107 protein-coding genes and 1 pseudogene (2 of these 108 running past the window's edge) are annotated in these 114551 nt (G+C 54.0%); 45 read left to right on the top strand and 63 right to left on the bottom strand.

The features are described 5' to 3' along the window. Positions 1–140, bottom strand: partial view of a DUF4440 domain-containing protein gene (locus K5Y30_RS19875; protein ID WP_222213036.1) — the 5' end (the start) only. 250 nt of this gene lie to the left of the window's left edge; 140 of the gene's 390 nt are visible here — the first part of the coding sequence; it begins with the start codon at positions 138–140; its stop codon lies off the left edge, out of view. Further along, complete coding sequence (locus tag K5Y30_RS19870; RefSeq protein ID WP_222213035.1) at positions 137–1516, bottom strand: MFS transporter; 1380 nt, start codon at positions 1514–1516, stop codon at positions 137–139. The genes K5Y30_RS19875 and K5Y30_RS19870 overlap by 4 nt, the downstream gene beginning before the upstream one ends. A 125-nt stretch (positions 1517–1641) precedes the next feature. Between K5Y30_RS19870 and K5Y30_RS19865 the strand changes: the two genes are divergently transcribed. Next, positions 1642–2547 carry a LysR family transcriptional regulator gene (locus tag K5Y30_RS19865; RefSeq protein ID WP_222213033.1) on the top strand — a complete coding sequence of 302 codons (906 nt, stop codon included), beginning with the start codon at positions 1642–1644 and terminating at the stop codon, positions 2545–2547. A gap of 27 nt (positions 2548–2574) precedes the next feature. Here K5Y30_RS19865 and K5Y30_RS19860 read toward each other — a convergent pair whose 3' ends face one another. Then, on the bottom strand, positions 2575–2838 hold the full coding sequence (locus K5Y30_RS19860) for a DUF2798 domain-containing protein (protein ID WP_210080329.1): 264 nt from the start codon (positions 2836–2838) through the stop codon (positions 2575–2577). Positions 2839–2966: 128 nt separating this feature from the next. On the opposite strand from K5Y30_RS19860, the gene K5Y30_RS19855 reads away from it, so the two are divergent. The 7 genes from K5Y30_RS19855 (at position 2967) to K5Y30_RS19825 (ending at position 10343) form a co-directional block, all read left to right on the top strand. Then, complete coding sequence (locus tag K5Y30_RS19855) at positions 2967–3884, top strand: LysR family transcriptional regulator (RefSeq protein WP_222213031.1); 918 nt, start codon at positions 2967–2969, stop codon at positions 3882–3884. 48 nt (positions 3885–3932) lie between these two features. Continuing rightward, a complete protein-coding gene (locus tag K5Y30_RS19850) occupies positions 3933–4253 on the top strand; it encodes a helix-turn-helix domain-containing protein (protein WP_176972443.1) in 321 nt (106 codons plus the stop codon). Further along, the gene (locus K5Y30_RS19845) at positions 4243–5508 is read left to right on the top strand and encodes a type II toxin-antitoxin system HipA family toxin (protein ID WP_222213029.1); all 1266 of its coding nucleotides are present in this window, start codon (positions 4243–4245) and stop codon (positions 5506–5508) included. The genes K5Y30_RS19850 and K5Y30_RS19845 overlap by 11 nt, the downstream gene beginning before the upstream one ends. 196 nt (positions 5509–5704) lie before the next feature. Beyond that, positions 5705–6253: an aldehyde dehydrogenase iron-sulfur subunit PaoA gene (gene paoA / locus K5Y30_RS19840; RefSeq protein ID WP_222213028.1), complete on the top strand. Its 549-nt coding sequence runs from the start codon at positions 5705–5707 to the stop codon at positions 6251–6253. Next, the gene (locus tag K5Y30_RS19835; protein WP_222213025.1) at positions 6250–7200 is read left to right on the top strand and encodes a xanthine dehydrogenase family protein subunit M; all 951 of its coding nucleotides are present in this window, start codon (positions 6250–6252) and stop codon (positions 7198–7200) included. The genes paoA and K5Y30_RS19835 overlap by 4 nt, the downstream gene beginning before the upstream one ends. A gap of 3 nt (positions 7201–7203) precedes the next feature. Next, positions 7204–9402: an aldehyde oxidoreductase molybdenum-binding subunit PaoC gene (gene paoC / locus K5Y30_RS19830; RefSeq protein ID WP_222213023.1), complete on the top strand. Its 2199-nt coding sequence runs from the start codon at positions 7204–7206 to the stop codon at positions 9400–9402. Positions 9403–9419: 17 nt separating this feature from the next. Then, on the top strand, positions 9420–10343 hold the full coding sequence (locus K5Y30_RS19825) for an XdhC family protein (protein ID WP_222213021.1): 924 nt from the start codon (positions 9420–9422) through the stop codon (positions 10341–10343). Here the strand turns inward: K5Y30_RS19825 and K5Y30_RS19820 are convergent. Next, complete coding sequence (locus tag K5Y30_RS19820; protein WP_222213019.1) at positions 10330–10905, bottom strand: NTP transferase domain-containing protein; 576 nt, start codon at positions 10903–10905, stop codon at positions 10330–10332. The two genes, K5Y30_RS19825 and K5Y30_RS19820, sit on opposite strands and share 14 nt — an antisense overlap. A 184-nt stretch (positions 10906–11089) precedes the next feature. Between K5Y30_RS19820 and K5Y30_RS19815 the strand changes: the two genes are divergently transcribed. Beyond that, on the top strand, positions 11090–11572 hold the full coding sequence (locus K5Y30_RS19815) for a MarR family winged helix-turn-helix transcriptional regulator (protein ID WP_101761502.1): 483 nt from the start codon (positions 11090–11092) through the stop codon (positions 11570–11572). A gap of 81 nt (positions 11573–11653) precedes the next feature. After that, entirely contained in the window at positions 11654–11860 is a 207-nt protein-coding gene (locus K5Y30_RS19810; protein WP_192234868.1) for a hypothetical protein, read from the top strand. On the opposite strand, the gene K5Y30_RS19805 is transcribed toward K5Y30_RS19810, so the two are convergent. After that, entirely contained in the window at positions 11861–12133 is a 273-nt protein-coding gene (locus tag K5Y30_RS19805) for a hypothetical protein (RefSeq protein WP_222213016.1), read from the bottom strand. It abuts the gene before it with no gap. Positions 12134–12531: 398 nt separating this feature from the next. Between K5Y30_RS19805 and K5Y30_RS19800 the strand changes: the two genes are divergently transcribed. After that, positions 12532–12708, top strand: coding sequence for a hypothetical protein (locus K5Y30_RS19800; protein WP_158238597.1), 177 nt, complete (start codon positions 12532–12534; stop codon positions 12706–12708). 256 nt (positions 12709–12964) lie between these two features. Continuing rightward, entirely contained in the window at positions 12965–13186 is a 222-nt protein-coding gene (locus K5Y30_RS19795; protein WP_101761506.1) for a hypothetical protein, read from the top strand. A 41-nt stretch (positions 13187–13227) separates the two neighbouring features. On the opposite strand, the gene K5Y30_RS19790 is transcribed toward K5Y30_RS19795, so the two are convergent. From K5Y30_RS19790 to K5Y30_RS19730, 13 genes are all read right to left on the bottom strand, one after another. After that, on the bottom strand, positions 13228–14295 hold the full coding sequence (locus K5Y30_RS19790; RefSeq protein WP_222213013.1) for an ABC transporter ATP-binding protein: 1068 nt from the start codon (positions 14293–14295) through the stop codon (positions 13228–13230). Between the two features lie 3 nt (positions 14296–14298). Continuing rightward, positions 14299–15123 (bottom strand): carbohydrate ABC transporter permease, encoded by an 825-nt coding sequence (locus tag K5Y30_RS19785; protein ID WP_222213011.1) that lies wholly within the window; start codon positions 15121–15123, stop codon positions 14299–14301. A 9-nt stretch (positions 15124–15132) separates the two neighbouring features. Next, complete coding sequence (locus K5Y30_RS19780; protein ID WP_222213009.1) at positions 15133–16053, bottom strand: carbohydrate ABC transporter permease; 921 nt, start codon at positions 16051–16053, stop codon at positions 15133–15135. Between the two features lie 24 nt (positions 16054–16077). After that, positions 16078–17349, bottom strand: a complete 1272-nt coding sequence (locus tag K5Y30_RS19775; protein WP_222183326.1) for a sugar ABC transporter substrate-binding protein — start codon at positions 17347–17349, stop codon at positions 16078–16080. A 20-nt stretch (positions 17350–17369) separates the two neighbouring features. Further along, a complete protein-coding gene (locus K5Y30_RS19770; RefSeq protein ID WP_222213007.1) occupies positions 17370–18536 on the bottom strand; it encodes a PLP-dependent transferase in 1167 nt (388 codons plus the stop codon). After that, the gene (locus K5Y30_RS19765; protein ID WP_222183329.1) at positions 18523–19233 is read right to left on the bottom strand and encodes a FadR/GntR family transcriptional regulator; all 711 of its coding nucleotides are present in this window, start codon (positions 19231–19233) and stop codon (positions 18523–18525) included. Before K5Y30_RS19765 ends, K5Y30_RS19770 begins: the two co-directional genes overlap by 14 nt. A 213-nt stretch (positions 19234–19446) precedes the next feature. After that, on the bottom strand, positions 19447–19911 hold the full coding sequence (locus tag K5Y30_RS19760; protein ID WP_222183331.1) for a nucleoside deaminase: 465 nt from the start codon (positions 19909–19911) through the stop codon (positions 19447–19449). Positions 19912–20121: 210 nt separating this feature from the next. After that, a complete protein-coding gene (locus K5Y30_RS19755; protein ID WP_101761514.1) occupies positions 20122–20463 on the bottom strand; it encodes a hypothetical protein in 342 nt (113 codons plus the stop codon). A gap of 158 nt (positions 20464–20621) precedes the next feature. Further along, positions 20622–20882, bottom strand: a complete 261-nt coding sequence (locus K5Y30_RS19750) for a biofilm/acid-resistance regulator YmgB/AriR (protein ID WP_101761515.1) — start codon at positions 20880–20882, stop codon at positions 20622–20624. A gap of 441 nt (positions 20883–21323) precedes the next feature. Continuing rightward, on the bottom strand, positions 21324–22676 hold the full coding sequence (gene celB / locus K5Y30_RS19745) for a PTS cellobiose transporter subunit IIC (RefSeq protein WP_137387379.1): 1353 nt from the start codon (positions 22674–22676) through the stop codon (positions 21324–21326). A gap of 31 nt (positions 22677–22707) precedes the next feature. Next, on the bottom strand, positions 22708–24021 hold the full coding sequence (locus K5Y30_RS19740) for a 6-phospho-beta-glucosidase (RefSeq protein WP_222183332.1): 1314 nt from the start codon (positions 24019–24021) through the stop codon (positions 22708–22710). Beyond that, positions 24014–24355, bottom strand: coding sequence for a PTS lactose/cellobiose transporter subunit IIA (locus K5Y30_RS19735; RefSeq protein ID WP_222183333.1), 342 nt, complete (start codon positions 24353–24355; stop codon positions 24014–24016). The genes K5Y30_RS19740 and K5Y30_RS19735 overlap by 8 nt, the downstream gene beginning before the upstream one ends. Positions 24356–24414: 59 nt before the next feature. Next, entirely contained in the window at positions 24415–24723 is a 309-nt protein-coding gene (locus K5Y30_RS19730) for a PTS sugar transporter subunit IIB (protein WP_176972515.1), read from the bottom strand. Between the two features lie 288 nt (positions 24724–25011). Between K5Y30_RS19730 and K5Y30_RS19725 the strand changes: the two genes are divergently transcribed. After that, on the top strand, positions 25012–25950 hold the full coding sequence (locus K5Y30_RS19725) for a MurR/RpiR family transcriptional regulator (RefSeq protein WP_137387377.1): 939 nt from the start codon (positions 25012–25014) through the stop codon (positions 25948–25950). A 9-nt stretch (positions 25951–25959) separates the two neighbouring features. Here K5Y30_RS19725 and K5Y30_RS19720 read toward each other — a convergent pair whose 3' ends face one another. Next, on the bottom strand, positions 25960–26655 hold the full coding sequence (locus K5Y30_RS19720) for a response regulator transcription factor (protein WP_222183334.1): 696 nt from the start codon (positions 26653–26655) through the stop codon (positions 25960–25962). A gap of 268 nt (positions 26656–26923) precedes the next feature. Between K5Y30_RS19720 and K5Y30_RS19715 the strand changes: the two genes are divergently transcribed. Continuing rightward, positions 26924–29764 (top strand): transporter substrate-binding domain-containing protein, encoded by a 2841-nt coding sequence (locus tag K5Y30_RS19715; protein ID WP_222213005.1) that lies wholly within the window; start codon positions 26924–26926, stop codon positions 29762–29764. A gap of 4 nt (positions 29765–29768) precedes the next feature. Here K5Y30_RS19715 and K5Y30_RS19710 read toward each other — a convergent pair whose 3' ends face one another. Beyond that, on the bottom strand, positions 29769–33272 hold the full coding sequence (locus K5Y30_RS19710) for a transporter substrate-binding domain-containing protein (protein ID WP_370634228.1): 3504 nt from the start codon (positions 33270–33272) through the stop codon (positions 29769–29771). A gap of 122 nt (positions 33273–33394) precedes the next feature. Beyond that, a complete protein-coding gene (locus K5Y30_RS19705) occupies positions 33395–34024 on the bottom strand; it encodes a response regulator transcription factor (RefSeq protein ID WP_222183339.1) in 630 nt (209 codons plus the stop codon). A gap of 499 nt (positions 34025–34523) precedes the next feature. On the opposite strand from K5Y30_RS19705, the gene K5Y30_RS19700 reads away from it, so the two are divergent. Next, the gene (locus K5Y30_RS19700; RefSeq protein WP_222213002.1) at positions 34524–35657 is read left to right on the top strand and encodes a fimbrial protein; all 1134 of its coding nucleotides are present in this window, start codon (positions 34524–34526) and stop codon (positions 35655–35657) included. 143 nt (positions 35658–35800) lie between these two features. Here the strand turns inward: K5Y30_RS19700 and K5Y30_RS19695 are convergent, their stop codons facing one another. The 6 genes from K5Y30_RS19695 to K5Y30_RS19670 all read right to left on the bottom strand — a co-directional run bounded on the left by K5Y30_RS19695 (position 35801) and on the right by K5Y30_RS19670 (position 41402). Further along, on the bottom strand, positions 35801–36094 hold the full coding sequence (locus K5Y30_RS19695) for a hypothetical protein (protein ID WP_222183344.1): 294 nt from the start codon (positions 36092–36094) through the stop codon (positions 35801–35803). 113 nt (positions 36095–36207) lie between these two features. Continuing rightward, on the bottom strand, positions 36208–38751 hold the full coding sequence (locus K5Y30_RS19690; RefSeq protein ID WP_222213000.1) for a fimbria/pilus outer membrane usher protein: 2544 nt from the start codon (positions 38749–38751) through the stop codon (positions 36208–36210). Between the two features lie 62 nt (positions 38752–38813). After that, a complete protein-coding gene (locus tag K5Y30_RS19685; RefSeq protein ID WP_192234836.1) occupies positions 38814–39518 on the bottom strand; it encodes a molecular chaperone in 705 nt (234 codons plus the stop codon). A gap of 48 nt (positions 39519–39566) precedes the next feature. After that, positions 39567–40064, bottom strand: a complete 498-nt coding sequence (locus K5Y30_RS19680; RefSeq protein ID WP_222184275.1) for a fimbrial protein — start codon at positions 40062–40064, stop codon at positions 39567–39569. 301 nt (positions 40065–40365) lie between these two features. Next, positions 40366–40746: an Hpt domain-containing protein gene (locus K5Y30_RS19675; protein ID WP_222212998.1), complete on the bottom strand. Its 381-nt coding sequence runs from the start codon at positions 40744–40746 to the stop codon at positions 40366–40368. A 29-nt stretch (positions 40747–40775) separates the two neighbouring features. Next, a complete protein-coding gene (locus tag K5Y30_RS19670; RefSeq protein WP_222212996.1) occupies positions 40776–41402 on the bottom strand; it encodes a response regulator in 627 nt (208 codons plus the stop codon). Positions 41403–41577: 175 nt separating this feature from the next. On the opposite strand from K5Y30_RS19670, the gene K5Y30_RS19665 reads away from it, so the two are divergent. Next, a complete protein-coding gene (locus tag K5Y30_RS19665; RefSeq protein WP_137387367.1) occupies positions 41578–42120 on the top strand; it encodes a TetR/AcrR family transcriptional regulator in 543 nt (180 codons plus the stop codon). Beyond that, positions 42117–43229, top strand: a complete 1113-nt coding sequence (locus K5Y30_RS19660) for an MFS transporter (protein ID WP_222212994.1) — start codon at positions 42117–42119, stop codon at positions 43227–43229. The genes K5Y30_RS19665 and K5Y30_RS19660 overlap by 4 nt, the downstream gene beginning before the upstream one ends. Here K5Y30_RS19660 and K5Y30_RS19655 read toward each other — a convergent pair. Next, positions 43216–43356: a hypothetical protein gene (locus tag K5Y30_RS19655; RefSeq protein ID WP_167391175.1), complete on the bottom strand. Its 141-nt coding sequence runs from the start codon at positions 43354–43356 to the stop codon at positions 43216–43218. The two genes, K5Y30_RS19660 and K5Y30_RS19655, sit on opposite strands and share 14 nt — an antisense overlap. 65 nt (positions 43357–43421) lie before the next feature. After that, the gene (gene blaPSZ, locus K5Y30_RS19650) at positions 43422–44555 is read right to left on the bottom strand and encodes a PSZ family class C beta-lactamase (RefSeq protein ID WP_137387448.1); all 1134 of its coding nucleotides are present in this window, start codon (positions 44553–44555) and stop codon (positions 43422–43424) included. Positions 44556–44671: 116 nt separating this feature from the next. Here blaPSZ and ampR point away from each other — a divergent pair, with 116 nt between their 5' ends. Further along, positions 44672–45556 carry a LysR family transcriptional regulator AmpR gene (gene ampR / locus K5Y30_RS19645; RefSeq protein WP_222212992.1) on the top strand — a complete coding sequence of 295 codons (885 nt, stop codon included), beginning with the start codon at positions 44672–44674 and terminating at the stop codon, positions 45554–45556. 108 nt (positions 45557–45664) lie between these two features. Here ampR and clcA read toward each other — a convergent pair whose 3' ends face one another. Continuing rightward, positions 45665–46990 carry a H(+)/Cl(-) exchange transporter ClcA gene (clcA, locus tag K5Y30_RS19640; protein WP_370634227.1) on the bottom strand — a complete coding sequence of 442 codons (1326 nt, stop codon included), beginning with the start codon at positions 46988–46990 and terminating at the stop codon, positions 45665–45667. Positions 46991–47200: 210 nt separating this feature from the next. Beyond that, complete coding sequence (locus K5Y30_RS19635) at positions 47201–47677, bottom strand: ferritin-like domain-containing protein (RefSeq protein ID WP_222183357.1); 477 nt, start codon at positions 47675–47677, stop codon at positions 47201–47203. A gap of 195 nt (positions 47678–47872) precedes the next feature. Between K5Y30_RS19635 and K5Y30_RS19630 the strand changes: the two genes are divergently transcribed. Beyond that, positions 47873–48145 (top strand): hypothetical protein, encoded by a 273-nt coding sequence (locus tag K5Y30_RS19630; RefSeq protein WP_222212988.1) that lies wholly within the window; start codon positions 47873–47875, stop codon positions 48143–48145. 17 nt (positions 48146–48162) lie between these two features. On the opposite strand, the gene K5Y30_RS19625 is transcribed toward K5Y30_RS19630, so the two are convergent. Both K5Y30_RS19625 and K5Y30_RS19620 read right to left on the bottom strand, forming a co-directional pair. Continuing rightward, positions 48163–48408 (bottom strand): hypothetical protein, encoded by a 246-nt coding sequence (locus K5Y30_RS19625; RefSeq protein WP_222212986.1) that lies wholly within the window; start codon positions 48406–48408, stop codon positions 48163–48165. A 4-nt stretch (positions 48409–48412) separates the two neighbouring features. Then, positions 48413–48574 carry a YnfU family zinc-binding protein gene (locus K5Y30_RS19620; protein ID WP_217548267.1) on the bottom strand — a complete coding sequence of 54 codons (162 nt, stop codon included), beginning with the start codon at positions 48572–48574 and terminating at the stop codon, positions 48413–48415. A gap of 270 nt (positions 48575–48844) precedes the next feature. Here K5Y30_RS19620 and K5Y30_RS19615 point away from each other — a divergent pair, with 270 nt between their 5' ends. The 5 genes from K5Y30_RS19615 to K5Y30_RS19595 all read left to right on the top strand — a co-directional run bounded on the left by K5Y30_RS19615 (position 48845) and on the right by K5Y30_RS19595 (position 60931). Continuing rightward, positions 48845–57442, top strand: coding sequence for a GH36-type glycosyl hydrolase domain-containing protein (locus K5Y30_RS19615; RefSeq protein WP_222212984.1), 8598 nt, complete (start codon positions 48845–48847; stop codon positions 57440–57442). Positions 57443–57548: 106 nt separating this feature from the next. Further along, positions 57549–58919, top strand: coding sequence for an amidohydrolase (locus K5Y30_RS19610; protein WP_222212982.1), 1371 nt, complete (start codon positions 57549–57551; stop codon positions 58917–58919). Positions 58920–59085: 166 nt separating this feature from the next. Further along, positions 59086–59796, top strand: a complete 711-nt coding sequence (locus tag K5Y30_RS19605; RefSeq protein WP_222212980.1) for an SDR family oxidoreductase — start codon at positions 59086–59088, stop codon at positions 59794–59796. A gap of 140 nt (positions 59797–59936) precedes the next feature. Then, a complete protein-coding gene (locus K5Y30_RS19600; RefSeq protein ID WP_061719254.1) occupies positions 59937–60380 on the top strand; it encodes a hypothetical protein in 444 nt (147 codons plus the stop codon). A gap of 5 nt (positions 60381–60385) precedes the next feature. Next, positions 60386–60931: an RNA polymerase sigma factor gene (locus K5Y30_RS19595; RefSeq protein WP_222183371.1), complete on the top strand. Its 546-nt coding sequence runs from the start codon at positions 60386–60388 to the stop codon at positions 60929–60931. Between the two features lie 27 nt (positions 60932–60958). Here the strand turns inward: K5Y30_RS19595 and K5Y30_RS19590 are convergent, their stop codons facing one another. Then, positions 60959–61978, bottom strand: coding sequence for an MBL fold metallo-hydrolase (locus K5Y30_RS19590; RefSeq protein ID WP_222183373.1), 1020 nt, complete (start codon positions 61976–61978; stop codon positions 60959–60961). Positions 61979–62112: 134 nt separating this feature from the next. Here K5Y30_RS19590 and K5Y30_RS19585 point away from each other — a divergent pair, with 134 nt between their 5' ends. After that, positions 62113–62448, top strand: a complete 336-nt coding sequence (locus tag K5Y30_RS19585; RefSeq protein ID WP_222183375.1) for a gamma-glutamylcyclotransferase family protein — start codon at positions 62113–62115, stop codon at positions 62446–62448. Between the two features lie 51 nt (positions 62449–62499). Then, the gene (locus K5Y30_RS19580) at positions 62500–62688 is read left to right on the top strand and encodes a DUF1778 domain-containing protein (protein ID WP_222183377.1); all 189 of its coding nucleotides are present in this window, start codon (positions 62500–62502) and stop codon (positions 62686–62688) included. A 5-nt stretch (positions 62689–62693) separates the two neighbouring features. Here K5Y30_RS19580 and K5Y30_RS19575 read toward each other — a convergent pair whose 3' ends face one another. Continuing rightward, a complete protein-coding gene (locus K5Y30_RS19575) occupies positions 62694–63719 on the bottom strand; it encodes an LLM class flavin-dependent oxidoreductase (RefSeq protein ID WP_255602545.1) in 1026 nt (341 codons plus the stop codon). Between the two features lie 145 nt (positions 63720–63864). On the opposite strand from K5Y30_RS19575, the gene K5Y30_RS19570 reads away from it, so the two are divergent. Both K5Y30_RS19570 and K5Y30_RS19565 read left to right on the top strand, forming a co-directional pair. Then, positions 63865–64659, top strand: coding sequence for an MBL fold metallo-hydrolase (locus K5Y30_RS19570; protein ID WP_222184279.1), 795 nt, complete (start codon positions 63865–63867; stop codon positions 64657–64659). Positions 64660–64750: 91 nt separating this feature from the next. Beyond that, positions 64751–65551, top strand: a complete 801-nt coding sequence (locus tag K5Y30_RS19565) for a MetQ/NlpA family ABC transporter substrate-binding protein (RefSeq protein WP_222183381.1) — start codon at positions 64751–64753, stop codon at positions 65549–65551. 41 nt (positions 65552–65592) lie between these two features. Here the strand turns inward: K5Y30_RS19565 and K5Y30_RS19560 are convergent, their stop codons facing one another. Further along, positions 65593–66702 carry an SDR family oxidoreductase gene (locus tag K5Y30_RS19560; protein ID WP_222213055.1) on the bottom strand — a complete coding sequence of 370 codons (1110 nt, stop codon included), beginning with the start codon at positions 66700–66702 and terminating at the stop codon, positions 65593–65595. A 350-nt stretch (positions 66703–67052) separates the two neighbouring features. Here K5Y30_RS19560 and kup point away from each other — a divergent pair, with 350 nt between their 5' ends. Both kup and K5Y30_RS19550 read left to right on the top strand, forming a co-directional pair. Next, complete coding sequence (gene kup, locus K5Y30_RS19555; RefSeq protein WP_222212978.1) at positions 67053–68921, top strand: low affinity potassium transporter Kup; 1869 nt, start codon at positions 67053–67055, stop codon at positions 68919–68921. Positions 68922–69263: 342 nt separating this feature from the next. Beyond that, on the top strand, positions 69264–69569 hold the full coding sequence (locus tag K5Y30_RS19550) for a DUF1471 domain-containing protein (protein ID WP_101761538.1): 306 nt from the start codon (positions 69264–69266) through the stop codon (positions 69567–69569). 129 nt (positions 69570–69698) lie between these two features. On the opposite strand, the gene K5Y30_RS19545 is transcribed toward K5Y30_RS19550, so the two are convergent. Genes K5Y30_RS19545 through leuC form a run of 4 tightly spaced genes read right to left on the bottom strand, consistent with a single transcriptional unit; the run spans position 69699 to position 73662 of the window. Next, positions 69699–70661 (bottom strand): LysR substrate-binding domain-containing protein, encoded by a 963-nt coding sequence (locus K5Y30_RS19545; protein WP_222212977.1) that lies wholly within the window; start codon positions 70659–70661, stop codon positions 69699–69701. A gap of 31 nt (positions 70662–70692) precedes the next feature. Beyond that, the gene (locus tag K5Y30_RS19540; RefSeq protein ID WP_222212975.1) at positions 70693–71607 is read right to left on the bottom strand and encodes an alpha/beta fold hydrolase; all 915 of its coding nucleotides are present in this window, start codon (positions 71605–71607) and stop codon (positions 70693–70695) included. Beyond that, positions 71604–72239: a 3-isopropylmalate dehydratase small subunit gene (leuD, locus tag K5Y30_RS19535; protein WP_222212973.1), complete on the bottom strand. Its 636-nt coding sequence runs from the start codon at positions 72237–72239 to the stop codon at positions 71604–71606. Before leuD ends, K5Y30_RS19540 begins: the two co-directional genes overlap by 4 nt. A gap of 1 nt (position 72240) precedes the next feature. Beyond that, a complete protein-coding gene (gene leuC / locus K5Y30_RS19530; RefSeq protein WP_222212971.1) occupies positions 72241–73662 on the bottom strand; it encodes a 3-isopropylmalate dehydratase large subunit in 1422 nt (473 codons plus the stop codon). A gap of 456 nt (positions 73663–74118) precedes the next feature. On the opposite strand from leuC, the gene mqo reads away from it, so the two are divergent. After that, positions 74119–75765, top strand: coding sequence for a malate dehydrogenase (quinone) (gene mqo, locus K5Y30_RS19525; protein ID WP_222212969.1), 1647 nt, complete (start codon positions 74119–74121; stop codon positions 75763–75765). Positions 75766–75855: 90 nt separating this feature from the next. Here mqo and K5Y30_RS19520 read toward each other — a convergent pair whose 3' ends face one another. The 5 genes from K5Y30_RS19520 to K5Y30_RS19500 all read right to left on the bottom strand — a co-directional run bounded on the left by K5Y30_RS19520 (position 75856) and on the right by K5Y30_RS19500 (position 80291). Then, positions 75856–77106 carry an NAD(P)/FAD-dependent oxidoreductase gene (locus K5Y30_RS19520; RefSeq protein WP_222212967.1) on the bottom strand — a complete coding sequence of 417 codons (1251 nt, stop codon included), beginning with the start codon at positions 77104–77106 and terminating at the stop codon, positions 75856–75858. Between the two features lie 126 nt (positions 77107–77232). After that, positions 77233–78051, bottom strand: a complete 819-nt coding sequence (locus K5Y30_RS19515; protein ID WP_192413065.1) for an ABC transporter permease — start codon at positions 78049–78051, stop codon at positions 77233–77235. A gap of 1 nt (position 78052) precedes the next feature. Beyond that, entirely contained in the window at positions 78053–78907 is an 855-nt protein-coding gene (locus K5Y30_RS19510; RefSeq protein WP_101761544.1) for an ABC transporter permease, read from the bottom strand. A gap of 63 nt (positions 78908–78970) precedes the next feature. Further along, the gene (locus K5Y30_RS19505) at positions 78971–80002 is read right to left on the bottom strand and encodes a polyamine ABC transporter substrate-binding protein (protein ID WP_192413067.1); all 1032 of its coding nucleotides are present in this window, start codon (positions 80000–80002) and stop codon (positions 78971–78973) included. After that, entirely contained in the window at positions 79992–80291 is a 300-nt protein-coding gene (locus K5Y30_RS19500) for a hypothetical protein (protein WP_137387343.1), read from the bottom strand. The genes K5Y30_RS19505 and K5Y30_RS19500 overlap by 11 nt, the downstream gene beginning before the upstream one ends. 79 nt (positions 80292–80370) lie before the next feature. Here K5Y30_RS19500 and K5Y30_RS19495 point away from each other — a divergent pair, with 79 nt between their 5' ends. After that, a complete protein-coding gene (locus K5Y30_RS19495; RefSeq protein WP_101761546.1) occupies positions 80371–81333 on the top strand; it encodes a LysR substrate-binding domain-containing protein in 963 nt (320 codons plus the stop codon). Positions 81334–81365: 32 nt separating this feature from the next. Here the strand turns inward: K5Y30_RS19495 and K5Y30_RS19490 are convergent, their stop codons facing one another. The 8 genes from K5Y30_RS19490 to K5Y30_RS19455 all read right to left on the bottom strand — a co-directional run bounded on the left by K5Y30_RS19490 (position 81366) and on the right by K5Y30_RS19455 (position 87892). After that, positions 81366–82295 (bottom strand): glyoxylate/hydroxypyruvate reductase A, encoded by a 930-nt coding sequence (locus K5Y30_RS19490; RefSeq protein WP_222212965.1) that lies wholly within the window; start codon positions 82293–82295, stop codon positions 81366–81368. Then, positions 82292–82741: a type II 3-dehydroquinate dehydratase gene (locus K5Y30_RS19485; protein WP_137387340.1), complete on the bottom strand. Its 450-nt coding sequence runs from the start codon at positions 82739–82741 to the stop codon at positions 82292–82294. The genes K5Y30_RS19490 and K5Y30_RS19485 overlap by 4 nt, the downstream gene beginning before the upstream one ends. Positions 82742–82805: 64 nt before the next feature. Beyond that, a complete protein-coding gene (locus K5Y30_RS19480; RefSeq protein ID WP_222212963.1) occupies positions 82806–83417 on the bottom strand; it encodes a glutathione S-transferase family protein in 612 nt (203 codons plus the stop codon). Beyond that, complete coding sequence (locus K5Y30_RS19475; RefSeq protein WP_255606726.1) at positions 83414–84412, bottom strand: NAD(P)H-quinone oxidoreductase; 999 nt, start codon at positions 84410–84412, stop codon at positions 83414–83416. Before K5Y30_RS19475 ends, K5Y30_RS19480 begins: the two co-directional genes overlap by 4 nt. 18 nt (positions 84413–84430) lie before the next feature. Further along, positions 84431–85579, bottom strand: coding sequence for an ABC transporter ATP-binding protein (locus K5Y30_RS19470; protein ID WP_222212960.1), 1149 nt, complete (start codon positions 85577–85579; stop codon positions 84431–84433). Positions 85580–85618: 39 nt separating this feature from the next. Continuing rightward, positions 85619–86770: an acetylornithine deacetylase gene (argE, locus tag K5Y30_RS19465; RefSeq protein ID WP_222212958.1), complete on the bottom strand. Its 1152-nt coding sequence runs from the start codon at positions 86768–86770 to the stop codon at positions 85619–85621. An 8-nt stretch (positions 86771–86778) separates the two neighbouring features. Then, the gene (locus K5Y30_RS19460; protein WP_222212956.1) at positions 86779–87453 is read right to left on the bottom strand and encodes a DUF1028 domain-containing protein; all 675 of its coding nucleotides are present in this window, start codon (positions 87451–87453) and stop codon (positions 86779–86781) included. A gap of 13 nt (positions 87454–87466) precedes the next feature. Further along, a complete protein-coding gene (locus K5Y30_RS19455) occupies positions 87467–87892 on the bottom strand; it encodes a RidA family protein (RefSeq protein ID WP_008106850.1) in 426 nt (141 codons plus the stop codon). A gap of 232 nt (positions 87893–88124) precedes the next feature. On the opposite strand from K5Y30_RS19455, the gene K5Y30_RS19450 reads away from it, so the two are divergent. Further along, positions 88125–88514 carry a thioesterase family protein gene (locus tag K5Y30_RS19450; RefSeq protein WP_222212955.1) on the top strand — a complete coding sequence of 130 codons (390 nt, stop codon included), beginning with the start codon at positions 88125–88127 and terminating at the stop codon, positions 88512–88514. A gap of 176 nt (positions 88515–88690) precedes the next feature. On the opposite strand, the gene K5Y30_RS19445 is transcribed toward K5Y30_RS19450, so the two are convergent. Continuing rightward, a complete protein-coding gene (locus K5Y30_RS19445) occupies positions 88691–89710 on the bottom strand; it encodes a LacI family DNA-binding transcriptional regulator (protein WP_192234760.1) in 1020 nt (339 codons plus the stop codon). 250 nt (positions 89711–89960) lie between these two features. Here K5Y30_RS19445 and ascF point away from each other — a divergent pair, with 250 nt between their 5' ends. Beyond that, positions 89961–91412: a PTS cellobiose/arbutin/salicin transporter subunit IIBC gene (gene ascF, locus K5Y30_RS19440; RefSeq protein WP_222212954.1), complete on the top strand. Its 1452-nt coding sequence runs from the start codon at positions 89961–89963 to the stop codon at positions 91410–91412. 11 nt (positions 91413–91423) lie between these two features. Further along, complete coding sequence (locus tag K5Y30_RS19435; RefSeq protein WP_222212952.1) at positions 91424–92860, top strand: 6-phospho-beta-glucosidase; 1437 nt, start codon at positions 91424–91426, stop codon at positions 92858–92860. A gap of 356 nt (positions 92861–93216) precedes the next feature. Here the strand turns inward: K5Y30_RS19435 and K5Y30_RS19430 are convergent, their stop codons facing one another. Continuing rightward, positions 93217–95304, bottom strand: a complete 2088-nt coding sequence (locus tag K5Y30_RS19430; protein ID WP_222212950.1) for an FUSC family protein — start codon at positions 95302–95304, stop codon at positions 93217–93219. Positions 95305–95683: 379 nt separating this feature from the next. On the opposite strand from K5Y30_RS19430, the gene K5Y30_RS19425 reads away from it, so the two are divergent. From K5Y30_RS19425 to K5Y30_RS19415, 3 genes are read left to right on the top strand one after another with little or no spacing between them, the layout of a single operon-like run. Then, the gene (locus K5Y30_RS19425; RefSeq protein ID WP_233501695.1) at positions 95684–96340 is read left to right on the top strand and encodes a YfiR family protein; all 657 of its coding nucleotides are present in this window, start codon (positions 95684–95686) and stop codon (positions 96338–96340) included. A 1-nt stretch (position 96341) separates the two neighbouring features. Next, positions 96342–97556, top strand: coding sequence for a diguanylate cyclase domain-containing protein (locus K5Y30_RS19420; protein ID WP_110866835.1), 1215 nt, complete (start codon positions 96342–96344; stop codon positions 97554–97556). Further along, the gene (locus tag K5Y30_RS19415; RefSeq protein ID WP_192413091.1) at positions 97553–98026 is read left to right on the top strand and encodes an OmpA family protein; all 474 of its coding nucleotides are present in this window, start codon (positions 97553–97555) and stop codon (positions 98024–98026) included. Before K5Y30_RS19420 ends, K5Y30_RS19415 begins: the two co-directional genes overlap by 4 nt. On the opposite strand, the gene uvsE is transcribed toward K5Y30_RS19415, so the two are convergent. After that, on the bottom strand, positions 98013–98987 hold the full coding sequence (gene uvsE, locus K5Y30_RS19410; protein ID WP_192413094.1) for a UV DNA damage repair endonuclease UvsE: 975 nt from the start codon (positions 98985–98987) through the stop codon (positions 98013–98015). The genes K5Y30_RS19415 and uvsE overlap by 14 nt on opposite strands. Positions 98988–99070: 83 nt before the next feature. Continuing rightward, the gene (locus K5Y30_RS19405) at positions 99071–101101 is read right to left on the bottom strand and encodes a choline transporter (RefSeq protein WP_210080382.1); all 2031 of its coding nucleotides are present in this window, start codon (positions 101099–101101) and stop codon (positions 99071–99073) included. A 255-nt stretch (positions 101102–101356) separates the two neighbouring features. On the opposite strand from K5Y30_RS19405, the gene betI reads away from it, so the two are divergent. From betI to betA, 3 genes are read left to right on the top strand one after another with little or no spacing between them, the layout of a single operon-like run. Then, positions 101357–101950: a transcriptional regulator BetI gene (gene betI, locus K5Y30_RS19400; RefSeq protein WP_101761563.1), complete on the top strand. Its 594-nt coding sequence runs from the start codon at positions 101357–101359 to the stop codon at positions 101948–101950. Positions 101951–101963: 13 nt separating this feature from the next. Beyond that, positions 101964–103436 carry a betaine-aldehyde dehydrogenase gene (gene betB / locus K5Y30_RS19395; protein ID WP_222212948.1) on the top strand — a complete coding sequence of 491 codons (1473 nt, stop codon included), beginning with the start codon at positions 101964–101966 and terminating at the stop codon, positions 103434–103436. 28 nt (positions 103437–103464) lie between these two features. Further along, positions 103465–105144 (top strand): choline dehydrogenase, encoded by a 1680-nt coding sequence (gene betA, locus K5Y30_RS19390; RefSeq protein ID WP_222212946.1) that lies wholly within the window; start codon positions 103465–103467, stop codon positions 105142–105144. 42 nt (positions 105145–105186) lie between these two features. On the opposite strand, the pseudogene K5Y30_RS24885 reads toward betA, so the two are convergent. Continuing rightward, positions 105187–105366, bottom strand: a pseudogene (locus tag K5Y30_RS24885) (VapC toxin family PIN domain ribonuclease); the annotation flags it as partial. Between the two features lie 186 nt (positions 105367–105552). Between K5Y30_RS24885 and K5Y30_RS19385 the strand changes: the two are divergent. Further along, positions 105553–106455 carry an alpha/beta hydrolase gene (locus K5Y30_RS19385; protein WP_222212944.1) on the top strand — a complete coding sequence of 301 codons (903 nt, stop codon included), beginning with the start codon at positions 105553–105555 and terminating at the stop codon, positions 106453–106455. Here K5Y30_RS19385 and K5Y30_RS19380 read toward each other — a convergent pair. The 4 genes from K5Y30_RS19380 to K5Y30_RS19365 all read right to left on the bottom strand — a co-directional run bounded on the left by K5Y30_RS19380 (position 106452) and on the right by K5Y30_RS19365 (position 111002). Continuing rightward, on the bottom strand, positions 106452–107159 hold the full coding sequence (locus K5Y30_RS19380; protein WP_222212942.1) for a cysteine hydrolase family protein: 708 nt from the start codon (positions 107157–107159) through the stop codon (positions 106452–106454). The two genes, K5Y30_RS19385 and K5Y30_RS19380, sit on opposite strands and share 4 nt — an antisense overlap. After that, the gene (locus K5Y30_RS19375) at positions 107152–108462 is read right to left on the bottom strand and encodes a cytosine permease (RefSeq protein ID WP_222183440.1); all 1311 of its coding nucleotides are present in this window, start codon (positions 108460–108462) and stop codon (positions 107152–107154) included. Before K5Y30_RS19375 ends, K5Y30_RS19380 begins: the two co-directional genes overlap by 8 nt. Then, positions 108455–109903, bottom strand: coding sequence for an amidase (locus K5Y30_RS19370; protein ID WP_222212940.1), 1449 nt, complete (start codon positions 109901–109903; stop codon positions 108455–108457). The genes K5Y30_RS19375 and K5Y30_RS19370 overlap by 8 nt, the downstream gene beginning before the upstream one ends. Before the next feature lie 199 nt (positions 109904–110102). Next, the gene (locus tag K5Y30_RS19365; protein ID WP_222212938.1) at positions 110103–111002 is read right to left on the bottom strand and encodes a LysR family transcriptional regulator; all 900 of its coding nucleotides are present in this window, start codon (positions 111000–111002) and stop codon (positions 110103–110105) included. A 97-nt stretch (positions 111003–111099) separates the two neighbouring features. On the opposite strand from K5Y30_RS19365, the gene K5Y30_RS19360 reads away from it, so the two are divergent. The 3 genes from K5Y30_RS19360 to K5Y30_RS19350 all read left to right on the top strand — a co-directional run bounded on the left by K5Y30_RS19360 (position 111100) and on the right by K5Y30_RS19350 (position 114029). Beyond that, positions 111100–112152: an SDR family oxidoreductase gene (locus K5Y30_RS19360; protein ID WP_222212936.1), complete on the top strand. Its 1053-nt coding sequence runs from the start codon at positions 111100–111102 to the stop codon at positions 112150–112152. A 109-nt stretch (positions 112153–112261) separates the two neighbouring features. Beyond that, a complete protein-coding gene (locus tag K5Y30_RS19355) occupies positions 112262–113332 on the top strand; it encodes an ABC transporter substrate-binding protein (protein WP_222212934.1) in 1071 nt (356 codons plus the stop codon). Beyond that, positions 113301–114029, top strand: coding sequence for a substrate-binding domain-containing protein (locus K5Y30_RS19350; RefSeq protein WP_222212932.1), 729 nt, complete (start codon positions 113301–113303; stop codon positions 114027–114029). The genes K5Y30_RS19355 and K5Y30_RS19350 overlap by 32 nt, the downstream gene beginning before the upstream one ends. Here K5Y30_RS19350 and K5Y30_RS19345 read toward each other — a convergent pair. After that, on the bottom strand, positions 114016–114551 hold the 3' end of the coding sequence (locus K5Y30_RS19345; RefSeq protein ID WP_255606725.1) for a hypothetical protein. It continues 790 nt past the right edge of the window; only the last 536 of its 1326 coding nucleotides appear in the window; its start codon lies beyond the right edge, outside the window; it ends in the stop codon at positions 114016–114018. The genes K5Y30_RS19350 and K5Y30_RS19345 overlap by 14 nt on opposite strands.

Genomic DNA, 114551 nt, shown 5'->3' with positions numbered 1-114551 from the left:
CCGCCCGTAGTCATCATTGAATATGCCGGACTAAAACGAGCGAGTAGATTGTCACAAACTTCGTCATGCGCTTCTGCATTTCCCAACCAATTCTGTATCAACTCGTGCGCATCCATTACTTCCTTAAAATAACGATTCATTTTTGCTCCTGTTTTAAAGTGAAAATAACGTCGTGGTTAGCTATGCGAAAACAACATGCTATGGGTATAACAGCGCTGCATGCGACTAAGATAAAGCACAAGTGATAGGCTTGATCTAATGGCAGCGTGAAGTCGGTAATAATATTAAACAAAAGACTGACCAAGGTAATGCCGAGACAGAAACTGAGTTGACGATTGATATTCCAAAGTGCGCTGGCATCAGCAAGATCAGCATCTGCTATTTGAATGAAAGCTGTACTTTGTGCCGTGCTGCTGCATAAACTCCCCCCGAATCCCATCAGTGCGAAAGCCAATACACAAATCACCACATCAGCACCATGTCCTGTCAATGCCATCAGGCCCATGCCCGTTGCCTGAACGAGGCAGCCCGTGATAAATAGCGGACGTGGCCCAAGTATATTAAAGCTTTTGCCGGTCAACGTGATCGCCGCGAACGATGCCATTGACCATGGCAACATCATAGCTCCCACCAATGAGGCATTCATCCCAAGCTGGTTTTGCAGATAGAGCATGACGATCATACTCACTCCCATAAATAAACCCGGTATGAATTGGTAGATCAGCATTGCGGTCAGTAAGAGAGGATCCTTCATCAGACGCAGGTTAAGAAGTGGATTGGTTTTCTTCATGGCATTCCATACATAACCGCCCATGATAATTAGGCCTATTAACAGCATCAGCCCACCCTGGTGGAAGTGCTGAGATTCACCAAGATATGACAGTCCAAGAAGTATCAAGGTCAATCCTGTGCAACCGCCAATCAAACCCACTGCGTCCAGACTCTCGTGATTTTCGCTCTGTTGGTCAGGTTTGAGCCAGCATGCTGCCAATATCAGGGTGATTACTGACAGCGGTACACTGGCCAAAAATACCCAACGCCAGCTGATGCTTTCAACCAGTATCCCGCCGATAGCCGGCGACAGCGCAGGTGCCAGTAACGCTACCAGCATCACAGCAGAAGATAATCTTGCGCGTTCATGACTTTTATACAACGCATAGATCATGGTCTGGCCCAGTGGAATCAACAATCCGCCGCCGATCCCCTGCAGCCCTCGCCAGGTAATCAACTGCGATAGCGATGAAGACAATCCCACACCACAACTCCCAATAATGAAAATCATCAGGGAAGCCATAAACAGACGCTTGATGCCGATACGTTTAGACAGCCAACTGCTGAGCGGTATGACCAGCGTAAGAGCCAGAATGTAGCTGTTACTTATCCACGCCAGTTGATTCACCGGTGAGTCAAACTCACGACTAATTTCAGGATAAGCAACATTGGCGATAAACATATTCACCAGGTCGATAAAAAATCCGAGCAAATACACACAACCCACACGCACACGATAAGTCATCTTTTTCTCATCAAAACAGCATAATGCGCGAATTATAGGAACATTATTTATCAGGATAAATGCGCATCCTGTTGTTATACTGTCAAAGATATTTTGACAGTCACATTATCTAATCGGAGTAATTGATGATTAATCTGCAGCGTCTTGAGATGTTTGTTGCGGTAGTAGAAGCCGGTAGTTTTACCGGAGCAGCACAGACGCTGGGGCTGACTAAAGCGGTGATGAGCTTTAATATTAAACAACTTGAAGCGGAACTGGGTGTCTCTTTACTGACTCGTAGTACCCGGCGAGTGTCTGTCACGGATAGCGGAGAACGATTTTATCATCGTTGCCGGCAACTCCTGCAGGATGCTGAGCACCTCCTCGATGAAGTACGCGGCGATCATTCTGGGTTGGTAGGTTTATTGCGCATTACCACGACACCCGAGTACGGAGCGCGTGTGATAGTGCCAGCAATGGCGGAATTTTCATCCAGACATCCACAACTGCGCATCCAGCATGTTTCATCATCGAAGAATGACGACCTTATTTCCGGGCGTTTCGATGTGGCAATCCGGCTTGGTCAACTTGCCGATTCCAGTCACCATGCAAGGATTATCGATCGCTTCGATATCTTCCCCGTCGCTTCACCTGCCTATCTTCACACCATGGGAGAATGTCCCATCACCACTCTGGCTCAACTCGCTGATGCGAAATGGATTGCACATAGTCGCCTGTCAACGCCATTAAGTTGGCAAGTTTCAACACCCGAAGGTGAGAGCGTAGTTTTCAACGTACATAGTCCTGCCATGATCGTGGCTGACAACGCTGCTTCGCTCTTGGCTTTTGCTCTTGGAGGGGCTGGCGTTGCCCTCTTACCTGCCTGGCTTGTGCAGGAAGAGTTGCGCCTGGGGAATTTGATCCAACTACTGCCAGATCATCATTTTCCCCGTCAAGGAATTTATGCGCTTTACCCCAACACGCGCCATGTACCTGAAAAAGTACGAGCGTTCATCGATTTTTTACAGAGCAGAGTTGGAAGCCCCCAATAAAACTGATGTGAGGGAGCATCAAACGACTCAATGCCCATGCACCGTCAACCCCACCAACCGAACCACAATCGGGCGCACTACCAGTATGCAAACAAAAGCCGCAGGCATCGCAACCTGATATGCATTCATCACATTTTCCATATAATGCGGCCCGATGCCAAATTCGGCGAAGGTAATGACCAGGCTCATCAGAAACGCCATGATTGTCGCCATATACAGCGCGAAGATGTAAGGTGAAACGTGCTTTGGCAGGCGTAGACGAGCACTACTTTTCTCGGTTGCTGTTGTCATAGCGTGATCCTTTTCAGTAAGTTTAAGCAAAACAGCCGCTAACCTATCAAGTGAATCAGGATGCGAGTAGAACGCTACTGCTTTAATCATTATTAAGTAACAGTAACGAATCACGCATTGAGGGATCTATGGATTTACTGGGGTTGATCAACACTTTTATTCGCGTAGTTGAGAACGGCAGCATTGCCGCCGCCGCGCGGGCGAAAGGAATGAGTCCAGCAGCGGTAAGCCAAAGTGTAGCGCGTCTGGAGACACATTTGGGTGTGCGTCTGCTTTCGCGCACTACCCGCAGCATGACGTTAACCGAAAGCGGTAAACGCTATTTCGAAAAAGTCCGACATATTCCCCATGATATTGACCTTGCCTCGCAGGCCGCAGCGATTGAAACCAAACCGCAGGGCCCACTTTGCATTGCCACCACGGCGGCCTTTGGCAGGCACGTTCTTGCCCCACTGATGCCCGCTTTTAAACAAACTTACCCGGATAATGATATCGAACTGATCAGTACCGATCGCAATGTTGACCACCGCCTGGAAGGCGTTGACGTCAGTATTCGTATTGAGGCGCAACTGAACGATCAATTGATCGCCCGCAAAATTGCCTCATTACCCTTTATCTTCTGCGCGGCACCCTCTTATCTGGCGCGTGCGGGCATCCCTAAAACGCCTGAAGAGTTGAGCCAGCACGCCTGTTTGGTTTTCCGCTATCCAACCGATGGACGCTTTCTTCCGTGGACGTTTGTGGTCGATGGCCAGCCGGTGAACGCAAAGCTCAATCCAGAGTTAATCAGCGACGATATTGATATCATTGCGAAAATCGCCGAAAACGGCGGTGGCATTGCCCGGCTGGCGAGTTTTATTGCTCAGCCGTTGCTCGAGAGTGGTCAACTAATACCTTTATTCCACTCAGATCAAGGTGAGAAAAGCGACGTAGTGGCTTCACCGATGAATATTTATGCTTGCGTCAACGAGCGTTCGGCGCTGAATGCAAAGGTAAGAGCGTTTATTGCCTTTCTGGAACAACAACTCGCCGATCGTATTGATTAACTCTATAATATTGGGTGTTAAAGTCATTTTTGGACGATAAACCACAATATGCTGGATTTAACTCTCAGTAAACCCGAAGAAATCGTGAAGCTGTTATGTGGACGTTTACGTAAAGAGCGTCTGGCACAGCGGATGACGCAGGCAGATGTCGCGGCCAGGGCGGGAATTGGCGTGAATACAGTTTCCAATCTGGAAGCGGGTCGTAACGTCGGCTTTGAAAACCTGGTGAAAGTGGCGATGGTGCTCGGCCGGGTTAACGAGCTGGAAGCGCTGTTTGCCCCGCAAATCGATAGTCTCGATGACCTGCTGCGCTACGAAAAAAACGCCAGCCGCAAGCGGGTGAAAAGGAGCAATGCAGATGGTGAGTAAAGTCGATGTCTGGTACGACGGCTGGGGTGAGCGCTTTCATTGGGGCACGCTGGCCTCATCTACCGCCCTAACCGGCCGTCCGGTGATTATGTTTGAGTACAGTGAAGCGGCGGCTCGGCGCGGTCTGGAACTCGCCTCCTTTACTTTGCCTCTGAAAGGTCCCCGGTTACGCAGAGACTTCCCTGCTCATCAGTTGGGTTTGCCCGGCCCGGTCTATGATGCGTTACCCGATGGCTGGGGTATGTTGCTGATGGATCGCCTGTTCCGCCAGCGCGGGCTTAACGCCGCACGCATCGGCCCGTTAGAACGGTTAACTTATATAGGCAACAACGCGATGGGTGCGATGTCGTTTGAACCGTCGCAACCGGAAGCTGATGAACGGCCAGATAACATTGCGCTGGACCAGCTCTCGGCCGAAGTCCAGCAGGTGCTGGACGGCGAAGGCGGAGAATTTCTGCAACGATTGCTGCAGATGGGCGGCTCACCGCAAGGTGCAAGACCTAAAGCCCTACTCTATCGCGATCCCGTCAGCGGGGGCTTCACCACCGCGGCCTCAGCAGAGTTAGAAGCCTGGTTGATAAAGTTTCCGGCGCGGCAGGAACATCCTGAGGTGTGTGCCATTGAAGCTGCGTATGCGCAGTGCCTGCGTGACTGCAACATCAGCACGCCAGATACCGCTTATTTTGCCTTGCCGAACGGTCAGGCGGCTTTCGCTTCACGACGTTTTGACCGTCAAAACGGGTTGCGCATTCCCATGCAGAGTCTGGCAGCGTTTACCGGCGCAAACTACCAATCACCCGGCGCACTGGATTGCACCAATTTTCTGCGCGCCACCCAACTCTGCACCAATGATGTCAGGGAAAAAGCGCGCGCATTTGAAAGAGTGGTTTTCAATGTTGTTTTCAATAATCGAGACGATCACCCTAAAAACTTTGCCTGGATCATGTCCGCCAGCGGGCAATGGCAGCTGGCACCGGCCTATGACGTCACCTATTGCGAAGGTCCGGGTGGCTATCATCAGATGGATGTGATGGGTGAAGCGCTGGATATTAAACGCGATCACCTGTTAGCGCTGGGACAACAGGAAACCGATCTCACGCCAGCGCAGGCAGGCGCTATCATCGATAACTACTGTTCGGTTGCGTCTGGCTTTGCCCGCAAAGCGGCCGATTTGTTCCCAGAGCAAATCACTGCGGAAACGCTGCGCTTTCTCCAGGCGCGCATTGACGAAAACATCAAAAACCTGGCGAAATAGTTAGCCGCTGCGGCCCTGGAGAAGCGCCGTTTTCGCGGGCTATTCACCGCCCTAACCTGCTTTTATTACTTCCGCTCATAAACCCATTTAGTGATTACGGATAATGCTTTCGCAGATGCCGACTATGCTTACCCTTCTAAAACCATACAAAAATAAGTTGTACCCCAACATTTAACCCTTTTACTGGAGATTTGGCATGAGCAGCCAACACTTAACAACACCTTTGCCGTCAAAGGTGCCGATCAGCTTCAAAGTCAACGGTATACAGCAGCAATTAAACGTTGATACCCGCACCACGCTGCTGGATGCATTGCGTGAACACCTGCATTTGACCGGCACCAAAAAAGGCTGCGATCACGGCCAATGTGGTGCCTGTACGGTGATGGTCAACGGACGTCGCATCAACGCGTGCCTGACCTTAGCGGTGATGCAGCAGGATGCAGAAATCACCACCATTGAAGGTTTGGGAAATCCGGATGAGCTGCATCCCTTGCAGGCGGCGTTCATCAAACATGATGGTTACCAGTGCGGCTACTGCACGCCTGGGCAAATATGTTCATCGATGGCGGTGCTGGAAGAGATCAAAGCGGGCATTCCGAGCCACGTCACCCACGATCTGGTTTCCGCGCCCAACGTGACTGCGGATGAAATTCGTGAGCGCATGAGTGGCAATATCTGCCGCTGCGGTGCCTATTCCAACATTCTTGCGGCGATTGAAGAGTACGCGGAGGGCCTGGAATCATGAAAGCCTTCACTTACCAGCGGGTCAAAACCCCGGCTGAAGCCGCTACCAGCGCCCAGCAACATACCAATGCCAAATTCATCGCCGGCGGCACCAATCTGCTCGATCTGATGAAGCTGGAGATTGAGACGCCCGCGCATCTTATTGATGTGAATGGGCTTGAGCTGGACAAAATCGAGGCCACAGCCGATGGCGGATTACGCATTGGCGCGTTGGTGCGTAACACCGACCTGGCGGCCGATGCGCGTATTCGCCGCGATTATGGCGTGCTGTCGCGCGCGTTAGTGGCTGGCGCTTCCGGCCAGTTACGTAATCAGGCGACAACCGCTGGGAATCTGCTGCAGCGCACGCGTTGCCCCTATTTCTATGACACCAACCAACCGTGCAACAAACGTTTACCCGGCAGCGGCTGCGCGGCGCTGGATGGCTTCAGTCGCCAGCATGCGGTGGTCGGAACCAGCCAGGCCTGTATCGCCACCCATCCGAGCGATATGGCGGTGGCGATGCGTTTGCTGGATGCGGTTATCGAAACGGTCAGCCCGGATGGGCGAGAGCGCAAAATCCCGATTGCTGAATTTTATCGTGCGCCTGGCAATACGCCGCATCTGGAAACCGTGCTCACTCCTGGCGAGCTGATTGTGGCCGTTTCACTGCCGGCCCCGCTGGGCGGCACACACATTTACCGCAAGGTGCGCGACCGCGCGTCCTACGCTTTTGCGCTGGTCTCTGTTGCCGCCATCATTCAGCCGGATAAATCCGGTCGCGTGGCGCTCGGTGGCGTGGCACATCAGCCGTGGCGGTTGGAAGAGGCGGATAATGCGCTGATTCAGGGCGCGCAGGCAGTGAGCGATCGGCTGTTCGCCACGGCGCAACCCACCGCTGAAAACGAGTTCAAGATCATTCTGGCGCAGCGAACGCTCGCTTCCGTATTGGCAGAAGCGAGAGGATAACGCATGAAATTCGAAAAACCCGCAGGCAACAACCCGATTGATCAGCTCATAGTGGTCGGTCAGCCACTCAATCGTATCGACGGACCGCTGAAAACCTCCGGCCTGGCGCATTACGCCTACGAATGGCATCGCGAAGCGCCCGATGCGGCATACGGCTATGTGGTCGGCGCGCCGATCGCCAAAGGAAAAATCACCGCCATTGATGTGCAGGCAGCGCAAAATGCGCCGGGCGTGTTAGCGGTGGTGACGGCTAAAAACGCGGGAAAACTGGGCAAAGGCGATAAAAATACCGCTCGCCTGTTGGCGGGCGACACCATCGAACACTATCACCAGGCCGTCGCACTGGTCGTGGCGGAGACGTTTGAGCAAGCGCGTGCAGCGGCGAGTTTAGTGAAGGTGGATTATCAGCGTGAGCGCGGCGCTTATGATCTCGCGCAGCAAAAGCCGGGCGTTAACTCCGCGCCCGAAGATACGCCAGATAAGTCCGTGGGTGATTTCGCCGGTGCGTTTGCTGCAGCTGACGTCAAGCTGGATGCGCACTACACCACGCCGGACCAAAGCCACACCGCCATGGAACCGCACGCCTCTATGGCGACATGGCAAGGCGATAAACTCACTGTCTGGACCTCGAATCAGATGATCGACTGGTGCCGCACCGATCTGGCCGCCACGCTCAACATGCCGATGGAGAAGATCCGCATCGTGTCGCCTTATATTGGCGGCGGCTTTGGCGGCAAGCTGTTCCTGCGCAGCGATGCAGTGTTAGCTGCGCTGGGTGCGCGCGCGGTTAAGCGTCCGGTCAAAGTGATGCTGCCTCGGCCATTGATCGCCAATAACACCACACATCGACCGGCCACCATTCAGCACATTCGCATTGGCACCGATAAAGCCGGCAAGATTCAGGCCATCGCGCATGAAAGCTGGTCGGGGAACCTGCCGGGAGGCACACCTGAAACCGCCGTGCAGCAAACGGAACTGCTGTACGCCGGTGCTAACCGCTTTACCGGATTACGACTGGCGACGCTGGATCTGCCCGAAGGTAACGCCATGCGCGCACCGGGTGAAGCGCCTGGACTGATGGCGCTTGAAATTGCCATCGATGAAATAGCGGAAAAAGTGGGCATTGATCCGATTGCCTTCCGCATCCTCAATGATACGCAGGTCGATCCGGCCAAACCCGAGCGCCCTTTTTCACGCCGCCAGCTGGTTGAGTGCCTGAATACCGGCGCCGAGCGCTTTGGCTGGTCACGACGCAACGCCAAACCGGCAATGGTCAAAGAGGGACGCTGGCTGGTCGGCATGGGTGTTGCGGCCGGTTTTCGTAACAACATGGTGGCGCCTTCCGGTGCGCGTGTGCATCTCGACAATAAAGGCATCATCACCGTTGAAACCGACATGACCGACATCGGCACCGGCAGCTATACCATCCTCGCGCAAACGGCGGCGGAGATGATGGGCGTGCCGATTGAGCGTGTGGCGGTTCGTTTAGGCGATTCAGACTTCCCTATTTCTGCCGGTTCCGGCGGCCAATGGGGCGCGAACACCTCAACATCCGGCGTTTACGCCGCCTGCGTGAAATTGCGTGAAGCGGTCGCCAGCAAACTGGGCTTTGATGCGCAACGCGCTACCTTCAGCTACGGTCAGGTGCATGACGGAAACCAGAGCGCGCCGCTCGCCCAGGCCGCCGCCGAAGCCACCATCACCGTGGAAGACACCATCGAGTTTGGCGATCTTGATGAGCAATATCAGCAATCCACCTTTGCCGGACACTTCATTGAAGTCGGCGTGGACATCGCCACCGGTGAAGTGCGCGTGCGGCGCATGCTGGCGGTTTGTGCCGCCGGACGCATTCTCAATCCCAAAACGGCGCGTAGCCAGGTGATTGGTGCCATGACGATGGGACTTGGCGGCGCGTTGATGGAGGAGCTGTTCGTCGATGAACGCCTCGGTTACTTCGTCAACCACGATATGGCGGGCTATGAAGTGCCGGTCCACGCCGATATCCCACAGCAGGAAGTGATTTTCCTCGATGACACCGATCCCATCTCTTCACCGATGAAAGCAAAAGGCGTGGGTGAACTGGGCTTGTGCGGCGTCAGCGCGGCAATCGTCAATGCCATTTACAACGCCACCGGCGTACGCGTGCGCGACTATCCGGTGACGCTGGATAAGTTACTTAAAGGCTTGCCTGCCCTTGTCTAAAGCTGAGGAGAAGCGCATTGCAGCAGCTACTGATTGATGACGATCTGCATCCGCAGATCAAGCCGCAGCAGGCTTTACAGACCGATGACAGTGAAAGCATCCTGCGCTTCGCGCTTGAAGCAATGGAGGCAGATTCCGCTGCCGTGCTGGTCACGCTGGTTGAGATTCGCGGTGGCGCGGCGCGGGCATTGGGTGCGCAGATGGTGGTGCGGGAAGATGGCCGCTATTGCGGCTATGTTTCCGGCGGCTGCGTGGAAGCGGCGGCGGCTTATGAAGCGTTGCAAGTTATCGCCACTGGCAAAGATCGCTTTGTGAGATATGGCGAAGGATCGCCTTATCTGGATATTGTGCTGCCCTGTGGCGGCGGCATCACGCTGGCTTTCCATCAGCTACGTGACGCGCAACCGCTTAGAAACGTGCTGGATTTGCTGGCAAAGCGTCAACCCGCAGCGCTGCGCTATCTGCCGACGTTTCAGCGGCTGGCGAGCGCTGCTTGCACTGAGATGACCGGCTGGCAGGAGGATGCCTTCATCACCGGCTATCTGCCAAAAACACGCGTGGCGGTATATGGACGTTCAGTCGAAGCGTTGGCGACGGCGTCGATTGCGCAGGCCGCTGGTTACGAGGTGCTTTCTGGCGAGGATGTGCAGGCGCAGGCCGTTGATCCCTTCACGGCGGTGATTTTGCTGTATCACGATCTCGAACGCGAACTCCCGGTGCTTCTGGCAGCGCTGCGTTCTGCGCCCTTCTATATCGGAGCATTGGGAAGTCGGCGCACGCATGCAACGCGTATTAAGAAATTGCTGTCGCTAGGGTTTAGTGAGGAAGAGATTGCGCGTATCAAAGCGCCGATAGGCATCTTTGCCCAGGCGCGCGATGCGCGCACGCTAGCGCTATCCATTGTTGCGGATGTCGCGGCGGCTCGGCTCAACGTGGTTTAGCCACCACATCGAAATCGCGCTGTACAGCAGCATCCGCTTCAAAGGTGACCAGTAAGCGCGGTTCCAGCAGCGCTCTGGCACCTTCATCGCCCTGCAAATTGCGTAACGCCTCAGCGTAGCATCCAGCAAACCCGACCGGATGGCCGGGTTTGCCTTTATAGGTAAGACGCACCTGCGCCGCGCCCTTTTCTAACGCCTCTTTTACTTGCCGATAATGATCTACCGTTAGCCACGGCATATCTCCCAGCGTAATGATCCATCCGTTCCAGTGAGCGGTCATCGCCACACCCGCTGCAATGGATTCGCCGCTGCCGCCACTTTCACACAGCACAAGCTGCACGCCTGCCTTTACTGCATGCTGACGCATCGCCAGATAGTCGGGACGCGTCACCAGCGCCACCGGCAAGCCACTCAGCTTTGCCTTTTCAATCACCGTTTCAATTACCGTCGGCGCATCGTCGTTTATGCTGGCCAGCAACTTATTGCCGCTGCCGCCGCTGGCGATATAACGCGAACCTTTACCTGCCGCGAGGATGAGAATGCCGGGCGTTGCTGAATCCATAGAAGTTTTAAACCTTGCGTTACCATCGATTGTTAATGAAATTATAGCTAATCCTATGATTTACAATAGATATTAACAAAAAAATAGCCAATCCAAATTAGATTGACTTCAATCTAATTTATGTCAATATATTCACGTTTTTCAGTCTCAACGACTGCAACTCTGCCTTAAAAATAGTGGTGATATGAAAGAGTTAAACGATGAAGTTTGCTGTGTAGGTCCTGAGAGTGAAGCGCCGGTGACTGTCGACCAGTTTCTCTGCTTCGCGCTCTATTCCGCGTCCCTTGCGATGACCAAACTTTATCAGTCGCGACTGAAACCACTGGGTTTGACCTATCCGCAGTATCTGGTGCTGCTGGCGCTGTGGGAAAAAGACCATGTCACCGTTTCAGAATTGGGCGCGCGCGTGCAGCTGGATTCAGGCACGCTCAGCCAGCTTTTAAAGCGACTGGAGCAGGCTGGCATTATCAGTAGAAAACGCGATGTCGGTGGCGATGAGCGCAGAGTGTTGATCTCCGTCACTGAGCAGGGACAAGAATTAAAGATCGCGGCGGCCGGCGTTCCGGCTGACATGGTGTCAGTGATGGATACGCCTTATGAAGAACTGGCCGATCTCACTGCACGTGTAACCACGCTGCGCCAGAAACTGATCAATGCCCTGCCCTGAGGGCGCGAAATAATACATTCCTATGAATGCTTTGGAGCAAGCTGAAAAATGTTAATTAGCAAAGGGATTAAGGAGAAGGTGATGTCAGACGAGAAAGCGGAAAATATGGATGACATTCATGCTGTCATTGGTCACGCCGTGTCATGCCTGCTTAAATCCGATCAACCTTTGCAACTTGACCACATTACTGCGCTATTGAAGCAGCATGAAGAAGCCGCGCCCGTTCAGCTCAAGCAGGATTATGTCAACGCGATGAGCAAGATTGCGGAAAAGTGTTTAGCGTCGTAATCAGTGCTTTTTCTGATTCGGGATATAAGCATGCTTCGCACCACTGAAATCCTGTCCGTCGCGTTGCGTGTTGGTCCTGTCGCTATGATTTCTGACATCCGCCAGTGCGCGTTGGCAGGCAACACGCCTGTAGTTTTCCTCTTCTGTTTCCGCCATCTCTTCGAGTTTGGCTATCAGCGCCGCAGAGGATACCGCAACCTGGTCTTCTAAAAGAGCAAGCAGCGCCTCACCGATCAATCGGTCCTTCATCTGTTCATCGTAACTGCTGGTCATTTAATTCTCTGTGTAGTCATATTTACTCAAGCTTAAGAGTTATTAACCAATGGCGTTGTTATCTTGAGAAAATCAACGTGCGTCAGTCAGGTTAAGAGAAAACAATTGTTTTGTAAAATCCAATCTAATTCAGCACCGCTATCATCAAGTCCTGTCGCATAAAAAATGATCGCCTCGGCGCGATGACATTCCCCGATAAAAACAAGCTCACCCAGCTTGATTAAAGATAAGAAAAGTCTTAGTGGTCTCGCGTACGTTTTCATGGCGAAAAATCACCACGGGAAATAAATAGTATGAAAGCCGCAAACCCTGCTTTTCTCACCTCACTTTGCCTTGCTGTTATCGGTTAGGATGCAGCGAAATTGAAAATCTATCAGTTCAGAAAATTCACTTTTAATGTGAAGAATCATGAAGTCACCTGCGACGGCAAGATGATGGCGGAGATAGCCACCACCGACTCTGCGCGTGTTATGCAAGGCGATGGATTGACCGTTATTTTCTATCACTATTTTCCGGAAAAAGCGGCGGTGATGAAGGATGGCCAGTTTGTCGATTGGGCCAGACTGAAACGTTAACGATAATGCGGGCAGCAAGGAGGCTGCTCTCTCTTCTACAGGCGTGATAAACACTCGCCAGCGCATTCCATTAGTCTGTGACTTTTATCAATGATTAATAACGTTAAACAAGCCGATTAAAAAGCGTTCACTGAAACAGCATGAGGGTATTGCGCTAAAATATCTTTGTTTACAGTTTATAACGGTAGGATTTATTCCACTTACTACACTGGAAGCGTGTATTTGCACGCTATTAACTTTATAAGGAATAAATCCAGTGCGTAAATTTTCTCTGATTGTATTAACTGCGGGCGTGCTGCTGTCGGTCACTTCTCAGGTTGAAGCGAAAGGCTGCATTAAAGGTGCGGTGGTCGGCGGCGTGGCGGGCCACGTAGCGCATCACGGCGTTGCTGGCGCGGCAGCGGGTTGTGCGGTTGGTCACCATATGGCGAACAAAAAGCAGAAAGAAGCGGACAGCAAACAGCAGCAATCTAAGTAATTCCCGGAGCTGCCTGTGCAAACAGGCAGCTGTAAAACGCGTTATATACGCTTTTGCGAATCGGCATCGAACAGCATCGCGCGATCCGCATCAATGGTCACCGGCAGAATATCCCCCGCCTGCGTACCAGAACGTTGTGTGGTGAACAGCATGATGTCATGCCCCTGCAGCGATCCATGAATCAGCTCGGATAATCCGGTCGGCTCCACCAGCGACACTTCTAACGGCAGCGCGTTCATCGCGCCCGCTTCAGCAATCGCCACGTTTTCGGGGCGAATACCGTAAATCACCGCTCGCCCAACCTGATGCTGCGACCAATGCGTATTGAGCGGCAGCTGTGCGCTATCGCCAATACGCACGCCCTGCGCGGTCATCATGCCATTGATGAAGTTCATTGATGGCGAGCCAATAAAGCTGGCGACAAACTTGTTCGCCGGTGTGTCATACAGCTCAAGCGGCGTACCAACCTGCTGAATCACGCCGTTGTTGAGCACCACAATGCGATCCGCCAGCGTCATGGCTTCAACCTGATCGTGCGTCACGTACACAATGGTGTTGTTCATCTGCTGATGCAGCTTTTTGATTTCGACGCGCATCTGACCGCGCAACTGCGCATCCAGGTTCGACAGCGGTTCATCAAACAGAAACACCTGCGGCTGACGCACGATGGCGCGTCCCATAGCCACACGCTGGCGCTGACCGCCAGATAACTCTTTGGGTCGACGATCGAGCAGATGCGTCAGGCTGAGAATTTCCGCCGCGCGTCTCACCTTCTCTTCAATTTCCGCGCGCGGACGCTTCTGAATTTCCAGGCTGAAGCCCATATTGCGCGCCACCGTTAGATGCGGATAGAGTGCGTAACTTTGAAACACCATCGAGATATCGCGATCTTTGGGTGCCACATCGTTCATCAGCTGGTTGCCGATACGGATATCGCCGCCGGTCGCCAGCTCCAGTCCGGCGATGGTGCGCAGCAGCGTCGATTTGCCACAGCCGGAAGGTCCCACCAGCACCACGAATTCGCCGTCTTTGATGGTGAGGTTAATATCGCGCAGCACCTCAACGTTGCCATAGCGCTTGTCGATCTGTTTGAGCGTGATTTCAGCCATGATTTACCCCTTAACCGCACCGGCGGTGAGTCCCTGAACCAAATAGCGTTGAATAAAGGCGAAGAACAGACAGGCCGGGATCAGCGCCAGCACCACCGCCGCCATCATCTCGCCCCAGGAAACGGCAAACTTCGACACGAAGCTGAGCAGCCCAACCGGGAAGGTCATCACTTCGTTTTTGTTGATCAGCATCAGCGAGAACAGCAGCTCGCTCCACGCTGCGGTAAACACAAAGCCCAATGTGGCCGCCATGCCCGGCAAGGTCAGCGGCATCAGCACGCGATACAGCGCCTGAAAACGCGTGCAGCCTTCCAGCATCGCCGACTCCTCCAGATCTTTCGGAATCGCATCGAAGAAGGATTGCATCAGGAAGGTGGCAAACGGCACGTTGAACGCGGTGTAGATCAGAATCAGCCCTAGCAAACTGTTGGTCAGGCCCAGCGGCGCCATCACCTTGTAAATCGGCGCGATGATCATCACCAGCGGGAACATCTGCGTGAACAGCAGCAGCCCGGCGATCAGCACTTTGCCGCGAAACTGAAAGCGCGAAAAGGCATAGCCGGCCGCTGCGGCAATCAGCGTGGTGAGAAACGCGGTGCTAAAGGAGACAATCAGGCTGTTGGTAAAAAAGGTCGGGAAATCACTGTCGGTCAGCACTTTTTTGAAATGACCAAAGGTCACGCCGCTCGGCAGCAGCGTAACGCCCTGACTAAACAGCAGTTGGTCCGGCGTCAGCGAGATTTTGATGATCCAATACAGTGGAAACAGCGCGAACAGCAGATACGCCGCAATACTCAGGCGATGGCCAATCAGCGGTAAGAGTCGCATCGTCGCCTCCTATTTCAGCAGCTGATGACGGATGCGCAGCAACACCAGCGCATAACAGGTCATCAGCAGTAACAGAAACACCGCCATCGCTGAGGCATAGCCAAAGTCGAGCTTGCGATAGGCGGTGGTGAAAATGTAGCTGGAGAGAATCGAGGTCGATCCCGCCGGGCCGCCATCGGTCATCACCACAATGAGATCGGCAAAATTGGCGATCCAGATAGTGCGCAGCATCACAGTGATGGCGATCATCGGTGCCAGAAACGGCAGCGTGACGCGACGAAACTGCTGCCAGCCGCTGGCACCGTCAATCGAGGCCGCTTCGTACAGGTCTTTGGGAATCGACTGCAGCGCCGCCAGCAACGTGATGGCAAAGAACGGAATACCAAACCAGACGTTGGCGATCACCGGTCCCCACATTGCCAGCTGCGGATCGGACAGGATGTTGTACGGCTCACTCAGCATTCCCAAATCGCTCAGCCACTGCGGCAGCGGCCCGACTACCGGATTGAACAACCATGACCAGGTCAAGCCAGAGAGAAACGCCGGAACCGCCCACGGCAAGAACACCAGCGCCTGCACCCAACGGCGAAAACGGAATTCACGATTGAGCAGCAGCGCCAGCGCCAAACCGAAAAAGAACTGCAGCAGCAACGAGCTAAGCGTCCAGTTCAGCGTGTGGCCCAGCGCTTTGAAAAAGCGCCGGTCATCAAACATCTCGCTGAAGTTATCCCAGCCGACCCAACCGGTCTCCAGCGGATTCAGCAGGTTAATGCTCTGAAACGCATAGGAGATGCCGATCGCCATCGGCACAAAGATGAACAAAGCGATCAGCAACAGGCCAGGCGAGAGATACCACCACGGCTCAGCCAGCCGACTCCAGCGGAGGCGGCGGCGCGCCGGACTGTTGGGCAGAGAAGCATCAAGCATCATAATCACACTCCGCGTGGTTAAAGGTTACTGCGTAGCAAGCCAGGCTTTCTGCTCTTTGCTGAGATAGTTCGCCCAATCTTTCACCATGCTTTCGGTATCGTTCTCACCCAGCAAGGTTTCCTGGCTGCTCTCTTTCACAATCACCGAGTTGAAATAGCCCCAGCCTTTGAGATGGGTTGGCATGGTTAGCGGCACATAGTTAGGATCGTTCAGCTCTTTGAACCAGCCGGCGAACTGCGGCGTTTGGTAGAACGGATCCTGCTCGGCGCCTTTGTAAATCGGCAGCGTGCCGACGAATTTTGACCATGCGAGGTTGTTGGTTTTGTCACTGAGGAAGGTAATCAGCGGCCAGGCGAGATCCTTCTGTTTACCCTGCTTGAACATCGACCAGCCGGTATAGCCAATAGTCGGGAAGGCTTTGCCTGACGGGCCAACCGGCATCGGAGCCACAGCGAAATCATCGGCCGCCATGCTGTTTTTAATCGCGATCAGCGCGTCGGGATCCTGATCGAGCATTGCGCATTTACCTGAATAGAAGCCCGAAACGATCTCATTGAAGCCCCAGTTAACGCTGTCTTTCGAGGCGCCGCCCTTTTGATACATATCCACCAGCAGCTGCGCGCCTTTCATCGCACCCGGCTCGGTCAGCGTGCTGTTACCTTGTTTATCGAAGAACTCCGGTGAACCGTTCATCGCCGCCATAAACATCATCCAGGCGTTGGTGCCGCCCACGCCACCGCGCATGCAGTAGCCGCTGATGCCATTCCCCAATTTGCTGATGCGCTGGGCATCGCTGGCGAATTCCTCCATGGTTTTGGGCGGTTCGCTTAATCCTGCCTGCTGGAACAGCTTTTTATTCCAGAACAGCGCGCGCAGATAAAAGCCGTACGGCACCATGGTGGCTTTGCCGTTGGCGGCGCGCGCCATGGCCAGCGTTTTATCGGTGAGCTGTGGCGTGGCATCCCAGCTTTTCAGGCGCGGCTCGAGGTCTTCCAGCATATTGTTACTGGCATACAATCCTTGCCAGGTATCCGGCATTTCCACCACATCCGGCACCTGACCGCTCTGCAGCATGGTGCCGAGCTTTTCAAACGCCTGGCCCCACGGCAGTGAAATCAGTTCAATCTCCGTGCCGGGATGCTGGGTTTTATACTCATCGAGCATTTTTTGCAGCAGCGCGGTGCGCGGCGGGCTGGTAATCACTTCCACTACGGTAAGCTTGGCGGCGAGGCTGCTCATCGCTGCACTCAAACCCACGGCTAACACCAATGCTTTCACGGCAAAACGTTGCGTCATGACTTTTCTCCAGTGAGTGATTACGCGCGATTCGCGCTGGCAAGGGCTTGCTGCAAATCGGCCCATAAATCGTTGGTCTCTTCGAGGCCGACTGAGATGCGGATCAAGCGTGGCGAGACGCCGAAATCCACCGCCGAGTTAAATTCACTGGCCTGATTGATCACCGAAATTGCCGGCATCACCAGACTCTCAAATCCGCCCCAGCTCACGCCCATGTGGAATAGCTCCAGCGCGTTGCAGAACTGCGGAATATCCACCTGCTCCGCCACTTCAAAGGCAAACAGACCGCTGTAGCCGCGCAAGGTGGACCACGACTGCGGTTTCAGCCCCGGATGGCAGACGTCCGTCACCAGCGGATGCTCCGCCAGTTTTTCGGCAATGGTCAGCGCGCTCTGGTGATGTTGTTTCATGCGCAGCGGCAGCGTGCGCAGGCCGCGCATCAGCAGTGACGCTTCATGCGCCGAGAGTTTGCCGCCGAGATAAGGACTTATATGACGGGTGATATTGTTGATGTGCTGCTGGCCGGCGATCACCAGACCAGCCACCACATCGCTGTGGCCGCTGATATATTTCGACGCCGAGTGCACCACGATATCGATGCCGCACAGCAGCGGCTGCTGGAAAATCGGTGATGCCCAGCTGTTATCGATCATGCTGACCACGCCCGCTTCGCGCGCCATCGCGCCGAGCTGATTCAGATTCTGTTCGCTCATCACCCAGCTTGAGGGACTTTCCAGATACAGCAGGCTGGCATCCGATAAGGCCGCACGAATTGCAGCTTCGTCATCACCATCGACAAACTCGGTAACGATGCCAAAGCGCTGGCAGAAGCCGCGCAGAAAGCGATAGGTATCGGGATAAACGTGATTAACGCATACCACTTTTTTACCCGGTGCCACCACGCTGAGAATCGCATTGCTGATCGCCGCCATGCCGCTGCCAAAAGCCAGACAGGCTTCGCCGCCCTCCAGCGCCGCCATCTTGTCCTGCAGCGCTTTTACCGTCGGGTTATCGACGCGCGAATAGAGTGGCTGATCGCTCTCGCCACGAAAGCGCGCGATCATGCTGTCGTAATCGCTGAAGGTAAACAGCGAAGACTGGTAAATCGGCGTGGTGACCGCGCCCATTTCATGGCGTTGATCGTGGGTGAGCAGCGTTTGTTGCGGAATCGACTTATCGTTTGGCATTAATTACATCCTTCATGTCGCGTTCGGTGATATCGAGAATTTGATGGCAGATGGCTCGCGCCGCCGCGCAATCGCGCTGGCGGATAGCGTCGAAGAGTTCACGGTGCAGCGGGAAAGAGTCCGAAAACAGCGCCTGTTCCGGCGGTGATTCGAAAAATGCATGAAATGAGTCATAGATGCCGTTGAGCATTTGCAGCAGCAATGGATTCCCCGCAGCGCGATAGATGCTGGCGTGAAACGCCCAGTCTTCCGCACCGGCAGAACCAATCGCCAGATGCACTTTCTCCATCTCATTAAGACGTTGCTCGATTTCGATCAGATCGTCAGGCGTGGCGCGTTGAGCCGCCAACACGCAGGATTCCGATTCGATGATGCGACGCACTTCCAGCGCGTGCAGCATGTTGGCCGAGTCGTTTTTAAAGCGCAGCGATAAGAAGCTGTCGTTAACGCCCACTTCCGCCTGCAAAAAAGTACCGCTGCCCTTTTTACGCAGAATAATGCCTAGCGCTTCCCAGCGTTTGAGTGCTTCACGCACCGTATTGCGGCTGACGCCAAGCTTCTCCGCCAACACCCGTTCCGGCGGCAAGCGACTGCCGGGCTGCGCACCCGACTGCGCCATATAACGTGTTAGCGCATCGAGGATCAGCGTATCGCTACGCGGCGTGGTAATAGGATGAAGTTCAACCGGTATCTGCATCGCATGGCCTTAATTGGTCCAACATCTCTACCAATCGAATAGCAACGCGCGTGCCAGTTTATTAATACGCTGAATTAGATGAATTTTGGGCGGGGTAATAAGTGGACGTTATGAGTTTTGCTGGTGCAAATCGGGAGATTTGCACCAGATGGGTACGTGGCAAGAGTGCTGAACAACTTGAAAGGGATTTAGCCGCGAGCAACTAACACGCTTTTATTTATTTAAAACCTGCCAGCGTTTATAGACGTCGAGCGCTTGCGGACGAGGCTGATATGTCATCGGCAACCGGCGTTGCTCAATCGGCTTACTGTATTCAGTGTAAAAGGTGTCCAGTTCGAAGTATTTACGATCGTCACGGTAATATGTCGAATACTCTTCGCGTTTGGTGATGTATATCACCTGCTTTGGACTGCAATAATAGAGTGCCCCCAGACACATTGGACAAGGGCTGGCGAGAATGTAAATGTCGCAGTCAGTGAGGTTTTCGCTGCCTGATTCACGGCAGGCTTCGCGGATGGCCAGTATTTCAGCGTGAGCCGTGGGATCATTTGTCTGTGCGACCTGGTTTGCGCGCTCAGCGATTACCTTGCCATCGCGAACAATGACTGTTGCAAATGGGCGACCGCCCTCTTCAACGTTTTTCATTGCTAAATCAATCGTGCGTTGTACAAAATCCATTCGTTCCTCGCTTGTATACATAATTAACCATGACATGTTGAGCCTGGTTCAGTTTTGTATAATGCGAAAGCGATGAGCAGGCTAAACGTATACGATTTAACCGTTGAATGAGTAAAAGTTTATTTCTGATGGCGGTGATGGGCAGCACCGCCTTTAGAAGAGTAATAATCTTAATCGCAAGCTCGCATTTTTAAGACTTATTACTGAGGACTACCATTGATGAGGGTTACGCAAAAATTCTGCCTGGCTCGGCAAAATTTCAAGATCCCGTTTTCTACAAAAAACCTGCGACGGCATATTTCCTGTTAACGGCGCAATGTCACGCAGTTTCATTTCACGATTAACTTTAGGTAACCACTCTTCGAACTGTTTCGCGTAGGAATCCGCCAGATTTTTATCATGGGTGCGCCCGACAAAAAGCTTACTTTTAGCGAGACGGGAAATGTCCGTCGCATATATTTCGTAGAGATCGCCGCACTGTACAATTTCAATTGCGGTGAAATGCATATTGGGCCAGAAACTCACTTTTGCTGAAAAATTGCTGTAATTCATAAAATATCACTTATTGTTGGATTTATCTGTGTGCCAGATTATTCTGGTCGGGCCAGTAATTATAACGCCATTCTCATGGCCTGATACTGTCAGATAAATCCTGAACTTTTAAAAATGAATCGGTTTAAAACCCACGTTCTTAATTATGGGAGATTATCTTAACTGAAAAAGCCGTCATCATCCGGCGTCTTTCCTACCACGATTTGCAGCGTATTCCGCAGGCAATCCTGGAAAATCACATCATTGGTGCTCTCAAGCTCTGCCAGCAGATAGGCAATAATGCTCTTATTGGTAACGGTTTTTTTATCTTTTATGATAGCGGTGATAATTGAACCCAATATTTCGGCCTCAGATTTCAGTTTTACAGAACCACAATTGAAATAGGCGATAAAATCGGTACTGATATTCATTTTTTGCATGCGTTTCCCCTGGCGACGTTAGTGCCAGCACTTTATGGAGTAATAAAAAATTAATGGAATAGTCTGAAAAATGAGATCGCAAATGATCTCGTTAAGCTGATTGAATTTAATAAAAGGGGAATATTGTTAATTTTAGAGAAAATGTCTATCAAGAGAGCCTGCTGACGTTTACATTGAGTAGCGTGGGTTTCGGGGTGAAAGAAGTTATGTCACCACTTGATCACAAAAATATACAAACACGTAATAAGAGTACAGAAGTTTCTTTTAATAAAACCGCTGTTATTTTAAGCAATTGAAATAAAATCAGCGATAACAGTCAGTTGAGTGATAGTTAGAGTCCAAAGAGAATTGTAAATTAGTCCTGTTAGGTGATTAATGCGCATTGTTGTTTATCGGTTTACAGATTACAGAAGCGCACATTGATGCGCTTCTGCCCGGTGTTCAAGGCGTTACCGCTTCGCCGCTCACCACTTTTGCTTGCTGCAGGCTGGCCTCTTCCTCGCGGAATTTCAGACGATCCCAGACGCGGAAGAACGGATAGTAAATCACCAGCGAAATCGTCAAATTCACCACCTGCAAAACGGTGCCGGAAATATGTCCGCCGGTAGCCAAATAGCCGCTGACGAAAATCGGTGTGGTAAACGGCAGCGCAATCCCGGCCGGCGGTGCCACCAAACCGGTGCTCATCGCCGCCCACGACACAATCACCAACACCACCGGCGTCAGAATGAAGGGCAGGAACAGATACGGGTTCATCACCAGCGGAATGCCGAACACTAATGGCTCACTGATGTTAAACAGCGCCGCCGGTGCGGCAATTTTACCGAGCTGCTTCATCTGGCGGCTGCGTGAACGAATCAGCATAAAGATCACCAATCCCAGTAGCGCGCCGGTGCCGCCTGGCGCAATCCACAAATCGTAAAACTGCTGGGTAAAGATGTGCGGAATCGGTTGGTTGTGCTGAAACGCCTCAAGATTTTCACTCATGTTCGACAGCCAAACCGGCTGAATAAACACCAGCACAATCGCGTCGCCGTGCAGTCCAAGCGTCCAGAGAATCCCTATCAGCAGTACCGAGAAGATCATGCCAGGCAAGGTGCCGCCCACGTGATGCATCGGCAAACCAATTACAGTAGCAATCAGGTTATTGATATCGCCGAACGGCGATGCTTCCACCGCCAGACGAATTACCAACACCACCGCCAGCACGCAAAAACCGGGCACCAGCGCGAGGAAGGATTTTGCCACCGCAGGCGGCACGCCCTCCGGCATCTTGATCACCAGATTACGGTTGTGCACAAAGCGGTAAATCTCGGTCGAGAGCAGCGCAACCACGATAGCCACGAACAAACCCTGGCTGCCAATCAGTGAAATCGGCAACACGCCGGTGACCAACTGCGTCGGCGCGCCCTCCACCGGGGCAAACAGCGTCTGCTGCGGAATGGTCATCACAAATGCCACTAACGCCATCGCGCCGCTGGTGAGCGGATCAAGCGTGCGATACTTCTCCGCCAGGCGGTAAGCGATGCCGAAGCTGGAGATCAGCGCCATGATGTCGTAGGTCGCGCGCACCGGATAAAGCAGTTTGTTGCGCCACGTCTCGCCAAACAGATCCGCCATTAAATGGCCCCACGCCGGAATCGGCAGATAGGCAAAGATCAGGAAGAAGCTGCCAATCAGCATAAACGGCATGTTGAGAATGATGCCGTCGCGCACGGAGAGCACATGCTTCTGACCGGCGATTTTCAGTGCGACGGGCAAGACATAACGATCTATAAAAGTACGGTTAGACATAGGTGTTCCTCTGGCTCAGTGGCGCAACGGATTATGGCGTGGCGAACTGCGGCAGCCACGGCTTGTTTAGGGTCAGCACTTCGTCAAGCAAAGCTTCGGCGGTCGCGACATCACCGACTAACGGATTGCCGAGCAGCGCCAGCAGCGCTTGCTCACGATCGCCACGCACCGCGGCCTCGATAGTCAGGCGTTCAAACGCTTTGATCTGCTGCGTCAGGCCATTCATCAGCGGCGGCAACTCACCAAACGCCAGCGGATGCGCGCCTTGCGCATCAACCAGACAGTTCACCTCCACCACCGCGTCATCCGGCAGGCCATGAATCGCGCCATTGTTGCGACAGTTCACCACCAGATTTTTGCCGCTGTTATTGTGAATCGCACTAATCAGCTCAACCGCCACTTCGGAGTAATACGCGCCGCCACGGAAACTCAGCTGCTCAGGTTTGTGCGCCAGATGCGGGTCGGCATACAGCGCGAACAGTTCCGCTTCCACTTTCATCACCTGCTCCGCGCGCGTGCCTTCATGACCGTTTTGCGCTTTCTCCTGCTCTTCGGCCAGCATCTGCGGCGTTTGCCAGTAATAACGGTGATACGGGCACGGAATCGCTTTGAGCGCGCGCAGGAACTGCGGCGACCACGGCATATCTTTGATGTTGTTCATGGTGAGCGATTGGCCGTCGCACAGTTGCTCGATCACCTGCGCGGTCACATCCTCGCCCCGGCACGTCACCTGATGCACCCACACCAGATGATTGAGCCCGGCGAAGCGCAGCTGCACGTCATCCCAGGGCGCGTCGAGCATGCCGGCAATCATGTGATGCATATTCACCGGCACGTTACACAAGCCGATAATTTTCGCCTTGCTGTAGCGCGACACCGCTTCCGTCACAATCCCCGCTGGATTGGTGAAGTTGATGATAAAGGCGTCCGGTGCTAGCTCCTCGACTTTGCGCGCTACCTTGAGCATCACCGGAATGGTGCGCAGCGCTTTGGCAAAGCCGCCAACACCGGTGGTTTCCTGGCCGAGCCGACCATATTTCAGCCCGAGGCGCTCATCCGCCGCGCGCGCGGCCAACAGTCCCACACGCAGCTGCGTCAGAACAAACCGCGCGCCGCGAATCGCCTCATCCAGCTCAAAATGCACGCTGACTTTTACCTGCTCCAGCCCGTTTTGCTGCAGCATGCGGCGAGTAAGATCGGAGATGATATTAACCTTTTCACGCCCTTGCTCGATATCCACCAGCGCCAGTTCCGTCACCGGCAGCTGCGCATAGCGATTGATGATCCCTTCCACCAGCTCCGGTGAATAACTGCTGCCACCACCAATAATTGCGATCTTAAGCATCTGTGCCTCCTGCCGCAGTGCGGCGGTAGAGTTCAATGATTTCGCCAGCCAGATCCTGAATCAGCATGGCGTTCATCAGATGATCCTGGGCGTGCACCAGAATCAGCGTGACCGGCAACTTGCCGCTGCCTTCATCCAGACCGATCAGCGCGGTTTGCTGCTGGTGTGCAGCGCTGATGCTTTCACCTGCCGCCGCCAGCTGTTGCTGCGCCTCGTCAAAGCGCCCTTCACGCGCCAGTCGCAGCGCGCTGATGGCCGCACTGCGGGCTGCGCCGGCCTGCACCAGCAGCAGCATGATTTCCTCTTCAAACTCGATAGCCACGATTTCAGACATGCAGAATCCCCCACAGCACAAAGCCGTGTAATGTCATTCGGATGGGTTAAAAAGGACGTTTAGGAGGCGTGTAATGCCAGCGCTTTATCGAGCACCTGTTCGCCACGCATCATGCCGTAATCCATCATGTCGATGACGGCGACAGATTTGCCCTGCGGCGCGGCAATGGCGGTAAGACGGGCCGCTTCGAACTGCACTTGCGGGCCGAGCAGAACCACATCGGCATCCGGCAGGATGCGTTCGAATTCCGCCACCGGCACGGCTTTGATGTCGATCTCCAGACCGCGACCTGCAGCGGCGTGCTGCATTTTGCTCACCAGCATGCTGGTAGACATGCCTGCAGCACAGCAAAGTACGATGCGCATAATTTCTTCTCCTGTGATTTGTCCCGGTCATTTAAGACCTGTCTCAGAGACGCTGTAAAGTGGTTGCGGGCAGAGGATTTTCTGATGGACAGATAATTTATTGATACAAGTCAGATGGATACGATTAAAATCGTCATGAAAATATTTTTCATGAGTGTGATCTTAACCGTAATTTAACAGTAAAAAGCCCAACAAACGGCGCTAACACCCCGCGATGAGATGAAAAAAAACTCAACATGAAAAATAATTTCATGCATGATGGACCTTCGCTACTGAGGATGTGATGAGCTAATGGATATTGTCTGGCAATTACGACAGCAGTCGGAGCGCGCGGATGCGCAGGAATCGAGGCTGGCGCGTTTTATTCTGGCGAACCTGCACGCCAATGTACACGTCACCATGGAGAGTCTGGCTACACAGGCTGGTGTGAGTCCGGATGTGCTAAGACGCTTTGCCACCTCGGCGGGCTGTCAGGATCTCGATGATTTTCTCCATCAGGTGCGGAAAGCCGGTCAGCAGCAGGATGTTGAATTTATCGATGTCATCCGCCAGCGGCAATCGTCGCTGAGTCAGCAGGAGAAACGCGTTGCCGAAGCGATTCTCAGCGACACTGCTTTTGCCGCTTCCGCCACCATCGAGCAACTTGCCGGCCGCGCAGAAGTCAGCGCCGCCACCATCACCCGCTTTGCGCGTTCGCTGGGTTGCGAGGATATCCGCGATTTGCGTATGCGGCTGGCGCGCGCGCCACAGAGACAACCCCCTCACGCGATTGCGCCGATTGAGGCTATTACTCAAGCGTTAACCCAGCAATATGGTCAAGCGGAAGCGGCGACCTGGCAACGTGCCGCAGAGATGTTGCGTAAAGCCCGAAGCGTACTGCTGATTGGCGCATCGGGGCTGCAAACTACGCTGGTGGCGGACGTCCATCAGCGCCTGCAAAACGCCGGACTGGCCAGCGCGTGGATTCAGGATGATAACCTGCTGAGCATGACGCTGAGCCGTTTGCAACCGGACGATCTGTTGCTGATTCTCGCGCCTGATACGGTTAACAGCCACGTGCTTAGCGCAGTACACCATGCGCACATTCAAAAAACGCCGGTGATTGCGCTTTGTGCGAAGACATTAGATCTCGCCAATCAGGCCGATATTTGGCTGCCGCTGCCGGAAGCGCAACACGCGCGCCGTTACGGCATTTTGTTTGCGCTGGATCGGCTGGAAGCGGCGCTTTAAGCACAGCGGTTACTGAAACAGATCGCCACGATATTTAAACAGCTCCAAATCCGACGCGATGCCGAGTTTTTTCATGCCGGTCTGCTTATGAGCGCTGATGGTTTTGCGGCTGCGATTTAGTTTTGCAGCGATTTCGAACACTTGCATGCCATCAATAAAACAGCGAATCACTTCCGCTTCACGCGCCGTGAGCAATTTACTCAGCTGTGAAACACGCGAAACCTCGTTCGAATCTTCCTGCAAAATAGGACGATCCCGCTTACGGCCTGGCAATTGGCTTAGCTGGCTGGCGATGTCATCCGGCAGCGAGCGCTTGCCAGCAGCAATATTACGGATTGCCGCAAAGTAAGCCGGGGTCTCTTCACGTTTAGTGATGTAGCCTTTAATGCCCAGATGCAGAGCCGCACGAATTACCGCAACACTTTCCATCGACGTTGAGAGCAAAATTTTCAACTGCGGATGATGCATCCGGATGTGTTTAATTAGCGATAAGCCATCTAACTGGTCGTTACCCAGAATGTAATCCAGCACCAATACGTCGGCACTGTTCTGCCCAAGCCAGGCCAACAGCGCTTTGCTGGTGCCAAATGTCGCCAGCATGTTGATATCGGGTTCACGTGTGGCAGCAACTTCGAATGAGAGGCGCATCATGGGATGATCATCCAGCATCACCACCTTAATTTTGTTCGCGTGAAACACGGCCATCTGCCACCTCGGTAACCTGAAACTCATATTGATACGGTTTGGCCCAGCATAGGCATTACCGGGACTTTTCTGAAGCGCTGAATGCTTAGGCGCGCGTAGGAAAATACTTATATTATTTTTCATACACTTACTACTAAAAACCAAGACCTGGCCTGGCTGATTCCATGCAGTATTACGTCAAAATCAAGGTAGAAACATTACCGGTTATGTGACGATGAAAAACGGACTGCTTTTTTACCTCTTGCTTGCTCTCCTGACGCTGGTTTTCATGCCAGGGCTGCCACATGCGCAAGGAAACGTGCTGACGCTGGCCCCGCGCATTGAAGTCAATCCGCCGCCGGTGACCTTTGCCGCGAATGTTCGCGCGTGGCTGCTAACGCATCCCGTGGTGCGCGTCGGCGTCTGGGGCGCGTCACAACCGCCGGTTAGCTTGGGCATGGAGCGTGGACAGTTGGCGGGCATTGACGCAGATTACCTGGCGCTGCTCGAATCGACGCTACAGGTACATTTTGAGCTGACTCACTATCGCAGCCGTGAAGAGGCGATTCGCGCGATGAATCATAAAAAAGTCGACATGCTGGCGATCTGGACACCCGATCTCTCGCCGCACATGTCGGTGCATGCTTCATTGCCATGGCTAAACGACCGAGCGGTGATCGTCACGCGCGCCGGACAGCAAGCGCCGCGCGGTAAGCTGCCGTTACTCATGCTGGATAGTCAAACGCTGCCAGATATCAGTCCTTCGCCGGAAGCGTTTGAAGATTACTATCAGGCGATCAATTCCATCGCCTTTGGTCAATCCGCTGCCGCCGGTTTTAGCCATGCTACCGCCAGCTATCTTCAGCGTAATAATCAACTCGACAATCTGTGGCTGCTGCCGCATCCTTCACTCGGCGAGTTCCGGCTCACTTTTGGCGTGCCGGCTGCCGAACCGCAATTGCTAAGCGCCATCAATAATGTGCTCACTCATCTGCCGCTGGTAAGCCGTTTGCGCATTGCACAAGGCTGGGGCATGGATCGTGAAGCGGTGATCGGTCATCCCGCGTTATCACTCTCGCCGGAAGAGCTGACATGGAGCCAGCAAAATCCGGCCATCACTGTATTGCTCGATGGTCGTCGCGAACCTATCAGTTATATCAGCCAGCAAGGTGAACCCTCTGGACTTGCGGTCGATGTGCTGCGGCACATCAGCGACCGCTTCGGCTTACAGTTCAACTATCAAATGGCTGAAGACGATGCACAGCTGACCGCGCTCTGGGTGAAATATCCGCAGGCGGTGCTGGCCAGCAGCCTAACGATACCGGGGGAACCGGAAGCCGCCGATCTGTCGATGACGCAAAGTGAGCCCTGGCTGGTGACGCCAGCGCTGCTGGTGATGCAACGCAACACCCTTCAGCCTGCTTCACTGCACGAGCTGGAGGGCGAAAGAATTGCTATTCAGCAGAATAATCCGCTGATTCCGTGGCTGGAAACCTGGTATCCCACGTTGCAACTGATCGTCACCGACACGCTCCAGCAGGCGCTGGTGCTGGTCAACAACGGCGAGGCGCACGGCGCGATTGGATCGCAATTCTCGGTACAGTATCAGCTGAAGCGCAACCCATTCCACCGTCTACACCAGTCGCTTTCGCTGCCGGTAAAACCTTACAGCGTGGGCTTTGCCGCTCAACGAGCAGACTCACCTGCTCTCAGTATTCTCAACAAAGCGCTACAACAAACGCCTCCCGATAGGCTGATGAGTATGGCCAGTTCCTGGCGTGACACACTCCTGGCGCCGGATCAGAAATCAGCACGCGCGTTTTCCCCCACCTTAATCGCGATCACCCTGTTGCTGGGGTTACTGTTGTTCCTGTTGGTAGGCTGGTGGATTGGTCGATTGTGCCAGTCGCTAAAGGCCCTGCGTGAACGTCTCAACAGTAATCAAACTTTGATTCGTCAACTGCAGGAAGCCAAAGCAGAAAATGATCGGGTGCTCGCGGCGCGTAACGCGTTTATGAAGAGCATGGGCCACGAAATTCGCACCCCGCTCAACGCCATTACCGGCCTGCTGGAGTTAGAGCTGGAGCGATTACACAGCCAGCATCAGCACAATGAAAATTTGCAAACGGTGTATGAATCCGCCTGCTCGCTGCTCTCCATCACCGGCGATGTGTTTGATATTTTCCGCGCCGAAGCGCGTGATGAACAGAGCCGCATCCGCGTGGTGAACCTGCCTTCATTACTGAGCAGTACGGTGGCGCTATTTCAGCAGCAAGCTGAGGAGAAAGGTTTGCACCTGCATGTTACGCTCGATCCCCTTGCGCCGCGCGTGGAGTTCGATCCGCTGCTGATCATTCGGATCACCTCCAGCCTGTTACGTAATGCCATTCAACACACTCAGCAAGGCGATATCACGGTGACGCTGTGCTGTGAAACGCAGGAACCTAATGGCTATTTACCGCTGGCGATCGCGGTTAGCAATCAGAGCGATGGCTTGCTGGCCGAGCGCTGGGAAAGCTTGCAAGGCGCTGACGATACGCGCGCCTGGGCGGAAACCGGCTTTAGCCTGGCCGCCTGCCAGCGTATGGCGCAGGACGCCGGTGCGCAGCTCAAAGTCAACAGCGTTGCCGGTGAAAGCAACAGCGTAAGCTTGCACTTCTCTGCGGCACCGGTAAACGCATCGCCAGCTGCACCGCGCGCTACGGCACAGCCCACCCTTAAAGTGCTAATTGTTGACGATTATCCCCCCGCTCGCCTGTTACTGAGCCAGCAGTTGCAAAAGGCGGGCTGCGAGGTACTGAGCGCGTTAGATGGCCAGCAAGGTCTGACGCTTTGGCAGCAACATCAGCATGAGATTGGATTAATCATTACCGACTGCACCATGCCGCAGATGGACGGTTTTGCCATGAGCCTTGCGATTCGGCAACAGGAGAAAAACCAGCAGCTGGCAGCAACACCCATCTACGCTTTAACAGCGATGAGCAGTTTTGATGCCGCCGAAGATTGCCGCAACGCAGGCATTGATGGCTGCCTGACCAAGCCGATTACGCCAACAGAGTTACGTGAAATTCTGTCGAATTGTCTGTGCACAAAGGAAACCACAGATTCCGCCCAGCGCGCCGGCTTTTAACCCTTCACTCCTCTTCGGCGATATCACTCAGAACCGCTGCACTCTCCAGCTGCGCCTGATAAGCTGCCAACCGCGTAACCAGCTCACTCAAGCGTGGCTGCAATTCGTCGCTTTGCTGTTGTGGATCGCGGCAGGCAATCTCCAGTTGCAGACAGGCATCAGCCAACCGATGCTGGCGGGCGATACGCACGCTGCCCGCGATGCGATGTACCAGATCGGCAATTTCAGCACGATGGTGTTCGAGGTTGAGCTCGTTTAACTGCGTCAAATCTTCCGCCAGTGTGGCAACCATCAAATCGCGCATGGCCGCTTCCATCTGACGATCGACGTCGCTGCTTTCCGGCGCTGCAGGCACGGTGATATCCGCTGGAGAGGGTTCCGCGCCAATCGCACGCAGTGCCGCCGCCAGGCTGCTGATCGAGCAGGGTTTAAACAGGCAGCTGTTCATGCCGGCATTCAGACAGCGCTCGATCACTTCATGCATCGCATTTGCCGTGAAGCCCATAATCCAGATCGGCTTGCGTCCGAGATCCTCTTCGGATTCACGAATGATCTCGGTCATCTGATAACCGTTGAGCCCCGGCATGTTGCAGTCGGTGATCACCACATCGTAATTGCCACGCTGCCACATCTGCAGCGCTTCGTGACCATCGGCGGCTAAATCTGCATGCTGGCCCAACCAGCTCAACTGTTTCGCCAGCAGAATGCGGTTTGCGGCGTTATCGTCCACCACCAGCACTGAACGAAGCGGCAGTTTTTCGCCCTCTTCGGCTTGGTCTTCCAATGTGATGCTCTGACTCTCCGCCATCGGCAGCATTAAGGTGGCGCGGGCGCAGGTGCCTACGCCTTTTTCGCTGCTCAGCGTGAGCGTACCGCCCATTTTTTCACAGATGGTACGGCTGATATAAAGTCCCAACCCGGTTCCCGCGCGGCGGTTATCGGCCTGGCTGAAGGGTTTAAACAGCGCGGCCTGCTGTTTTTCATCAATGCCAATGCCGCTGTCCTGCACTTCGATGACCAGATAAACGCGGCCTGCGGCGACATCTTTCTGCTGGGTGAGCATCAGCGAGACGCCGCCCTGATCGGTGAATTTGATCGCATTGCTTAACAGATTGGAAAGCACCTGCTTGATGCGTAACGGATCGGCCAGCACCTGCTCGAGCCCTTCTTCAGGGATGTGCTTTGTCAGGGTAATATTTTTGTCGATCGCCAGCCCCTGAAACACCTTCATCAGGTTATCGATCAGCTTGCCGGGATGCACCGCTTCCGGATGATATTCCAGCTGGCCGCCCTCGATGCGCGAGATGTCGAGAATATCGCCAATCAGCCCCACCAGACTTTCTGCCGACTCGTACGCCACTTCCAAAGCCTGCAAATCCTGCTCGCCGCTGCGCCCTTTTTTCAGCGCCATATCCAGCATGCCGATAATCGCATTCATTGGCGTACGGATTTCATGGCTCATGGTCGAGAGGAACACCGATTTAGCGCGGCTGGAATCTTCCGCCCGCTCTTTGGCTTCGCGCAGTTCGGCAAACAGCGCTTCACGCTCGGAGATGTCCATCCAACCGGCGATAACACCGACCACGTTGCCATCGCTGTCGTTAAACGGCTGAATCCACTGATAAACGGTGACGCCAATCGAAGAATCCGGGTTGTCCCACAAGTCGTAACGGCGATCTTCGACGATCGGAACGCCAGTTTTTACCACATCAATCAGCTGATTGTGATAAAACGCCGCCTGCTCTGGCGTGCGTAAGCCGGGATGTTCGGGCATGGTCTTGCCCAACGCCTCTTCATAAATCACACCGGTTTCCACTAAATAGCGCTGGTTGCAGTAGGTTAAACGACCATCTTTGTCGCGCAGTGAAACCGGGAACGGCATGCTGGTCACCAACGCTTGTAACTGTGCCAGCTGAACATTCAGTTCACGCCGCAGCTCGGCTTTCCGGCGGATAATTTGTCGCTGATACAGCGCCCAGCCGATCACCATCAACATGAGCAATACAAAGAAGATGATGCTGGCGATCAGCACCGCCTGATAGCGCTGCCAGAAGCTGTCGTAAACAATCAGGTCGCTGGGCCGCCAGCGGTTAGCCAGCTCCTCAATCTCCACCGGCGGAATGCTCAGCAGCACTTTATCGAGAATGCTGCGCAGTTCGGGATCGGCGCGTCCAACGCCAAACGAAACCCACGCGGGCGAACTGCCAATCGCGCTGACCATCTTTAACTTATTCTGGAAGTGAGTTTTGATCTGATAATCCACCATCACCAGAATATCGACGCCCGCATCGGCCTGGCCTTTTTCCACCTTCGCCATCATTTCTGTGATGTTCTGTACCGGCACAATCTCGATTTCCGGATAACGCGCATGCACCATATTTTCGACGCTGGTGTTGGCGACCATCGCCAGCCGCTTGCCGCGCAGATCGGGCAGCGAATGAATATCGTTGTTACCCACGCGCGTGGTCAGGGCAAAGGTGCTGCGCAGATAAGGTCGGGTAAACAGAATTTGCTGCTCGCGCTGAGCGCTGGGAGTCAGCGAGGCGAACATATCAAAATCGGCGCTGTTGACACGGTTTACCAACTCTTGGGAGGTATCCACGGTTTCAAAACTGAAGCGCAAGCCGGTTTTTAATGTCACCAGCGTGATGAGGTCGCTCACCATGCCACGCAGCGCGCCACTCTGATCGATAATGGTCATCGGCGCGGCTTTGTCCTGGCTGAACATCACCATTTTTATTACCGGATGCGCCATCATCCATTTACGTTCCTCAGCGGTGAAAGGTGGGGTATTCAGCGACTGGTTCATCCCCACCATGTCGGGCTGCCAAATACGCAACAGTTCGTTTTTCTCTTCCTGCGGCACGTTACTGATTGCACGATTCACCAGCGTTTGAAGTTCTGTCGCCTGCTCGGAAAACGCAAAACTGATCATCTTCTGCGGCAGCTGGCTAAAGCGGACCATGCGCAAATTATTTAAAAAGTTACGGCTGAGGGAAAAACTGTTGCCCAGATAGACACGCGCGGTTCCAAAGGAGACGGCGCTCAGCGCATCCTGATAATTTTCATACATGCGGAAATTAGCGTGCGGATAAGCCTGACGCAGCAGGCTTAAAGGCAGATAGGTCTTCACCACGGCAACATCAATATTGTGGAGATCGCCGGGCAAAGGGTCGTTATCGTTGGCGCGCATGCCGAGAACCGGTTGTTCGCTGGCATAAGGATCAGAAAAAAGCAGCGGGCTCTCATCCTGCCGCGCAGTGAGCGACGGCACCAAATCGATCTTGCCACTTTTCAACGCATTGAGTGCTTGCTCCAGCGACGCATATTGCTCAATGTGCAGCGTTAAGCCGAGCTGTTTAGCTACCAGTCCAGCATAGTCGGCGCTCAATCCTTCATATTCGTCCCGCATGTTAGTCATGCCATAAGGCGGTGACTCGCTGGGAAAAATGCCCATTGCTAACTGCTTTTTATCCTGCAGCAGATGACGGTCTTCCGTCGAAAGCACTAGCGGTTTGAGCCCCTCAAATGAGGCGCGAGTCAGTAAATGGAACTCTTTCGCCTGCACAGGAACTCGCGCGGCACAGAGCAATATCAGGAAAATGCAGCAAAGCGTACGCATAGCACCGGCTATTTGATCAGGTTGTTACGACGGGCAAAATCGATTAGATCGATCAGCGACTGCGCATTGAGCTTCTGCTTTAGGCGATGTTTATAAGTGCTGATCGTTTTTTCACTCAGCAGCAATTGTTCGCCAATCTGTTTATTACCCATGCCCTTACCGATGCTGATTAATACGCTCAGTTCACGATCGGAAAGTTGTTCTAACAATCCGGCGTCATCCTGATCGCTGTAGGTTGAATCCAGCGATGAATGTGTTGATTGCGGGAAAAAGCTGTAGCCGCGCATCACCATTTTGATGGCGTCTAATAACTCGCTCATATCATCGGATTTGGTGACAAAGCCATCGGCGCCCGCCTGTTTACAGCGCTGGGCGAAATGACTGCTGGACTGCGACGTCAGCACCAGGATTTTTAGCCGCAGATTCAGGGTGCGCAGCCGCTCCAGCACCTGGAAACCATCAATCTTTGGCAGCCCAATATCCAGCAGCACTAAATCTGGCAAACATTCCCGTGTTTTCTGAATAGCGTCGACACCGTTATTGGTTTCGGCCACCACTTCCATCTCATTGCGTTCCAGCAACATTTTTACGGCAAATCGGATAACCGGATGGTCATCAACAATGATTACTTTTTTCATAGAAATGAGATCCTGATGACTACGCTGAGCGGGTTATCAATGAGTTCCCAGGGCGGATTACACTATCCGGTTTTAACAGAATGGTCTGTAGGAAATTACTTATGCTTCCTATTCCTGACCCTGAGCTTTTCAGCAGTTTTGCGCCAATCCGATCCTACTCGTCCTGCTGTAACAATATAACTTAACAACACATTTTACCAAATTGTAGGACTCAGAGAATTTTTACCCAGCGGGAAGATGGATGTGAGTCGTGGCATAGCTTTTTTCTGATACGCTCGTTGCAGAACGGTGCATAAGGATGAGAGGCGTGACCTGTGAATAAGCAGAACACTATTTTTTCAAAGTAGATAAAAATCTCGCTAACGCTGTTTGTACGAAATGCCTTACATAATTGCGATTCCACTCTGATGGAGTGCCGGTAAAACAATTATTAAAATGACGTCCAATCCCTAACTTTGCCTTTAGCACATTCCACTAAACGCGTGAATTCGAGTTTGTCATGAAGAAAATTATTGTCGCTATATTATTTTCACTGATTAATACCACAAGCCAATTGGCTTGGGCAGATCGCTGTGATTATGATCCCGGTTCTGGCCCGGTAAATTTAACTGTTCCGCTTTCAGTTGCGAATATTTCCGTTGGCGCTGACGTTCCGGTTGGCTCGACAGTGCATACCCTTAAGGTGATAGGCAGTACAGGTAAACAACCTTGGTTAGTTTGTCGTCCTGAAGGAACATCAAATGGGTTCAGTATTGACCAGTATCTTAGCCTGACCAATGCACCGGCATTAGTTCCGGGCTGGACTGGAAATTATGCGGGCGCAGTATTTCAAACAGGTGTTCCCGGTCTTGGTGTCGCCATTGTCAATAATGACGGTACTACCGCCAATCAAGCCATTACCACTTCAGCGGTAAAAAAGTGGACGACGCCTGTGGGAAATACAGCCTATCATTTTTATTATGGTAACTCATTTACTCTTCATTTTATTAAGACCGGCCCAATGAGTGCAGGTACAGTTAATGGTGCACAGTTGCCAACCGTTTTATTGACCACCGGATCTGTTACGCCTGTAGTAAATATTCCTGATACGCCCTATCGACTTAACTTCTCCGGCAGTCTGAATGTGATCGCTGCCAGTTGCACCACACCCGATGTCAACGTCAACATGGGCAAATGGGAAATCAATAGCTGGTTTGGTACAGGCAAAGCCAATGCCACCTCATGGGTGCCATTTGATATTCGATTGACCAACTGCCCAGCATTTCAGGGTAATTATTCCAATCCCAACGCACCGCCTACGTATCATACTGGCAGTGGATTTGCCGCAGGAACCTGGGTGACGAACATTATCAAGATTAGATTCACACCGAGTAATGGGGTCATTGACGCCGCTCAGGGCATTATGAGCCTAGACAACAGTGCTGATTCCGCACAAGGTATAGGTATTCAAATTGCCGACGGAAAGGTTTCACCTGCACCGGTAAATCTCAACCAGACGCTCGATAAAAATATGGCCAGTAACGCGGTGGGGACGGTTTTATTGCCTTTCTCCGCACGCTATATCAAAACAGGCGGCAACGTTTCACCTGGTGTTGCAAATGGTAAAGTGATTTTCAATATAAGCTATTACTGATTAAGCATTGTTAAATGAGCGGGAATAAGGTTGTATACCTTATTCCCATTTTTATATCTGAATCCCATCATGTTAGTAGGAAACGCGCAAACCAACCGTTTTGGTTAGGTCGCAGTCAATCGCGTTCCATTCACCTGCAATACTCAACGATAGGTCGTCGTAATAATTCCTTTCTGCTTTGTATTATCAATCCACACTAACTTCATACTGCCTTGATGACTAGGCAAAGCCTTGAATCGGACATCAGAGTGAATTGCTGAAATACGCGGTTGAGTGGTTCTGGGACAATGGGTCTTAACATTTTTTTGCTGCAAGGTTATCTCGCACGTCTCTTCTTTTAAATAACCCTGAAAATGAAGCGTGCTGCCCGAAGCTGGCACATTGGCTGAATATAAGCTGGTGAGAAAGGCAAACAGGATGGCGTTGCGGGGAGTCATGTTGTGGCCTCTTATCAAGAATGACACCTTAATAATCGGCCAGATTAGGCAAAACTAAAATTTTTAGCGATGTTTAACTGCCCGGCGGAGTTGCTCCACCAGGCACTTATCGTTTAGCTACCACAAACCGCATTAAAGGATTGCAGTGCAGGTTTGCTGTTTTTTGCTTCAGGCATGCGTTTATAGGGTAACTGACACGATTGATTTGCATTATTACCCCAGCGCACCGTCAATGTGCCCTGCTCTTGTTCCACCAAGGCATATGCCTGTCCCGCCTGACCTACAGAACCCACCTGCTTGCCTTTGCTGTCCAGCACATCGGCGCCAAACGGTAAAGGTTTGTCTTGCCAGTTCGCGGAAATCAGTATTGGCAGACCACGGTGCGCCTTGTATTTCACTTTCACCACCGCACCTGAATAAGGTGCGACGCGTGAAGAGGTGTTCTCAAGTTCTACGCCCGCTGACGTGCCTTTGGGATCCACCACGATCTCATTCATCTGATAGGGGTTGAGATAAGGTACCAGCGCATATCCGCTGTTATCGACAAACACGCCCGGATAGGACGACACGCTCGCGCCCTGCGCACCTTTAGCTTCCACCAGTGCATAGGTATCGCCGGTGTACGGGCTCAAGGTTACACCACCGCTGTGTGCCACGATCGTACCGTTGAGTCCTACAGAACCACTCTGGTAACCTTTACCCGTACTCAATGAACCGCTGAGGTTAGTAGCACTGGCGCGATATTGTCCATTGAGCGAGCCGCTGCTGCCATCACCTGCCGCAGCGTGACGCGCCGTTGCGCCATAGCTGAACTGGTTATTATCTCCCGCCGTACCGGCAATCGAGGCGAGTTGCCCCCAACGACCATCATTGTCATGTGAAAGTTCAGTGCGGAATAGCGGCGTATGGCGTTGATTATCACTACCCAGCGGCATACTGAAACTCAGCAAGTAACTGTTTTGTGAACTGCCATAGCTGCTGTAGCTACGGTTGACGGAAATGCCCCATGACACGGAACCGGTGCGATTGTTATAGCCAAGCTGGAACTGTTTTTCGTTACCTTCACGATTCCAGTAATCCTGCACCGAGCCACTGAGGTAGACATTTCCCCATACATCCGGCAGCGTTTGTCCGGCGGTGACCGAGAAACGATTTTTGGCACGATATACGGAATCCAGGCTAGCGCCACGCTGTAGCACATCACGGCTTTGCATCGCTGTCATAAAATCCATATAGCCGGACGTTGAGAAGCGGTAAGCAGCGATTGACAGATTACTGCCGCTTTCCGGCACTGCTTTGCTGTAGCTAATACGGTAACTTTGCCCGGTTATGCTGGCATCTTGCTGCTCATCAACACTGCGCAGATGGGTGCGCGCCTGCGTAATATCAAAAGCAAAAGCACCCAGCGGGGTACCTAACGCCATTCCGCCTTGCAGCGCGTAATAATTCTGGCTCGCCTGCAATCCTGCGTAACCGGTAACATTGTTAGTTAAGCCATATTGCCAGGTGCCCTGATAGAGCGCGACGTCATCACGAATGTAGTCGGCACGCAATTTACCCGCCGTCACGTCATAGCGGGATGTTCCTGGGCGCAGCAATTGCGCTACCGCTGCATAAGGCACGCGGAAACTGCTTTTACTGCCATCCGCTTCGATCACCGTTACCTCGAGATCGCCACCGTAGCCGGTAGGATAAAGATCGTTGATTAGGAACTCGCCCGGCGACACGGTGGTTTCATAAATCACCTGACCTTGCTGACTAACCGTTACGCGTGCGTTGGTGCGCGCGATACCGCGAATTTCCGGCGCATAGCCGCGCTGAGATTCCGGCAACATGCGCTCGTCGCTGGCCAGTTGAACGCCACTGAACGGCAGCGTATCGAAAATCACACCGCTGGTATTTGATTGCCCGACGACAACGCGTCCACGCAATGGCACTACATCATGCTGCACATAGGTATTAAGCGACTGATAACCGCTGCCGCCTTGTTGCTGCCAGTTGTAGTTGCCGTTGTGACGCAGGTACCAACCGCCGATGTTCAACCCTGCGTTCACGCCGCCAAAGAAGGATTTATACACCTGTCCCGCCGAGCGGCTGGTGTAGGCATTGGTCGAGTATCCCAACATGAAGGCCGGGATCCCTTCATCCCATAACGCTGGATCAACGTAATCCTGTGGCACCTTATTCAGATAGATTTGCGGAATGGAGATGTCGAGACGCAACTGGTTGCTGTCGTAGCTCACGCTGGCGTCCGGCAATACAGACGTTAAATCGCTGCAATCCTTTTCACTCGTGAGCAGATCCGCAGCCGACGCTGGCAGCGCCGAGGCATTAAACGGGATCTTTTTCAGCAATGATGAAGGTATGCAGGCGCGAACTTGCTTATCTGCCATCTCGCGGAAGTTGATATCCTGATTGGCAATCAAGTGTTCATTAACGTACACCAACGTGCGATAGGTGCCCGGTGTAGCCGATGCGCCCTGGTTAAAGCGCCTCAGATCGATGGCTCCTCCTTTGCTGACCTGTAAAAAACTGGCGTCAAACTCCGCCTCTTCAGCGGCAAAGGCTTGATGTGCGCCACTTAATAACGCGGTAAACACCGCGCTCGCTAATAAGGTGTAACGCAGTGGCATTGAAGATTCTCTGGTAAAAGTCATAAGCGTGCCTTCCGGCACGTCCTGACATGCCGGCTATAGGAGATAGAGATTCAAGAGAGAAGTTATTTAATGGCAGCGGTAAAAGGCTGAACGGCCCCGAAATCGTTAACGTAGTCGCCGCTGACGTTCGCACCTGCGCTGGCGCTGATTTTGAAAGTCAACGAGGAGAGTGGCGGCACCATTTCACCGTCAATCGTGCGTCCATTCACCGTAACCGTCACTAGCGAGACGTTGTAAGGCGTTGGATTGCTGGCTTTCAGCTGGCCATTACTCACAGACCAATTCAGCGATTTCACCGCTTCATTCGCATCGCCCTTCAGTCCTGCTGGACGATAAAACAGTTTGATACGGGTGCGGAACGCCATCTGTAAGGTATTAAGTTCCGCCTTGTCTTTGGTTTTAGCCGGAATCTCCAGCACGTTTAGCCATGACACTGATTCACGATCGTGGGCAAACGCGCCAGAATTGCTTAAAGACAAACGTAAAGTCTGCCCTTTCCCTGCATCAACACGGTTCACCGGTGGCGTGATGATGTAAGGCGTTTGAATGTTCTCAGGCGTCGCATTGGCATCTCCGTTATCAACCCAGCTTTGGATCAACACGGGTGAAGCTCCCACGTTTTTCAGTTGCACGGAGACTTCTTTGTCATCCTGATGATAAATAACGCGCGTCCCAGTAATGACGATGCTGGCCAAAGCCTGGCTGCTAATTAACGCGGTGCAAAACAGAGCGAAAAAAGGAAGGGTTTTTCTGATGGAGATGTTCATGTGTGAATCCTGAGATGTAAAGGTGGGATTGCTCCCACCTGACAGCGATTACTTGTACATAATCGAGTAAACGACGCTGCTTTTAACCAGACCCGCGGTAGTCGCACCTTCAGCGTAATACTGCACGGCGTACGGCAGAGTTGCGCTGCCACTCGCGACGCTGGCGTAAGTATTTTGGGTGATCTGATTCTGGTTACCCGCCTGAATCACACTTGAGTTAGCGCCATCCAGCAACTGCAAGCTGACGTTAGTTGCGCCACCTGCAGAGGTGTTCTTCAGACGGCCATTAACGGTGTCAACCGTCGCGCCCGCTTCGAAGAACGCTGAAGCAGTTTGCAGCGTGCCAGTACAGTTGGTCAGCGCCATGTTGAAACCAGTACGACCCGCAACTTGAGCAGCGTTTGTCAGCTGATTAGTTGATACCGTTGGCAGCACGACAGTGGCATCTGCCGTCTGGCCGTCAACGATAACGTCACAGGTGCTGGCTGTCAGTTCGCCGTTGAAGGTGATGGTGCCGGTTGACGCAGCTTGAGACGACGCGCTCATCACCAGCAGAGCCAAAGCGGAAGCAGCGAAAATAGATTGAGTAGTTTTGCTCACGAGAATGATTCCCTGTTTGTCGTTTTTACGTGGAGGCTAATCGCTCCGGTCCTCAGACTGAGTACCCTTAAGAAGACCTGGTGTTGCTTAAGGGAAGGTGTCCGTCTGATGGCGTAAAGATTACGGTTTACAGGGGATGTCAGGTATCAGAGCGGAGGCCTACATTTGTCAAGATAGGCTGTAATTCTTGTAGTCCATTTTGTAGGCCGCTGTAGTCCAATGTAAGCATTGATGCGGGCGTCAGGATTTATTGAGCAGAATGCTGCTCGAGGTAATCAGCAATACTGGCATTGATCTCTTCAACTGCTGGAGAGACTTCCGACCACAGATTGGCTAAGAAGATGTTGTCAGGGGGAGATTGCAGGCAGGCTGTTTCTAACTGGCGACAGGCATGTTCAGCGCGACGAGCGCCGGTGATCTGCGCGGCTCCGGCAATACGGTGCACGCTTTTGGCGAGTTCACCCCAATCCGCGCGGGCATAAAGCGCTGCAGCTGCGTTTAAATCCGTGGAATTACTTTTTAGTGTCATGGCAAGCATGGCGCAAAGCAGGGATTCATCGTGGCCAGTTAACGTGCGCAGGCGCTCCAGGCTAAGTAGTGAATCTAAGGGTTTTGCAGATTTAGCCAAGAGAGCCTCTTTCTGTGCAACACAGCACACTAATCGAGATGATGACGACGCGCGAAATCGATTAATTCGAGTGTTGAACTCAGCGCCAGTTTGGTCAGGATGCGGGTTTTGTAAGTACTGACAGTTTTGTTGCTGATGTGCATGATCTCAGAGATATCGATCACTTTCATACCGCGCGCCAGATGCTGCAGAACCTGAAATTCGCGGCTTGAGAGATTTTTAATCGCATCCACTTCCGCTTCGGGCATTTTATTGGTGCCCTTATTATCGCGGCGCTTCAGCGGGAAGTAGCCGTAACCGCGCATCACGGCGCGCACCGCATCACCCAGCTCTTCCAGATTATTACGCTTACCGACAAAACCATCGGCCCCGGTGCTCATACAGCGACTCAAATAGTGGTCATCATCGCGAGCGGTTAACACCAGAATGCCACCGCGATATTCCACTGCGCGCAATTTCACGATCAGCTCAATGCCGCTTAGTCCAGGAATATCGAGGTCAAGCACGATGAGATCGGGATGATGTTCGTTGATCATTTTCAACGCCTGGTGGCCCTCTTCCGCTTCGGCTACCACCGTATGCCCATCTTTTTCCAGTAAAAAACGAACCGCAAGACGTGCGACTGGATGATCATCAATTATCAAAATACTCGCCATCTTCACCTCTTCTACGACGACAGGAGTTGTCCCAAGTAGTTTAAAATAACTTACCAATAAAACAATCAGATAAGCGGTGCGATATTCCCAACTCCGGGGAAATGTCCTACAAAATTGGCGAAATGGATGACAAGCCAAATTTGCAAAAGTAAAACGATCGGTTTACTTTTTAAGGATGAAAAAGAAACTCGATATCATCAATGCCGCTGAGCGGCTGTTCTATCTCAACGGCTTTCACGCCATCAGCACCGATCGCATTTGCAGCGAGGCGAATGTCTCGACGCGCACCTTGTATCGCTATTTCCCCTCGCGTGAAGCGCTAACGGCCGCAGTGCTGGAGGCGCGACAAGATCGTTTCTTCGCCGCGTTGCAATCGCCGGACCATCCGCAAGCGGTCAGCCACATGTTCGATGCGATGGCCGACTGGATGCAGCAATATGGCAATAATGGCTGCTTGTTTCTCAAGGCATGGGGCGAATACGCCGGAGAAGATGCCGCGCTAGCCGAACAGGCGCTGGCTTATCGCCACAAGATGCGCGATTACATTGCACGCGCCATTCAGCAGGCGCTCGGCAAGCAGCATGTCGCGCTAGCGGATGCGGTTTGGCTGCTGTTTGAAGGTGTGCTGACTTCCGCGCTGATCATCGGCGCGGCGCAGGCGTGCGAAGCCGGTAAAAACGCCGCGCTGCAGCTTATCGCGTTCAGTGAACAGACATGAAGGGTACGGCGCTCGGCATCACCGGATTTGCACTTATCGCGGTGACCTACGGTATGGCGCGTTTCGCCTGGGGCTTGATGATGCCCGAGGTGATGCACGACATCCCCTTTACCCGGCGCGTTTCTGGCGTGCTTTCGGCCTGTAGCTTTGCCGCTTACTGTGTGGCGGTGTTGATCGCGCCGATGATGACCGCCCGCGCCGGGCCGCGATTTCCTGCAGCGGTTGCCGCGCTGTGTGCCGCGTTGGGTTTGTTGATCATCGCGAGCGCGGTATCGCCGTGGATGCTCGGCGTCGGATTGTTTATCGCCGGCATGAGCGCCGGTCTCGCCTCGCCTGCGTTAGCGAGCGCAGTCAGCCAGCGTATTGAGGCTGAGCAACAGCCGCCGATGAACACGGTTATCAATGCCGGAACCAGCATGGGCATTATGTTGTCAGTGCCAATTTTGTACTGGCTGCCCGGCGGTTGGCGCATCGCCTGTACGGTTTTTGCCGCGCTGGCGATGATCTGCCTGGTGCCGATTTGGCGCCAGCTACCCAATCACAATGAAAACGCTCAACGTGAATCCTGGTTAAGCCACCTGCGGCAGCGCTCGCTGCAGCGCCTTATCTTCATTGCACTGTTCAGCGGCGTCGCCAGCGCGGCTTGGTGGAGCTTCGGCCCGGATCTGCTGCATCACATTCAGGTCAGCGACCGCATGGTTAGCCTGTTGTGGCTCATCGCTGGCGCAGCAGGCATTATCGGCGCGCTCACCGGCCCGATGGCGAAATGGATGGGGATGAAGCGGGTTTATTGGCTGTCGCAATGCTGCCTTGCCGTGCCCTTATTGCTACTGGCGTTCAGCCATCACTATTCAGCCTGGCTGTTTCCCGCCGTGGCGCTGGGTGGCGCGGCGTATGTTACGCTCTCGGGCGTGTTGCTGGTGTGGGGCGCAGAAGCAACCAACAATGCCCCCGCCGTTGGCGTAGGCATCTTGTTCTTTATGTTGGCTGCGGGTCAGGTGATGGGATCGCTGCTGTTTGGACAACTCTTTATGCTGGCAGGCGCGCCAACCGCATTAACGCTGTTTGCCGCGCTGCCGTTGCTAATGATGTTTGTTATTCGTCGTTAAACGGATCTTTTTTGTCGTCTTCACTGTCATCGCGCGTTCTGGGGATCTCACCGTGTTCGCTGGGATTGTCCTTGGCGGGATGCTTTTCATCATTCACGTCGCGTTTATCTTTAGGGTGATTGCTCATCTGAAGCTCCTTTATTGATCACCCATTAAGTGTAGTTGATGGGGCGAGGAGTTCGCCCCATACGCTTACTGCAACGCTTTCAGAATCTGCATCGCGGCTTTAACCCGCTCGGTATTGGGATAATTTTTGTTCGCCAATATCACAATGCCAACCTGTTTCTCCGGGATGAAGGCGACATAAGCACCGAAGCCACCGGTTGCGCCAGTCTTATGCACCCACGACGCGCTGACACGCGGATGTGATTCGGCATCCCGCACCGGCTGCGGCCCAAGCGCCACCTTGTTATCCGCGCCCTTCACCGCCATCTCCGCCTGAGCGGGCCAATCCAGCATCTCCCACCCCAAACCTTGATAGAGCGCATCGGTGCGATAGAAACGCGTTTGCGCGAAATCCAGCGCCTGCTGCAGCGGCTTATCGTTAACCTGCTGCGGATCCATATTGGCCTGCATCCAGCGCGCCATATCTTTAATCGACGACTTCACGCCATAGGCTTCAGCATCTAGCATGCCCGGCGACACGCGCACCGGTTTGCCTTCGCGGTAGCCCCATGCGTAAGCATTTTTCGCGGCGTCAGGCACGGTGATAAAGGTGTGCTTGAGCTGCAATGGCGTGAATACGCGCTGCTGCATTGCCTGTTCAAAAGTCAGCCCGCTGGGTTTCGTCGCCAGCCAGCCAAATAAGCCGATGCTGCTGTTGGCATATTGACGCGTGTTGCCCGGCGCCCACTGCGGTTGCCACTGTTGATAGAAGTTCGCCAGCGCCTTTTCTTCGGTCACGGCATCGGGCACCTGCAGCGGCAAGCCGCCAGCGGTGTAAGTCGCCAGCTGCAGCAGCGTGATGTCGCGCCACTGCGGCGTGTTCAGTGCCGGCCAATATTTGCTGGCAGCATCGCTCAGCGCGATCTCGCCTTTATTCACCGCAACGCCACTCAGCACGCCGGTGAAGGTTTTACTCACCGAACCCAGCTCAAACAGCGTGTCTTGGGTGACCGGGCGCTGCTGTTTGACATCCGCCATGCCCCAGGTGAAATAGTGAGGCTGGCCTTTAACCACCACCGCCACCGCCATGCCGGGAATCGATTGCTGCTGCATTAGCGGTTTGATCGCCTGATCAATGGTTGCCTGCACATCCGCCTTCGCGGCGAACGCCATGGAGCACGCCGAGGTCAGTGCTGTAGCTATCAATGTTTGAGAAATCAATTTCACTGTTATTAACCTTCCGGGTTGTTGTTCCGCGGGCAGTTTGCCTAATTTGACAGGGTGCAACAAACTGTTAATTTTAGCGTCAGACAATAGAAAATCTTACAGGTAAGCGCATGACTCGCCCCTATATTCCCCTTAACGCCCTCAGAGCTTTCGAAGCCGCCGCACGTCATCTAAGTTTTACTAATGCGGCGATTGAGCTGCACGTAACCCATGCCGCCGTGAGCCAGCAGGTAAAATCGCTGGAGCAGCAGCTCGGCTGCCAGCTGTTTGTGCGGGTATCGCGCGGATTGATGCTGACCACAGAAGGTGAAAGCCTGTTGCCAGTGCTCAACGACTCTTTCGATCGGATTGCCGATACGCTGGATCGTTTCTCATCCGGACAGATGCGCGAGAAATTGAAAGTCGGCGTGGTGGGAAGCTTTGCCACCGGTTTGCTGTTGCCGCGATTAGAGGATTTTAACCGCGGCTATCCGCACATTGAGCTGCAACTCTCCACCCACAACAATCGCGTCGATCCGGCTGCCGAAGGCCACGATTACACTATTCGCTTTGGTAGCGGCGCCTGGCACGGCACCGAGGCGCAGTTTATTTGTCCTGCCCCGCTATCGCCGCTGTGTAATCCGGCCATTGCCCGGCAGTTGCAGCAGCCTGCAGACGTGCACAAATTTACCCTGCTGCGCTCGTTCCGGCGTGATGAGTGGAGCCAATGGCTGCAAAGCATTAACGAACATGCGCCATCGCCTGCGCATCCGGTGATGATATTTGACTCATCCCTGACGATGATTGAAGCGGCATTGTTGGGTGCGGGGATTGCGCTGGCACCGGTGAGGATTTTCGATCACCTGCTGCAAAGCGAGAAGCTGGTGCGCCCTTTTCCTGCTGAAATCGATCTCGGCGGCTACTGGTTAACGCGTTTGCAATCGAGGCCAGAAGGCGCCGCGATGACGGCGTTTTCGGGTTGGTTGATGAATACCTTTTTGCCCGGTGCGTATTAATTAAACGAACACGTGATTTGTAGCGCGAATGCGCAGGCCGGAGTCACTTTTGGTCCGGTGGTCCTCGCGCCGCAGCAGATGCGTCAGCGCCCGCACGTAAGCCATGCATTAAGCTATCTGTTTCGCCTTCGCCAGCGTGCGCGCAAGAATTGAAGAGTACAGCGGTTTGCCGCCGAAGAACTGCGCAGCCAACGTCGCGCCGAGGCAGGTAATGATCATCGGCAAAATCAGCTGATAATTGTTGGTCATCTCCAGCACCAGCACAATGCCGGTCAGCGGCGCGCGCACCGAGGCCGCAAACAGCGCGCCCATACCGGCCACGGCAAAGGTTGCCGGCTCCAGATGTAAACCCGGCAGCCATTGCATGCAGAGCTGTCCGAAGCAGGTACCGAGTAGCGTGCCTAGCGTCAGCATCGGGGCGAAAATACCGCCTGGCGCGCCAGAGGAGAAACAGCAGATGGTAATGATTGTGCGCAGTGCGAAGAGCAGAAACAGTGCCAGCGCGCTGTAACCGCCGCTGGAGAAATCAGGAATTAAGGCAATCCCGCCATTGATGGCTTGTGGCAGCAACAGACCAATCACGCCGCACACGCCAGCCAGTAAACTTCCCCACATCACCCACGGCGCTATGCGACCCTGGTGCAAACGCTGAAACTGTTCCTGCGCGAGGAAAATGAAGCGGTTAAACGCCACGCCGCAGCCACCAAATAACACGCCTAACAGCAGATAAAGCCACAGCGTATTGGTTGGCGCATCCTGCAGTTGACCTATATTGATGATCGCCTCATTACCATTGCACACGCGGAAAACAATGCTGGAAACGATGACGCCAACAAACACCGCTTTGATGGAAATCAGGCTGTAGCGAAACTGCGGACGCATCTCTTCGATAATAAACAGAATGCCGGCAAGCGGCGCGTTGAAAGCGGCCGACAAACCCGCGGCAGCGCCGGTTGCCAGCAATGTGTGGCGAGACTCAGAAGATTTTACGCGGAACAGATCAACACACATGCCGCCGATATTGCCGCCCAGCTGCACGGTCGGTCCTTCACGACCCAGCACCATGCCTGAACCCAACGCGCCCATGCCACCAATGAATTTCACCGGCAGCACGCGCCACCAACGCACCGGACGCAGTTCCTCCAGCGCGCCTTCAATTTCGGGAATGCCCGATCCGCCCGCTTCCGGCGCGTAACGTCGCACCAGAAAATAGCCGATTGCGCCCAATAATGCCGAAAGCAGAAATGCACCGATTATTTTCACCAGCAGATTGTCACCGGCATCCGCGAGCCAGCTCAATCGCGTCTGCACCACAAAATTCACGGCTTTATCAAAGGCTACGCCAACCAGGCCGGTTAACACACCGACCAGCGCGGCCAGCAGCAACAGTGCGACGGGCGTTTTGTCGCGGCGTAATAGTTTCTGCATCAGCATGAAGCGCCCGGCACGTAAAATCGTTTTGGGCTCTGCGGAGTGATGATTAGCAGGCATGCAAATCCCTCTGTTTTCAGAACAGTGTTCAAACGTTAGTTTGAGAAAAGAGGGATTATCATACTGAGAATGAAGTGATTTTTAACCCAGGAATTCGCAAGCGGATTTTTCAGGTTGGAAGAGGCTGGCTGCATTAGCCTCCTCCACGGGGAATTAGTCCTGCTCTTCAGCAATCAGCGTCAGTTTTTCGTCGGTGGCTTTTTCTTCTTCCAGCGTTTCACCCAACAACTTCGCGGCATCCTGATAATCCAGTTTCAGGGCTAACGCACGCAAAGTACCGTAGGTGGCGATCTCATAGTGCTCAACCTTCTGCGCGGCACCGATCAGTCCCGCATCGCAAACTGGCCCTTTCTCCACTTCATCGATAATTTCCTGCGCCTCTTCAGCAAGACCTTCCAGCGCATGACATTTCATCCGTTTAATCTGCACGCCTTCTGTGAGCTCAACCAGTTGATCAATACGTTCAATTTGTCCGCGCGTTTCTTCGAGGTGCTGTTTAAAAGCTGCGACCAGATTAGGATCGGAGGCGGCGCGAATCATTTTTGGTAACGCTTTAGTAATCTGTTTTTCTGCGCTGTAAATATCAGAGAGATCATGCACAAACAGATCTTGAAGTGTTTTAATCGTCATAATAATGCCTTTTAGTAGAAGGGGATATTAGGTAGGTAAAACCATGGGCGAGAATGAACAAGAAATTACGCCGGCACATAAGCCTGACTTAATCATGGCGGACATTACATAATTCACAAGCGAAGCCTGAAAATAAACTCACCATATTGTTTGAATCGTTGCCAGACTTAAAACAGGTCATTCGGAGAGAACGTGATGAAAAAGCCAGCCCCGCCAGAACTCAACGGCGAAATTATTCACGAACGCAGATTAATGCCGCTCGGTTTAATTTCTCTTTATGAAGTTACCTTCAATAATGGCAAATATGCCGTTATGCGTTTGGATAAAGCCCAACCCTTTCATCAGGGTGACGTTTTTAAACGTGTTAATGACTGCTGGTATTGTGATGAAGAATTAATACATCCAGTGGCTTTTCAGTTTGTCGATCAGGCTGAAGCGCAGCGGTCATTTATCGAATATGAGCGATAATATTATCTTGCGGTCTTTCACATCGGCGAATGAAACGCAGCGAGTTGGTCCGGTTGCGCTGGCGGCAAAGACATCCAGAAATTCACATCCATGCTGGTTTCATATTCCGCATGCGCCTCAAGAAAAATATGCTCGCCGCTGCGCGATTGCCCGCCGTAAAGCCAACCGCCCTGCACCTCACCATTTTCAAATTGCACGATGCACTCCTGCTTGAAGCCGGGCGCTTGTTCATTTACATCAATCCATTCAAGAATATGGCGCATTCTCTTACTCCTCGGCAATAAACAGTGATTTACAGTGCGGGCATAACATAGCTTGTCCGCGTGCTTGCTTTAAGGAAGATTGTGGGCAAAACTTTTTACAGACTGGACACTGAGTTTTGACTTCCCGGCGTGATAAGCTTTCTAAAAATTGATTTAACCAGCTCATGATTTATTTCCTTTTCAGTTAACTCATTCTAACACACCTGATTTTTTTCATTGCAGCTAACACTTGACAACCAGGTTAAAGATCTTCAACCCCATAATTACGTTCAGTTAAATGTTTTAAATTAACTTTTATTTTATAAACCAACCGTTAAATTGTTTTAGCGCTATACTCAAATAAGACAAATATTTTCCCTCGCCCTCTCTTATACCGTCGACTTTCCTGTTGATAGTGCTGACTTTTATAATCCATTGGATTTTTTGCGACGCCATTATGAAAAATAAACTTCCCACCGGGTCATTCACTAGCAGTAGTGCGCTTCCGGCAACGGCACGCAGTAGTTTTGAGTTTTTACATCACAGCGGTGTTTACCAGGCGAACCGGCCAGATGTTTTTTCCGAGCGGCAAATGGAAATATATGGCGAGCGTCTGGCAAAAACGCATCATCTTTCCGACGCCAAAAAAAGCTATAAATTATTGCAGCGGCTGACGGAAAACGAACAGGCGCTGATAAAAAGCGCTGAAATATTAAGTACCGGTGAGAAGCGTAATTTGACACCGGCTGGCGAATGGTTGCTGGATAATTTTTATATTATTGAAGAGCAAATTCGGATGGTGCGCCATCTGTTGCCCACCAAATTTGGTCAGGGTTTACCTGCGCTGAAAGACCCCGCGCACTATTTGCGTATTCAGGCGATCGCGGATGAGATGATCAGCCACAGTGATGGCCGCTTAGAGTCAGCAGTGTTGGCGACCTTTATTCATGCTTATCAACGCGTGACGCCGCTGCTAATGGGTGAACTCTGGGCGCTTCCCGCCATGCTGCGCTTTGCGCTGCTCGATAACCTCGCACGTATTGCGCAAGGTGTTGCTGAGATTCATCAGGAGCGCAGCCAGGCCGAAGCGTGGATTAATGAGATCGTTCATCACTCCGCCAGAGACGCCACTCGCGTGATTCAGGTGATCGCCGATATGGCGCACAAAAACGATCAGCTTTCCGGCGCGTTTGTCGCCGAACTGGCACGCAAACTGAATGGGCAGAATCACTCGCTGGCGCTAACGTGGGTGGAGCAACACCTGCTGAACACCGGGCGTAATACTGCGGATGTGATTGAACAATTCAACCGCCAGCTGGCACTGAGTCAGCTCTCGGTCAGCAACAGCATTGCCGGATTGCGCCAGCTGGGCGAAATCAACTGGCAGGATTTGGTTGAGTCGCTGAGCCTGGTAGAGCAGGTGCTGGCGCAGGATCCCGCCGGGATTTATCCGCAGATGCATTTTGACAGCCGCGATCAATATCGGCATGTGGTTGAAGAGCTGGCTCGCCAGAGCGAATTCGATGAGCTAAACGTGGCCAATCAGGTGCTGGCGCTGAGCCGTCAGGCCGCATTGCCAGCGCGCCAACAGCATATTGGTTACTTCCTACTGGATAAAGGGCGTGCGCAGCTTGAGCAACAGCTAAAGCCGCGCCGTTCCTGGCTGAATCAGGCGCGCCATCATCTCAGCCAAACGCCGCTGCTCTCCTGGCTGGGCAGCCTGACGTTATTGACAACCGCTTTCAGCGCCGAAGCGCTGTTTTTCACTCATCAATCCGCGATGTCGGTGGTGCTGTGGCTGTTACTGGTGCCGGCGGTAATTTTAATCAGCAGCCAGCTCGCCCTGCAGCTGCTCAGCGAAGTGACAACCCGCACCCGCCATCCGGTACCGCTTCCGCGACTTGATTACGAGCGGGCGGTACCGGATGGCGATCGCACGCTGGTGGTGATCCCCTGTTTAATCAGCAGCAAACATGGCACCGATGCGCTGCTGCGGTCGCTGGAAACCAGCTATCTCGGTAACGCGCTCGACAACATCAGCTTTATGCTGCTGGCCGATTTCACCGACAGCGCGGCCGAACACGATGACGATGATGCAGAAATCATCGGTTATGCGGTGCTGAAAATTCAGGCGCTCAACCGCCGTTACAGCAGCAAGTCGCACAATGATGGGCTTTTTTCTCTGCTGCATCGCAACCGTGTGCTAAACCCTTCGCAGGGCGTGTGGATGGGTTACGAGCGTAAGCGCGGCAAATTGCATGCGCTCAATCGCTGGCTGCAGGGCGAAGAGGAGACATTTAACGTTATCGTCGGTGCCAGCCAGGCGCAAATGCGCACCGTGAAATATGTCATCACCCTCGATAGCGACACCATTCTGCCGCGCGAAACCGCGCACAAGCTGATTGGCATTATGGCGCATCCACTCAATGCGCCGGTATTTGATGACAGCCTGAACCGCGTAGTGGAAGGCTACGCCATTCTGCAGCCCCGTCTGGCGGAGGAGATTCCGCCTTTTGGCCAAGGCCGCTACGCGCGCCTCTCCAGCAGCGTGCCGGGCAACGATGCCTACTCGTCGATGTCTTCCGATATCTATCAGGATCTGTTTGGCGAAGGCTCGTTTGTCGGCAAAGGCATTTACGATGTGGCTGCGTTCACCCGCGCGACGCGCAATACCTGCCCGGAAAATCTGGTGCTCAGCCATGATTTGCTGGAAGGCTGTTATGCGCGCTCCGGCGTGGTCAGCAATGTGGTGCTGTATGAACACTATCCGGATAACTATCTCAGCGATGTCGCGCGCCGTTTCCGCTGGGTGCGCGGTGACTGGCAGTTGCTGAACTGGCTGAAACTGCGCGTGCGACTGGAGGATGGCGGATATCAGGCCAATCCGCTGAGTGCACTATCGCGCTGGAAATTATTCGATAACCTGCGTCGCAGCCTGATTGCGCCCGCCTTACTGCTGCTGATGTTTCTGGCCTTTAGCTGGGTGGCGAATCCGCCGTTTTGGCTCGGCTGCATTGCGCTGTTCCTGCTGTTGCCCAGCGCCTTAGCGTTGAGCATGGAAGGCATGCGCAAAAGCAAGACGCGCGCCTGGCAGCATCATCTCACTATCCTGTCTTCGGATGCGTTAATGCGCCTGAGCCGCGCGGGACTGACGCTGGCGACACTACCGCATGAAAGCTACTGGTCGCTGAAGGCGATTATTGTCACGCTGTGGCGACTCAACGTGAGCGGGCAGTTTCTCCATGAATGGAAAAGCGCCTCGGCGGGCAGTTCCTCGCCCACGCCGTCACTGCGCCATTTTTATCAGGCGATGTGGTTTAATCCGGCGGCGGGCGTTGCACTGTCACTTTTAACCGCGCTGGTTAATCCTGAATTGATTGCGCTGGCGTTGCCGATCTCGCTGCTGTGGCTGATCACGCCGTGGCTGTTGTGGCAGTTGAGTAAACCAGCCCATTCGCGCCAGAAAAAGCTCTCCGCCGAGCAGCAACAGTTTTTGCGCCATACCGCGCGTCACACCTGGGCTTGGTTTGAAGATTTCGTCACCGCTGAACATAACCACTTGCCGCCGGATAATTTTCAGGAAGTGTTGCAGCCGGTGGTGGCGCATCGCACCTCGCCGACCAATATCGGGCTGTCGCTGCTGGCCAATTTAACCGCATGGGATTTTGGCTACATTACGCAGAAACCGGTGATAGCCCGTTCGCTCGCCGCGCTGGATAGCCTCGATCGCATGGAGCATTTTCGTGGACATCTCTACAACTGGTATGACACTTACACGCTGAAGCCGTTAAATCCGCGCTACGTCTCCACCGTCGATAGCGGCAATCTCGCCGCGCACCTCGCCACCCTGCAGGCCGGGCTTGCGCAGTGGAAGCATCTACCGGTGCTCGCCTTGCCAGTGATCATGGCCGGTCTGCATGACACCTTGTTGCTGGCGAAAGCGCAAATGGGCACAGAGCGTAACGATCGCTGGGATGAGTTAACCGCGCAGTTTGCTGCGCTGCAACAGGCCGCGCCCGCTGCGATTGCCAGTCACCTCTCGTCGCTGATCGCGTCGAGTGAAATTCTGCTGGCGCAGATGCAGCTGCCGCCGTTGCAGGTGAAATGGTTCGAACGGTTTATCCACCAGCTCAGCGATTTGCAGCAGGAGTGGACGCTGTTTTTCAGCTGGCTCACGCCGGATGATGATCTGCCTGCCGCCCTACCTTCTCTGCTGTGGCTGAGTGAGTTAGAGCGTCATCGCCCCGGCCTCCATTCTCAGCTCGCGGCGTCTGTGATGTGGGCCGCGCGTGAACGCATGGCGACCTTGCTGGAGCTGGAAGGACGGCTGGAAGATCATGCAAAAATGGATTTCCGCTTTCTCTATGTCGAAAAAACCGCGCTGCTCAGCGTGGGTTACAATCTCGACAGCGGCGCGCTCGATAAAGGCCATTACGATCTCTTCCCGTCCGAAGTGCGCCTGACGCACTACTACGCCATCTCTGCTAATCAGCTGCCGGTAAAAAGCTGGTTCGTGCTGGGCCGTTTGTTCACCCAACTGGATAACAAACCGGCGGTGATGTCGTGGAGCGGCTCGATGTTTGAGTACCTGATGCCGCATCTGGTGATGCCGGTTTACCCGGATACGCTGCTGGAAAAAATGGCACTGTCGGCGGTGAAGCAGCAGATCGCGTCCGGTGATGCCGCGCAGATTCCGTGGGGCGTCTCCGAGTCGGCTTACGCCGCGTTCGATGACAGCCAAAACTATCAATACAAAGCCTTTGGTACGCCAGAGTTAGGGCTGAAGCGTGGCCTCAACGATGATCATGTGGTTGCGCCCTACGCCTCGCTGTTGGCGCTGATGGTGCTGCCGCATCAGGCCACCGACAACCTGATGCGACTGAAGAAAATGGGTGCCTGCGGCAAATACGGTTTCTATGAGGCGCTCGATTTCACCACGCAGCGCCTGGCGCGCGGCCAGCAATTTGTCGCGGTGAAAACCTACATGGCGCATCACCAGGGCATGGGTTTTCTGGCGATTTCGCACCTGCTGCATGAAGCGCCGATGGTGGCGCGGTTTATGTCGAGTGCGCGCTTCCAGTCTTCCTACTTGCTGCTGCAGGAGCGCGTGCCGGATGACATTGAGCTGTATACCCCGCGTCGGCAGTTCGTTGACACCAGCGAGATCAAACCGCGTTCAGATACGCCCGAACTGCGCGAGTTCAGCGGCTCGGCGGCGCATCTGCCGCAAATCCAGCTGCTGTCGAATGCCAATTATCATGTGATGGTGACGCAATCCGGCACCGGGTATAGCCAGTGGAAAGGATTGGCGTTAACCCGCTGGCGCGCCGATGGCACCAGCAATCAGCACGGTATCTTCTGCTACATCCGCGATCGCCAATCCGGCGAGCTGATTAGCCCGACGTTCCAGCCCAGCGGTGATGCGCGCCCGCAGCACATTGCGCGCTTTACCGACGCCGGCGCGGAGTTTGAATCGCGCATGGAAACGCTCAGCACCCGCACTCAGGTGGTGGTGTCGCCAGAAGATGATGTGGAAATCCGCCGCATCGTCCTGACCAACCATTCACGCCAGCTGCGTGAAATAGACATCACCAGCTATGCGGAAGTGGTGCTGGCTTCTGCCGCCAGCGATATGGCGCATCCGGCGTTCAGCAACCTGTTTGTGCAAACCGAAATCGTCACTGAACTGGAAGCGATTCTGGCACATCGCCGCCCGCGCGATGAGAAAACCGAGCCGCTGTGGATGTTCCACGCCCTGCTGATTCACGGCACCAGCGAGCGCGATACGCATTATGAAACCGACCGCGCACAGTTTATTGGTCGCGGCAGAACCGCCGCCAATCCGCAGGCGATGGCAGCCGATGGCGTACTCAGCGGCAGCGCAGGTGCGGTGCTCGATCCATTGCTGTCGATTCGCCAGAAAATCGCCATCAAAGCGGGTAAATCCGTCACCCTCGATCTGGTGTATGGCGTCACCACGCAGCGTGATGCCTGCCTTGGCTTGCTTGAGAAGTATCGTAACAATGTCTACGCCAATCGGATATTTGAAATGGCGGCCTCGCACAGTCAGGTGGCGCTGCGCCAGCTGAATATCCTCGCTGAAGATGCCAGTTTGTATAACCAGCTCGCCAGCGCGGTGATTTTTGCCAGCCCTGAAATGCGCGGCGACAGCCAGCGTCTGCAGCAGAATCGCCTGGGACAATCGTCGCTGTGGCGACACTCGCTGTCTGGCGACTTACCGATCGTGCTGGTGCGCATCGAAAGCGATACCCAGCTCAGCCTGGTGAGCAATATGATCAAAGCGCATCAATACTGGCGTCAGAAAGGATTGACGGCAGATTTGGTGATCCTCAACGGCGAGCAAATCGGCTATCAGCAGCTGTTGCAAAATCAGCTGATCAAAATGATTTCATCGGGCGAGATGCAGATGCTGACCGACAAGCCTGGCGGCATCTTCCTGCGCCAAAGCGAGCACTTTGCGGCCGAAGATGTCACGCTGCTACTCAGCGTAGCTGCCGTGGTGCTGGAAGGCCGCAACGGCAGTTTGGCCGACCAGCTGACGGTGCTGTTAAAACCGCAGCCGGTGGCGCCGCCTTGCCGCTTCCTGGCGCATAAACAGGCCTTTCCTGCGCCCGCTCGCCTCGCTGAGCCGGAAAACATGCAGTTGTTTAATGGCACCGGCGGCTACAGCGCCGATGGCAGTGAATATCACATTTTGTTGTCCCCACATCAGCAGACGCCCGCGCCCTGGTGCAATGTGCTGGCAAATAAACAGTTTGGTAGCGTGATTTCAGAAAGTGGTCAGGCCTACACATGGTATGAAAATGCGCATGAATACCGCCTGACGCCGTGGCACAACGATCCGGTCAGCGATACGTCGGGCGAAGCCTTTTATTTGCGCGATGAGGAGAGCGGCGATGTCTGGTCGCCTATGCCGCTGCCGATGCGCGGCGCCGGAGATTATTTGACGCAGCACGGCATGGGTTACAGCCGCTTTATGCATCAGGAGCAAGGCATTAGCAGCACGCTCACCACCTTCATAGCTGGCGAGCAGGCGGCGAAAATCACCCTGATTCAGCTCAGTAATCTGTCTGGCAAAACCCGCCATTTGTCGATCACCGGCTACGTCGAATGGGTGCTGGGTGAGCTGGTGAGCCAATCTGCCCGCCATGTACAAACTTCTTCGGCGATGGTTGCGGATGGCAGCGCCATTCTGGCGGTAAATCCCTATACCAGCAGCGGATCGATGCGCACCGCCTTCTTCGCCGCATCCGGCAATCAGATTGCTTTCAGCGGTAATCGCCTTGAGTGTCTGGGCCGCAATGGCTCGACGCGTAAGCCAGCGATGATGCAAGCGCGTGGCTTGTCGGGTAACACCAGCGCGGGTCTCGATCCCTGCGCCACTCTGCAAACGCTGACCACCTTGATTGACGGCGATACGCGCACGCTGGTGTTTGTGTTAGGCGCGGCGGAAGATACCGCAGCGGCGTTGACGCTGATGCAGCAATTTCTTCCCAGCGAACAGGCGGAAGCCGAGCTGGCGAAAGTGCAGCAGCAATGGCGCAATCTGTTAAACAAAGTCGAGGTGCAGACGCCCGATACAGCGGTGAATCTGCTGGCGAATAACTGGCTGCTGTACCAAACGCTGGCCAGCCGTTTGCTGGCGCGCAGCGGTTATTATCAGTCCGGTGGCGCATTTGGCTTCCGCGATCAGTTGCAGGATACGTTGTCGCTCACCCACGCCGCGCCAAACTTACTGCGCGATCAGCTGGTGCTGTGCACTTCCCGCCAGTTCCTCGAGGGCGATGTGCAGCATTGGTGGCATCCGCCTGCCGGACGCGGCGTGCGCACCCGCTGCTCAGATGATTATCTCTGGCTGCCCTTTGCACTCTGCCACTACATCACCGCCACGGAGGATCTTGCGCTGTTAGAACAGCCGATTAGCTATCTTGAAGCGCCACTGCTCACCGCCGAAGAAGAGTCAGTTTACAGCCTGCCGAACGTCAGTCAGCTGCAGGAAAACCTGTGGCAGCATGGCTTGCGTGCCATCCAGCATGGTCTGCGGTTTGGTGAGCATGGTTTGCCGCTGATGGGTTCCGGCGACTGGAATGACGGCATGAGCGAAGTGGGTATTGCCGGTAAAGGTGAAAGCGTCTGGCTCGGCTTTTTCCTCTACAGCGTGCTCACGCGCTTTGCCGCGCTCTCCACCCGTATCGATCAGCCGGAAGCCGCCAGCTTGTGCGAAAAACAGGCGGAGAAGCTGAAAACGGCGCTCAATCAGCTCGCCTGGGATGGTGAATGGTTCCTGCGTGGCTACTTCGATAACGGTGAAACCCTGGGTTCGCAGCGCAACGCCGAATGTCGCATTGATGCCATCGCGCAGAGTTGGTCGGTGCTGTCTGCGGCTGGCGATCACGACAAATGCGCCTCGGCAATGCAGGCGCTCGATCAGCAATTGGTGGATAGCGATAACGGCCTGATTAAACTGCTGACGCCGCCGTTCAATGGCGCAGGCCCCAATCCGGGATACATTCGCGGTTATCTGCCTGGCATCCGTGAAAACGGTGGGCAATACACGCACGGCGCGCTGTGGGCAATTATGGCGTTCGCCGAGATGGGCCAGGTCGAGCGCGCATGGGCGTTGCTGGCGCTGATCAATCCGATCAATCACAGCCTGGATGCGAATGCTGTTGCAACTTACAAAGTCGAACCTTACGTGATGGCGGCGGATGTTTACAGCGCCGAGAACCATGAAGGTCGTGGCGGCTGGACGTGGTACACCGGATCGGCGGGCTGGACTTATCAGCTGATCATCGAAAGCCTGCTCGGCATCACGCGCCACGGCGATACATTGCGGCTGCGTCCGCGTCTGCCCAAAGCATGGCCGGGCGCGAAGGTGATTTATCACGAAGGGGCCGCGCGCTATGAGATTGAGATGCTTCGCACGCCTGGCGCTTATCAGCTGTGGCTGGATGATGTGCTGAGTGCCGATGATGCCATCAGACTCAGCTCCGACGTCGGGAATCATCAGGTACGAATTCATCTCGCTGAGTAGTAATCACTAAGGTCATTAGTTTTCACCATAGCCAGCAGTGGAAAATATCGCAGCGCCCTGCCAGCGGCTATTTTAGGGTTATTCTCCCCTACAAGGAGAATGACTAATGAGCCTCTTATCACCCGGCAATCGCCGGGATTTTCTTTCCGCCGGCATGAAACTCACCGCCGCAGGCACCTTACTCAGCGCGGGCATGAGCCGCAGCGTTCAGGCTGCTGAAACCTGCCAACCGGCGCCTGCCAGCCGCGTTGATGCCACACACTATCTGCTGCGCAATGTGCGACTGGAAGAAGCCTTTATCCGCAAACAGGATGTCATCACCGCCACGCAAACCGGTTTGTATGATGTCGAGGTGAATGCCGGTAAGATTGCCGCCGTTCATCCTGCGGGCGTCAGCCTTAATCTGCCAACGTGGGACGCCGCAGGTTATCTGCTGCTGCCCGCCACGCGCGACATGCACATCCATCTCGACAAAACTTTCTACGGCGAAAGCTGGCGCGCCCCGCTGCCGCGCCACAGCGTGATCGATATGATCCATCAGGAAGAGCAGATTCTGCCCGAGTTGGTTCCGACTTCTGAAATCCGCGCTGAGAAACTGATTGGCCTGCTGCAATCCAAAGGCAGCAGTTCTGCACGCAGCCATTGCAACATCGATCCGGTCAGTAAATTACAAGGTCTGGAACATCTGCAGCAGGCGATTGCCAACCATCGCGATGATTTTCATGCCGAAATTGTCGCCTTCCCGCAGCACGGATTACTACGCTCAAACGTTGAAGGCATGATGCGCGAAGCGATGAAGATGGGCGCGAATTATGTCGGCGGGCTGGATCCGACCAACGTTGACGGCGCGATGGAGAAGTCGCTGGATACCCTGTTCAGCATCGCGCTCGATTTCGCTGCACCGATCGATATTCATCTTCATGAAACCGAACCGCACGGTGTGGCGGCGATCCGCTACATGCTGAAAACGGTGCGCGACAATCCGCAGCTAAAAGGCAAAGTCACCCTCAGCCACGCCTTTGCCCTGGGAACGTTACAGGGTAACGAATTAGCGGCGATGATTGAGGAACTAAAAGAGCAGCAGTTTAGTATCGCCACCACCGTACCGATTGGTCGCGTAATCATGCCGCTGCCGCAACTGCGCGCCGCTGGCGTGCCGGTGTGGTCGGGCACCGACACCATCGCCGATCACTGGCAGCCCTTTGGCAGCGGCAGCATGCTGGAGAAAGCCAACATCTATTCGCAGCTCTATCGTGGGCCGGATGAGTATTCACTGAGTCGCGCGTTAGGTATCGCCACCAACGAGGTGTTGCCGCTGAATAGCCACGGCGAACAGCAATGGCCGAAAGCACAGGACCACGCCACCATGATGCTGGTTAACGCCAGCTGTTCTGCGGAAGCTGTTGCGCACATCGCGCCGGTGATGGCGACGTTCTATAACGGCAAACAGACGTTTGGTGGATTGGCGAAGAAGTAGATTCCCTGCCAATAACGATGATGGTCGCCATGAATGGCGACCCTACGAATGGGCAAGGTTTTCGTTGGGTGCGCATTCATGCGCACCAGGTAAACATAGTCAATTTAGGCATTTGCCTGCGGCTGCTGTTTTCCTTAGCTTGAAATCCTCAACAGGAGAGGAACCTATGACAGCATCAGCATTACCGGTGGCGATTGTCACCGGCGGCAACAGCGGCATTGGCCTGGAAACCGTGAAGTTATTGGCGGCCGATCATCAGGTTTACGCCATCGGGCGCAATCAGCAAACCTTGCAGGCTTTGGAACAGGTCACCAATGTGATTCCGGTTGCACTGGATATCACGGATTTTGCCGCCGTAGCCGCGTTCACTGCCACATTAAATCGGGTTGATGTGCTGGTGCATTCGGCGGCGATCTCGATTCTCAGCACCACTTTTTCCGCTACGCCAGAACTGTGGCAACAGCACCTGAATATTAACGTCATCGCGCCTGCTGAACTCACGCGCTTAACCTTGCCCGCACTGCGCGCCGCGCAGGGCAAAGTGGTGTTTATCAACTCCGGTTCGGGAACGCTGGCGCTGGCGGGACACGTCATTTACTCCGCCTCGAAATTTGCCCTCACCGCGCTGGCGCATGCGCTGCGTAGCGAAGAGAGCGAACATGGCGTGCGGGTCGCAACAGTCGCGCCCGGCCCGACCGATACGCCGATGAATCAAGCCTCGCGTGCCCGCGCGGGCAACCATGCGCCGATCAATCCGCAGGAGTATCTCGATGCAACTTCAGTGGCGCGCGCCGTGCGGTTTATCGTGGATAGCCCGGAAGATACGCAGATTGCAGATATTGTGATTCGTCCGCGCCGCGATAAAGCGAAACGCTGATTCAGCAGTAAAAAATCCCTAACGCGGGGCTGCCATACGGCGGCCTTTTTCTTTTTTTGCTTTTTTTAGCAATATTCTCACCGCTCATTCGTCTACCTCATCACCAGCAGTTATCCGTTAATGTAATGAGGACACAAACAATGAGAGATTTTGATATGCACAGACACGGTCATCGGGATCATTTTGGCGGCCATCGCCTGGCGAAACCGCTGCTGATGGGCGCGGTGATCATCGCCGCACTGGGCTTGTTGGTGATGTCGCTGTGGAATGCGTTGCTGCCGGGCATCATCGGCGTGAAAAGCATCGGCTTCTGGCAGGCGCTGGGTTTGCTGGCGTTGTGCCGCATCTTGTTTGGCGGTTTGGGATTCCGTCCGGGCATGTTCGGCATGGCGCGACGCCGTATGCACGAGCGCTGGATGCAGATGACGCCGGAACAGCGTGAAGAGTTTATGCAGCATCGCCGCAATCGCTTTGGTCATCGTGGCCACCACGATCGTTGCGACTGGCATGGTCGTCGTGATGAGCGAGGCGAAGCGCGTCCGCAGCCGGAGAATAATCCGCCTAAATCCAGCGACGCCGAGTAAGCGTGATGGCGCAGGATTCACTGCTGATGTCGGCAATCACCGCCTGTCGCACCAAGCTGAATGCGTTCATTCGCGGGCGAACCGTGATACGTGAAGATGCCGACGATATCTTGCAGGAAGTCACTTATAAGCTGATGCAGGTGGAGCAGCCGGTGGAGAATGTCGCCGCCTGGCTGTTCCGGGCGGCACGCAATGAAATGACCGATCGGGCGCGGAAAAAGCGTGAGCTGCCGCTGGCCGATTTATTCGGTGGCAACGAAGAGCAAGATTTCCCGGAAGATGAGCTGGCAGAAACCTTATTTGGCGTGCCGCAAACGCCAGAAGATGAATATCTGAAAACGCTGCTGTGGCAAGAACTCGAGGAAGCGTTAGCCGAATTACCTGACGCGCAGCGCGAGGTATTCGAGAAAACCGAACTGCTCGGCTACAGCTATAACGAGTTGGCGCAAGAGAGCGGCAGCAGCGTGCAGACGTTATTATCGCGCAAGCACAAAGCGGTGCTATTTCTACGCACGCGGCTGCGTAACCTGTATGACGAAATAACCGGATAACCCGATTGCCTGGCAATCGGGCATCATTTACCACCACTTTTTCTCTTGCTGCGGCTGCAAAAATTGCACGCCCTGCCCAAGTTGTGGCATCGACACATTTATCTGCTGTTCCTGCGCCAGCGCCACAATTTGATTAAGCGGATCGTTCCATTGATGAAAGGCTAAATCGAAAGCGGCATTGTGAATCGGGAACAGCCATTTCGCGTTGAGATCGTTAAAGGCTTTAATGGTGTCCTGCGGCAGCATATGAATATCGGCCCAGCGACGGTCATAGGCGCCGTTTTCCAGAAAGGCCATATCGAATGGGCCGAATTTATTGCCGATCTGTTTGAAACCGTCGAAATAACCGGAATCCCCGCTAAAGAACAGGCGAAATTCATCGCTGATAATGCTCCATGAGCACCACAACCGTTTATTGCTATCAAACATGCCGCGGCCAGAAAAGTGCTGCGATGGCGTGGCGACAAAATGAATACCGCCGATATTCTTTGATTCCCACCAATCCAGCTGGGTAATTTTTTCCTGCGCCACGCCCCAGGATAACAGCAAATCACCGACGCCCAGCGGCGTCAGGAAATAGCGCACGTGATCTTTAAGCTGCAAAATGGTGTGGTAATCCAGATGATCGTAATGATCATGCGAAAGAATGATCCCTTCGATGGGCGGCAAATCTTCAAGCGCAATCGGCGCAGGCTGGAAGCGTTTGGGACCAAACCATTTAAAGGGCGAAGCGCGCTGCGTAAATACCGGATCGGTCAGCCAATATTTGCCCTGCATTTTAAACAGCAATGAAGAGTGACCGAGGCGAAATACGCTGTTATCCGCCGCCGCCGCAAGTTGCTGCGCATCGAGTTTGATTAACGGCAATGCAGATTCAGGTGCGGTATTTTTCGGTTTATTAAAGGCAAAATCCCAGAATAGTTTGGCGAATTCAATCAATCCTAACTGCTGGCGTGGGATTTTATTGTTAAACCTTTTGCCATCAAACTGAGCGGATTGCGGATAGCGTTTTATATTGCAGCGAGAAATGCTCGAACTATTCAACATTGATCTTTTACCTCTCATCGCGGGTCCTTCAGAATAGCCACTTTTAAGGCATCGCACATCGCATATTGGGCGATTGATGACATCGCTATCGCCGATAGTTAAAGTAATGCTTTTGCTTGATTTTATGAGGGAAAATGAAACGTTTATTTGTTTACGGTACGCTCCAGCCAGGCCATTCAAACGCGCATATCCTGGAAAACATCGGCGGCGAATGGCTGGCGGGATCGGTTTCTGGCACCTTCTATGAACGCGGCTGGGGAGCAGCGGCCGATTTCCCCGGCATTGTGTTGCAGGAAAACGGCCCGCGCGTGCCAGGATATCTGTTTATCTCAGAGAAACTCGAACCGCATTGGCCGATGCTCGATGAGTTTGAAGATGGCTACGATCGCGTGGAAGTTGATGTCACCACCAGCAATGGAGAACAGGTGACAGCGTGGATTTATCAGTTGCAGCCGCGAACATCTTCATAAGGTATAATTTTTTTCAAAACGCGTGTAACTCTATAAACAACGGAAAAATATATGTCAGGTAAGACGAATGATAAAGGGATGAACAATGTCCCACTCGAGAGCAGCTGCATCGTTCTAACTGATGAGTCATGGAATGCGGTTGCGAAATCCTTAAAACAACCGCCATTACCTAATGCACGTTTACAAAAAGCGGCAGAGCTAAGTCGTGATGAAACATGTTGGGAATTTTATCGGGAGTAGAATGTTTAATTTCGCCCTTTCCTCTTCCACCCCAAATGCGGTGCGACGCCTTCAATAAAATCGGTGATGATCTGGCTGTACTCTTCGTTGGTGAATTCGTAGGGCAGTTCGACGCGGAACTCCGTCACTTCACGTAACAGCGGATCATCAATCAGCTGCGCGACGATCTCTTCACTGCTGCCGACAATATCCTCGGAGAAGATGGTGCGCTTCGGTCCTTGCGGCTCCAGCGTGCGTTGATAGCGGCTGGCAGCGAAATCCTGATAGCGTTTGATGGTTGCACGGTTGGCGTTATCGGTGGGAATAATCACGCGGCCTGCGGCAATGCGTGGCTGGCGCGACGCGTTTGCCGGCCAATGCTGTCTGAATGCGCGAATCAGCGCCAGTTGCGCCTGGTGATAATCGCTGCTGACCTCGGCTGACGTTAAATTGCCGATCAACAAATTGAACTGATTTTCCGCCGCCCACTGAATCGAACGGTGTGAATTGCCGCCGTACCACAAGCGATGCAGCAATTGCGGTGACGCGGGCTGCACACGCGGCCGCTGGCGATTGCCCGGCGAGATGACGTAAGTTTCATCATCGCCAAAGAATTGCCCGCTGAGGTTTTCCTGCAATTTTTTCAGTCGAGCGTAACTGAAATCCTGCTGCCGCCAGTCGCCGTGAAACACGTTATCGCCGATCAATTCGACATGGTTCGGCGCACCGGCGCTTAATCCTACGTTGAGTCGCCCATTGGACAGCACATCGACGGTGAGCAGATCTTCAGCCAGGCGAAATGGGCTTTCGTATCCCATCTGAATGACCGCGCTCCCCAGCTCAATCGTGCGCGTACGCTGCGTGGCGGCGGCGAGAAATACGCTGGCAGAAGAAACGCCATGCTCAAGATGACGCTGGCGCACCCACGCGCCGTCGTAGCCTAACGTTTCGCCCAGTTCGATCAGTTGCAGCGTCTCTTCCAGACCTTGTCCGGGCGCGTCATCCGCATAATTGCCCGGCGTGAGAAATGAGATGTGTGAAATGTTCAGCATGCTTCTCTTCCTTGTTATCTCGATAGCGCAAATTATGGCGATCGGCATTCCACGGAAGAAATAACCTATTCAGCACTGGTTATCTGATTAACGACTAATATCCTGCTGAGAGCGTTTTTTGCTGCCTATAACCAAGGATTACATGATGATCAAAGTCTGCAACGCATGCGGCACATCTTACGATGAGCAGCAAAGTAAAATCGAACACTGCAAAATATGTGAAGACGAGCGGCAGTTTGTGCCGGCCAGCGGGCAAAAATGGGCTTCGTTTAATGCCCTGCAAGCCACACACTGCAATAAATGGCAGCAGCTCGCTGCCAGTTTATTTAGCCTGCAAACCGTGCCCAGCTTTGCTATTAATCAACGCGCGTTTCTGCTGCAAACGCCGCACGGCAATATCCTGTGGGATTGCATCGCGAATTTTGATGATGCCACCAAAGCGATTATTACCGCGCTCGGCGGTATTCACGCCATCGCTATTTCGCATCCGCACTATTACAGCACCATGCAGGATTGGGCGGCGGCGTTCGACGCGCCGATCTATCTGCACGTTAACGATAGTGAATGGATTATGCGCGACAGCCCGCATATTCATCTTTGGCGAAATGACGAGCTGGAGATTGTGCCGGAAGTGAAGCTGGTTCGCCTTGGCGGACATTTTGCCGGCGGATGCGTGTTGCATTGGGCGCACGATGACGGCGTGCTGTTGAGTGGTGATATCGTGCAAGTCACGCCTGGCGCGGATGCGGTGTCATTTATGTGGAGCTATCCAAATATGCTGCCGTTACCGGCGGCGGCAGTCAGCGATATGATGCGTCGGCTGGCGGCGCTAAAATTTTCGCGCTTATACGGCGCATTCGAGCATCGCCAAATTCTCACTGACGCGCAGCGGATCGTGATGCAGTCGGGCGAAAAATATATTGCCTGCTTGAAGTCCTGAACGAATTGTAAGCAAACGCGCTACAGATGGATGTACAGACGTCTAAACATCCATTATAGTCCGTTCCCTACGTTAAGAGGGGATCTGCGCAATGAAGAAAATTTTACTCACGACGCTGCTGTCTGCATCCGTGGCGCTGCTTAGTGGCTGCAACAAAGACGATGAAAATCAAATCAAAGTGGCCATTAATACCGGACCTGACCAGGCGCTGTGGGATACCGTGAAGCAAGTTGCGCACGACAAATATCAGCTGGATGTCGATGTGGTGGCCTTCAATGATTACGTGCAGCCGAATGAAGCGCTGTTCAACAAAGATGTCGATGCCAACGCCTTCCAGAGTTTGCCTTATCTGGAGATGCAAGCCAAAGAGCGCGGTTATCACTTTGCCGTTGTCACCAACACCTTCGTGTTCCCGATTGCGGGTTACTCGCGCAAGATTAAATCACTGAAAGCGTTACCAGATGGCGCCACCGTGACCATCTCTAACGAAGCCACCACGCTCGGCCGCAGCCTGCTGCTGTTGCAGGCGCAGGGTTTAATCAAGGTGAAACCGGAAGCGGGCCTGCTACCAACCACGCTGGATATCACTGACAATCCGAAGAAGCTGAAAATTGTTGAGGTGGATACGCCGCAGCTGGCGCGTACGCTGGACGATCCGCAGGTTTATCTTTCGATCATCAACAACAACTTCGCCGCGCTGGTGAATCTCTCCGCCTCGCGTGACGGCATGTTTATGGAAGGCAAAGCCTCGCCTTATGTGAATGCGATTGTGGCGCGTGAAGATAATAAAGACAGCGCCAACGTACAGAAGCTGAAACAAGCCTTCCAGTCGCAGGAAGTGCTGGATAAAGCTAACGAGATCTATAAAGGCGATATTATTAAGGGCTGGTAATCCGGCGAAAACTGCGCAGTGCGTTACTGCGCAGTTTCAGCTTATTTAAAATCGACTTCCATCAATTCCGCAATAGTGGCATTACGCGTTGAATCGACACAATGATGCAAATAGTCGGTAAACTTTGACGAGGGCGGCATGCCAAGCTCCATTAATTTCTCATTACTGAATACCACATTCAGTTTTGAAAAATGACCGTATAAATTCATTGCCCGTAATACGATGCGTTCATTACAGGGACCAAACAGCGAGGAGAATGAATTCTTACTTGCTGCCAGTTCACGGTAGTTCACTTTCTGATACTTTTCAGCAACGGCATGACCTCCTGAAGCTTTGGCCATCGCTATATCAATCTCAGCAAATGTGACACTACTATTTTCCCCCGCCGATATATGAATAATCTTTCTCTCTACATTCGGTGCCGTCAGTAATAACTCCAGCGCATCGGCACAGTAATCGACTGGCACCACATCAATGCGGTCATTCAGCTCACACATAAATTTGCCCAGCGTGAGCGCCATGCGGAATACCCAAAAAATACTTGGCGATGGTGCACAGCCACAATTTGAATGCCCCACCACAATCGAGGGCCGCGCGATGACTAAGGGCAGATTAGGTAACATCTCGGTCATCATTCTTTCAACCGTAGCTTTACTCCACGTATATTCCACAACGTGCTGTTCGCGCAGCGTATACAGCTCACTCTCCACCACCAGCGAATTGGCTTCGGGCGCACAGGACATTGCGGTGCCGACATGAACAAAGCGTTTCAGCCCTTTCACTCGCGCCATACGACTGGCAAAGGCAAAGGTGCCCTCTACGTTCACTTTCCAGATTAGCGGATTGGCACCAAAAGAGGCGACGGCTGCGCAGTTAAGGACATGGGTAACTTCATTGAGACGACAATCATCAGCAAAGAGTTCGGGTTTGGCTAAATCGCCAATCAGGATATTTTCGCGTGTTAACTGATTTAATTGAAACTCTTCAATCGCAAATTTTGCCAGGTTATTTTTTACTCTTTTTAATCCTTCATCGCGACTATCAGCTCTAACCAGTAGCAGCAGATGTTGCTGTTGGCTTTTTTTTAGCAAGTTAACCGTGACCGCACCACCCAAAAAGCCGGTCGCACCCGTGATTAGGATTGTATTCATCATTTAGATCTTCGCGTTAGTTGAGGGGGAGAAGCATGTGTTTATCTGCGCTTGAATCTAAGCCTGCCGAGGTAAATGGTGCATAAATGGCCTCTTGCCAGTTGACTCAACTCTCAACCTGGTGAGCAATGGTTTAAATTTGTTTAATTTATGTTACGTGCGCGTTTAAATGGCGTGGATTAGCCAGCTACGCTTAGAACGAAAAATGAGCGCGATATAAAAATGGTGTAAAAATACCGGCGATACGCGTAAAAATGCTGTACGTAAAATCGCCTGCCACTGTTCGCTTCGGTCGCAAACAGGTATGTTCGCCCTCATTAGCCTCAAACCTGATAAACCACAGGAAATCTATGAGTCAAAGTGAAAAACAGTCCTTGCCTGCTGGCATGTTGGCGGCCGCTGGGATCGTGTTTGGGGATATCGGCACCAGCCCGCTTTATACCCTTAAAGAGTGCCTCTCCATTTTGCCTAACGGCGAGATCTCCACCACCGCGGTGATGGGATTTTTGTCGCTGATTTTCTGGGCGCTGACGCTGATCGTGACGCTGAAATACGTCTGTTTCGTGATGCGCGCCGATCATGATGGCGAAGGCGGCGTGTTAACGCTGATGTCACTGGCACGCCAGCATGTCGGGCCGAAAGCGTCGCACATCATTGTGTTAGCGGGCTTGATTGGCGGCGCCTTCTTCTATGGTGATGGCGTGATCACGCCAGCGATTTCAGTGCTGTCGGCGATCGAAGGTATCGAAGTGGTGTCACCGGAGCTGGATAAATATGTGGTGCCGCTGGCGGTGGCGATTCTCACGCTGCTGTTTATGATTCAAAAACACGGCACCGAGAAGGTCAGTAAGGTTTTCGGCCCGGTGATGTTTGTCTGGTTTGTGTCGATTGCCCTGTTAGGCATTCGCGGCATCCTGCTTAATCCTGAAGTGCTTTACGCGCTGAATCCCTCCTATGCGCTGACGTTCCTGCTTAGCCACAAAGCGCTTTCGTTTGCCGCGCTGGGCATGGTGGTGCTGGCGGTGACCGGCGCGGAGGCGCTGTACGCCGATATGGGACATCTGGGCAAAGCGCCGATTCGCATGGCCTGGCTGGTGATCGCCATGCCCGCGCTGGTGCTCAACTACTTCGGTCAGGGCGCGTTGGTAATTGCCGATGCGCAGGCCCTCAATAATCCGTTCTTTAATCTCGCGCCGGGTTGGGGACAGATCCCGCTGATTGTGCTGTCAACGCTGGCCACAGTGATCGCCGCGCAGTCGGTGATTACCGGCGTGTATACGCTGACGCATCAGGCGATCCGTCAGGGATTTCTGCCGCCGATGCGCATCATCTTCACCTCGCACACGGAATCCGGTCAGATTTATATTCCGGTGGTGAACTGGCTGCTGTTTGTCGCGGTGACGGTGATTGTGCTGGCTTTCCGACAATCTTCAGCGCTCTCTTCGGCATACGGCATAGTGGTGACCGGCACCATGGTGATCACCGCTTGTCTGGCGGGCGTGGTAGCACTGCGTAACTGGAAGTGGCCGCTGCCGGTGGCGCTGGTTTTCCTGCTGTGCATGTTAAGCATTGATGTGCCGCTGTTCAGCGCTAACCTGATGAAACTGCTCTCTGGAGGTTGGGTGCCGGTGCTGCTGGCGCTGAGCATGATGGGATTGATGCTCATTTGGAGCAGCGAGCGTAATCGCCTGATCCGCAAGTTGAATAACGATCCTGAGAGCCTGCAGGCGCTGGTGCGATCGCTGGAAACCAATCCGCCAAGCCGTGTGCCTGGCACCGCAATCTTCCTCTCCCGTAAGGAGCATGAGATTCCGCAGGCGCTGCTGCATAACCTCAAACACAACCGCGTGCTGCATAAACGTGTGGTGCTGCTGCATATCCGCACCACCGATATCCCGCGCGTCTACAACCAGAAACGCCTGAGTATCACTCAGCTGTCGCCGTCGTTCTGGCAGGTGACCGCCGCTTACGGCTGGCGCGAGACGCCGTCAATGGCGGAGATCCTGCATCTTTGTGGGCTGGAGGGATTGGGTTGTACCGTCAATGAAGCCTCGTTCTTCACCTCGCACGACACGCTGGTGATGAAGAAGAGAAAAGGTTTGATGCGGGTTAAAGGCGGTATTTTCCATTTCTGCCAGCGCAATGCACAGCGCGCGCATGAGCAATTTAATATCCCGCCGAATCGGGTCATCGAGCTGGGCGGGCAGCGCGAGTTTTGATCGATTCACGGCGCGCATTCATGCGCACCTGGTCGCCATGAATGGCGACCCTACAAAATCCCGCGAAATAACCGTAGGGTCGCCATTCATGGCGACCTTATTTTTTCCGCCAAATGTAACCAGATGAAAAAATAGTCGCGTAAGTTTGAATGAGTTGTGGCTGAATCTTTCTTAACATCTAATTAGCAATTAAAGCTAAAACGCTTAACCTGAAAAGGTGTTTATTAACTTCACCGGCAATCATCACTCGCCGTAAAATTTAGGGTATCAGCACATTACCAACAATTGAAAGATTCGTAGCTGCGGCCATTGGCTCAGTTATTATTTGCGAGGAGTATCGCCATGAAACAATTAATTAATGACGTAATATCTATTTTCACACCGCAATCTGTTAAACCGGTTTTAATTCGCGGCGATTTAACCCATCGCGAACTTTCATCGATTCATCCGGTAGGCTTTACTTCGGTGAGCTGGGCGACTTCAATGGAAGAACTGAATGACGCCTTTGTGCAGAAAGCCGTTGCTGCCGGTGCGGTGGGTTATCACATCACCGAAGTGGAATCCCACGAACCGGCGCACGACGGCCAACACGTCATGGCCGCCACTGCCACTCTTTACCACATCAACAGCAAAGTGGCTTATGGCTAATGCTAATACCCGTCATACTTCAAGTTGCAGGAGCGTTGGCCGCGCATGTTCACCCCAGTCACTTACTAATGTAAGCTCCTGGGATTCACATACTTGCCGCCTTCCTGCAACTCGAATTATTTAGGGTATTTATAATTTACCCTTCATCATCGGCAGGCTTTTTTCTGCAAAATAGTCGACAAGAAAATCAATAAACACTTTAATGCGCGGCGATTCAGACGCGCGCTGCGTGTAAACCGCCCAGATATTCGCTTCCTGATACCATTGCGGTAATACGTGCAGCAATTGGTTTTCGCTTAAATACGGCGCCACATCCCAGGCAGAACGCAACGCAATACCGTGCGATTTTAACGCCCAATTCAGAATCACTTTTCCGCTGTTCGATGAGTAATGGCTATTCAGGCGACAAACGATTTTATTTTCGCCGTCCGTTAACGTCCAATGCCCAAAGGTATTATTATTTTCATTAATAATAAGACAGCTGTGATCGATTAAATCATCCAGCGTCTCCAGCGGACGCGACCGGGCTAAGTAATCTGCAGTTGCACAAAGAATGCGCCGATTGGCGGCTAATTTTCGTGCAATGTAGGCGTGATTCACATCATCACCCACCCGAATATCGACGTCTGTGCCTGACTGCAATAAATCAATATCGCGATCGCTGAGCATCAATTTGATGTTCAGTGACGGATGACGCGTCATAAATTCGGCAATCGCATCGGACAAATAATCCTGACCAAAGCCAAATGAACAGGCCACAGTCAGATCGCCGGTTAATTCGCCGCGCCACTGCTGAAAGTTATTCAGGAAGGAATCCATTTCATGCACCACGTGCAATGCACCTTCCAGCGCCTTTTCACCTTCTGGCGTCAGGCGCATCACGCGGTTGGTGCGGAAAAACAGCCGGGTTTCCAACTGCTTTTCGAGGATGGCAATCCGCTTGCTGATGTAGGATGGCGACTGGCCGAGCTCAATCGCAGCGCGGCCAAAACCTTCATAGCGCGCTACGCTGATAAAGACATACAGATCTTCGACCGACGGCCAACCCTGAAGCGGCTTCTGATAACTTTTTCCGGCAAGCAGTATTTTCATCACCATCACGGCGTTAGCGAAATTTAGCCGGTTATAACACAGAATCCAGAAAGCACTGAAGCTGACTTAAAAACAGTTCAGGCACTTCCTCATGCGGTGAATGACCGCAAGGTAATGCGTTGCCCTGAATATTGCGCGCTTTATCCCGCCATGTTTCCTCCACGTTATATAACTGGCCAACCGTGCCCTTTTCTCCCCATAACAACAGAAGCGGCGCTTCAATGCGTTTAGCGCTGTCCTGCGCATCATCGTCTAAATCAATCGTCGCCGCGGCGCGATAATCTTCGCACACCGCGTGAATCATCTCTTTATTTTGATAGCAGCGCAGGTAATCGTTGAAGATGACCTCCTCGGTGGCGCCCGGCGTTTTTAATTGCCCATCAATGTGTTTACGCAGGAATAACGCCGGATCGTGGCCGATCATGGTTTCAGGTAATGGATAAGGTTGAATCAGGAAGAACCACCAGAAATAGCGCGTGGCAAACGCTTTGTTGGTTAAGGCGTACATGGTCGCGGTCGGCGCAATATCAACAAACACGCAGCAGGAAAGTTTTTCCGGATGATCAAGCGCCAGCCGATGGCCCACGCGCGCACCGCGATCGTGCCCGACAAACGCTACGCGCTCTAATCCCAACGCCTCGATTAACAGGCTGATATCCTGCGCCATCATCCGTTTCGAGTAAGCGCGATGCGCCTCATCACTCGGCGGCTTGTCGCTGTCGCCGTAACCGCGCAGATCCGGCAGGATTACGCGATACTGCTGCGCCAGCTGCGGTGCAATTTTGCGCCACGCCAGATGATTTTGCGGATGTCCGTGCAGCATCAGCAGTGGCGGACCTTCGCCACCCATCGCAACGCGCAGCGTCACGCCGTTCGCCAGACGCACATCGCTCAGCGTAAAGCCGCTGATAAAGGGTGAATCACCGCGTGGCGTAATCTCATTCATGCTTGTGCATCCTGTTGGATTTGATCGCGTTTTAGCCACGGACGCTGGGCAAAATGTTGCGTTTCAAACTGGGTGATGTCAGATTCGTACTGCAACGTCCAGTCCACCGCGCTGCCGCCGCCCAATAACATCTCGCGTTTCAATGCACTGACCGAAAAGGCAATGCGTTGATTATTGAAGAGGATCGCCTGTTGTTCCAGCGACACGGTAATGCGATTACTGGCGGCATCGTTCGCTACCGCGCTCAGGCGCTGATAATCCCCTTCGCTTAACGTCAGCGTCAAAACGCCATTGCGCTGGCAGTTATCGTCGAAGATGCCGGCAAAACTGGTGCCGATAATGGCGCGGATGCCGAGCTGATTAAGTCCCCAAACCGCATGTTCACGGCTGGATCCACAGCCGAAATTGGCGCCCACCAGTAAGAAGGCGGCGTTTTCCCAACCGGCTTGATTAAGAATGAAATCGGGATTTGGGCGGCCGTCGGGCAGGAAGCGCTGGTCGAAGAACACACCGCGGTCCAAATCTTTACGATCGATACCTTTGAGAAACTGCTTCGGCATGATCACATCGGTATCAATATTGGCCGCCGGTAATGGCGCCAGCGTGCCAGTAATGTTGTTAAATGCTTCCATCTTAAACCTCTGCAGTCATGAATTTGCGGACATCAACCAGATGACCGGCAATCGCGGCGGCGGCAACCATCGCCGGGCTCATTAAGTGCGTGCGCGCACCCGCGCCCTGGCGGCCAGGGAAATTGCGGTTGGTACCGGACGCACAGCGATCGCCGGGCGCTAACACATCTTCGTTCATCGCCAGGCACATCGAGCAGCCCGATTGACGCCATTCGAAACCGGCGTTGACGAAAATCGCCGCTAAACCTTCCGCTTCTGCCTGCTGACGCACCTGCGTCGATCCCGGCACGATAATGCCGCGTACGTGCGGCGCGATTTTGTGTCCGTCGATAATGGCGGCGGCAGCGCGCAGATCCTCAATGCGGCCGTTGGTGCAGGAACCAATAAAGGCATGCGTGATGGCGATCTCCGCTAACGGCGTGCCGGGTTCCAGCCCCATATATTGCAGCGCGCTACGCAGCGTCTGCTGTTTCACCGCATCTGTTTCCTGCGCCGGGTCGGGCACGTGGCCGGTAATGGCACTGGCTTGATCCGGGCTGATTCCCCAGGTCACTTTGGGTTCAAGATCGCTGCAGTCGATAGCGATGCGGCTATCGAAACGCGCGTCCGCATCGCTGCGTAAATCGCGCCACTCCGCAACGGCCTGCTGCCACAACTCGCCGGTCGGCATTTGCGGTTTGCCGGCGATATAGGCAAACACTTTTTCATCCGGCGCAATAATCGCACCGCGCGCACCGGCTTCCACCGCCATGTTGCACAGCGTCATGCGCCCTTCCATGCTAAGCGCTTCGATGGCATCACCGGCAAATTCAATGGCAAAACCGGTCGCGCCTGATGCGCCAATCTGCTCGATCAGCGCCATGATGATGTCCTTCGCCGAACACCCAAACGGCAGCTCGCCGCTGACCGTGACCAGCATGGTTTTCAGCGTGCGATAAATCAGGGTTTGCGTCGCCAGCAGATGCTCGATTTCCGAGGTGCCGATACCGAAACCGAGCGCGCCAAACGCGCCGTAAGTGGTGGTATGGCTGTCGCCTGCGGCAATCACCATACCGGGCATTACCAGGCCTTGCTCGTGCGCCACAACGTGTTCGATGCCTTGACGCGGGTCAAGCACATCGAACAGTTCGATGCCAAAATGCGCGGCGTTCTGGCGAAAGTAATCGACTTGTAACTGTCCGCCCGCGTCGGTCATCGCCTCATCACGCTCGGGGCGCGTCGGGTTAACGTGATCGACATTCAGCAAAATGGTGCCCGGATTGCGCACAAGACGCTGGTGATCGCGCAGGCCGCTAAACGCCTGCGGGCTGGTGTACTCATTGAGAATCGAGCGATCGATGTAGAGCAGCACATGCCCTTCGTCATCTAACTTACGAACCACATGCTGATCGATCAGTTTTTCATACAGTGTTTTGTTAGCCATGCCGTTGCCCACGCGAAAAGTAAAACAAGTCATTAGAGGCGTTAGGGTAAATCAGTTTGTGCGCGGGGAACGAACACGCTTCGTGAAGTGATGTTTTATGAAATGTGCAGTAGCTAAGTTGGTCGCCATGAACAGCAAAAACTTCGCGCACGCTTTGTAGCGGCGCAATTGATTGCGCGATGAATCGCGCCGCTACGCAATGTGCTTAAAATAGCAGGAGTTTTATTTGACCTAAGTCGCGTCTACCGATATAAAGAATAACCGCGCAGCTTAAGCGGTTTATCTCCGATTAATCCCCCCTTCTGCTTATATTTCACGCTATTTTATTTTTTTAAGTTAATTAATTAACACCAATACTTTATTAACTAAAAACAAGTTAATCATTCCGTAACAATCTCTTAATGTGCAAACCGAATTTTTAACGTTCACCTGCATTGCATAATAAGTAGGACTGGAATGACTCACACCAAAAAGATCGTGTCTGCCCTATCGCTGGCAGCGCTGCTTGTCTCATCAGCGGTTCGCGCTGAAGACGCACCAGAAAAAACTGACGTTCTGCTGATTGGCGGCGGCATCATGAGCGCCTCGCTCGGCACCTGGCTGCAAGAGCTGCAACCGGGCTGGAAACAGCTGATGGTTGAGAAGCTGGACGGCGTCGCGCTGGAATCGTCCAACGGCTGGAACAATGCCGGTACGGGTCACTCTGCTAACATGGAGCTGAACTACACGCCTGAGCGTGCAGACGGTTCAATCGACGTTAGCAAAGCGCTGGAAATTAACGAATCCTTCATGATTTCGCGCCAGTTCTGGACGTCGCAGGTGCAGCGCGGTGTGTTGCACGATCCGCACTCCTTCATTAACTCTACGCCGCACATGAGCTTCGTCTGGGGCGACAAAAACGTCGAGTACCTGACGAAGCGTTACGATGCGCTGCAGAAAACCACCCTGTTCCAGGGCATGAAATTCTCTACCGATCATCAGCAGATCCAGCAATGGGCGCCGCTGGTGATGGAAGGTCGTGACCCGAACCAGAAAGTTGCGGCAACCTGGACGCCAGTCGGCACCGATGTTAACTACGGTGAAATCACCCGTCAGCTGATCGGTAGCCTGAAGAAAGATCAGAACTTCAAGCTGGAAACCTCGTCAGAAGTCACTGATTTCAAGCGTAACGGCGATAACTCGTGGCACGTCACTATTAAAGATGTGAAGAGCGGCGATAAGCGTTCAGTTGATGCGAAATACGTGTTCATCGGTGCTGGCGGCGGCGCGATTAAGCTGCTGCAGAAAACCGGCATTCCGGAAGCAGATAACTACGGCGGCTTCCCGGTCGGCGGTTCGTTCCTGATGACCGAGAACCCAGAGATCGCTAATCGTCACCTGGAAAAAGTGTACGGTCAGGCTTCCGTAGGTGCGCCACCGATGTCGGTTCCACACATCGATTCACGTACCCTCGACGGTAAGAAAGTGGTGCTGTTTGGACCTTTCGCCACCTTCTCCACCAAGTACCTGAAAAACGGTTCGCTGTTCGATCTGCTGAGCGCGACCACCACCAGCAACATCATGCCGATGACGCATGTGGGCATCGACAACTTCGACCTGGTGAAATACCTGATTGGTCAGGTGATGCTGAATGACGACGACCGTTTTGCTGCGCTGAAAGAGTACTATCCGAACGCGCGTAAAGAGGACTGGAAACTGATTCAGGCAGGTCAACGTGTGCAGATCATCAAGAAAGATGCCGAAAAAGGTGGCTTGCTGAAACTGGGTACCGAAATCGTGACCGATCAGCAGAAAACCCTGGCGGCACTGTTGGGCGCGTCACCGGGCGCATCGACTGCTGCACCAATCACCCTCGACGTGATGAAAAAGCTGTTCCCAGAGCAGTTCGCTTCGCCAGAGTGGCAGCAGAAGATCCGCGCTATCGTGCCAAGCTTCGGTCAGAAGCTGAACGGCAACACCGCGCTGACGCAGCAAGTTTGGGACAACACCGCAGCGACGCTGCTGTTGACCAAGCCGCCGGTCATCAACATGGGTGATCAAACGGTTACGCCAACGCAGGCTAAGCCGCGTACCGAATCAGGCAAACAGGATATGGCGCTGTAATTCCCGCCAGAAGTGAATCAAGCCGGACACTGTCCGGCTTTTTTATTGTCTTTTGTCGGGGCCGAATTAATGGCGACCTCACGAATATTTTTACGACTTTTTATAATCGGTGTAGGCGTTTTGTAAAACCACATGGTCGGCAATATATTTGGCATCGTGCCATACGCCATAAATAAACGATGATGCGCGATTCACCAGATTGGGCAAGCCAAGGAAGTAAATACCCCGTTCGGCGGAAATACCGCGTTTATGGAACGGCGCACCATTGGCATCAAAGGCATCCACTTTCAACCAGCTAAAATCAAATTTAAAACCGGTGGCCCAGATAATGCTGGTAATCCCTGCGGCCTGTAGATCCAATTCTGATAATGGATTAATTAAACATTCTGGATCTGGCAATAATTCCCATGCTTGCGGCTCGGGCGGTAAGTCCAGGCCATTACGTTCAATATAGGCATCGGCATCACGCAGTACGTCGAAATACGCTTTGTCGCCTTCAGCAATATTGTCCATTATACCCTCAGCAAAGCTCAGCACGCCGTTATCCCAGGTTTTGGTGATCCCCACCAACATAATGCCCATGTGCGCCAGTCGGCGAAAATCGACCGTTTTGCCACCTTCATAACCACTCACGGCAAAAGCAACGTGCTGTTTCTTCGGCTTGATTTTGACTTCATCCCACAAGCCCAGCGCGCCCAGCCACCAGCAATAATCGCGGTCACGATAGGAACGTGGCGGACGATAATGTTCGCCGATGGAGAGCGTCACTTCACGGCCAGATTTACGCAACTCTTCCGCAATTTGTGAGCCTGAAGCACCAGCGCCCACCACCAGCACGCCGCCCTGCGGCAGCTGCTGCGGATTTTTATACGCCGATGAATGGATCTGATGCAGCGCAGCGCTTTCCGGCACGATCTGTGGAAAAGCGGGTTTCTGGAAAGGACCGGTAGCCGCCACCACATTGTCAGCTTCAAATTCACCGGCCGACGTCAGTATCTTAAAACCGCTACGTTCTGGTAGACGCTCAACCGAATGGACTTCCACGCCGGTGCGCACCGGCGCATCGAGCATTTTTACGTAGTCTTCGAAATATTGCGCCATCCGCTCTTTCGGTGGGAACGCTTCCTGGGAAATATTATCGAATTTCATTGAAGGAAAACGATCATGCCAGGCTGGGCCATTGGCCACTAATGAATCCCAACGTTCTGAACGCCAGCGTTCAGCAATACGGCTACGCTCTAACACCACATGTGGCACGCCCATTAACGACAGATGTTCACTCATCGCAATACCTGCCTGGCCCGCTCCGACCACCACGGTATTAATTTTTTCTACTGACATGTGAGATCCCTAAAGATGATCGACCCCGATCTTTTCATGGAAAAGAGTAATCAGGTGCCGGATGACTACTATTCAGATTAATAAATGCTGTGCTATTCAATCAGCACAGCATTCCGTGCGAATACATTAATGCCCTGCTTCGACGTTCAATATTCTCCCCAAGCCTAAAAACTTATTCGCGATAATTAACATCGTCGCAGTTACGGCAATATAAATAACCGACAGTGCAGCCAGCGTTGGGTCGGCAAATTCACGCACATAGTTGTACATTGCCACTGGTAAGGTCTGCGTCGCTTGCGTGGTAATAAACAGCGAAGCGGTAAATTCGTTGAAGGAGAGAATTGCGGCAAATAACCAACCGCCAAACAACCCCGGCAAAATCAACGGCACGGTTATGGTCCAGACCACGCGCAACGGCGAAGCGCCGAGGCTTGCAGCCGCCATTTCAATACGTTGCTCAAGGTTTTTCAGCGACACATACACGCTGCGCAGCACAAACGGCAGTACCAGCACAACATGGCAGAAGATCACCAGTGAATAACCGCGTCCAATGCCTAACTGCGAGACAAGCATCAGTAAGCCGAGGCCAATGGTGAAGTGCGGAATAAACAACGGTGACAACAGCACGCCTTCCAGTACCTGTTTACAGGGGAAAGTGTAACGTTCAATGGCAATCGCCAGCGTGGCGCCAATAATTACCGCCAACGTTGAGGCCCACGCCGTCACAATCAAACCTGAATAGAAGCCGTGGCGGAAGTCATCGTAGTTCACAGCACGCTCAAACCAACGCAGCGACAAGCCTTTCGGTGGGAAGAACAGCACCGAGGTGCTGCTGAAGGAAGAGATCAACACCACAATGGTTGGCAGCAACACGAACAACAAAATCGCAATCACCAGCGAGCGTCCCGCCAGGGTAATCAATTTGTCGTTGAGGGATCGGGTCATTTCAGTGGTCTCCCATCGCATGGAGGAAGCGGCTCATACGTTTCAGCGCCATCAACAGCAGAATGGTCAAAATCAAACCGGCAATGCTGAGCGCAGCGGCAAACGGAAAATTCATTGAAGAGAAGCCCAGTTGATACACCATGGTAGCCACGGTGCTGACGCGTCCGCCACCAATGAGTTGCGGCGTAGCGAAGGCGCTGAACGTCCAGGCAAACGCGGTGGTCAGGCTGGAAACGATACCGGGAATCGATAGCGGAATGGTCACCGTCAGCAAGGTGCGAATCGGCCCCGCCCCCAGACTGGTCGCGGCTTTCTCATAATCAGGATTGATGTGCGACAGCGCAGTCGCCAGCATCATCACCATGATTGGCATGGTCACATGCACCAGCGCGACTACCACGCCGGTTTGGGTAAACATAAACTGGATCGGCTTGTTTATCAGACCCATCGCCAGCAGCAAGCTATTGAGGAAGCCGCTATTACCCAGCACGATGATCCAAGAATATGTCCGTACCACTTCGCCGAGAAACAGCGGCGTAATGGCGATAATCAAGATGGTGGATTTGATCCAGGTGGTGCGCGTTCTCACCAGCGCATACGCCAGCGGATAACTCATCAGCAGCCCAAAAATCGCCGTTTTCGCACTGAGCATCACCGTGTTGATAAACGCATCGGCATAGATTTTCTTGAATAGACCGTTAAAGTTCGCCAGCGTGAATCCGCCTACATCAAGCGATCCTGGAATATAGGCCCGCACGCTAAACTGCATCACGGCAAACATGGCCACCACCAGCCCAAGCGCCGTGAACGTGGCGGGGATAATGAACCAGGGTAAGAATGTCGGTTTTTTCGTCATAGACGTTGCTGCCTGAATAAAGTGTTGCAACTCACCGGGCGGCCAATCGGCCGCCGCTATTTATCAATGTGACATGATGTTTTCAGAGAACCACTGACGCCACTCGGCGGTTTTCTCCGCGCGCAGTTGCGGATCGGTGTTGATGGTGGCATTCCACTGCTCAGGCGTGGTCAGCATGCCAGGCAGCTTCGCCAGTTCTGGATCGATATGCGCATTGGTCACCGTTGGGCTGCCGCGATAAATTTTCGCCACTTCCTGCTGGATTTCCGGTTTTAGCGCAATATTTATGAACTTGTAGGCCAGTTCCGCATGTTTGCTGCCTTTATTGATACCGACGGTATCGACGCCCAAAATCGCGCCCTCTTTTGGCACTGCCAGCTTAATGTTGACGCCTTCTGCAATCATGCTATAAGCGTTCATCGACAGCATCACCTGTACCGGCGTTTCACCTGTGGAGATCAGCTGCTGGCTGTTGGCATCATCGGTATAGAAGGATTTGATGTTCGGGATCAGCGCTTTCAGCCTGGACTGGCCTTGTTCCCAATGCGCTGCATCCGAGCCAGAAAGTTTGGCGGACACCGCGATGATATGGCTCGGATCCCAATCTGGCAGCGCAATCGAGCTCTTCAGCTCCGGACGCCACAAATCGTTCCAGCTGGTAAATTCTTCGCCCTTCGGCACTAAATCTGGACGATAGCCGATGGTGTAAACGTAGCCCCACACGCCAAGGTGATACGGGCTGACTTTGGCCTGCTGTACCAGATTCACTGCGTTAGGGATTTTGCTCATGTCGAGCTTTTCAAACAGGCCGCTATTGGCATACAGATAACCGACATGCGCGGTGGTAAAGGTGACGTCAGTTTCCGGCGAACCGCCCGCCAGCTTGGCTTTGTTCAAACGATCGATGGTGCCGCCGGTGACGAACTGCACTTCTACGCCGGTTTCTTTGGTGAACTCTTTGGCGATAGTTTGATCAATCAGATCCTTAAAGCTGCCACCCCAGGTGCTGACAATCAGCTTATCTGCGGCCACTGCATTCCCTGCGCTCAATACACACGTGGTCAATAACGTTAAGGCACCCATCTTACGCAACATATTCTTGTCCCCAATGAATGAAATGGCTGTTGTCGCTGCTTTGCACCACCGTCTGGTCCATCGCGTCGCAATGCTCTAAAACAGTGCGAAGGCGGCTCTCGGGTGTTGAAGCGATAATGCCGTTGCGGTGAGATTGGGTAAAACAGCATTTCCCTCGCTGTTGCATCAGAATTTCTGAGGCTAAAAAAGCGGCCTGCTTAACAAGGATTTTCTGAAGCAGGAGTGAGGCAGACGCGAATGGTCGCTGGCGCAAGGACAGGTGATTATGCTGTGAGTCGGAATTTGGCATGAGAAATGCTTGAGTTGAATCGACCTTATTAGAATGACTGACGCGACATGAGCGTGTCAGCGATCTCAGGAGAACCTGCATGCTCAGTCGCATCACCCAGCGTCAGCTGGAATATTTTGTCGCTTCCGGTGAAGCGGGCAGCATTATTGGCGCCTCGGAGCGTATTCACGTCTCCTCTCCGTCGATTTCCGCCGCCATCACCCACATTGAGTCTGAGCTTGGCGTGCAGCTGTTTGTGCGTCACCATGCCCAGGGCGTTTCACTCACCGCAATCGGCCACCAGGTATTAAAAGAGGCCAAACTGATCCTCGAACAGATGTCGAACCTTTACACCATTGCATCGGAATCAATGAACAACGTACGCGGCCCGCTGCGTGTTGGTTGCCTCGATACGTTAGCGCCAATGTTGACGCCGGAATTGGTGTTTGGCTTTGGCCGCGCCTTTCCCGGCGTGCGTATCTCGCTGGTGGAAGGCAATCATGAGTTGCTGCTAAAACAGCTGCGCTCAGCGGATATCGATATCGCCCTCACCTATGATTTGGTTCCCGCCAGCGATGTGACTTTCCAGTCGCTGGCGCAACTGCCGCCCTATGTAATGGTGGGTGAGCATCATCCGTTCGCCACACAATCCGCGGTTTCGATGCAGGATCTGGCTGCAGCGCCGATGGTGCTGCTGGATATGCCGTGGAGTCGTGAATATTTTCTTGGCTTGTTCAGCGAAGCCGGGGTGACGCCAAATGTAGTGATGCGATCCAGTAGTATGGAAACGGTGCGCGCGATGGTGGCCAACGGTGTCGGCTTCGGTATCGCTAACGTACGACCTAAAGCGCATTTGTCGCAGGATGGTAAACGCTTGATTCGCGTGCGGTTGGCGGGGGTTAACAAGGCGATGCAGTTGGGTTATGCCACCATGGCGCAGGTACAGCAATCCAGGGTGGTGAGCGCTTTTGCCGAGCGTTGCCGCATGTTTATTTCCGACCAATATATTCCCGGCATGGCGGCACCGAGTTATTTCGATCCGCAAGTGGTGCGAGTGGCGTGAGATCCCTGGTCGCCATGAATGGCGACCAGCGGTTAATACCCCTGCTGCGGGAAGACCTGATGCAATACCGCTTCGCCGCGTGCGGCGCGCTGGATATTCGCGGCGACCTGCGGTGCCGCGCTGGCCGGAATGGCAACCGAAGCCAGATGCGGCGTGATCAATACATTATCCATACCCCACAGCGCATCTTCGGGCGGCAACGGTTCGCGGTCAAACACATCCAGCGTCGCCTCGGCGATCTGTCCACGCTGCAACGCCTGCATTAACGCCGCCTGATCAACAATCGCTCCGCGCGACACATTGATAAACGCGCAGCCGTGCGGTAACCGTGCCAGTCGTTCAGCACTCAGTAAGCCTTGGGTTTGCGGCGTGAGCGGCAGCATCACTACCAAAATATCGCTGCTGGCGAGGAAAGCATCCAACGCGTCAATTCCGCTGCTACAGGTAATGCCATCGATGGTTTTCTGCGATCGTGACCAGCCGCGCACATCCAATCCCTGGCGCGCCAGCTCCTGCGCGGCGTGCGCGCCCAATTCACCCAATCCCAGCACGCCAACGCGCACGGTTTCCGGCGAACGCGGATGCAGGTAATGCCAGCGTCGTTCACGTTGTGCCCGCTCAAAAGCCGGAATGTCACGCACATAACGCAGCACGGCAAACAGCACGAAGCTGGCCATCATCCGCGCCATATGCGGATCAGACAAACGAACAATGGGGATATCCGGTAAATCATCGCGCCCGACCAGCGAATCAACGCCCGCACCCAGATTTATAAGCAGTTTCAGGTTGCGATAAGGGGCGAAAAAACCGTGCGGCGGCTTCCACACCAACGCGAAATGCACCTCATCATCGTTTTGCACCTCTTCCGCCCGACAAAGCGTTACGCCCGGCAGATGCAGTGCGAGCAACGCTGACCACTGTTCAAAACTGTCGAACTCGCTGTAAAAGACCAAAATACTCATGCCGCATTCGCCTTGATCAACTCAACTACCGCATCAATTGCCAGTTCGTAACCGATCACGCCCAAGCCGGCAATCACGCCGGTGGCGGCTTTTGATACCAGCGAATGATGGCGGAACGGCTCGCGTTTCCAGATGTTACTCATGTGCGCTTCGATGATCGGGCCATCAAACATCAGCAATGCATCGAGAATCGGCACCGAACTGTAGGTTAAACCGGCGGCGTTAATGATCAATCCGGCAGCCTGCTGACGCGCTTCCTGAATCCAGTCAACCAGCACGCCTTCGTGATTGCTTTGGCGAAATTGCAGTGTGATGTTGTGTGATGCTGCCCGGCGCTGGCAGCGTTCATCAATGCTGGCAAAGCTTTCGCTGCCGTAAGTGCCGTTCTTGTCCATGCCGTACAGATTAGCGTTCGGGCCGTTAAGAAAAAAAATCTGCTGTGTCATCTGAGCTCCTGAGTCACTGTGCCGTTGTCGCCCGAAAGGGTGACCAAATGACGATTAATGGCGATCAATGCGGGCGCGTGGCGGCCATCGCGGGATGGGCATCGAACAGGGCGAACCACGCGGCAGTCAGCGGATGGTTTGCCCGCCAGTTAAGAACATCGAAGCGGAAATCGAGATAACCGAGCGCGCAGCCGATGGCAATCAAACCCACGTCATCAGGCTGCGTACTAAAAGCCGCAACCTGACACTCAATTTCCCGTAGCGCGGCATGGACTTTTTTCAGCTGAGCATCGGCCCAGCCTTGCCACTGCTTTTCCAATGGGCGGGCACTGAACTCGTAACGCGCCAGCAAGGCGGCATCGATCAAACCGTCGCCCAATGCCTGGCGCGACAAACTCAACCAGCGCGCATCACCCTGTGACGGGATTAAGTCGCCCTTTGCGCGGGCATTGAGGTATTCGCATATCACGCGGCTGTCGTACAGACATGCCCCTTGTTCGGTTCGCAGTGCGGGCACTTTGGCTAACGGATTAACGAGGGCGATGCGCTCATCACGTTCAACCGGATGCGCCGCCGAATCCAGAAGCTCAATCTCATTCGTGAGCCCAAGACAATGCGCAGTCACCATCACTTTGCGCACATAGGCAGAGGTGGTGGCGTAAAACAGTTGCATCATGCCAACGCTCCCTGCTGATCCACGCGCAGCAACACTTTGCCAATGTTGGCGTTGGCCTCGAGGATTCGATGTGCATCCGCCGCCTGCGCCAGCGGCAAAATTTGATGCAGCGTGGGTTTGATTTTGCCTGCTACGATCAGCGGCAGCAGATGTTTGCGGATGCACACCGCCAGGCGCGCCTTTTCAGCAGCGCTTTTGGGGCGCAGCGTGGAAGAGGTCAAACTCAGTCCTTTACGCATCACCAATTGCAGATCGAGCTCGATCTTCGCGCCCTGCATAAATGACAAGCTCACATGACGTCCGCCTTGCGCTAATACGCTAAGATTGCGCGCCACGTAATCACCACCCACGTTATCCAGCACCACATCCACGCCTTGCCCTGCGGTTTCCGCTGCAATCACCGCGACAAAATCCTCTTTATGGCGATCGATGGCGCGCCAGACGCCAAGCTGTTGCAGCGCCGCAGTTTTGTTGGCACCGCCTGCGGTGGCCACCACACGTGCACCACAGGCGTGCGCACATTGGATGGCAAAGGTGCCAACGCCGCTGGCGGCACCGTGAATCAGTACGGTTTCACCGGGGGCTAAACGGCCCAGCTCAAACAGGTTGTGCCACACAGTAAATGCCGCTTCGGGGATGCCCGCTGCATGCGCCAACGGCAGATTATCGGGCACCGGCAAACACAACTCAGCGCGCGCCACGCAATAGTCGGCATAACCGCCACCGTTCAGCAGCGCCATTACCGCGTCGCCGGTGGTGAAACCACTAACCCCTGCACCTAACGCCACCACGTTACCTGCTACTTCCAGACCGAATACATCTGAGCTGCCCGGTGGGATTGGCATGCCGTTACGCTGCATAATGTCAGGACGATTAACGCCCGCGCTGGCGACGCGAATCAATACTTCACCCGCCGCAGGTTGTGGCACGGTACGTTCTACCACCGTTAACACCTCTGCGCCGCCCGGCTGGCGGGCAATTACCGCGTTCATCATTTCAGGCACCATCGGATTTTATCCTTGCTTAGCGGCGGTAAAGGCGCACACGCCTTCATCATCAAAGGTGATGCCCACTACGCTACCCACTGGCCAGCGGGTTAGGGATTCCAGACCCGACTGGCGCGCAAACAGCGAGGCGCTGCCGAGGGCTGGCACATCAAGATGCACATCAACGTGATCGCCCTGAAACACATGGGTGATCACCGTGGCGCTCAGGAAACAATGCGAAGAGAGCGGCCCCAATTGAATGTTTTCCGGACGCACGTACACATCGAGTCGCTCGCCAACGCTCGCCTGCACGCGTTCTGCCGGCAGACGCAGCGCGTTGCCGCCCAGCTCAAGCACCGCAGCGTGATCGCGCCCGGCATAACGTCCAGGCAAGATGTTGACGTCACCGACAAAGCCCGCCACAAAAGGATCGCGCGGCTGGCGATAGATTTCATCCGGTGTACCGATTTGGCGCACATGCCCCGCTGACATCACCACCACACGATCGCTCATGCTAAGCGCTTCGCCCTGATCGTGGGTGACAAACACCGTGGTGACGCCTAACTTGCGCTGGATGGCTTTCAGTTCGACCTGCATCGATAAACGCAGATTCTTGTCCAGCGCGGAAAATGGCTCATCCAGCAACAAGACTTTTGGACGGATCACCAGCGCACGCGCCAGTGCCACACGCTGCTGTTGTCCGCCGGAGAGTTCACGCGGTTTGCGATGGCCGTAACCCGCCAGTTTGACCAACGCTAATGCTTGCTCAACGCGCTCCGCGATTTCGGCCTTTGGCACCCCGCGCATACGCAGGCCATAACCCACATTTTTCTCCACCGTCATATGCGGAAACAGCGCGTAGTTCTGGAACACAATGCCGATTTCACGCTGGTAAGGGGGGATTTCCGTGACCAATTCGCCATCAATAAAAATCTCGCCGCCATCAGCTTCAGCAAAACCGGCCATCAAATTGAGCAACGTGGTTTTTCCGCAGCCCGAGGGGCCAAGCAGGGTAATAAATTCCCCTTCCTCAATAGTCAGGGAAATTTTGTGCAGCGCGATAGCGTCGCCAAACTTTTTAAGCACACCATCTAATTGTACGGCGATGTTGCTGCTTTTCACTGCGGGGTGCGGCATATCGGGCTGTGGGAATCGGGTGATTTCTGCACTAACCATGAACTCTCCAAAGCAATTGGTGTGACGTTGTCACAGTAATTATTGACTCATCCATGCGGCTAAGCGCTGCAACATGGCGTCACAGGCATCCAACTGAGCGATGCTGATGAATTCGTCGGGTTTATGACCTTGCGCCATGCTGCCAGGCCCACAAATGACGCTGGGAATACCGGCCTGGTGGAACAAGCCGCCTTCGGTGCCAAAGGCTACCGTACTGAAGTCGCTGGATTGAGTGAGATAGGCGATCAATCGCGCAGCGTCACTTTGGGCATCGGTTAATAACCCGGGGTAGCCACTGATAGGATAAAAACGGATCGCGCTGTCCACTGCGACTGCCTGCATACGCGGCACCAGCTCTGATTGCGCGAAGGTCTCGATCTCAGCGGCAACGGCTTGCGCGTCATGCTGGGGCAAGGTGCGCACTTCAAAATCAAAGACGCATTCAGCGGGCACGATGTTCAATACGGTGCCGCCACGAATAATGCCGGTTTGCACCGTCGTAAAAGGGGGATCGAAACGTGTGTCATGTTGTTCAGCCTGCGCCAGGCGCTCGCCGATCGCCGTTAATTGGTGAACTAGCTGCGCAGCATATTCGATGGCATTGACACCCTGCGGCGCATAGGCAGAATGGCAAGCCGCGCCCTTCACTTCGCAGCGCACACCCAGTTTTCCCTTATGACCGAGCACCGGTAGCAATTCGGTGGGTTCACCAATCAGGCAGATTGACGGCTTTTCCGGGCGCTGCAACAGCGCCTCCAGCAAGGTGCGCACGCCCAGGCAGCCGACCTCTTCGTCATAGGAGATTGCCAGATGCAGCGGCTGCTTTAGCGGCTGTGCCAGAAAATGGGGCACTGCCGCCAGCATGCAGGCGATGTAACCTTTCATATCGGCGGTGCCGCGCCCGTATAACTTGCCGTCACGTTCGGTGAGCGCGAACGGTGGCACGCTCCAGTTTTGTCCCTCCACCGGCACCACATCGCTGTGGCCAGAGAGCATCACGCCGCCATCGCCAGCGGGTCCAAGACGTGCATACAAATTGGCTTTACTGCGTTCCGCGTTGTGAATTAGCTCACCGCTTACACCCAAATCATTCAGGTAACGCCAGACGAAATCGATCAATGCCAGGTTGGATTCACGGCTGGTGGTGTCAAACGCCACCAGCTTTTCAAGCAGTTGTCGGCTGGTAAACATGGAAACTCCTACTCGTCGCCCGGCACGCCATAACGGGGTGCCTGCGTTGGATCAATGGCGCGCGTCACGTAATCGTTCATTTGCGGTTGATAAGCCAGCCACAACTGGACGAGTTCGCTAATTGGATCGCCATCCGTCCAGTCAACACGCAGATCGACAATCGGCCACACCTGATCATCAACGATCGACAAGGCAGAAGAGTGCACAGGCCCCGCTTCCCCGCCCGCCTGCATGCCCGCTTGCAGCGCCGCTATTAAGCGCTCGGCTAAATGACCGGAATGCTGTACGAAGGCGCTTACCATCGCCGGAATTACCTCAGGATTAGCCAGCAGATTGCCCGCCGCAACACAGTGATGACCGGTTTGCGCGTTATGAATGCCCAGTGTTTTGTCGCCGCTAAAGCAGGCCGTTTGGCCATCGGCGGCTAACACCGTCACCTGGCGATAAGAGGAAGAGTCGTCGCTGGCGAGTCCGGCTTTAAGCGCGGCTTCTGCGCTGTCGCCTTGTTGCAGGCGATCAAGAATGCGCGGGCCTAGCGCGGGTAAGGTAATGTTCTGGGTTGATACTGCGCCCACTGCCGCGCGTAGCCATGGGCAACGTGCGCCCACCGCAATGCTGGATGAGCTAATGGCAATGCCGATTTGACCGGTTGCGTCGCAGCGTCCCACAATGGATAACGTCATCGTCTCGCGCCTCTTATTCCGCTTGCCAGTCGTCAGGAATAACCGCGATCACATCGATTTCCATCAACCATTGCGGCTGACCTAAACCGGAAATCACCAAACCGGTGGAGATCGGAAACACACCTTTCAGCCACTTGCCGACCACCTGATACACCGGCTCGCGATAGCGGGGATCAATGATGTAAGTGGTGGTTTTGACGATGTGCGATAAATCGCTGCCCGCTTCTTCCAGTAGCTGTTTAACGTTTTTCATCGCCTGTTCGGCTTGCGCGGCGGGATCGCCTAATCCTACCAGGTTGCCCGCAAAGTCGGTGCCAATCTGCCCACGAACATACACGGTATTGCCTGCGCGCACCGCCTGACAGAGATCGTTATCCAGTGCCTGATTGGGATAGGTTTCTTTGGTGTTGAATTTACGGATGCGAGTATGGGTGGTCATGCTGGCCTGCTCTGCGAAAAAAGGGTTTCGCAAGGTATACCCTCCCACGCCTGGCAGCGAAAACAGCATTAACCGAGGTGTTGCTTTGAAAAATCCGAAGGAGCTAACGGTGATGATTTTTAGCATTAAATTGTGAACATCATCACCTGCCGACTAACCGGCGTTTACCGGACGTGCGTTCTGAGGTATACCACCCTGCTTATTCCCCTAACTCTCAGATAAGGATATAAAAATGTTTGCAAAGCAGTATGAGGTGGATGAAAAGCATATCGATTTTCAGGGCGTGGTCGATGGCCTTTATTATCCGTTTTATATGGAGTGGACGCGCCACGCTTACATGCGTGAGGCTTTAGGTATCGATATTGAAGAAGAGTTTAAACAGGGCAAAATTTACATGGTGCTGGAGTATTCCCTGCGCTTTCGTAAGAGCCTGGTGAAAGGTGACAAGGTGGAAGTGACCTGCGTGCTGGCAAAGAATGAGAAGCGTAATCGCGTTAATTTTGTGCAACAGATTCTGGTGAATGGTGTGGTGTATGCCGATGCCACTTTTGTTGCCACCTGCCTGCAGAATGGACGCCCTTCCATGCCAGATGCGGTGGTGAGCGCGTTAGCGGAAGCGTAAGGCGGTTTTGGTCATGGTCGCCATGATAGCGGGCGTTTGACCAGGAGAATGATTAGCTCCCGCACCGGATGGCGGTGCGGGGGGAACCCGTTTTCCCTTCAGCCTGTTAATAGAGAAATAAATTTCCACATAACATCAGTGACTAAATGAGTGGAATCAGAAACCCCAATTTTTCATCACTGAGGGTGATGCGGTCCCGGCCCAACTGATTCACGCATAATTAATTCTCCGGCAAAGGTTTTGTCATTGCGCATTTCGCCGCCATCCAGCATGGAAATTAGGCGTTCAATGGTTTCCTGAATCATCTCGGTTACCGGCATTTTCACGCTGGATAACGCCGGAATGGTAAACGGCGCTAGCGGGATGTCATCGAAACCGATCACTGCCACTTGTGCAGGCACCGCAATCTGCGCGGCCGCCAGCGCTTTGAGCGCGCCCACCGCCATATCATCGTTACTGGCCACCAGCGCCGTGAAATTTCTGCCCTGCTTCAGTAACTGTTGCACCGCTGTCATGCCGTTTTGCGCCTGCCATTTTCCTTCGACCACCAGCGCATCTTCAACGGCAATGCCATGTTTGGTCAGCGCCGCGTGGTAGCCCGCCAGACGTTCGCGGCCGGTCGGCGAATCCAGTGAACCGGTGATAAAGGCGATGTCGCGATGGCCCAGCGCAATCAGTTGCTCCACCGCTGCGCTGCTACTGCGCTGTTGATCCGAGTAAATGCAGTAACTGTCGTGCTGACGCAGACGGCGGTTGATCACCAGAATCGGGTGTTTATGCTGCGCAATGATGCTGTCCATTTCATCGGTGGTGAGAAAACGCGGATAGATAATCACGCCATCGCAGCGCAAATCGAGCAGAAACTGAATGGCCGCGCGTTCCTCTTCGGCGCTGTGTTTGCCATCCACCAGCAGCAGCTGACGTCCCTGCTGTTCCATCAGGCGCGCGGAGTGCTGCATAAGCTCGCTGAAGTAGCTGCCAGTGTACAAGGTGTTGGTGATCACCAGCCCAATCGTCTGGCTGGATTTGGTCGCCAGATTGCGCGCCAGCAAGTTAGGGCGGAAATCGGTAGCGGCAATCGCCTGATACACCTTCTCGCGTTTTTCCTGGCTGACATAGCCATTACCAGACAGCACACGCGACACGGTCGCTTTCGATACGCCTGCTACTTTTGCCACCTCGATTATCGTCGCCATGTTTCACTCTTTTTCCATGCTCATCGCAGCAGTGTACCTAAGCCACGAAATAGGCGGCAATTTTTCTGCCATTACCGCATAGCCGTCCAGTTAGTCAAAGCGATCAACTTCACACTTTCAACTATCGGATTTTAAATCTCTTGCCTGAATTCCATCACATCTTCATGATTTTGTGAAACCGGTTTCTCATGATTAAAAATCACACAGAAAACCGCTGCACCTCTACCAAATAATCAGAGATCAAAAATCCATGGCTAAAAATTATGCGGATGTCTCGCGCGCCATCGTGGCTGCACTCGGCGGCCTGAACAATATCGAAGCGGTGACGCACTGCATGACGCGCCTGCGTTTCGTGGTGAAAGATAGCGCAAACATTGATAACGCCACGCTGAAAGCCATTCCCGGCGTGATGGGCGTGGTGCACACCGACACGCAATGTCAGGTGATCATTGGTAACAACGTGAACCTCGCCTATCAGGAAGTATTGAAGCTCGGTACGCCGAACAGCGATGGCGCGGCGCCAGTGAAACGCAGAATCACCCTGCGCAGCATCGGTGCCGGCATTCTGGATGCGCTGGTGGGCACCATGTCGCCGCTAATCCCGGCGATTATTGGTGGCTCGATGGTGAAGTTACTGGCGATGGTGCTGGAGATGAGCGGCGTGCTGGAGAAAGGCTCTTCCACACTGATCATCCTCAACGTGATTGGTGACGGCGCGTTCTTCTTCCTGCCGATTATGGTGGCCGCCTCAGCCGCACTGAAATTCAAAACCAACATGTCGCTGGCGATTGCCATCGCGGGCGTGCTGGTGCATCCCAACTTTGTCGATTTGATGGCGAAAGCCGCGCAAGGCCAGTCAGTGGAATTTGCCTACATTCCGGTGACGGCGGTAAAGTACACCTACACGGTTATTCCGGCGCTGGTGATGACGTGGATTCTGTCGCACATCGAATACTGGGTTGATCGCATCACGCCTGCGGTTACCAAGAACTTCCTCAAGCCGATGCTGATTGTGCTGGTGGCCGCACCGATTGCCATTGTGCTGATTGGACCGCTCGGCATCTGGATTGGTAGCGGCATTTCCGCGCTGGTCTACACCATTCACGGCTATCTTGGCTGGTTGTCGGTGGCGATTATGGGCGCGCTGTGGCCGCTGCTGGTGATGACCGGGATGCATCGCGTATTTACCCCCACCATCATTCAAACCATCGCCGAAACCGGCAAAGAAGGCATGGTAATGCCGTCGGAAATTGGGGCCAACCTGTCGCTGGGCGGTTCTTCGCTGGCGGTGGCATTCAAAACCAAGAACCCTGAACTGCGTCAAACCGCTTTTGCGGCGGCGGCATCGGCGATTGTCGCGGGCATTTCTGAACCGGCGCTGTATGGCGTGGCGGTCAGGTTGAAACGTCCGCTGATCGCCAGCCTGATCAGCGGCTTTATCTGCGGCGCAGTGGCCGGGATTGGGGGACTTGCCAGCCATTCAATGGCCTCACCAGGCTTGTTCACCAGCGTACAGTTTTTCGATCCCACCAATCCGATGAGCATCGTGTGGGTCGCTGGCGTGATGGTGCTGTCGGTGGTGCTCTCCTTCATTCTGACGTTGATTCTCGGCTTTGAAGATATCCCGGTCACCGAGCCCGCACAGCCAAAGCCGGTGACGGATGATGCCAAACCCGCCAACGTTAATTTATCCAAGGTGTAAATGAGGTTTTTATGTCTGAAGTGACATTTCCAGAGGGATTTTTGTGGGGCGGCGCATTAGCCGCTAATCAGTCAGAGGGGAGCTATCTGGCGGGTGGTAAAGGTTTAACCACGGTGGATATGATCCCCCACGGCGCGCATCGCATGCCGGTAAAGTTGGGCCAGGAAAAGCGTTTCGAACTGCGCAGCGATGAGTATTACCCAAGCCATGACGCCATCGATTTTTACCGTCGCTATAAAGACGATATCGCGCTGATGGCAGAAATGGGTTTTACCGTGTTTCGTACCTCGATTGCCTGGAGCCGTATTTATCCGCAAGGCGATGAATTGACGCCAAACGCGGAAGGCATCGCGTTCTATCGCAGCCTGTTTGAAGAGTGCCAGAAATATGGCATCACGCCGCTGGTGACGCTGTGCCACTTCGATGTGCCGATGCATTTGGTGACCGAATACGGTTCGTGGCGCAATCGCAAAATGATCGAATTTTTCAGCCGCTACGCGCGTACCTGCTTTGAAGAATTCAACGGTCTGGTGAAGTATTGGCTGACCTTTAACGAGATCAATATCCTGCTGCACAGCCCGTTTTCTGGCGCAGGTTTGGTGTTTAAACCGGGCGAAAACCCGGAGCAGGTGAAGTATCAGGCGGCGCATCACGAGCTGGTGGCAAGCGCGCTGGTGACCAAAATCGCCCATGAAATTAACCCGCAAAACCAGGTCGGCTGCATGCTGGCGGGCGGCAACTTCTATCCGTGGTCATGTAAGCCGGAGGATGTATGGGCCGCGCTGGAGAAGGATCGCGAAAACCTGTTCTTTATCGATGTGCAGGCGCGCGGCGCTTATCCTTCGTATGCCGCGCGGGTGTTCCGCGAGAAAGGCGTAGAGATTGCGATGGAAGCGGAAGATGCCGCTACGCTGCGTCACACCGTTGATTTCGTCTCCTTCAGCTATTACGCCTCACGCTGCGCCTCGGCAGAGATGAACGAACAAAACAGCAGCGCCGCCAACGTGGTGAAATCGCTGACCAATCCGCATGTCAAACGCAGCGATTGGGGCTGGGGCATCGATCCACTCGGTCTGCGTATCACCATGAACATGATGTATGACCGCTACCAGAAGCCGCTGTTTCTGGTGGAAAACGGCCTCGGCGCGCACGATGAAATCAATGCCGACGGCGAGATTAACGACGATTACCGCATCAGCTATCTGAAAGAGCATATTCAGGCGATGGGCGAAGCGATTGCCGATGGTATTCCGCTGATCGGTTATACCACGTGGGGCTGCATCGATTTGGTGGCGGCCTCGACCGGCGAAATGAGTAAGCGCTACGGGTTTGTTTATGTCGATCGTGATGACAAAGGCAACGGCAGCCTGGAACGCATCCGCAAAAAATCATTCTGGTGGTACAAGCAAGTGATCGCCAGCAACGGGCGGAATCTGGAGGCGCTGTAAATAAGTGGTCGCCATGAATGGCGTAATGCTTGTCAGTTAAAAAGCATTTTTAGTTCTGGTGCGGGCGCTGACACGTCTGCGCCTCTGGCAAATGTGCGGTTTTCAACAACACGCATTGAAGGTTCGGAGCAGGCCGGGGGCACTTTTGGGCCGGCAATCCGCAGCGCTGAACGAAGCGAGGAAGCCAGCAGAGCCCGCAGGACGCGGGCGAAAGGCGGAGCCGGGACAGGGAAGTCCCGTCTCCGCCGGTGCGTCAGGCAGACGAGCGAAGTGAAGGTACCGCGCTAGCGGCGCGAGGACCGCCGGACCAAAAGTGACCCAGGCCTGTGCTCTCGCCGCTAACATTGCTGACGACTCTAAGTGGCTGCCTGACGCTGCAAAACTTCCCTTTGACGCGGCGTGGCGGCTGGCCACGCTTGTTGCGGGAACAGATAGAGCCGAATACTGAACAGATGGAACAGCGGCGTCAGCACCCTTTCGTCGTGCTTCGCCAGTTGTTCCAGCTTCAGCAACAGTAAATCCAGCTCATCCTGCAAATCCGCATGCGGCGGGGTTTGCAGTGACTTCAGGCGGCGTTTAAGAAACAGCGCCAGCTCATGAAACATCTGTCCACTATCCAGATGATATTGCTGCAGCAGCTCTTTGTGGCGCGCGTAATAATCAAAGCTATTCACGCCCAGCCACACTTCCTTGAGCAACATGCCGGCTGAACGCATATCGGGATGCGGATCGAGCCGTAAGCGCGGCAACACCACATTCACTTTATCCAGCATCAGGCTGATAAAACGTTGCCGTCCCAGCAGTGACGAACCGTTTCGTTCGGTCTCTTTAATAAAGCGCAATAGCTCGCGCAGACCTTGTCGCACGGCGCGGCGCGCGGTCCATGATGGGCGTTTGTTACGCATGATGGCGGTGATGATTACCGCAAACATCACGCCCGCCATGGTGGCAATCGCGTTATTGATTAGCAGCACCAAATCAGGTTTTAAATGGTGGCCGAGGCCGATAAAGCCGGGGATCTGAATCGCTACGCTCAGGCCTATCATGTTGGTCGAGGGCCGCGCGATCATCAGCGCCAGAATCATCAGTCCGGGTGCAAGACAAATCATCAGCGCCTCAAACGAAGTGGCTTGCGGCAGCAGCAGCGCCACATAAATTACGCTGATAATGATCGCCACGATTACGCCACGTACAAACAGCTTCATTGAAGTTAGCGGCGTATCCTGGCTGGCGAGCAATGAGCAGAGAATCGCCGCCATCACCGGTGCCGATGCGCCATCACGCCAGCCCGATCCCATCCACAGCAAGCAGGAACCGAAGGTGGCACAGAACGCGGTTAGCGCCGAAAGCCGAATTAACCCTTTATCAAAAAAGCGGTGCGTGCGTTTGCCGCGCGCCAGTGTGGTGTCGCCCGACAGGTCGCTCACCAATCCACCAACGCTTTGATAGGCCCCGGCAATACGGACAAAATCCGCCAGCCGTTCCATTAATCCGGTAAAAAGCAGCCAGTTTTCAGTAGGCAATTCGCCGTTTTGCCAGGCGAGGTTAAGTTCAGCCTGACAAGCGCTTAACGTCTGCTGCATGCCGCTGGTTTCCCCTACCGCTTCACCATCGTTGAGCCATTGTAGAAACAGCTGAAAGGTTTGCGCCACGTTTTCCGGAAAGGCGATTTGCAGTATCGAGAGCCGCTGCAGGCGCATCTCGATAGCCGTGAGAGTCGGGATCAAATAGGAGAGATGTTGATACTGCACGCTAACCAGGCGAATCAGTCTCCGCGCGGCGTCACCTTCATAAACGCAGTGGGTGATCAGCACTTCCACCTGCTGCGGATGCGTTGCCATGCGGATCAGAATATCGTCACGCTCGGGCGAACTGTCGCTGGGAATGCCGGAAAGCAAATCGCTGCACAGTTTGCGCGCGTTGAGATACCAGTGGCTGACACTCTGCTCCAGCAGACTGCGCATCGATACCGGAAACAACAGCGCATGCACAAGGCTGCTGCAGACGATGCCGAGCGTGATCTCTTCAATACGCGAAATCACCGTGCTGGTGATCGACAGCGGCGTGGTGACTTCCGGAAAACCCATGATCGCCGCGCTGTAACCGGCCAGCATAAACACGTAACTCTTCGGCGTGCGGTCGTGCAGTGACAGATAGAGGCAAACGCTGACCCATAACGAAATGCAGAAACAGAACAGCAGCGGATGCTGAACGGTCGGCGGAAAGATAAAGAAGACGAATACGCCGCCCAATAGTGTCCCCAGCAGACGGAACACCGATTTGGAAATGGTTGAGGCGGAATAGAGCTGTGATGCGAGCAATACCGTGGTCACCGCCCACGCCGGTTTATCCAGATTCAGTTCGAGTGCGAAATAGAGTGCCAGAAAGGCGGCCAGACAGGTTTTTACAGCAAAAAAAACGGCGTTTTTTGAAAACCACTGCATGACACGGTGACCAGGATGTACTGAATGTTGCGTATCCTGCCAGAATGTGAAAAAGCCTCACCTCGATAAATATGTCGAATTATTTCGTAATCGAAAACCATGTTCATCGCGCGGTTTGCACGTGGCGCAGATGCGTAAGCACGGCTAATGAAAATCCACGTTAAAGATGCGGTTTTGTCGCTAATTTATCCGGCATCAGCGATTTAAGCCGTTTTAACGCATAGCAGTTATCAGGCCGATAAATGTGTGCTGGATCACACTTTGGTGAAGTGCGCCCTCTTTGGTCGTTTATCCATAAAATAATTTCGCGCAATGCCGTCTACAAATATCGCAGAAATTTGTGGAATGCTCGGGTGAGCATTTTGCGAGAAAAGTCGCCATGAATATCGGCCCTACGAACTGTAGGTACATTTTTAACCGTAGCGGTGCTACTATTTGCGCGCTGAATAATGCGAAGAACTCTCGGGAACGCAGTATGTTACGTAAACATCAACTTCATCGGGAAGCCGACGTACTGCTTTCCCTGCTCCATATCTGCAAAATCGTCGTAACTGCCCTATTTCTGCTGCTGTTTATTTCTCGCTCAGCAATTGCTGAAATAAAAGACGATAAAGCCAATCGCATTGTCAGCGGTATTATTAGTTTTACCCATTGGCCGGGTTTAACCGGCGCGCCACAACTCTGCGTATTTTCCTCCGCGCAACATCTCTCATTGCCACAAAATAGTGTGCCTTCAGCCGTTCCGTTTAGCGTGGTTTATCTCTCCAGCGAAAGTGAACTGGCAACGCAGCATTGCGATGCGGTCTATTTTGGCGATCAGACGCCGCAACAACAGGTTGAACTTTTTAATCACCTCAAAGGTAAGGCGGTATTAACCCTCGCTGAAAACAATGCGGAATGTACCATTGGCGCCGCCTTCTGCCTGATTTTTAAACCCGACCACACGCTGTTCTCAGTCAACCTTGATTCGCTTGCCAGGAGCGGCGTCAAGGTGAGTCCGGACGTACTGTTGCTGTCCCGCAATGGAAGCAAATAAGATGAAAATAGAAAATTCACTAAATGACAAATCATCGATTCGTAACAAGCTGCGCAAGATTAGCACCATCAACTCTGCGGTTATTTTATTGCTGTGCTGGCTGCTACTCTCGTCGACTTCCCTGCTGTTTATTAAAAGCTACGAGAAAAGAAATCTGGAATTAATTGCCGCCACGCTCAGCACCACGCTGACGGCCGCCACGGTATTTGAAGACAGCTACGACGCGCATAATAAAATCGCGCGCCTCGGCAATGAAGGCATGTTCGATTCCGCAAAACTGGTGACTGACGATCACACTGTTTTAGTTGACTGGCATGATCGACAAGAACAGACCGGCTGGTATCCGCGATTATTACGTGAGTGGATTTATCTTAAACCGCTCAGCGTTAATATTAACCACTCGGAAGCCAATGTCGGTACGCTGACGCTGGAAGGCACCGTTACCGGTGCGGCCGATTTCATCCGTTATTCGCTGATGATTCTGACCAGCGGCATGCTGTGCGTGTTAATCATCTCCTTCCTGCTGAGTGAATTTCTCCATCGCGGCATACTTGCCTCGTTGCGTAATATCACCAGCTCGATCCACTACGTGATCCATTCTGGTGATTTTTCCTTACGTATCCCGGAAAGCCCGACGCGCGAATTTCAGCTGTTTTCCAATGACCTCAACTCGTTGCTGACAGAGATGCAGACGCTGCAGGCTTCTCTGATCCGCGATAATCGCACGCTGGCCGCCAAAGCGCTGGAAGACCCGCTAACCGGCCTCGCCAATCGCGCCGCCTTTGTGGCGCGTTTAACCCAACTGCTCGATCAGCAACTGGCGAAAGAGCGCTTTGCTTTGCTGTTTCTCGATGGCGATCGCTTTAAAAGCATCAATGATAACTGGGGCCATGCCGCCGGTGATGAAGTACTTAAAGCGATTGGTTCGCGCCTTTCCGCATTGGCATATAAACAGGATTTAGTCGCGCGTTTAGGCGGCGATGAGTTCGCCATGCTGGTGAGCAGCCGCGCCAGCGAGGCGCAATTGCAGTTGCTGATGCAGGATATTAATGAAGCCATCAGCCAGAAAATAGTTATTGCTGAAGGCACTCCGATTTCCACCTCGGTGACCATTGGCTACGCCTGGTCGCAGCACGGCGATACGGTTGAGTCGATTCTGGAACGCGCAGATACGAACATGTACAAAAATAAGGGAAAGAGTAAGGTGCGGAGATGAAGATGAAAATTTTCCTGATGGTGTGTGTGCTGGCGCTGGTCGGTTGCCAGGCAAAGGGACGTTTCAGCGATGAACAGATCGCGGCGATGCGTAATGCCGGTTTCAGCCAAAATAGCGAAGGTTGGGGATTAGGTTTGTCGGACAAAATTCTGTTTGGCGTCAACGAATCTGAGCTCACTCCCGCCAGTAAAAACACCATTCAGACAATGGCGAAAAATCTGGCGACGACCGGCATTAAGCATGTGCGTATTGATGGTCATACCGATAATTACGGCAAAGCGGATTACAACCAGCAGCTGTCGTTGAAAAGAGCCAACGCCGTTGCGACACAATGGGCGCAAGGCGCAGGAATTCCGCGCGAAAATATCGTTACGCGCGGCTTAGGAATGAGCGCGCCGATTGCCAGCAACAATAACCCGCAGGGCCGTGCGCAAAACCGCCGCGTGGCGATTGTGATTACGGCGCCGTGATGATCTGGCGCTCGACTGCATAATCGTACAAACGGTCGCGCGCTAAATTTTTCATTTTCACTTCGCACATAATATCGAAGGCATCAAACGACAGCGCCCAATCATTTAAGCTTTGATTGAAGTAATAATCGGCATGGGCGCGAAGTTTGGTTTTCGACACCGCTAAATCCTGCTGATCCGGGAAACCGTGATCGGGAATCAAACCTTCCTGCGCAATCGAATAGTGCAAAACTGGCCGCACACCGCGCCACGACGCTTTTATCAGCGCGATGCGCGCATCATCAGCCTGAATATAGTGATTCTCTTTCACCCAATGATGGTGAATATCCAGCACTACCGGACACAATTCACGCGCCTGCAACACATCGTCCAGCGAACAGGATATTTCATCATTTTCCACCGTTAGCATATTGCGCGCTTCAGGGGTGAGCCGCAGAAACGCGGCGCGGAATCCCTCAAAGCCCTTTTTGCCGTTCATATGGATGTTGATTTTGAAATCCTGAAACTGTCGGCCATAACCCATTAATACCGCACAGGTAGCGTGATACTCCACATCCTCAATCGCGCGATCGACCACGCCGTCATTATCGGAGGCCAGCACCGTATATTGGCCGGGGTGGAATGAAAGCCGAATATTATTAGCGCGCGCCAGCTCGCCGCAGCGGCGCAGTAACGGCGTAAGATCGGGCAATAATTCCCCGTACAGCTGAGTCGCTTGCGGCACCGTGTAAAGCGGCAATAGATCGCTGCCGATGCGCATCATGCGCAGCGCGTCGGGCTGCGTGGCCAGCTTTTCAAGCGTGAGAGTGAGATTTTGCAGATTGTTTTGCGCCAGCTGGTTTAGCAGCGTGATGCGTGATTCATCATCGAGACTAAGAAAGCGCGTGCGGGTGGTGCTTTTGAAGGGATACGGCTGTTTAGCCTGTTGATCCAGATACTTACAAGCAAAGCCTAATTTCATTTCATCCCCCGTTTAATCAGCGTGAAAGTGTAGCTGCGATCGGAGAAAGTGCCAGGTGCGCATCGAGGCGCACCTGGCTGAGATCACACGTCCGGGAAGGTCATATTGCTGCCCGGCGCTTCACGATGCAGGTGGATAAAGTTCAGGTGACGTTCGTACTGATCGAGAATATCGATGATCACCTGCTCTTTGTTGTAGTCCATCAAATCATTGCCCTGGCTGCCTTCCAGCAAGAAGGTTTCCAGGCGGTAATAGGTCGATTTACCGCTGCGTGCGCGATAGGTAAAGCCCGGTACCGAATACTGCTGTGGCCAGATTTGATAAACGAAATCCTGCTCCTCGCCCAGCAACACGCGCAGATCAAGGTGGCCCAGCGGCTGCCCTTCTTCTGGCTCGGCACGCTCCAGCGATACACGTCCACCGCGCAGCTCCAGCTCTTTCGCCACATCCTGCATCGCCGGGAACAGCACCTCTTCCATCATCTTCTGCGTATAGCGCGTGCCCGGATAGTTCATCAGACGCGACAGGCGCTTCTTCCAGCTCAGGCGATCGTTACTGGCTGAAATGTACGGCGCAGTGTCGCGGCTGGCGCTGGCGCGGCGGTGATCTTCCACCTTCAGCGATTTATACAGCCCGGCCATCACAAAGAAGATTACAAAGCTAAACGGTAAGCCCATGATCACCGTGGCGTTCTGCAAGGCAGAAATCCCGTTGGTCATCAGCATGCCCATCGTCAGCACACCAATCGCAATCGACCAGAAGATACGCAGCCAGTTCGGTGCATCGCTGTTGATGTCTTTCAGCTTCGAGGTGAAGTTACCCAGCACCAGCGAACCGGAATCCGCCGACGTCACGTAGAACAGCATGCCGGTGATGGTGGCCACCGAAGCACTGAATTTAAACGCCGGATACTGCGCCAGCAGGCTATAGAAGCCGCGTTCGGCATGCGCCATCACTTCCTGCGCAAAGCCGGCATCGCCGTGAATGATTTCATACAGCGCCGCGTTACCAAACACCGACAGCCACAGCAGCGTAAAGGTGAACGGAATAATCAGCGTACCCAACACGAACTCACGAATGGTACGACCGCGCGAGATACGTGCGAGGAACAGACCGACAAACGGCGACCAGGCAACCCACCACGCCCAGAAGAACAGCGTCCAGCTATTCATCCACTCGCGTGGCTGATCGAAGGCAAAGGTATTCAACGTCATGCCCATAAAGCGATTGATGTAATCACCAACGTTCAGCACCAGCGCGTTGAGCAGGAAATCGGTTTTGCCCATAAACAGCACGAACAGAATTAAGCCCAGCGCCAGCGCGACGTTCAGCTCAGAAAGAATACGGATGCCTTTATCCACACCGGATGTTACTGAGATGGTGGCGATGATCACTGACAGCACAATTAGCGCGGCCTGCGCCGTGAAACCTTCCGGCACATCGAACAGCACGTTGAGGCCGTAGTTCAGCTGCACCACACCAATCCCCAACGTGGTGGCGATACCAAAGATGGTGCCGATCACCGCAGCGATATCCACCGTGTGACCAATCGGGCCATTAATGCGTTTGCCGAAAATCGGATAGAGCGCCGAACGGATGGTGAGCGGCAAATTGTAGCGATAGCTGAAGTAGCCGAGCGCGATGCCCATTAATGCGTACATCGACCAGCCGGTGACGCCGTAGTGGAACAGCGTCCACACCATCGCCTGACGCGCGGCTTCCATGGTCTGCCCTGCACCTTCTGGCGGCTGCATGTATTGGGTTACCGGCTCGGCAACCGAGAAGAACATCAGGTCAATACCGATGCCGGCGGCAAACAGCATCGCCGACCAGCTCAGCAAACTGAACTCGGGTTTAGATTGCTCCGGCCCCAGCTTGATAGCGCCGTAGCGCGAACACGCCATGTAGATGACGAACACGATGTACAGCGTGGCAGCGAGCATGTAGTACCAGCCAAACGTGGAGGTGACCCAATTAACGGCGGTCAGAAGCCAGCTGGCAGCGAGTTCGCTGTAAAAAATCGTGACAAGTGAAAATGTCAGAATCAGTCCGGCGGAGGTGTAAAACACCACAGGATTGATTCTGTCTTTTTCACTGGCAGGTGGATTAATCATCGATTACCTCTGGTTAATTTCCTGTAGTACGTGCCAAAGAAGCTCGCGGAGATCGCCATTAACGACATCCCGACGAGGCAAAATGCGGTTTTCATGGGATGCGCGTGTATACGCATCCGCCGAGTCCCTTCGCTTCCCCGCTTCGTTTTTGTAACAATCCAAGCACAGCATCCTAACAAATTTCTTTTTTATATTGAACGTGCAATCAAAAAAAGTTTTAATAGTGTTCTAAGATTGAAGTGGAGCTGGAGTGTTATGCCAAAGGTGGGAATGCAGCCGATACGTCGTCGGCAACTGATTGATGCGACCCTGAGCACCATCAACGAAGTCGGGATCAACGATGCCACCATTGCGCAGATTGCGCGACGTGCTGGCGTATCGACAGGCATCATTAGCCACTACTTCAAAGACAAGAACGGTCTGCTGGAAGCCACGATGCGTGACGTAACACGTCAGCTACGTGATGCGGTAGCAGCAAGGTTAAAACCGCTGGCAGACGCCACAACGGAAGCGCGCCTGCTGGCGATAGTGGAAGGCAACTTTGATGATTCGCAGGTGCACAGCGCCGCAATGAAAGCCTGGCTGGATTTCTGGGCCAGCAGCATGCATCAGCCACAGTTGGGCCGCTTAGAACGCGTGAGCAGCCGTCGCCTGTTTTCCACGCTGGCAGCCGAGTTTCGACGCGTAATCCCGCGCGAAAAGGCGCGTCTGGCGGCACATGGCCTCGCTTCATTGATTGATGGCTTGTGGCTGCGCGCGGCGCTCAGCGGCAAACCGTTCGATTTGGCTATCGCCAGACAGCTCACCACCCAATTCATTCGTCAGCAATTGGCTGACCAGAATCACTGAGGAAGGAGAAATCATGTCCCGATTCACCGAGCAACACCTTTATATTGATGGCGCATTGGTTCCCGCTGCGGCTGGCAACACATTCCAGACCATCAACCCGGCGAACGGCGAAGTGCTGGCCGACGTGCATGAAGCTGACCGCGCAGACGTTGATCGCGCTGTTGCCGCAGCGAAAAAAGGCCAGAAAATCTGGGCGGCGAAGACCGCTATGGAGCGTTCACGCATCCTGCGTCGTGCGGTCGATATTCTGCGTGAACGCAATGATGAACTGGCCGCGCTGGAAACCCTTGATACCGGCAAACCGCTGAGCGAAACCCAATATGTGGATATCGTGACCGGTGCCGACGTGCTGGAGTACTACGCGGGCTTGATTCCTTCTCTGGAAGGCCAGCAAATCCCGCTGCGCGACACCTCTTTCGTGTATACCCGCCGCGAACCATTGGGCGTGGTGGCCGGTATCGGCGCGTGGAACTATCCGATTCAGATCGCTTTGTGGAAATCCGCGCCCGCGCTGGCTGCTGGTAACGCGATGATCTTCAAACCGAGCGAAGTCACGCCGCTAACCGCGCTGAAACTGGCAGAAATCTACTCCGAAGCGGGCGTACCAAACGGCGTGTTCAACGTGTTGAACGGTCGTGGCGCGGTTACCGGCCAGCTGCTCACCGATCATCCGGGCATTGATAAAGTCTCCTTCACCGGTGGCGTTGCCAGCGGTAAGAAAGTGATGGCCAATGCCGCCGGTTCGACGCTGAAAGACGTCACCATGGAGCTGGGCGGCAAATCTCCACTGATCATCTTTGACGACGCCGATCTCGACCTCGCCGCGGATATCGCGATGATGGCGAACTTCTACAGCTCGGGCCAGGTTTGCACCAACGGCACGCGCGTGTTTATCCCGGCTAATTTGCAAGCGGCGTTTGAAGCCAAAATCGCTGAGCGCGTGGCGCGTATTAAGGCCGGCGATCTCAACCATCCAGATACCAACTTCGGTCCGCTGGTGAGCTTCGCGCATCGCGACAACGTGATGCGCTTCATCGAATCTGGCATCAGCGAAGGTGCGCGTCTGCTGTGCGGCGGTAAACGTCTGAGCGGTGCGGCTTTCGATAACGGCGCATGGGTAGAACCGACCGTGTTCACCGACTGCCGCGATGAGATGACCATTGTGCGCGAAGAGATTTTCGGGCCAGTGATGTCGATTCTGACTTATGAAAGCGAAGAAGAAGTGGTTCGCCGCGCCAACGCTACTGAATTTGGCCTGGCGGCCGGTGTGGTAACCCAGGATCTCAACCGCGCGCACCGCGTGATTCACCAGATTGAAGCAGGTATTTGCTGGATCAATACCTGGGGCGAATCCGCCGCTGAGATGCCGGTGGGCGGTTACAAACATTCGGGTGTGGGCCGTGAAAATGGCCTGATGACGCTGCAAAACTACACGCAGGTGAAATCTGTACAGCTCGAAATGACCCGTTTTCAGTCCGTATTTTAATTTTGGCTTTTAACCTGAGGAACGACTAGTGGAATTTGATTACATCATTATCGGAGCCGGATCCGCAGGGAACGTTTTGGCAACAAGACTGACCGAAGATAGCAGCGTCAATGTGCTGCTTTTAGAAGCGGGCGGCCCAGATTACCGCTTCGACTTCCGCACGCAGATGCCTGCGGCGCTGGCTTTCCCGCTGCAGGGAAAACGCTACAATTGGGCGTATGAAACCGAACCTGAGCCGTACATGAACAACCGTCGCATGGAGTGCGGACGCGGCAAAGGTTTGGGCGGTTCGTCGCTGATCAACGGCATGTGCTACATCCGTGGTAACGCGATGGATCTCGATAACTGGGCCAATGAGCCTGGTCTGGAAAACTGGAGCTACCTGAACTGCCTGCCCTACTATCGCAAATCTGAAACGCGCGATATCGGTGCCAATGATTATCACGGCGGCGAAGGTCCGGTGAGCATCACCACCTGTAAACCTGGCAATAATCCGCTATTCGCAGCGATGATTGAAGCCGGCGTGCAGGCAGGTTATCCGCGCACTGATGACCTGAATGGCTATCAGCAGGAAGGTTTCGGGCCAATGGATCGCTTTGTGACGCCGAAAGGTCGCCGCTCCAGCACCGCGCGCGGTTACCTCGATACCGCAAAAACGCGTCCGAACCTAAAAATCGTTACCCATGCGACCACCGACCGCATTCTGTTTGAAGGTAAACGCGCGGTTGGCGTGCAGTATCTGCTGGGTTCCAGCAATACCTCGCACCAGGCGCATGCACGTCGTGAAGTGCTGCTGTGCGCCGGAGCCATCGCCTCGCCGCAGATTCTGCAGCGTTCCGGAGTCGGATCCGCTGAACTGCTGAAACAGTTCGATATCCCGCTGGTGCATGATTTGCCGGGCGTGGGTGAGAACTTGCAGGATCACCTCGAAATGTACCTGCAATATGAGTGCAAAGAGCCAGTTTCGCTCTACCCGGCCTTGAAGTGGTGGAACCAGCCGAAAATCGGTGCGGAGTGGCTGTTTAATGGCACCGGCGTCGGTGCCAGCAACCACTTTGAAGGCGGCGGCTTTATCCGCAGCCGTGAAGAGTTCAGCTGGCCGAATATTCAGTATCACTTCCTGCCGGTGGCGATTAACTACAACGGCTCGAACGCGGTGGAAGCGCACGGCTTCCAGTGCCACGTTGGTTCGATGCGCTCACCAAGCCGCGGTCATGTACGCCTGAAATCACGCGATCCGCGTCGCCATCCAGCGATTCTGTTCAACTACATGTCACATGAGCAGGATTGGCAGGAGTTCCGCGATGCGATTCGTATTACGCGCCAGATCATCAACCAGCCGGCGCTGGATAGATATCGCGGTAAGGAGATCAGCCCAGGCCTGGATTGCCAGACCGATGAGCAGTTGGATGAGTTTGTGCGAAATCACGGCGAAACGGCTTATCACCCGTGTGGCACCTGTAAAATGGGTAACGACGAGATGTCTGTCGTCGATGGTGAAGGCCGCGTTCACGGCGTTGAAGCCCTGCGCGTGGTAGATGCTTCAATCATGCCGCTTATCATCACCGGTAACCTGAACGCGACAACCATCATGATCGGCGAGAAAATCGCAGATAACATTCGTGGTCTCCAGCCGCTGCCGCGCAGCGAAGCGGATTACTTTGTTGCCGGTGATAAACCGGTCCGTGCTGAACCGATGCGTGGTTGAGGTTGATTTGGGGGCGACGTTGGTCGCCCTTTTCTTTGGTGGCTAACTAGCCCAATCCTGAAGATCCAAATCCACTACCCGAGCGAATTCCCGAGTATTGTTAGGGACTAAAATTGTGCCTGCCGCAATGGCATGTCCGGCGATCGCCGCATCATTAGCACCCATCGGAGTACCAGACGCAGCCAAGGCCATTGTCACTTTCGTCGTAGCACCTATAGCCGCGCTTCACTGTCACAACGACAACCGCACTGCTGCCAGGTTCACGATTAAGAAAACAATTAAAAGTATGTTGTAACTACAAACCCTAATGCTTTTCCCGTCGCATTTGTTCATACATAGCAACGCCCTCTTCATCTTTTCTGCTGATTTTTCTGCTTCAATAAATCTCCAATTTCATGAGGAGCTGCCATGGAGCGCCGCCATTTTTTGTCGTATCTCACTCTTTCCACGCTGACAGTGCGCAGCGGGCTAATCTGGGCTGCTTCGAAACGCGTAACAACCCAAATCTTGCCGCTATGGCCAGATTTACCGCCGGGCGGTGGCGGTCCTGCTGGCGATCTGGTGATTTCAACCAAAGGCGCGCAGCGTAATATTGTACAGCCCACACTCACCGTATTAACGCCGCCCGCGCCGAATGGTCGCGCGGTATTGATTGCCGCAGGCGGCGGCTATACGCGCATTGAAATGGGTAAAGAAGCCTGGCCCGCTGCAGCCTGGCTGACGGCGCGCGGATATACCGCTTATGTGCTGAGTTATCGTTTACCGCATGAAGGCTGGAAAGATGGTGCGATGGTTTCACTGCAGGATGCACAGCGCGCGCTACGCCTGGTGCGGCAACGGGAAAAATATCTCAGCGTGTTAGGCTTTTCCGCTGGCGGTCATCTGCTCGGTATGGCGGTCACGCGAGCAGATTTTCGATCGTATAGGGCAACCGATGCCCTGGATAACCTGCCCGCCACGGCCGATCGCGCGGCGCTGATCTATCCCATCATCACGCTGGAAGCGCCTTACACCCACACTTCAACCCACAAAATGCTGGTTGGTAACCACGCGCCCGCCAGTGAAAACGCCGCATGGTCAGTGCAGGAGTTTGTCAATCCGCAATCGCCGCCCTTCTTTCTGGTGCAGGCAAAGGACGATCCGATTTCCGATCCGCATAACACGCTGATTATGGCTGACGCCTGTAAGCGTGAGCATGTGCCGGTTGAGATGCATCGCTACAGCAGCGGCGGACATGGATTTGGTATGGGCAGGCCCGGCACGCCGACCATGGCGTGGCCAGAGCACTACGAAAAGTGGTTAAAGAGCTAATCCACCTCAACCGTTTGCTTGCTAATTAATCCCGCCAGCAAGGTCTGCGAACTGGCTACGGCACCAAAAATTCCGCCCTGCATATGGATCATGCTAAGCGCCGCTTCGTGGTGTTTCAGCTCCGTCGCCGCGCAGCAATCTGACAACACCAAACACTCAAAACCGCGATCGTTAGCCTCGCGCAGCGTGGTGTGGACGCAGACATCAGTGGTGATGCCGCTGATGATCAGATTGCGAATACCGCAGCTGCGCAGAATCAGTTCGAGATCGGTAGCGTAAAACGAGCCTTTGCCCGGTTTATCGATGATGACTTCTCCCGGCAATGGCGCCAGTTCCGGGATAATTTCCCAGCCCGGTTCACCGCGCACCAGAATGCGCCCGCACGGACCCGGCGCGCCGATCTCCGCCTGCATGCGCCGGGATCGCCAACGCTTATTCGCAGGCAGATCACTTAAATCCGGCCGATGCCCTTCGCGCGTATGGATGATCGGGAAGCCCAACTCGCGCATCGTTGCCAGCACCTGCTGCAGCGGTTTGATAGGCGCGCGCGTTAAGGCAATATCGTAGCCCATGCTATCGACGTAACCGCCCTCACCGCAGAAATCGGTTTGCATATCGATAACGATCAGTGCGGTATCCTGCGGGTTACAGCGACCGTCATACGGCCACGAGTAAGGGGTTGAATCAATGGCGTAATCAGGCATTTTTTTCCTCCATCACAGTTACTGTGCTTTCACCTTTTAGTTTCACAATCAGCGTATAGCTGGCGGCAGCAGTCACCAGGCCAATCACCGCTTCACCGAACTGTGGGAAGGCGATGTGCGCAATCACCGCACACAAGCTACCAATCGCCCAGGCGGCAAAGGCGCTACCGCGCATGCGGCGCAATTGGCGCTGCTCGCTGATTTTCGCCATAAAGATCAAATCGACAATCATCACCGCGCCAAACGGCGGCACCACGATGCCGAGCAAACTCAGCCATTCGAGGAAATAGGACCACACGCCAGCCAGCGCCAGCGCCCCACCAATCACGCCAAGGATCACCGTCCACAGACGCATTTTGCTGCTGAACAGATGACTAAAGCCGACTGCGCCGTTATATAGGCAGTGCGTACACACCGAACCGAGATTGATAAACACAAACAGGAAGGCAATCACCGACAGCAGCATGCCGTGACCCATTAGCATAGGCAGGAAGTTGCCGCCGTTACTCGCCGGATCAACCGCCGCGCCCACCGCCACAATCACCACGCCAAACAGATAAGAGATGACGTTCGCCACCGGGAACGCTGAGAACGCGGCAATCACCGCCGATTTACCGTCTTTTGACCAGCGGGTGAAATCTGCCGTCATGGTGCCGGAATCGGCGAAACCGGCCACCACCATGGTGACGGCGGTGCCCATACTCATCGCGCCGACAGCGCTGCTGCTGCCGGTAAACTGCGTGATGGTGCTGAAATCGTGATCCTTACTGATCAGCCACAGCGCCACCAATCCCAACACCACGAACAGCGGCGCAGCGATCATGCCGAGCACGGACAATGCGCGCACGCCGAGGAAGGTGATGGCGGTATACAGCACCATGGCAAACGCCGTCACCGCCAGTGCATTCCAGCCAAAGGTTTGATTTATCACCGTGCCGGTTAACCCGGTCTGGAAGGCGTACCAACCGATCACTACAGTAGAAAGGAAGCCCGAAACCAAAATGTAGCCTTTGGTGCCAAAGGTCCGTTTCGCCTGCAGCGCGAAGTTCATGCCGGTATTACCGGCGAACCAGCTCAGCGCACCCACATAGGCAAACAGCACCAGATTACCCAGCAGAATGGCAATCAGCGCCGGCCAGAAGCCGAGATGCCAGGTAATGATGCCGCCAAATAGCGCATTGGTGAGGATCATCGGGAAACCAAACCACACCGCCGACACCGAACCCGTCGAGTGGCGATGGCTGAGCGGAACCGGTTCATGCTCGAACTCCTGCTCTAAAGCCGGTGAATTTTTGTTAGTCATGGGCAACTCCGATTGAAACAGGTGAGATGTGATTCCAGGGTTGTATGCGCTCGAACGCGGCACTCGCCGCCAGCACCAGGCCATCGTCCAGATGACGACCCACGATTTGCATGCCAATCGGCAATCCGCTGGCGGTAAAGCCCGCAGGAACAGACGCCGCCGGTTGGCCGGTGAAATTGAACGGGAAGCAGAATGAGAGCCAGTGATCGCTGCGCACCATGCGGCCATCGATGATCTCCGGTCCCTGCATGTTGAGCGGGAACGGCGGCACCGCCAGCGTCGGCGACAGCAGCAGATCGTAATGCTGCATAAAGCGCCACATCTGATTACACAGCTTTTTGCGTGTGGTATTGGCGTCGGTAAAAGTTTCAGCGCGCCAGTCGCGTTGCAGTATGGCGCTGAGATGCGGTGACATGCGTGCACCCAGTTCAGCTTGCATGTGACGCATGCCGGTGAGATCGCTCTCAAAAGCCACCAGCGCGGCAAAGGTGGCACCTTCATCGGTGATACCGGGATCGACTTCATCCAGTTCAGCGCCGAGCTCACGGGCAAAACGACGCGCGGCTTGCGTGACAATGTCACGCACTTCGGGATCAACGGCGATGTAGCCGAAATCCGCGCTGAAAGCGATGCGCAGACCGCTCAGCGGTTTTTCCAGCGAGGCCAGCCAATCCACGTCGTTGCAGGGAATCGAGTGGCGATCGCGCATATCTGGCCCCGCCATCACCGACATCATCAGCGCGCTGTCGCGCACCGAACGCGTCATCGGGCCGATATGCTCCAGCGACTCCCAGCTGGAAACGCCGGGATAACGCTCGTCGCGACAGCCCGGCCATAAGGGTACGCGCCCCATTGACGCTTTCAGGCCAAACACGCCGCAGTGCGCGGCGGGAATTCTTACCGAACCGCCGCCATCGCTGCCCAGCGCAATCGGACACAGGCGCGCCGCCAATGCCGCGCCGGAACCGGCGCTCGATCCGCCCGGCGTTTTAGAGAGATCCCACGGATTACGCGGTGATGGAAACAGTGGATTGTGCCCAACGCCGCTATAGCCAAACTCCGGTGCGGTGGTTTTCCCCAGCAGCACCGCATCGGCCGCCAGCAGGCGCTCAACGGTGATGTCATCTTCTTCCGGGACAAAATCAGCGTAGGCATGCGATCCAGAAGTGGTTTTCACGCCTGCGGTACAAATCAGGTCTTTCACCGCCAGCGGAACGCCCGCCAGCGCCCCCAGCGTTTCGCCGCGCGCGCGTTTTGCATCAACAGCGGCCGCCTGTTGCAGCGCCAGCTGTGGCGTAGCGGTACAAAACGCCTGAATCTGCGGCTCGCGCTGCTCCATGCGATTAATGGCGGCTTGCGTCACTTCCTGCGCCGAAACGTCTCCGCCGCGGATTAACGCCGCCAACGTAGTGGCATCTTCATCCAACAGTGCATCAAACATGCGAATACTCCCGATTTATCACTTATCGGAAACGTTGCAGTTTGCGTGCCAGAAAATTCCATAAACGAGGGCGTTAGCGGCCAGGCCAGATGGGATACGCTCTTGGATACAAGATCGAATACTTATGTTTCTTTACAATGCAGCGGTTGCGATAAGAAGCACGAAAATGGCGCAGCCATGCGCCACGATGGAGAGCGGCTTAATCAGCTGCAGGAATTAACGCATCCACAACCTGTTCGATCACTTCCACCACACGTTTGACGCGCCGTGGGATAAAGCGCGCATCCGGGAATACCGCGTAGAGAAAACGGTCTGGCAGACGATATTGCGGCAAGATGCGCACCAGCGAAGCTGATTTTAATGCCTCCTGCACCAGCGGTAACTGCATGCCGCCGACGCCGATGTCCGCCTGCAGCGCCTGCAACAACCCTTCGCTGCTGTTGGCGCGAAACACGGTATTCACGGTTAGCGCTACGGTTTCCTGGTTGGATATCAGGCGCAGCGGTGCCTGTTTGTCGATACCGCTAAAGCGAACATGCGGATGCGCGGCCAGCTCTGCCAGCGAGGTAATCGGTGTTGCGCGTACCCGCTCAGGCGCAGCAAACAGCGGCGTTTCAATACGCGCCAGTAAGCGCGCCGGAAACATCTCAGGCGGCATTTCACTCAGGCGCAACGCGATATCCACGCCTTCACTCACCAGTTCGGCCACGCGATCGTCGAGCGCGATGGTCAGATGCAGTTCTGGGTTCACGCGTTGCAGCGCCAGCAAAGGCGGCAGCAAGCGCTGGCCTAATCCGCTGGGTAATTGGATATGCACGCTGCCTTGCAGCGCTTGCTGCGCCGGGCGCAACTGGCTTTCAACATCCTGCATCGCGGCCAGCAGCGGCTGCATCTGCTGTAAGTATCGCTCGCCCTGCTCAGTCAATTTCATCGCGCGCGTGGTGCGGTGCAACAACACGACGCCGAGTTCTTCCTCCAGCGCCGCGATTTGCTGGCTTACAGCGGATTGCTTCATCCCGCTCAGGCGCGCTGCTGCCGAAAACGATCCGGCTTCCGCCACGCGAAGGAAGGTATTGATGGCATTGAGTTTATTATTCATTTAATGATTTTTCTGATAAGTGGCATCTGGATAGTGGGATATCAGCAATAAAAATAATAGATAACACTGTGCCTGTCTTGTTCACAGGAGAATCATCATGTCGCAAACACATCACGTCGCGCTGGTCGCGGGCGCAACCGGCATTGTCGGCAGTGAGTTGGTAAAAACGCTGCGTCAGCAGGATTGGCAGGTGATCGGCCTGACGCGCCAGCCTGCAATCTCAACGCAGGATATCCCTTTCATCCATGTCGATCTGCTGGATGCGCAGCACAGTACACAGGCGCTGGCCCCGCTTAATCAGGTCACGCATATTTTCTACAGCGCTTGGCTGAATGCTGCCAACTGGCGTGAAATGGTCGAACCCAACGTGACGATGCTGCGCAATCTGGTGGTTAACATCGATAAAATCGCGCCGTTGCGCAGCGTCAGTTTGATGCAGGGATACAAAGTTTATGGCGCGCATCTGGGACCGTTCAAAACGCCCGCGCGCGAAAGCGACCCCGGCGTCGCGGGAGCCGAATTCAATGCGCAACAGCTGCGCTGGCTAAGTGACTTTCAGCGCGGTAAAAGCTGGCACTGGCACGCCTTGCGTCCCGGTGTGGTCGGCAGCGCGGTACCCGGTAATGCCATGAACCTGGCGCTGAGCATCGCGCTCTACGCATCGCTGTGTAAATCTCAGGGCTTACCGCTGCGTTTCCCCGGCTCATCGCACACCTGGCACAGCATGGTCGATCATACCGATGCTGGATTACTCGCGCATGCCACACTGTGGGCGGCCAATGCGCCCGGCGCGCGCAATCAGGCATTCAACGTCAACAACGGCGATTTATGGCGCTGGAGCGAGTTATGGCCGGCGATCGCCCGCTGGTTTGAACTGGAATGCGCGCCGGCGGTAAATCTGTCGTTTCATCAGCTGTTTCAGGATTACCGCGAACTGTGGCAAACCATCGCTAAAGAACATCAGCTAATCGAGCCAGAAATCTTGCAACTCAATGATGGACAGTTTGCGGATTTCGTTTTCGGCTGGGATTACGACATGTTTGGCGACGGCAGCAAAATACGGCGCGCGGGTTTTAACGGTTATCAAGCAACGGATGAGATGTTCTTTAATTTGTTTGCCCAATTGCGCGCGGCACGCATCATTCCTTAACTCACGGCAGGGAAGCCTACGCTTCCCTTCTTAGACCAGCATGAAAAGGTCATATCCCGCTCCACACAATCGCTATATACTCCGATGCATATCGCATTTAGGAGCGACTATGCACATCTCTTTTAACCGGATTATTATCGCCGGTCTGCTCACTTTTACCTCTTTACACAGCTATGCCAGCCGCGTGGTGACCGATCAGATTGGTCGTCAGGTGACGATTCCCGACAACATCGATCGCGTGGTGGTGCTACAACATCAAACTCTGAACCTGCTGGTGCAGCTCAACTCCACCGATAAAATTGTCGGTATCCTGGCGAACTGGCAACAGCAGCTGGGCGAAGGTTATGCGCAGCTGGTGCCGGAACTCACGCACAAAGCGATGCTGGGTGATTTAACGCATGTCGATTTGGAGCGGCTGGTGGCGCTGCATCCGCAAGTGGTGTTTGTCACCAACTATGCGCCGAAGGAGATGATCGACCAGATTTCTGCCTTGGGCATTCCGGTGCTGGCGATCTCACTGCGTCACGATGATCCCGGTCAGCAAGGCAAAATCAATCCCAGCATGCAGAACGAAGATCAGGCCTACGATCTCGGTATTAAGGAAGGCATCACGCTGATAGGCAAGGTAGTTAATAAGCCAAAGCAGGCGCAGGAGCTGATTGATGCCGCGTTTGCCGGCCGCAAAATCGTCAGCGACCGTCTGAAAAATCTGCCCGATCAGCAGCGCGTGCGCGCCTATATGGCGAATCCCGACCTCACCACTTACGGCTCGGGCAAATACACCGGCTTGATGATGGCGCATGCGGGCGCATTCAATGTCGCTGCCGCGACCGTACAGGGTTTCAAACAGGTCAGCATGGAACAGGTTGTGGCATGGAATCCGCAGGTGATTTTTGTGCAGGATCGTTATCCAAATGTGGTGCAGGAAATCCAGCAAGATGCGCGCTGGCAAACCATTAATGCAGTGAAAAATCATCAGGTGTGGCTAATGCCGGAATACGCCAAAGCCTGGGGCTATCCGATGCCGGAAGCGATTGGCCTCGGCGAACTGTGGATGGCGAAAAAGCTCTATCCGGAACAATTCCGCGACATCGACATGCAACAACAAGCTGATCGCTGGTATCAGCGCTTTTACCGGACGCACTATCATGACAACGCTGAAGATTCTGGCAGCCGGTAGTTTGCGCGCGGCGTGGCCGGATGTGGTGGCGGCATTTACCTCGCTCTCCGGCATCGCGGTGAACACCGATTTTGGTCCGGCGGGCATGCTGCGCCAGCGTATTGAGGCGGGCGAACCGTGCGACTTTTTTGCATCTGCAAATCGACTGCATCCTGAAGCGCTGTTGCAGCAACGATGCGCAACAGAAGTGGGATTATTTGCCGCCAACTCGCTGTGCCTGACGGTTAAGCGTGACGTTGTCACGCATGATGATGACTGGTTAGCGCTGCTTTGTCGGAATAATTTACGCTTAGCCACTTCGACGCCGCTAAGCGATCCTTCGGGCGATTACACCTGGCAACTGTTTGAAAATATTGAGCAACGTCATCCGGGATTGGGAAGCACGTTGAAAGCCAAAGCGCGCACCTTGGTTGGCGGCCCGAATAGTGTAACAGTGCCCGCCGGTAAGCTGGCGGCGCAGTGGCTAATCGAACAGCAGCACGCGGATATGTTTATCGGCTACGCCAGCTATGCGCCGCGTTTGCGTGGCTGCCCACAACTTGAGGTGTTGGATATCCCTGCGCCTTATAACGTGCAGGCCAGATACGGCTGGGCATGCTGCTCTGAAGTCGCACAGCCCTTCGCGGCATTTCTCTCTTCAGTCACGGCGCAGACCATCTTGCGCTTACACGGTTTTGCATCGGTTACGGATCCGTAGCCGAACGCTTATTACTGAGCTGATGCTGAAGCCAACTCATTGCCCTTTTATAACGGCTAAAGCGCTGTGCTGGCGCCAAAACCTGGCGCAGTAGCAGGCAATAATCCATCACCAATCCCGGCGTCCAGGTCATGCCTTCGGCGCGGCTGCGCACCAGGCTTAACAGCCAGAAGTCGGGATTGAACAGCACCCATAACCCTTGCAAGCCTCGCTCACCGAGTAGACCTTCGGTTGCGACATCCAGCGCCTGAATCACACTGGTTGAACAGTTACGTGACGTCAGGTTGTAGCGCGTATCGTGGGCGTTGCTGAGCCAGAAATTGCGTAGCGCCTGCTGATTGTAGTGTGGCAACGTCAGGCGTTTGTCAGGCCGACACCAAGCCTTGATCTCTTTCTCCAGTGAAAGCAGGTAGCAACCTTCCACATCAAACTCCTCTTTCGCGCGCAACGTTTTCAGAAAGCCGCAAAAATCGCGGGAAACGTCATCCGCAGGATAGAGGCTGATGTAAATCTCTTCGCCCA

It is taken from the genome of Pantoea sp. DY-5 (assembly GCF_019795955.1).
Taxonomy (GTDB): Bacteria; Pseudomonadota; Gammaproteobacteria; order Enterobacterales; family Enterobacteriaceae; genus Pantoea; species Pantoea leporis.
Note: the sequence above shows the minus strand (reverse complement) of the source record. Positions and strands in the feature narration are given on the sequence as shown.

Excerpts from the sequence above, each read along its gene's own strand:
- K5Y30_RS19870 (WP_222213035.1), bottom strand. The coding sequence starts at position 1,516 with ATGACTTATCGTGTGCGTGTGGGTTGTGTGTATTTGCTCGGATTTTTT.
- K5Y30_RS19865 (WP_222213033.1), top strand. The coding sequence starts at position 1,642 with ATGATTAATCTGCAGCGTCTTGAGATGTTTGTTGCGGTAGTAGAAGCC.
- K5Y30_RS19860 (WP_210080329.1), bottom strand. The coding sequence starts at position 2,838 with ATGACAACAGCAACCGAGAAAAGTAGTGCTCGTCTACGCCTGCCAAAG.
- K5Y30_RS19855 (WP_222213031.1), top strand. The coding sequence starts at position 2,967 with ATGGATTTACTGGGGTTGATCAACACTTTTATTCGCGTAGTTGAGAAC.
- K5Y30_RS19850 (WP_176972443.1), top strand. The coding sequence starts at position 3,933 with ATGCTGGATTTAACTCTCAGTAAACCCGAAGAAATCGTGAAGCTGTTA.
- K5Y30_RS19845 (WP_222213029.1), top strand. The coding sequence starts at position 4,243 with ATGGTGAGTAAAGTCGATGTCTGGTACGACGGCTGGGGTGAGCGCTTT.
- paoA (WP_222213028.1), top strand. The coding sequence starts at position 5,705 with ATGAGCAGCCAACACTTAACAACACCTTTGCCGTCAAAGGTGCCGATC.
- K5Y30_RS19835 (WP_222213025.1), top strand. The coding sequence starts at position 6,250 with ATGAAAGCCTTCACTTACCAGCGGGTCAAAACCCCGGCTGAAGCCGCT.
- paoC (WP_222213023.1), top strand. The coding sequence starts at position 7,204 with ATGAAATTCGAAAAACCCGCAGGCAACAACCCGATTGATCAGCTCATA.
- K5Y30_RS19820 (WP_222213019.1), bottom strand. The coding sequence starts at position 10,905 with ATGGATTCAGCAACGCCCGGCATTCTCATCCTCGCGGCAGGTAAAGGT.
- K5Y30_RS19815 (WP_101761502.1), top strand. The coding sequence starts at position 11,090 with ATGAAAGAGTTAAACGATGAAGTTTGCTGTGTAGGTCCTGAGAGTGAA.
- K5Y30_RS19810 (WP_192234868.1), top strand. The coding sequence starts at position 11,654 with ATGTCAGACGAGAAAGCGGAAAATATGGATGACATTCATGCTGTCATT.
- K5Y30_RS19805 (WP_222213016.1), bottom strand. The coding sequence starts at position 12,133 with ATGACCAGCAGTTACGATGAACAGATGAAGGACCGATTGATCGGTGAG.
- K5Y30_RS19790 (WP_222213013.1), bottom strand. The coding sequence starts at position 14,295 with ATGGCTGAAATCACGCTCAAACAGATCGACAAGCGCTATGGCAACGTT.
- K5Y30_RS19785 (WP_222213011.1), bottom strand. The coding sequence starts at position 15,123 with ATGCGACTCTTACCGCTGATTGGCCATCGCCTGAGTATTGCGGCGTAT.
- K5Y30_RS19780 (WP_222213009.1), bottom strand. The coding sequence starts at position 16,053 with ATGATGCTTGATGCTTCTCTGCCCAACAGTCCGGCGCGCCGCCGCCTC.
- K5Y30_RS19775 (WP_222183326.1), bottom strand. The coding sequence starts at position 17,349 with ATGACGCAACGTTTTGCCGTGAAAGCATTGGTGTTAGCCGTGGGTTTG.
- K5Y30_RS19770 (WP_222213007.1), bottom strand. The coding sequence starts at position 18,536 with ATGCCAAACGATAAGTCGATTCCGCAACAAACGCTGCTCACCCACGAT.
- K5Y30_RS19765 (WP_222183329.1), bottom strand. The coding sequence starts at position 19,233 with ATGCAGATACCGGTTGAACTTCATCCTATTACCACGCCGCGTAGCGAT.
- K5Y30_RS19760 (WP_222183331.1), bottom strand. The coding sequence starts at position 19,911 with ATGGATTTTGTACAACGCACGATTGATTTAGCAATGAAAAACGTTGAA.
- K5Y30_RS19755 (WP_101761514.1), bottom strand. The coding sequence starts at position 20,463 with ATGAATTACAGCAATTTTTCAGCAAAAGTGAGTTTCTGGCCCAATATG.
- K5Y30_RS19750 (WP_101761515.1), bottom strand. The coding sequence starts at position 20,882 with ATGCAAAAAATGAATATCAGTACCGATTTTATCGCCTATTTCAATTGT.
- celB (WP_137387379.1), bottom strand. The coding sequence starts at position 22,676 with ATGTCTAACCGTACTTTTATAGATCGTTATGTCTTGCCCGTCGCACTG.
- K5Y30_RS19740 (WP_222183332.1), bottom strand. The coding sequence starts at position 24,021 with ATGCTTAAGATCGCAATTATTGGTGGTGGCAGCAGTTATTCACCGGAG.
- K5Y30_RS19735 (WP_222183333.1), bottom strand. The coding sequence starts at position 24,355 with ATGTCTGAAATCGTGGCTATCGAGTTTGAAGAGGAAATCATGCTGCTG.
- K5Y30_RS19725 (WP_137387377.1), top strand. The coding sequence starts at position 25,012 with ATGGATATTGTCTGGCAATTACGACAGCAGTCGGAGCGCGCGGATGCG.
- K5Y30_RS19720 (WP_222183334.1), bottom strand. The coding sequence starts at position 26,655 with ATGGCCGTGTTTCACGCGAACAAAATTAAGGTGGTGATGCTGGATGAT.
- K5Y30_RS19715 (WP_222213005.1), top strand. The coding sequence starts at position 26,924 with ATGCCAGGGCTGCCACATGCGCAAGGAAACGTGCTGACGCTGGCCCCG.
- K5Y30_RS19705 (WP_222183339.1), bottom strand. The coding sequence starts at position 34,024 with ATGAAAAAAGTAATCATTGTTGATGACCATCCGGTTATCCGATTTGCC.
- K5Y30_RS19700 (WP_222213002.1), top strand. The coding sequence starts at position 34,524 with ATGAAGAAAATTATTGTCGCTATATTATTTTCACTGATTAATACCACA.
- K5Y30_RS19695 (WP_222183344.1), bottom strand. The coding sequence starts at position 36,094 with ATGACTCCCCGCAACGCCATCCTGTTTGCCTTTCTCACCAGCTTATAT.
- K5Y30_RS19690 (WP_222213000.1), bottom strand. The coding sequence starts at position 38,751 with ATGACTTTTACCAGAGAATCTTCAATGCCACTGCGTTACACCTTATTA.
- K5Y30_RS19685 (WP_192234836.1), bottom strand. The coding sequence starts at position 39,518 with ATGAACATCTCCATCAGAAAAACCCTTCCTTTTTTCGCTCTGTTTTGC.
- K5Y30_RS19680 (WP_222184275.1), bottom strand. The coding sequence starts at position 40,064 with ATGAGCGCGTCGTCTCAAGCTGCGTCAACCGGCACCATCACCTTCAAC.
- K5Y30_RS19670 (WP_222212996.1), bottom strand. The coding sequence starts at position 41,402 with ATGGCGAGTATTTTGATAATTGATGATCATCCAGTCGCACGTCTTGCG.
- K5Y30_RS19665 (WP_137387367.1), top strand. The coding sequence starts at position 41,578 with ATGAAAAAGAAACTCGATATCATCAATGCCGCTGAGCGGCTGTTCTAT.
- K5Y30_RS19660 (WP_222212994.1), top strand. The coding sequence starts at position 42,117 with ATGAAGGGTACGGCGCTCGGCATCACCGGATTTGCACTTATCGCGGTG.
- K5Y30_RS19655 (WP_167391175.1), bottom strand. The coding sequence starts at position 43,356 with ATGAGCAATCACCCTAAAGATAAACGCGACGTGAATGATGAAAAGCAT.
- ampR (WP_222212992.1), top strand. The coding sequence starts at position 44,672 with ATGACTCGCCCCTATATTCCCCTTAACGCCCTCAGAGCTTTCGAAGCC.
- clcA (WP_370634227.1), bottom strand. The coding sequence starts at position 46,990 with ATGCTGATGCAGAAACTATTACGCCGCGACAAAACGCCCGTCGCACTG.
- K5Y30_RS19635 (WP_222183357.1), bottom strand. The coding sequence starts at position 47,677 with ATGACGATTAAAACACTTCAAGATCTGTTTGTGCATGATCTCTCTGAT.
- K5Y30_RS19630 (WP_222212988.1), top strand. The coding sequence starts at position 47,873 with ATGAAAAAGCCAGCCCCGCCAGAACTCAACGGCGAAATTATTCACGAA.
- K5Y30_RS19625 (WP_222212986.1), bottom strand. The coding sequence starts at position 48,408 with ATGCGCCATATTCTTGAATGGATTGATGTAAATGAACAAGCGCCCGGC.
- K5Y30_RS19620 (WP_217548267.1), bottom strand. The coding sequence starts at position 48,574 with ATGAGCTGGTTAAATCAATTTTTAGAAAGCTTATCACGCCGGGAAGTC.
- K5Y30_RS19615 (WP_222212984.1), top strand. The coding sequence starts at position 48,845 with ATGAAAAATAAACTTCCCACCGGGTCATTCACTAGCAGTAGTGCGCTT.
- K5Y30_RS19610 (WP_222212982.1), top strand. The coding sequence starts at position 57,549 with ATGAGCCTCTTATCACCCGGCAATCGCCGGGATTTTCTTTCCGCCGGC.
- K5Y30_RS19605 (WP_222212980.1), top strand. The coding sequence starts at position 59,086 with ATGACAGCATCAGCATTACCGGTGGCGATTGTCACCGGCGGCAACAGC.
- K5Y30_RS19600 (WP_061719254.1), top strand. The coding sequence starts at position 59,937 with ATGAGAGATTTTGATATGCACAGACACGGTCATCGGGATCATTTTGGC.
- K5Y30_RS19595 (WP_222183371.1), top strand. The coding sequence starts at position 60,386 with ATGGCGCAGGATTCACTGCTGATGTCGGCAATCACCGCCTGTCGCACC.
- K5Y30_RS19590 (WP_222183373.1), bottom strand. The coding sequence starts at position 61,978 with ATGTTGAATAGTTCGAGCATTTCTCGCTGCAATATAAAACGCTATCCG.
- K5Y30_RS19585 (WP_222183375.1), top strand. The coding sequence starts at position 62,113 with ATGAAACGTTTATTTGTTTACGGTACGCTCCAGCCAGGCCATTCAAAC.
- K5Y30_RS19580 (WP_222183377.1), top strand. The coding sequence starts at position 62,500 with ATGTCAGGTAAGACGAATGATAAAGGGATGAACAATGTCCCACTCGAG.
- K5Y30_RS19575 (WP_255602545.1), bottom strand. The coding sequence starts at position 63,719 with ATGCTGAACATTTCACACATCTCATTTCTCACGCCGGGCAATTATGCG.
- K5Y30_RS19570 (WP_222184279.1), top strand. The coding sequence starts at position 63,865 with ATGATCAAAGTCTGCAACGCATGCGGCACATCTTACGATGAGCAGCAA.
- K5Y30_RS19565 (WP_222183381.1), top strand. The coding sequence starts at position 64,751 with ATGAAGAAAATTTTACTCACGACGCTGCTGTCTGCATCCGTGGCGCTG.
- K5Y30_RS19560 (WP_222213055.1), bottom strand. The coding sequence starts at position 66,702 with ATGAATACAATCCTAATCACGGGTGCGACCGGCTTTTTGGGTGGTGCG.
- kup (WP_222212978.1), top strand. The coding sequence starts at position 67,053 with ATGAGTCAAAGTGAAAAACAGTCCTTGCCTGCTGGCATGTTGGCGGCC.
- K5Y30_RS19550 (WP_101761538.1), top strand. The coding sequence starts at position 69,264 with ATGAAACAATTAATTAATGACGTAATATCTATTTTCACACCGCAATCT.
- K5Y30_RS19545 (WP_222212977.1), bottom strand. The coding sequence starts at position 70,661 with ATGAAAATACTGCTTGCCGGAAAAAGTTATCAGAAGCCGCTTCAGGGT.
- K5Y30_RS19540 (WP_222212975.1), bottom strand. The coding sequence starts at position 71,607 with ATGAATGAGATTACGCCACGCGGTGATTCACCCTTTATCAGCGGCTTT.
- leuD (WP_222212973.1), bottom strand. The coding sequence starts at position 72,239 with ATGGAAGCATTTAACAACATTACTGGCACGCTGGCGCCATTACCGGCG.
- leuC (WP_222212971.1), bottom strand. The coding sequence starts at position 73,662 with ATGGCTAACAAAACACTGTATGAAAAACTGATCGATCAGCATGTGGTT.
- mqo (WP_222212969.1), top strand. The coding sequence starts at position 74,119 with ATGACTCACACCAAAAAGATCGTGTCTGCCCTATCGCTGGCAGCGCTG.
- K5Y30_RS19520 (WP_222212967.1), bottom strand. The coding sequence starts at position 77,106 with ATGTCAGTAGAAAAAATTAATACCGTGGTGGTCGGAGCGGGCCAGGCA.
- K5Y30_RS19515 (WP_192413065.1), bottom strand. The coding sequence starts at position 78,051 with ATGACCCGATCCCTCAACGACAAATTGATTACCCTGGCGGGACGCTCG.
- K5Y30_RS19510 (WP_101761544.1), bottom strand. The coding sequence starts at position 78,907 with ATGACGAAAAAACCGACATTCTTACCCTGGTTCATTATCCCCGCCACG.
- K5Y30_RS19505 (WP_192413067.1), bottom strand. The coding sequence starts at position 80,002 with ATGTTGCGTAAGATGGGTGCCTTAACGTTATTGACCACGTGTGTATTG.
- K5Y30_RS19500 (WP_137387343.1), bottom strand. The coding sequence starts at position 80,291 with ATGCCAAATTCCGACTCACAGCATAATCACCTGTCCTTGCGCCAGCGA.
- K5Y30_RS19495 (WP_101761546.1), top strand. The coding sequence starts at position 80,371 with ATGCTCAGTCGCATCACCCAGCGTCAGCTGGAATATTTTGTCGCTTCC.
- K5Y30_RS19490 (WP_222212965.1), bottom strand. The coding sequence starts at position 82,295 with ATGAGTATTTTGGTCTTTTACAGCGAGTTCGACAGTTTTGAACAGTGG.
- K5Y30_RS19485 (WP_137387340.1), bottom strand. The coding sequence starts at position 82,741 with ATGACACAGCAGATTTTTTTTCTTAACGGCCCGAACGCTAATCTGTAC.
- K5Y30_RS19480 (WP_222212963.1), bottom strand. The coding sequence starts at position 83,417 with ATGATGCAACTGTTTTACGCCACCACCTCTGCCTATGTGCGCAAAGTG.
- K5Y30_RS19475 (WP_255606726.1), bottom strand. The coding sequence starts at position 84,412 with ATGATGAACGCGGTAATTGCCCGCCAGCCGGGCGGCGCAGAGGTGTTA.
- K5Y30_RS19470 (WP_222212960.1), bottom strand. The coding sequence starts at position 85,579 with ATGGTTAGTGCAGAAATCACCCGATTCCCACAGCCCGATATGCCGCAC.
- argE (WP_222212958.1), bottom strand. The coding sequence starts at position 86,770 with ATGTTTACCAGCCGACAACTGCTTGAAAAGCTGGTGGCGTTTGACACC.
- K5Y30_RS19460 (WP_222212956.1), bottom strand. The coding sequence starts at position 87,453 with ATGACGTTATCCATTGTGGGACGCTGCGACGCAACCGGTCAAATCGGC.
- K5Y30_RS19455 (WP_008106850.1), bottom strand. The coding sequence starts at position 87,892 with ATGACCACCCATACTCGCATCCGTAAATTCAACACCAAAGAAACCTAT.
- K5Y30_RS19450 (WP_222212955.1), top strand. The coding sequence starts at position 88,125 with ATGTTTGCAAAGCAGTATGAGGTGGATGAAAAGCATATCGATTTTCAG.
- K5Y30_RS19445 (WP_192234760.1), bottom strand. The coding sequence starts at position 89,710 with ATGGCGACGATAATCGAGGTGGCAAAAGTAGCAGGCGTATCGAAAGCG.
- ascF (WP_222212954.1), top strand. The coding sequence starts at position 89,961 with ATGGCTAAAAATTATGCGGATGTCTCGCGCGCCATCGTGGCTGCACTC.
- K5Y30_RS19435 (WP_222212952.1), top strand. The coding sequence starts at position 91,424 with ATGTCTGAAGTGACATTTCCAGAGGGATTTTTGTGGGGCGGCGCATTA.
- K5Y30_RS19430 (WP_222212950.1), bottom strand. The coding sequence starts at position 95,304 with ATGCAGTGGTTTTCAAAAAACGCCGTTTTTTTTGCTGTAAAAACCTGT.
- K5Y30_RS19425 (WP_233501695.1), top strand. The coding sequence starts at position 95,684 with ATGAATATCGGCCCTACGAACTGTAGGTACATTTTTAACCGTAGCGGT.
- K5Y30_RS19420 (WP_110866835.1), top strand. The coding sequence starts at position 96,342 with ATGAAAATAGAAAATTCACTAAATGACAAATCATCGATTCGTAACAAG.
- K5Y30_RS19415 (WP_192413091.1), top strand. The coding sequence starts at position 97,553 with ATGAAGATGAAAATTTTCCTGATGGTGTGTGTGCTGGCGCTGGTCGGT.
- uvsE (WP_192413094.1), bottom strand. The coding sequence starts at position 98,987 with ATGAAATTAGGCTTTGCTTGTAAGTATCTGGATCAACAGGCTAAACAG.
- K5Y30_RS19405 (WP_210080382.1), bottom strand. The coding sequence starts at position 101,101 with ATGATTAATCCACCTGCCAGTGAAAAAGACAGAATCAATCCTGTGGTG.
- betI (WP_101761563.1), top strand. The coding sequence starts at position 101,357 with ATGCCAAAGGTGGGAATGCAGCCGATACGTCGTCGGCAACTGATTGAT.
- betB (WP_222212948.1), top strand. The coding sequence starts at position 101,964 with ATGTCCCGATTCACCGAGCAACACCTTTATATTGATGGCGCATTGGTT.
- K5Y30_RS19385 (WP_222212944.1), top strand. The coding sequence starts at position 105,553 with ATGGAGCGCCGCCATTTTTTGTCGTATCTCACTCTTTCCACGCTGACA.
- K5Y30_RS19380 (WP_222212942.1), bottom strand. The coding sequence starts at position 107,159 with ATGCCTGATTACGCCATTGATTCAACCCCTTACTCGTGGCCGTATGAC.
- K5Y30_RS19375 (WP_222183440.1), bottom strand. The coding sequence starts at position 108,462 with ATGACTAACAAAAATTCACCGGCTTTAGAGCAGGAGTTCGAGCATGAA.
- K5Y30_RS19370 (WP_222212940.1), bottom strand. The coding sequence starts at position 109,903 with ATGTTTGATGCACTGTTGGATGAAGATGCCACTACGTTGGCGGCGTTA.
- K5Y30_RS19365 (WP_222212938.1), bottom strand. The coding sequence starts at position 111,002 with ATGAATAATAAACTCAATGCCATCAATACCTTCCTTCGCGTGGCGGAA.
- K5Y30_RS19360 (WP_222212936.1), top strand. The coding sequence starts at position 111,100 with ATGTCGCAAACACATCACGTCGCGCTGGTCGCGGGCGCAACCGGCATT.
- K5Y30_RS19355 (WP_222212934.1), top strand. The coding sequence starts at position 112,262 with ATGCACATCTCTTTTAACCGGATTATTATCGCCGGTCTGCTCACTTTT.
- K5Y30_RS19350 (WP_222212932.1), top strand. The coding sequence starts at position 113,301 with ATGACAACGCTGAAGATTCTGGCAGCCGGTAGTTTGCGCGCGGCGTGG.